General features: G+C 64.5%; 102 protein-coding genes and 3 pseudogenes (2 of these 105 running past the window's edge). 72 read left to right on the forward strand and 33 right to left on the reverse strand.

The window, feature by feature from the left end:
* The 4 genes in view from J2Y63_RS02600 to J2Y63_RS02615 are tightly spaced (at most 50 nt apart) and all read right to left on the reverse strand, a layout consistent with a single transcriptional unit that may run on beyond the window.
* A protein-coding gene (locus J2Y63_RS02600; RefSeq protein WP_435264785.1) for an extracellular solute-binding protein crosses the window boundary here: on the reverse strand, positions 1-210 show its 5' portion. The gene continues 873 nt to the left of window position 1, outside the view; 210 of the gene's 1,083 nt are visible here — the first part of the coding sequence; the start codon lies at positions 208-210; its stop codon lies off the left edge, out of view.
* A gap of 40 nt (positions 211-250) precedes the next feature.
* Positions 251-1,141, reverse strand: coding sequence for an N-carbamoylputrescine amidase (gene aguB / locus J2Y63_RS02605; RefSeq protein ID WP_435264786.1), 891 nt, complete (start codon positions 1,139-1,141; stop codon positions 251-253).
* A 9-nt stretch (positions 1,142-1,150) separates the two neighbouring features.
* Positions 1,151-2,188, reverse strand: coding sequence for an agmatine deiminase family protein (locus J2Y63_RS02610; protein ID WP_435265032.1), 1,038 nt, complete (start codon positions 2,186-2,188; stop codon positions 1,151-1,153).
* 50 nt (positions 2,189-2,238) lie between these two features.
* Positions 2,239-3,261, reverse strand: a complete 1,023-nt coding sequence (locus tag J2Y63_RS02615) for an agmatine deiminase family protein (RefSeq protein WP_435264787.1) — start codon at positions 3,259-3,261, stop codon at positions 2,239-2,241.
* Between the two features lie 96 nt (positions 3,262-3,357).
* On the opposite strand from J2Y63_RS02615, the gene J2Y63_RS02620 reads away from it, so the two are divergent.
* Positions 3,358-4,242 (forward strand): LysR substrate-binding domain-containing protein, encoded by an 885-nt coding sequence (locus J2Y63_RS02620; RefSeq protein WP_435264788.1) that lies wholly within the window; start codon positions 3,358-3,360, stop codon positions 4,240-4,242.
* Here the strand turns inward: J2Y63_RS02620 and J2Y63_RS02625 are convergent.
* Together J2Y63_RS02625 and J2Y63_RS02630 are read right to left on the reverse strand one after the other, a co-directional pair.
* On the reverse strand, positions 4,239-5,273 hold the full coding sequence (locus J2Y63_RS02625; RefSeq protein ID WP_435264789.1) for an ABC transporter ATP-binding protein: 1,035 nt from the start codon (positions 5,271-5,273) through the stop codon (positions 4,239-4,241). The genes J2Y63_RS02620 and J2Y63_RS02625 overlap by 4 nt on opposite strands.
* Positions 5,270-6,865 (reverse strand): ABC transporter permease, encoded by a 1,596-nt coding sequence (locus J2Y63_RS02630; RefSeq protein WP_435264790.1) that lies wholly within the window; start codon positions 6,863-6,865, stop codon positions 5,270-5,272. Before J2Y63_RS02630 ends, J2Y63_RS02625 begins: the two co-directional genes overlap by 4 nt.
* A 119-nt stretch (positions 6,866-6,984) precedes the next feature.
* Here J2Y63_RS02630 and J2Y63_RS02635 point away from each other — a divergent pair, with 119 nt between their 5' ends.
* The 3 genes from J2Y63_RS02635 (at position 6,985) to J2Y63_RS02645 (ending at position 10,134) form a co-directional block, all read left to right on the forward strand.
* Complete coding sequence (locus J2Y63_RS02635) at positions 6,985-8,373, forward strand: sensor histidine kinase (RefSeq protein WP_435264791.1); 1,389 nt, start codon at positions 6,985-6,987, stop codon at positions 8,371-8,373.
* A complete protein-coding gene (locus tag J2Y63_RS02640; RefSeq protein ID WP_435264792.1) occupies positions 8,354-9,022 on the forward strand; it encodes a response regulator in 669 nt (222 codons plus the stop codon). Before J2Y63_RS02635 ends, J2Y63_RS02640 begins: the two co-directional genes overlap by 20 nt.
* 104 nt (positions 9,023-9,126) lie before the next feature.
* Complete coding sequence (locus tag J2Y63_RS02645) at positions 9,127-10,134, forward strand: iron ABC transporter substrate-binding protein (RefSeq protein WP_435264793.1); 1,008 nt, start codon at positions 9,127-9,129, stop codon at positions 10,132-10,134.
* A 47-nt stretch (positions 10,135-10,181) separates the two neighbouring features.
* On the opposite strand, the gene J2Y63_RS02650 is transcribed toward J2Y63_RS02645, so the two are convergent.
* Positions 10,182-11,138 carry an AraC family transcriptional regulator gene (locus J2Y63_RS02650; protein ID WP_256114712.1) on the reverse strand — a complete coding sequence of 319 codons (957 nt, stop codon included), beginning with the start codon at positions 11,136-11,138 and terminating at the stop codon, positions 10,182-10,184.
* Positions 11,139-11,379: 241 nt separating this feature from the next.
* Here J2Y63_RS02650 and capB point away from each other — a divergent pair, with 241 nt between their 5' ends.
* From capB to J2Y63_RS02670, 4 genes are all read left to right on the forward strand, one after another.
* Positions 11,380-13,140: a caprolactamase subunit beta gene (gene capB / locus J2Y63_RS02655; RefSeq protein WP_435264794.1), complete on the forward strand. Its 1,761-nt coding sequence runs from the start codon at positions 11,380-11,382 to the stop codon at positions 13,138-13,140.
* Between the two features lie 12 nt (positions 13,141-13,152).
* Complete coding sequence (gene capA, locus J2Y63_RS02660; protein ID WP_435264795.1) at positions 13,153-15,234, forward strand: caprolactamase subunit alpha; 2,082 nt, start codon at positions 13,153-13,155, stop codon at positions 15,232-15,234.
* Positions 15,235-15,266: 32 nt separating this feature from the next.
* Entirely contained in the window at positions 15,267-16,622 is a 1,356-nt protein-coding gene (locus J2Y63_RS02665) for a purine-cytosine permease family protein (RefSeq protein ID WP_435264796.1), read from the forward strand.
* A 101-nt stretch (positions 16,623-16,723) separates the two neighbouring features.
* Positions 16,724-18,085 (forward strand): amidase, encoded by a 1,362-nt coding sequence (locus tag J2Y63_RS02670; RefSeq protein WP_435264797.1) that lies wholly within the window; start codon positions 16,724-16,726, stop codon positions 18,083-18,085.
* Here the strand turns inward: J2Y63_RS02670 and J2Y63_RS02675 are convergent.
* Together J2Y63_RS02675 and J2Y63_RS02680 are read right to left on the reverse strand one after the other, a co-directional pair.
* Positions 18,082-18,459 (reverse strand): glyoxalase, encoded by a 378-nt coding sequence (locus J2Y63_RS02675; protein WP_435264798.1) that lies wholly within the window; start codon positions 18,457-18,459, stop codon positions 18,082-18,084. The genes J2Y63_RS02670 and J2Y63_RS02675 overlap by 4 nt on opposite strands.
* 112 nt (positions 18,460-18,571) lie before the next feature.
* Complete coding sequence (locus tag J2Y63_RS02680; protein WP_435264799.1) at positions 18,572-20,332, reverse strand: peptidoglycan D,D-transpeptidase FtsI family protein; 1,761 nt, start codon at positions 20,330-20,332, stop codon at positions 18,572-18,574.
* 495 nt (positions 20,333-20,827) lie between these two features.
* On the opposite strand from J2Y63_RS02680, the pseudogene J2Y63_RS02685 reads away from it, so the two are divergent.
* The 3 genes and pseudogenes from J2Y63_RS02685 to J2Y63_RS02695 all read left to right on the forward strand — a co-directional run bounded on the left by J2Y63_RS02685 (position 20,828) and on the right by J2Y63_RS02695 (position 25,686).
* Positions 20,828-22,777 (forward strand): annotated as a pseudogene (locus tag J2Y63_RS02685) (PrkA family serine protein kinase).
* Between the two features lie 36 nt (positions 22,778-22,813).
* Positions 22,814-24,133, forward strand: a complete 1,320-nt coding sequence (locus J2Y63_RS02690) for a DUF444 family protein (RefSeq protein ID WP_435264800.1) — start codon at positions 22,814-22,816, stop codon at positions 24,131-24,133.
* A gap of 11 nt (positions 24,134-24,144) precedes the next feature.
* On the forward strand, positions 24,145-25,686 hold the full coding sequence (locus tag J2Y63_RS02695) for a SpoVR family protein (RefSeq protein WP_435264801.1): 1,542 nt from the start codon (positions 24,145-24,147) through the stop codon (positions 25,684-25,686).
* A gap of 1 nt (position 25,687) precedes the next feature.
* On the opposite strand, the gene J2Y63_RS02700 is transcribed toward J2Y63_RS02695, so the two are convergent.
* Positions 25,688-26,437: an SDR family oxidoreductase gene (locus J2Y63_RS02700; protein ID WP_435264802.1), complete on the reverse strand. Its 750-nt coding sequence runs from the start codon at positions 26,435-26,437 to the stop codon at positions 25,688-25,690.
* 111 nt (positions 26,438-26,548) lie between these two features.
* Here J2Y63_RS02700 and J2Y63_RS02705 point away from each other — a divergent pair, with 111 nt between their 5' ends.
* From J2Y63_RS02705 to J2Y63_RS02720, 4 genes are all read left to right on the forward strand, one after another.
* Positions 26,549-27,454 (forward strand): LysR substrate-binding domain-containing protein, encoded by a 906-nt coding sequence (locus tag J2Y63_RS02705; protein ID WP_435264803.1) that lies wholly within the window; start codon positions 26,549-26,551, stop codon positions 27,452-27,454.
* 296 nt (positions 27,455-27,750) lie between these two features.
* On the forward strand, positions 27,751-28,518 hold the full coding sequence (locus tag J2Y63_RS02710) for an alpha/beta fold hydrolase (RefSeq protein ID WP_435264804.1): 768 nt from the start codon (positions 27,751-27,753) through the stop codon (positions 28,516-28,518).
* A 175-nt stretch (positions 28,519-28,693) separates the two neighbouring features.
* Positions 28,694-29,602 carry a polyphosphate kinase 2 gene (ppk2, locus tag J2Y63_RS02715; RefSeq protein WP_435264805.1) on the forward strand — a complete coding sequence of 303 codons (909 nt, stop codon included), beginning with the start codon at positions 28,694-28,696 and terminating at the stop codon, positions 29,600-29,602.
* A 33-nt stretch (positions 29,603-29,635) separates the two neighbouring features.
* On the forward strand, positions 29,636-30,643 hold the full coding sequence (locus tag J2Y63_RS02720; RefSeq protein ID WP_435264806.1) for a CorA family divalent cation transporter: 1,008 nt from the start codon (positions 29,636-29,638) through the stop codon (positions 30,641-30,643).
* A 24-nt stretch (positions 30,644-30,667) separates the two neighbouring features.
* On the opposite strand, the gene J2Y63_RS02725 is transcribed toward J2Y63_RS02720, so the two are convergent.
* Complete coding sequence (locus J2Y63_RS02725; protein ID WP_256114694.1) at positions 30,668-30,976, reverse strand: ribbon-helix-helix domain-containing protein; 309 nt, start codon at positions 30,974-30,976, stop codon at positions 30,668-30,670.
* A 213-nt stretch (positions 30,977-31,189) separates the two neighbouring features.
* On the opposite strand from J2Y63_RS02725, the gene J2Y63_RS02730 reads away from it, so the two are divergent.
* The 4 genes from J2Y63_RS02730 (at position 31,190) to J2Y63_RS02745 (ending at position 34,328) form a co-directional block, all read left to right on the forward strand.
* Entirely contained in the window at positions 31,190-31,585 is a 396-nt protein-coding gene (locus J2Y63_RS02730; RefSeq protein ID WP_435264807.1) for a VOC family protein, read from the forward strand.
* Positions 31,586-31,642: 57 nt separating this feature from the next.
* Positions 31,643-32,173: a gluconate 2-dehydrogenase subunit 3 family protein gene (locus J2Y63_RS02735; protein ID WP_435264808.1), complete on the forward strand. Its 531-nt coding sequence runs from the start codon at positions 31,643-31,645 to the stop codon at positions 32,171-32,173.
* A 77-nt stretch (positions 32,174-32,250) separates the two neighbouring features.
* A complete protein-coding gene (locus J2Y63_RS02740) occupies positions 32,251-33,822 on the forward strand; it encodes a GMC family oxidoreductase (RefSeq protein ID WP_256114690.1) in 1,572 nt (523 codons plus the stop codon).
* 131 nt (positions 33,823-33,953) lie between these two features.
* Positions 33,954-34,328: a c-type cytochrome gene (locus tag J2Y63_RS02745; protein WP_435264809.1), complete on the forward strand. Its 375-nt coding sequence runs from the start codon at positions 33,954-33,956 to the stop codon at positions 34,326-34,328.
* Positions 34,329-34,376: 48 nt separating this feature from the next.
* Here the strand turns inward: J2Y63_RS02745 and J2Y63_RS02750 are convergent, their stop codons facing one another.
* Positions 34,377-35,087 carry a GntR family transcriptional regulator gene (locus J2Y63_RS02750; RefSeq protein WP_435264810.1) on the reverse strand — a complete coding sequence of 237 codons (711 nt, stop codon included), beginning with the start codon at positions 35,085-35,087 and terminating at the stop codon, positions 34,377-34,379.
* 151 nt (positions 35,088-35,238) lie between these two features.
* Here J2Y63_RS02750 and J2Y63_RS02755 point away from each other — a divergent pair, with 151 nt between their 5' ends.
* From J2Y63_RS02755 to J2Y63_RS02805, 11 genes are all read left to right on the forward strand, one after another.
* Positions 35,239-36,231, forward strand: coding sequence for a substrate-binding domain-containing protein (locus J2Y63_RS02755; protein ID WP_435264811.1), 993 nt, complete (start codon positions 35,239-35,241; stop codon positions 36,229-36,231).
* Positions 36,232-36,309: 78 nt separating this feature from the next.
* On the forward strand, positions 36,310-37,809 hold the full coding sequence (locus tag J2Y63_RS02760; protein ID WP_435264812.1) for a sugar ABC transporter ATP-binding protein: 1,500 nt from the start codon (positions 36,310-36,312) through the stop codon (positions 37,807-37,809).
* 2 nt (positions 37,810-37,811) lie between these two features.
* Positions 37,812-38,801, forward strand: coding sequence for an ABC transporter permease (locus tag J2Y63_RS02765; RefSeq protein ID WP_435264813.1), 990 nt, complete (start codon positions 37,812-37,814; stop codon positions 38,799-38,801).
* 38 nt (positions 38,802-38,839) lie between these two features.
* A complete protein-coding gene (locus J2Y63_RS02770) occupies positions 38,840-39,832 on the forward strand; it encodes an NAD(P)-dependent alcohol dehydrogenase (RefSeq protein ID WP_435264814.1) in 993 nt (330 codons plus the stop codon).
* On the forward strand, positions 39,829-40,758 hold the full coding sequence (locus J2Y63_RS02775) for an SMP-30/gluconolactonase/LRE family protein (RefSeq protein WP_435264815.1): 930 nt from the start codon (positions 39,829-39,831) through the stop codon (positions 40,756-40,758). Before J2Y63_RS02770 ends, J2Y63_RS02775 begins: the two co-directional genes overlap by 4 nt.
* Positions 40,755-41,540, forward strand: coding sequence for an SDR family NAD(P)-dependent oxidoreductase (locus tag J2Y63_RS02780; protein WP_435264816.1), 786 nt, complete (start codon positions 40,755-40,757; stop codon positions 41,538-41,540). The genes J2Y63_RS02775 and J2Y63_RS02780 overlap by 4 nt, the downstream gene beginning before the upstream one ends.
* A gap of 13 nt (positions 41,541-41,553) precedes the next feature.
* Entirely contained in the window at positions 41,554-42,750 is a 1,197-nt protein-coding gene (locus J2Y63_RS02785; RefSeq protein ID WP_435264817.1) for an AGE family epimerase/isomerase, read from the forward strand.
* 98 nt (positions 42,751-42,848) lie between these two features.
* Positions 42,849-43,829: a sugar ABC transporter substrate-binding protein gene (locus J2Y63_RS02790; protein ID WP_435264818.1), complete on the forward strand. Its 981-nt coding sequence runs from the start codon at positions 42,849-42,851 to the stop codon at positions 43,827-43,829.
* A gap of 61 nt (positions 43,830-43,890) precedes the next feature.
* On the forward strand, positions 43,891-44,862 hold the full coding sequence (locus J2Y63_RS02795) for an ABC transporter permease (RefSeq protein WP_435264819.1): 972 nt from the start codon (positions 43,891-43,893) through the stop codon (positions 44,860-44,862).
* A gap of 4 nt (positions 44,863-44,866) precedes the next feature.
* Positions 44,867-45,622, forward strand: coding sequence for an ATP-binding cassette domain-containing protein (locus J2Y63_RS02800; protein WP_435264820.1), 756 nt, complete (start codon positions 44,867-44,869; stop codon positions 45,620-45,622).
* 51 nt (positions 45,623-45,673) lie between these two features.
* A complete protein-coding gene (locus tag J2Y63_RS02805) occupies positions 45,674-46,921 on the forward strand; it encodes an enolase C-terminal domain-like protein (protein WP_435264821.1) in 1,248 nt (415 codons plus the stop codon).
* A gap of 25 nt (positions 46,922-46,946) precedes the next feature.
* On the opposite strand, the gene J2Y63_RS02810 is transcribed toward J2Y63_RS02805, so the two are convergent.
* Both J2Y63_RS02810 and J2Y63_RS02815 read right to left on the reverse strand, forming a co-directional pair.
* Positions 46,947-47,327 (reverse strand): hypothetical protein, encoded by a 381-nt coding sequence (locus tag J2Y63_RS02810; protein WP_435264822.1) that lies wholly within the window; start codon positions 47,325-47,327, stop codon positions 46,947-46,949.
* 11 nt (positions 47,328-47,338) lie between these two features.
* Positions 47,339-48,403: an SDR family oxidoreductase gene (locus tag J2Y63_RS02815; RefSeq protein ID WP_435264823.1), complete on the reverse strand. Its 1,065-nt coding sequence runs from the start codon at positions 48,401-48,403 to the stop codon at positions 47,339-47,341.
* A gap of 301 nt (positions 48,404-48,704) precedes the next feature.
* Between J2Y63_RS02815 and J2Y63_RS02820 the strand changes: the two genes are divergently transcribed.
* From J2Y63_RS02820 to J2Y63_RS02850, 7 genes are all read left to right on the forward strand, one after another.
* Complete coding sequence (locus tag J2Y63_RS02820; RefSeq protein ID WP_435264824.1) at positions 48,705-50,609, forward strand: sigma-54-dependent Fis family transcriptional regulator; 1,905 nt, start codon at positions 48,705-48,707, stop codon at positions 50,607-50,609.
* Positions 50,610-50,781: 172 nt separating this feature from the next.
* A complete protein-coding gene (locus J2Y63_RS02825; protein ID WP_435264825.1) occupies positions 50,782-51,561 on the forward strand; it encodes an SDR family NAD(P)-dependent oxidoreductase in 780 nt (259 codons plus the stop codon).
* A gap of 27 nt (positions 51,562-51,588) precedes the next feature.
* Complete coding sequence (locus J2Y63_RS02830) at positions 51,589-53,121, forward strand: sugar ABC transporter ATP-binding protein (RefSeq protein WP_435264826.1); 1,533 nt, start codon at positions 51,589-51,591, stop codon at positions 53,119-53,121.
* On the forward strand, positions 53,111-54,097 hold the full coding sequence (locus tag J2Y63_RS02835) for an ABC transporter permease (protein WP_435264827.1): 987 nt from the start codon (positions 53,111-53,113) through the stop codon (positions 54,095-54,097). Before J2Y63_RS02830 ends, J2Y63_RS02835 begins: the two co-directional genes overlap by 11 nt.
* Before the next feature lie 37 nt (positions 54,098-54,134).
* Positions 54,135-55,106, forward strand: a complete 972-nt coding sequence (locus tag J2Y63_RS02840; protein ID WP_435264828.1) for a substrate-binding domain-containing protein — start codon at positions 54,135-54,137, stop codon at positions 55,104-55,106.
* A 61-nt stretch (positions 55,107-55,167) separates the two neighbouring features.
* Positions 55,168-55,908 carry an SDR family NAD(P)-dependent oxidoreductase gene (locus J2Y63_RS02845; protein ID WP_435264829.1) on the forward strand — a complete coding sequence of 247 codons (741 nt, stop codon included), beginning with the start codon at positions 55,168-55,170 and terminating at the stop codon, positions 55,906-55,908.
* Between the two features lie 215 nt (positions 55,909-56,123).
* Entirely contained in the window at positions 56,124-56,732 is a 609-nt protein-coding gene (locus J2Y63_RS02850; RefSeq protein ID WP_435264830.1) for a TerC family protein, read from the forward strand.
* Between the two features lie 7 nt (positions 56,733-56,739).
* Here the strand turns inward: J2Y63_RS02850 and J2Y63_RS02855 are convergent, their stop codons facing one another.
* Both J2Y63_RS02855 and J2Y63_RS02860 read right to left on the reverse strand, forming a co-directional pair.
* On the reverse strand, positions 56,740-57,621 hold the full coding sequence (locus J2Y63_RS02855) for a PhzF family phenazine biosynthesis protein (RefSeq protein ID WP_435264831.1): 882 nt from the start codon (positions 57,619-57,621) through the stop codon (positions 56,740-56,742).
* Positions 57,622-57,695: 74 nt separating this feature from the next.
* A complete protein-coding gene (locus J2Y63_RS02860; RefSeq protein WP_435264832.1) occupies positions 57,696-58,571 on the reverse strand; it encodes a helix-turn-helix domain-containing protein in 876 nt (291 codons plus the stop codon).
* 78 nt (positions 58,572-58,649) lie between these two features.
* Between J2Y63_RS02860 and J2Y63_RS02865 the strand changes: the two genes are divergently transcribed.
* Positions 58,650-59,807 (forward strand): serine hydrolase domain-containing protein, encoded by a 1,158-nt coding sequence (locus J2Y63_RS02865; protein WP_435264833.1) that lies wholly within the window; start codon positions 58,650-58,652, stop codon positions 59,805-59,807.
* 48 nt (positions 59,808-59,855) lie between these two features.
* On the opposite strand, the gene J2Y63_RS02870 is transcribed toward J2Y63_RS02865, so the two are convergent.
* Positions 59,856-60,302, reverse strand: coding sequence for a VOC family protein (locus J2Y63_RS02870; RefSeq protein WP_256114659.1), 447 nt, complete (start codon positions 60,300-60,302; stop codon positions 59,856-59,858).
* 105 nt (positions 60,303-60,407) lie between these two features.
* Positions 60,408-61,409, reverse strand: a complete 1,002-nt coding sequence (locus J2Y63_RS02875; protein ID WP_435264834.1) for an AraC family transcriptional regulator — start codon at positions 61,407-61,409, stop codon at positions 60,408-60,410.
* A 119-nt stretch (positions 61,410-61,528) separates the two neighbouring features.
* On the opposite strand from J2Y63_RS02875, the gene J2Y63_RS02880 reads away from it, so the two are divergent.
* The 3 genes from J2Y63_RS02880 (at position 61,529) to J2Y63_RS02890 (ending at position 64,819) form a co-directional block, all read left to right on the forward strand.
* The gene (locus J2Y63_RS02880; protein WP_435264835.1) at positions 61,529-62,296 is read left to right on the forward strand and encodes a 3-hydroxyacyl-CoA dehydrogenase; all 768 of its coding nucleotides are present in this window, start codon (positions 61,529-61,531) and stop codon (positions 62,294-62,296) included.
* 25 nt (positions 62,297-62,321) lie between these two features.
* Complete coding sequence (locus tag J2Y63_RS02885; protein WP_435264836.1) at positions 62,322-63,512, forward strand: acetyl-CoA C-acyltransferase; 1,191 nt, start codon at positions 62,322-62,324, stop codon at positions 63,510-63,512.
* 188 nt (positions 63,513-63,700) lie between these two features.
* Positions 63,701-64,819 carry a branched-chain amino acid ABC transporter substrate-binding protein gene (locus J2Y63_RS02890; RefSeq protein ID WP_435264837.1) on the forward strand — a complete coding sequence of 373 codons (1,119 nt, stop codon included), beginning with the start codon at positions 63,701-63,703 and terminating at the stop codon, positions 64,817-64,819.
* A 45-nt stretch (positions 64,820-64,864) separates the two neighbouring features.
* Here J2Y63_RS02890 and J2Y63_RS02895 read toward each other — a convergent pair whose 3' ends face one another.
* On the reverse strand, positions 64,865-65,722 hold the full coding sequence (locus tag J2Y63_RS02895; RefSeq protein WP_435264838.1) for a LysR family transcriptional regulator: 858 nt from the start codon (positions 65,720-65,722) through the stop codon (positions 64,865-64,867).
* Between the two features lie 92 nt (positions 65,723-65,814).
* Here J2Y63_RS02895 and J2Y63_RS02900 point away from each other — a divergent pair, with 92 nt between their 5' ends.
* The 8 genes from J2Y63_RS02900 to J2Y63_RS02935 all read left to right on the forward strand — a co-directional run bounded on the left by J2Y63_RS02900 (position 65,815) and on the right by J2Y63_RS02935 (position 74,053).
* Positions 65,815-67,152: an aspartate aminotransferase family protein gene (locus J2Y63_RS02900; protein ID WP_435264839.1), complete on the forward strand. Its 1,338-nt coding sequence runs from the start codon at positions 65,815-65,817 to the stop codon at positions 67,150-67,152.
* Positions 67,153-67,165: 13 nt separating this feature from the next.
* Positions 67,166-67,612, forward strand: a complete 447-nt coding sequence (locus tag J2Y63_RS02905; protein WP_319313142.1) for a cobalamin B12-binding domain-containing protein — start codon at positions 67,166-67,168, stop codon at positions 67,610-67,612.
* Entirely contained in the window at positions 67,609-68,598 is a 990-nt protein-coding gene (gene meaB / locus J2Y63_RS02910) for a methylmalonyl Co-A mutase-associated GTPase MeaB (protein WP_435264840.1), read from the forward strand. The genes J2Y63_RS02905 and meaB overlap by 4 nt, the downstream gene beginning before the upstream one ends.
* Entirely contained in the window at positions 68,595-70,295 is a 1,701-nt protein-coding gene (locus tag J2Y63_RS02915; RefSeq protein ID WP_435264841.1) for a methylmalonyl-CoA mutase family protein, read from the forward strand. Before meaB ends, J2Y63_RS02915 begins: the two co-directional genes overlap by 4 nt.
* Before the next feature lie 11 nt (positions 70,296-70,306).
* The gene (locus J2Y63_RS02920; protein ID WP_435264842.1) at positions 70,307-71,056 is read left to right on the forward strand and encodes an enoyl-CoA hydratase/isomerase family protein; all 750 of its coding nucleotides are present in this window, start codon (positions 70,307-70,309) and stop codon (positions 71,054-71,056) included.
* A gap of 9 nt (positions 71,057-71,065) precedes the next feature.
* Positions 71,066-72,685 carry an AMP-binding protein gene (locus J2Y63_RS02925; RefSeq protein WP_435264843.1) on the forward strand — a complete coding sequence of 540 codons (1,620 nt, stop codon included), beginning with the start codon at positions 71,066-71,068 and terminating at the stop codon, positions 72,683-72,685.
* Between the two features lie 94 nt (positions 72,686-72,779).
* Positions 72,780-73,316 (forward strand): methylated-DNA--[protein]-cysteine S-methyltransferase, encoded by a 537-nt coding sequence (locus tag J2Y63_RS02930; RefSeq protein WP_435264844.1) that lies wholly within the window; start codon positions 72,780-72,782, stop codon positions 73,314-73,316.
* 101 nt (positions 73,317-73,417) lie between these two features.
* The gene (locus J2Y63_RS02935) at positions 73,418-74,053 is read left to right on the forward strand and encodes a LysE family translocator (protein ID WP_435264845.1); all 636 of its coding nucleotides are present in this window, start codon (positions 73,418-73,420) and stop codon (positions 74,051-74,053) included.
* 9 nt (positions 74,054-74,062) lie between these two features.
* Here J2Y63_RS02935 and J2Y63_RS02940 read toward each other — a convergent pair whose 3' ends face one another.
* Entirely contained in the window at positions 74,063-74,947 is an 885-nt protein-coding gene (locus J2Y63_RS02940; protein ID WP_435264846.1) for a LysR substrate-binding domain-containing protein, read from the reverse strand.
* A 99-nt stretch (positions 74,948-75,046) separates the two neighbouring features.
* Between J2Y63_RS02940 and J2Y63_RS02945 the strand changes: the two are divergent.
* From J2Y63_RS02945 to J2Y63_RS02975, 7 genes and pseudogenes are all read left to right on the forward strand, one after another.
* A pseudogene (locus J2Y63_RS02945) lies at positions 75,047-75,799 on the forward strand (sulfite exporter TauE/SafE family protein).
* A gap of 202 nt (positions 75,800-76,001) precedes the next feature.
* On the forward strand, positions 76,002-76,256 hold the full coding sequence (locus tag J2Y63_RS02950; protein WP_435264847.1) for a DUF2171 domain-containing protein: 255 nt from the start codon (positions 76,002-76,004) through the stop codon (positions 76,254-76,256).
* A 134-nt stretch (positions 76,257-76,390) separates the two neighbouring features.
* A pseudogene (locus J2Y63_RS02955) lies at positions 76,391-77,423 on the forward strand (Dyp-type peroxidase).
* A complete protein-coding gene (locus J2Y63_RS02960; RefSeq protein ID WP_435264848.1) occupies positions 77,416-78,216 on the forward strand; it encodes a family 1 encapsulin nanocompartment shell protein in 801 nt (266 codons plus the stop codon). Before J2Y63_RS02955 ends, J2Y63_RS02960 begins: the two are co-directional and overlap by 8 nt.
* A 28-nt stretch (positions 78,217-78,244) precedes the next feature.
* On the forward strand, positions 78,245-79,522 hold the full coding sequence (locus J2Y63_RS02965; RefSeq protein WP_435264849.1) for an NAD(P)/FAD-dependent oxidoreductase: 1,278 nt from the start codon (positions 78,245-78,247) through the stop codon (positions 79,520-79,522).
* 26 nt (positions 79,523-79,548) lie between these two features.
* Positions 79,549-79,929: a DUF427 domain-containing protein gene (locus J2Y63_RS02970; RefSeq protein ID WP_435264850.1), complete on the forward strand. Its 381-nt coding sequence runs from the start codon at positions 79,549-79,551 to the stop codon at positions 79,927-79,929.
* A 113-nt stretch (positions 79,930-80,042) separates the two neighbouring features.
* On the forward strand, positions 80,043-82,301 hold the full coding sequence (locus J2Y63_RS02975) for a mechanosensitive ion channel family protein (protein ID WP_435264851.1): 2,259 nt from the start codon (positions 80,043-80,045) through the stop codon (positions 82,299-82,301).
* A 21-nt stretch (positions 82,302-82,322) separates the two neighbouring features.
* On the opposite strand, the gene J2Y63_RS02980 is transcribed toward J2Y63_RS02975, so the two are convergent.
* Positions 82,323-84,725: a transketolase-like TK C-terminal-containing protein gene (locus tag J2Y63_RS02980; RefSeq protein ID WP_435264852.1), complete on the reverse strand. Its 2,403-nt coding sequence runs from the start codon at positions 84,723-84,725 to the stop codon at positions 82,323-82,325.
* Between the two features lie 128 nt (positions 84,726-84,853).
* Here J2Y63_RS02980 and J2Y63_RS02985 point away from each other — a divergent pair, with 128 nt between their 5' ends.
* On the forward strand, positions 84,854-85,354 hold the full coding sequence (locus J2Y63_RS02985) for an Lrp/AsnC family transcriptional regulator (protein ID WP_435264853.1): 501 nt from the start codon (positions 84,854-84,856) through the stop codon (positions 85,352-85,354).
* A 9-nt stretch (positions 85,355-85,363) separates the two neighbouring features.
* Here J2Y63_RS02985 and J2Y63_RS02990 read toward each other — a convergent pair whose 3' ends face one another.
* From J2Y63_RS02990 to J2Y63_RS03000, 3 genes are all read right to left on the reverse strand, one after another.
* A complete protein-coding gene (locus tag J2Y63_RS02990; protein WP_435264854.1) occupies positions 85,364-86,947 on the reverse strand; it encodes a Na+/H+ antiporter in 1,584 nt (527 codons plus the stop codon).
* A gap of 126 nt (positions 86,948-87,073) precedes the next feature.
* Entirely contained in the window at positions 87,074-87,829 is a 756-nt protein-coding gene (locus tag J2Y63_RS02995) for an alpha/beta fold hydrolase (protein ID WP_435264855.1), read from the reverse strand.
* 161 nt (positions 87,830-87,990) lie between these two features.
* Positions 87,991-89,010: a 1-aminocyclopropane-1-carboxylate deaminase gene (locus J2Y63_RS03000; protein ID WP_256114629.1), complete on the reverse strand. Its 1,020-nt coding sequence runs from the start codon at positions 89,008-89,010 to the stop codon at positions 87,991-87,993.
* 139 nt (positions 89,011-89,149) lie between these two features.
* Here J2Y63_RS03000 and J2Y63_RS03005 point away from each other — a divergent pair, with 139 nt between their 5' ends.
* The 11 genes from J2Y63_RS03005 (at position 89,150) to J2Y63_RS03055 (ending at position 100,461) form a co-directional block, all read left to right on the forward strand.
* The gene (locus J2Y63_RS03005) at positions 89,150-89,626 is read left to right on the forward strand and encodes an Lrp/AsnC family transcriptional regulator (protein ID WP_435264856.1); all 477 of its coding nucleotides are present in this window, start codon (positions 89,150-89,152) and stop codon (positions 89,624-89,626) included.
* A gap of 70 nt (positions 89,627-89,696) precedes the next feature.
* Positions 89,697-91,991, forward strand: coding sequence for an FdhF/YdeP family oxidoreductase (locus tag J2Y63_RS03010; RefSeq protein ID WP_435264857.1), 2,295 nt, complete (start codon positions 89,697-89,699; stop codon positions 91,989-91,991).
* Positions 91,988-92,266 (forward strand): hypothetical protein, encoded by a 279-nt coding sequence (locus J2Y63_RS03015; protein WP_435264858.1) that lies wholly within the window; start codon positions 91,988-91,990, stop codon positions 92,264-92,266. Before J2Y63_RS03010 ends, J2Y63_RS03015 begins: the two co-directional genes overlap by 4 nt.
* A gap of 76 nt (positions 92,267-92,342) precedes the next feature.
* Positions 92,343-93,773 carry an amidase gene (locus tag J2Y63_RS03020; RefSeq protein ID WP_435264859.1) on the forward strand — a complete coding sequence of 477 codons (1,431 nt, stop codon included), beginning with the start codon at positions 92,343-92,345 and terminating at the stop codon, positions 93,771-93,773.
* 14 nt (positions 93,774-93,787) lie between these two features.
* A complete protein-coding gene (locus J2Y63_RS03025) occupies positions 93,788-94,789 on the forward strand; it encodes a LacI family DNA-binding transcriptional regulator (protein ID WP_435264860.1) in 1,002 nt (333 codons plus the stop codon).
* Positions 94,790-94,918: 129 nt separating this feature from the next.
* A complete protein-coding gene (locus tag J2Y63_RS03030) occupies positions 94,919-95,953 on the forward strand; it encodes a sterol desaturase family protein (RefSeq protein WP_435264861.1) in 1,035 nt (344 codons plus the stop codon).
* Positions 95,950-96,261: a MocE family 2Fe-2S type ferredoxin gene (locus J2Y63_RS03035; RefSeq protein WP_435264862.1), complete on the forward strand. Its 312-nt coding sequence runs from the start codon at positions 95,950-95,952 to the stop codon at positions 96,259-96,261. Before J2Y63_RS03030 ends, J2Y63_RS03035 begins: the two co-directional genes overlap by 4 nt.
* Positions 96,262-96,337: 76 nt before the next feature.
* A complete protein-coding gene (locus tag J2Y63_RS03040) occupies positions 96,338-97,282 on the forward strand; it encodes a substrate-binding domain-containing protein (RefSeq protein ID WP_435264863.1) in 945 nt (314 codons plus the stop codon).
* Positions 97,283-97,337: 55 nt separating this feature from the next.
* The gene (locus J2Y63_RS03045) at positions 97,338-98,543 is read left to right on the forward strand and encodes an NAD(P)/FAD-dependent oxidoreductase (protein WP_435264864.1); all 1,206 of its coding nucleotides are present in this window, start codon (positions 97,338-97,340) and stop codon (positions 98,541-98,543) included.
* A complete protein-coding gene (locus J2Y63_RS03050; protein ID WP_435264865.1) occupies positions 98,540-99,376 on the forward strand; it encodes a sugar phosphate isomerase/epimerase family protein in 837 nt (278 codons plus the stop codon). The genes J2Y63_RS03045 and J2Y63_RS03050 overlap by 4 nt, the downstream gene beginning before the upstream one ends.
* Before the next feature lie 431 nt (positions 99,377-99,807).
* Complete coding sequence (locus J2Y63_RS03055) at positions 99,808-100,461, forward strand: methyltransferase domain-containing protein (protein WP_435264866.1); 654 nt, start codon at positions 99,808-99,810, stop codon at positions 100,459-100,461.
* Between the two features lie 40 nt (positions 100,462-100,501).
* On the opposite strand, the gene J2Y63_RS03060 is transcribed toward J2Y63_RS03055, so the two are convergent.
* From J2Y63_RS03060 to J2Y63_RS03100, 9 genes are all read right to left on the reverse strand, one after another.
* Complete coding sequence (locus J2Y63_RS03060) at positions 100,502-101,671, reverse strand: nucleotide sugar dehydrogenase (protein WP_256114616.1); 1,170 nt, start codon at positions 101,669-101,671, stop codon at positions 100,502-100,504.
* A gap of 34 nt (positions 101,672-101,705) precedes the next feature.
* Positions 101,706-102,179 (reverse strand): cupin domain-containing protein, encoded by a 474-nt coding sequence (locus tag J2Y63_RS03065; RefSeq protein ID WP_435264867.1) that lies wholly within the window; start codon positions 102,177-102,179, stop codon positions 101,706-101,708.
* 105 nt (positions 102,180-102,284) lie between these two features.
* Positions 102,285-103,412: a sugar-transfer associated ATP-grasp domain-containing protein gene (locus tag J2Y63_RS03070; RefSeq protein WP_435264868.1), complete on the reverse strand. Its 1,128-nt coding sequence runs from the start codon at positions 103,410-103,412 to the stop codon at positions 102,285-102,287.
* 44 nt (positions 103,413-103,456) lie between these two features.
* On the reverse strand, positions 103,457-104,737 hold the full coding sequence (locus tag J2Y63_RS03075; protein WP_435264869.1) for a type III PLP-dependent enzyme: 1,281 nt from the start codon (positions 104,735-104,737) through the stop codon (positions 103,457-103,459).
* Positions 104,730-106,256: an AMP-binding protein gene (locus tag J2Y63_RS03080; RefSeq protein ID WP_435264870.1), complete on the reverse strand. Its 1,527-nt coding sequence runs from the start codon at positions 106,254-106,256 to the stop codon at positions 104,730-104,732. The genes J2Y63_RS03075 and J2Y63_RS03080 overlap by 8 nt, the downstream gene beginning before the upstream one ends.
* A complete protein-coding gene (locus tag J2Y63_RS03085; RefSeq protein ID WP_435264871.1) occupies positions 106,253-106,516 on the reverse strand; it encodes an acyl carrier protein in 264 nt (87 codons plus the stop codon). Before J2Y63_RS03085 ends, J2Y63_RS03080 begins: the two co-directional genes overlap by 4 nt.
* 31 nt (positions 106,517-106,547) lie before the next feature.
* On the reverse strand, positions 106,548-107,393 hold the full coding sequence (locus J2Y63_RS03090) for a hypothetical protein (RefSeq protein WP_435264872.1): 846 nt from the start codon (positions 107,391-107,393) through the stop codon (positions 106,548-106,550).
* 143 nt (positions 107,394-107,536) lie between these two features.
* Entirely contained in the window at positions 107,537-109,342 is a 1,806-nt protein-coding gene (locus tag J2Y63_RS03095) for a serine aminopeptidase domain-containing protein (RefSeq protein ID WP_435264873.1), read from the reverse strand.
* Positions 109,343-109,475: 133 nt separating this feature from the next.
* Positions 109,476-110,729 carry an oligosaccharide flippase family protein gene (locus J2Y63_RS03100; protein WP_435264874.1) on the reverse strand — a complete coding sequence of 418 codons (1,254 nt, stop codon included), beginning with the start codon at positions 110,727-110,729 and terminating at the stop codon, positions 109,476-109,478.
* Positions 110,730-110,907: 178 nt separating this feature from the next.
* On the opposite strand from J2Y63_RS03100, the gene J2Y63_RS03105 reads away from it, so the two are divergent.
* The 4 genes from J2Y63_RS03105 to J2Y63_RS03120 form a co-directional block, all read left to right on the forward strand.
* Entirely contained in the window at positions 110,908-111,588 is a 681-nt protein-coding gene (locus J2Y63_RS03105) for a polysaccharide deacetylase family protein (RefSeq protein WP_435264875.1), read from the forward strand.
* 211 nt (positions 111,589-111,799) lie between these two features.
* Positions 111,800-112,720, forward strand: coding sequence for a glycosyltransferase (locus J2Y63_RS03110; protein ID WP_435264876.1), 921 nt, complete (start codon positions 111,800-111,802; stop codon positions 112,718-112,720).
* Positions 112,720-113,919 carry a glycosyltransferase family 4 protein gene (locus tag J2Y63_RS03115; protein WP_435264877.1) on the forward strand — a complete coding sequence of 400 codons (1,200 nt, stop codon included), beginning with the start codon at positions 112,720-112,722 and terminating at the stop codon, positions 113,917-113,919. Before J2Y63_RS03110 ends, J2Y63_RS03115 begins: the two co-directional genes overlap by 1 nt.
* Positions 113,919-114,237 carry the start of a hypothetical protein gene (locus J2Y63_RS03120; protein WP_435264878.1) on the forward strand. 1,001 nt of this gene lie beyond the right edge of the window, so 319 of the gene's 1,320 nt are visible here — the first part of the coding sequence; its start codon is at positions 113,919-113,921; its stop codon lies off the right edge, out of view. The genes J2Y63_RS03115 and J2Y63_RS03120 overlap by 1 nt, the downstream gene beginning before the upstream one ends.

Here is a 114,237-nt window from a genome sequence, read left to right on the forward strand (position 1 = left end):
GTAACCAGACTTTCCCGTCAGCATCTTCGTCTCGACCATGTCGTTGGAATCGAACAGGTCGTAGGAGACCTTTATGCCCGTCTCCTTCTCGAAGGCCGCGATCGAGGCCGCGCTGAAATAGGACTCCCAGGAATAGAGGTAGAGAACCTTCTCCTCGGCCGAAACCGAGGTCGCCGCGAGGCATGCCGCAAGCGTGAGCCAGCGTTTCATCGTCTTTCTCCGTGCTGTTGGTTTGGTTGTTGCCGGACTGTCAGGCTGCTTTGTCAGCCAGCAGCCGCACCGGCGTCGGCTGGAGCAGGGGGCCGTAGAGATCGGTGCGCCGGTCGCGGAAGACGCCCCAGCTACGGCGCGCCTCGGCGATGGCGTCGAGGTCGAGGGCGGCGGTGATCACGCCTTCGGAAACCCGGTCGGCCTCGGCAAGCTTGGCGCCGGTGTGGTCGGCGATGAAGGAGGAGCCGTAGAAGGTGACCGCCGATGTCTTGCCCGCTTCGACGCCGATCCGGTTGGCCGCGATGACGGGCGTGAGGTTGGCGCCGGCATGGCCTTGCATGACGCGCTGCCAGTGGTCGCGCGAATCCCAGCCCGGATAGGACGGTTCTGAGCCGATCGCCGTCGGATAGACCAGTACCTCGGCGCCCAGCAGCACCATGGCGCGCGCCGCCTCCGGAAACCACTGGTCCCAGCACACACCGGCACCGACCTTGCCGGCCGCCGTCTCGAACACGCGAAAGCCAGTATCGCCATCGGCGAAGTAGAATTTTTCTGAATAGCCGGGGCTGTCGGGGATATGGCTCTTGCGATAGTGGCCGATCACCTTGCCATCGGCATCGATCATCACGAGCGTGTTGAACAGGCGGGCGCCATCGCGCTCGAAGAGGGACACGGGCAGCACGACGCCCGTCTCGCGGGCGAGCGCCGCCATGCGGGCGACGGTCGGGTGACCCTGCAGCGGCCGGGCGCGGGCATTGTGGATTTTATCCTCGTCGACGCAGAAATAGACACCCTCGAACAGCTCCTGCAGCACGACGAGCTGGGCGCCGCGCCGGGCCGCTTCGCGCACATGGGTTTCGAGCTTTTCGAGATTGGCCTCGATATCGTCGGTGCACGCAATCTGCACCGCAGCCGCAATCATGGAACGCATGGCTTCACCTCATTCGGGTTGTTGTTGCGTGACGCAGTGGATGCCACCGCCGTTTTCGTAGATGCGATCGACCTCAAGCGCGACGATGCGACGGCCTGGATGCAGCCGGCCGAGCAGGTCTGCGGCGAGCGCATCCGCCTTGCGGTCGCCGAAGCGCGGAGTGTAGAGCGCGCCGTTGCCGACATAGTAGTTCGCGTAACTGCTCAAAAAAACCTCGCTCGTCGAGCGGACGTCGGTGGCGGCGGGAATGGAGACGATCTCCAGTGGACGGCCCCGGGCGTCTCGCGCCTTGGCGAGGATCGCGAGCGCCTCCTCATGGGCGCGGCCCCATTCCGACGTGTCGCCGGGATAGCTGCTGGCGATCACGAGACCCGGCGCGACGAAGCGGAACGATCCGTCGATATGCCCGTCCGTGATATCCAGCCCTCGCACGCCGGGCACCCAAAGCACCGTTTGGACACCGAGCGCCGTCTTGAGGCGCCGTTCGATTTCAGCGGGCTCCAGGCCGGGATTGCGGTTGTCGTTCACCCAGCAGCTTTCAGTCAGGAGCAGCGTGCCGTCGCCATCATATTCCAGGCCGCCGCCTTCGCCGCAGAGGCCCGCGTCGAGCCGCTCCGTGCCGGCTTGCTCCGCAATGCGGGCGGCAAGCTGGCCGTCGCGGGCGTGGACCTGCTTGCCGCCCCAGCCGTTGAAGTGGAAATCGACGGCCGCGAGGCTGCCGTCCGCCTTGCGCACGAAGACCGGCGCGCTGTCGCGAGCCCACATGTCGTCGGTCGGGATGTCGACGAGTTCGACCTTGGGGCCGCACAGGCGGGCGGCAAGATCGTGCTGGTCCGCCGCGGCGGCCATGGTAACGGGCTCGTTCTCCGCAATCGCGGCTGCGAGCCGGCCCAGCGTTTCCTGCACGCTCTCAAAATAGGCGCCCGAACCGCAGTAGAGCTTCGGCGTGCTGGGCCAAGCCATCCAGGTTCGCGCATGACGTTCCGATTCTGCGGGCACTTTGGTCAAAGTTTTCTCCTCCTCGGCACGGGCCGGCATTTCGGGCATAAGCGCCAGACCCGCCGCGAGCACGAAGTGACGCCGGGTCAATGCCGCGGTCACAACGGCTGCTCCTGTGTGATGCAATGGATCGCCCCGCCGGCAGGCACGACGGCCCCGACATCGACGGTCACGATGCGCCGCTCCGGAAAGGCGCGGGCCACGGCCGCCTTGGCTTCCTCGCCGGAGGGGCGGCCGAAGGTCGGCATCACGACGCCGCCATTGGTCAGCGCGAAGTTGATGTAGGAGCGGGCAAAAACCTCGCTGGTCGCCTCCACATCATAGGCCTCGGGAATGGGGATCACCTCGAAGCGGCGGCCGCGCGCGTCCGTCTGGCTGTTGAGGGCGGCGAGGTTGTCGACAAGGATGCGGCCGTGCAGGTCGGCCGGGTCGGGATTGTATTCGAACATCACGACGCCGGGTTTCACGAAACAGCACATGCCGTCGACATGGCCGTCCGTCTCCAGGTCGAGCGGATCGCCCGGCAGCCAGACGACCTTTTCCAGGCCGAGCATACGCAGCAGTTCCTGTTCCACCCAGGCTTTTGAGAGGCCGGGATTGCGGTTGGGATGCAGCAGGCTCGTTTCGGTCGCAATCAGCGTGCCGTCGCCGTCGCAGGCAAGCGAGCCGCCTTCGCAAAACAGGAAAGAGCGCAGGATTTCCGCGCCTTCATGCGCCAGCAAATTGCCGGCCAGTGCATCGTCGGCGTCGAAGGGCTCGTGTTTGCGGCCCCAGGCGTTGAAGCGCCAGGACACGCCGGCGAGGCCGCCATCGCTGCGCTTGAGGAAGGTCGGGCCGGAATCGCGGATCCAGCAATCGTCGATCGGCAGGGCGACGACGTCGATGCCATTGCCGAGATGGGCGCGGGCACCATCGGCATGATCGGGGTGGGCCACCATGCTGACGGGCTCGAAATCCGCAATGGCGCGGGCGACATCGGCATAGGCCTGCTGCATTGCCGGCAGGCGATCGCCATAGAGATCCTGCCGGTGCGGCCAGGCCATCCAGGTCTTGGCATGGGGCTCGAACTCACCCGGCCGGCGCAGTTTCACCGCCGTGTCCGGCCATGCTTTCGTATCCATGATTGACTCCTATTCATCTATGGCGCTCATTATCGGGGCGAGAGAGGCCCGATACAAACGAGAAGCATTCTTGCTGATAATGAATGGAATTCATGAATGTTGAAATTCCGCCATATTCCGCCAACCCAGTTCCTGAAGGGTTTCGAGGCGGCGGCGCGGCTTGAAAGTTTCAGCCGTGCGGCGGAAGAGGTCGGCCTCACGCAGTCCGCCATCAGCCATCAGATGCGCCTCCTCGAAGGCCAGATCGGGCAGCCGCTGTTCCTGCGTATCGGCCGGGAGGTGCGCCTCACGGATGCCGGGCGCGACTATCACCGCACGGTGCGCCGCTGCCTGGAACTGATGGAGGAGGGCTATCGGCGCCTCGAGCCCTATCGCAAGCCCGGCAGCGTCGTGATCTATGCGCCGCGGGATTTTTCGCGGCGCTGGCTCCTGCCGCGCCTGCCGGCGCTGAAGGCCGCGGCCCCCGCCTGTGAGCCCTGGCTCGATACCAGCGGGGTTCCGGTCGATTTCGAGACGATGGAGGTGGACATCGCCATCATGCACGCGCACGAACCGCCGCCCGGCTGCGAAAGCCTGCTGATCGCCCGCGATCGCGTTTCGCCGGTCGCAGCACCGGCGCTCGCGGCCACGCTGAACGAGCCCGCCGACCTGCTGCGGGCGCCGCTGATCCATGACGAAGGCCCTGTCGGCTGGGCCGATTGGCTGGGGCATATGGACATCGAGACGGCCGCGGTCTGGAAGGGTGCCAATTTCAGCGACAGCGATATCGCCTTGGCGGCGGCAGAGCTTGGCCAGGGTGTGGCGCTTGCCAGCGCGTTACTGGCCGAAGCGGCGATTGCCGCCGGCACGCTGGTTCAGCCCTTCGCGGCCGCCATCGGCTCGCCGCGCGCCTGGTATGCGCTTTCCAGCGAAGGACGGCTCAGGGACGCCGATGTGCGGGACACCTGGCGCTGGCTCGAAGGGCTGGCCGAGGCCGCTTAGCCGAAGACGTGGGCCTTGCCGGTGACGTCGAGGCGCACGAGATTGCCGGCTGCGGGCAGCGCGACGCTGGAGGTCTTGATCAGGATCGGCGGCAGGGCGACGTCCGCCAGCGCCACGGCTACCGTGCAGATGGCGCCGCCGAACTGCACATCCACCACGCGCCCGCCATTCTGCGGTGCGGCTGCATCGACGACGACGCGGATCTGCTCCGGCCTCAGCATGATTTCCGCCTTGCCCGCATGGTCGCTTTCGACCGCCACCCGCCCGAGCGCGCAGTCGGCGAAACCGTTGCGCACGATCGCCGGCAACAGCACAGCATCGCCGAGAAACAGCGCCGTCTCCCGATCGCGCGGATGCTGGTAGAGCATTTGCGGCGAGCCCGCCTGAACCAGCCGCCCCTCGCGCAGCACCGCCACCTGGTCGGCGAAGGAGAGCGCCTCCGCTTGGTCATGGGTGACGAGGATTGCGGTGATGCCGGCATTTTGCAGCACGCGCGCGACCGCCTTGCGCATGTTTTCACGCAGGCCCGTATCGAGGGCGGAAAAGGGCTCGTCGAGCAGCATCAGGCGCGGGCGGCGGCCGAGCGCGCGGGCCAGCGCCACGCGCTGCTGCTGGCCGCCGGAAAGCTGGTGCGGCCGTCGCATCGCCATGGTGCCGTCGAGTTCCACCATTTCCATCAGTTCGGCGATGCGGCTTGCCCGGTCCGGGGCACCGCGCTCGAAGCCGAAGGCGATGTTGTCGGCGACGCTCAGATGCGGAAACAGCGCGCCGTCCTGCGAGACGATGCCGATGCCGCGTTTGTGCGCCGGCACGCCCGCCGGTCCGTCGGCAAGCAGCGCGCCGTCGAGGCTGAGCCGGCCCGTATCGGGAAATTCGAAACCGGCGATGATGCGCAGCAGCGTCGTCTTGCCCGATCCGGACGGTCCGACCACCGCCGTGCGGCTGCCGGGTGCGACGGAAAGGCTGACGGTATCGAGCGCTCGCACGGGACCATAGCGCTTGCTGACGGTTTCGAGGTCAAGCAGCGTCATTGTCCGGCCGTCCGTTTCGATTGGGCATGGAGAAGAAGGGTGAGCGGCAGCGACAGGACCACCATCATCACCGCATAAGGTGCTGCGGCGACATAGTCGATCTCGCTTGTGAGCGACCAGAAGCGGGTGGCGAGCGTCTCGACACCGTTCGGTGCCAGCATCAGGGTGGCGGTCAGCTCATTGGTGATGCCGAGCGCGACAAGCGCGACGCCGGCGGCGGCACCGGGGGCGGCGAGGCGCAGGGTGATCTGGCGCAGCGCCTGGCCGGGCGTGCGCCCGAGCGCCATCGCCGCGCGCTCCAGTTCCACCGGCGCCTGCGCGATGCTGGCGCGAAGTCCCACCATCGCACGCGGCAGGAACATCAGCACGTAGCCGGCGAGCAGCATGGCAAAGGTCTGGTAGAGAGGCAGCAGGAAACGCACGGTGATCGACACCAGCGCCAGCGCCACCACCACGCCCGGCAGCGAACCGACATAATAATGGCAGGCTTCGAGCAGCCGTTGCAGCCGGCCGGGCGCGCGCACCGACAGCCAGGCCATCGGCACGGCGGCGATGGTCGCGAGGATGCCGCCGGCAAGCGCCAGCACGATGGTCTGTGCGACCGCACCCGTCACCTCGTTGTTCCAGATATCGAGGCCGCCGATCCACAGCCAGCGGCCGAGTGTGAGCAGCGGCACGCCGAGGGTGAGGAGGGCAAGCCCCGCCGGCACAAGAAGGGCGGGCAGCGCAAGGCGCCCGAGCCGGCGCCGGTCGACCGGCCGTGCGGCGCCGGCACCGACACGTGCATAACGCTCGTTGCCGCGTACCAGCACTTCCAGCGCCAGCAGGAACAGGCAGCAGGTAACCAGCACGCCGCCGATCATGTTGGCGGCGGGGCTGTTGTAGGAGGACTGGAACTGGTCGACGATCGCGGTGGCCAGCGTGTCGAAGCGGATCATCGCGAACAGGCCGTATTCGGACAGCAGGTGCAGGCCGATCAACAGCGAGCCGCCGCAGATGGCGAGGCGTAGCTGCGGCAGCACCACGCGGAAGAACACCGCGACGGGCGCAAGGCCGAGCGAGGCGGCGGCGTCCTCCACCGCCGGATCGAGCCGCCGGAGCGCTGCCGCCACCGGCAGGTAGAGAAAAGGGTAATAGGCGAGAACGGCAACGAAGACGCCGCCCGAAAGCCCGCGCATGCTCGGCACGAGGCTGACCCAGGCATAGCTGTGCACGAAGGCCGGCACCGCCAAAGGCGTAATCGCCAGCCAGGCCCAGAGCCGCGCACCGGGAATGTCGGTGCGCTCCGTCAGCCAGGCGAGCCCGACCGCGAGCGCGATCGACAGCGGAATGGTGATGACTTCAAGATAGACCGTGCTCAGAATCAGCTCGCCGATGCGCGGGCGGAAAACCAGGGTCTTCACCGTTTCCCAGCCGACATCGTAGGTCACCCAGGCGATGAAGCCGAGCGGCACCAGGCTGAACAGCGCGACGAGCGTGGCAAGGGCGACCACCGGCACACGCGGAAGCAAGGCGGTCGCCCGCTTTCGCGCCGGCCAGGCCCCGTTGAATGCTTCTGCTGTACTATCCTGCAACAAGGCCCATGCCTTCATGCCATGAGAAAGGTCAGACGGCCGCTGGAACGGTCACCTGACCCTGCCGTAAGGATTTCTTGAGAAAAAGGCAATGGTTTGCAATTGAGGGCCGGGGGGCAAAACTCTATCGTCAGGGGATGACCCTGTTCCACCCCGATAGAATCGAAGGCCCGCTGTTTTCGCGCCTCAGCCTCGCCTGGCAGTTCGCCGTCGCCGGTGCGGCCGTGCTGGTCGTCGGCATGGTGCTCATCGGCCTCTGGGTGACGAGCCGGATCGAGCGGGAGGCGGTGCGCAATGCCGGTTCAGCGACGGCGCTCTACGTCGACAGCATCATAGCACCGCTGACCTCGGAGCTGACGTCAGCCGAAACGCTGAGCGAGGGTGCGCGAAAGGCGCTGACGGAGACTTTGCAACAGGGCGCGCTCAGCACACGGCTGTTCTCCTTCAAGCTCTGGCGGACAGACGGCACCATCATCTTCGCCAGCTCACCAAGCCTGATCGGAAAGCGTTTCAAAGTGTCGGCGAAGCTCGCCTCCGCTTCGGCGGGAACCGTGCATGCCGAATTCGACCACCTGCATTCCGACGAAAACCGCATCGAGCGGGAGAGCCGGATTGCGATGCTGGAAATCTACAGCCCCATACGCGAGGCCTGGTCCGGCGAGGTCGTCGCCGTCGCGGAATTTTATGAGGAGGCTGACGAGCTGCGGGCCGATCTCAACACGGTGCGCATGCAGAGCTGGCTTGTCGTCGCGGCCGTGACTGCCGGCATGTTGGTCCTGCTCTTCGGCATCGTCGCGCGTGGCAACCACCGGATCAAGACGCAGCGGCGCTCGCTCGACGAGCAGGTCGTGGAACTGTCGCGCATGCTCGCCGTCAACCGCTCGCTGCGCTTGCGGGCGGACAGGGCCAACCAGCGCGCCGCCGCCCTGAACGAACAATATCTGCGGCGGATTTCGGCCGAGCTGCATGACGGCCCGACGCAGTTGCTCGGCTTCGCGGCGCTTCGGCTCGAAGCGATCAGCACCGGACGAGCACGCGATGACGATGCCTTGCGCGTCCAGCAATCCATCAACGCCGCAATCGAGGATATCCGCAATATTTGCCGCGGCCTGACGCTGCCCGAACTGGAGATGCTGAGCGGCGACGACGTCGCCCTTCGTGCGATCCGGGAGCACGAAACCCACTCCCGCGGCACGGTACTAGCGCGTATCGCGCCGGTGCATGTCGCGTCGCAGGCGGCCAAAATCTGCATCTACCGCTTCATTCAAGAGACCTTGAGCAATGCGGCGCGCCATGCCAAGGCAAGCCGCGTCTCGGTGGGCGTGGCGGAAGAGGGCGGCATGGTCGAGATATGCGTGGAGGATGACGGGATCGGCTTCGTCCGGCGCGTCGACGACCGGGGACTTGGCCTGACCGGCCTTGAAGAGAGGATCAGCGGTCTCGGCGGCCAGCTCGAAATCCAATCGGGCAGCGCCGGAACCATAGTGCGCATGAAAATTCCAGCCCATGACACCGACCATGCTTAGAATAGCGATCGCCGACGACCATCCGATCTATCGCAACGGGCTTGTGAGAAGCCTGGAGGACGAGGCCGATATCGTCGTGGTCGGCGAGGGCGCCAGTGCCGAGGATGCCGTTGCGCTCTACAGCGAGAAGAAGCCGGACGCGATCCTCGTCGACCTGTCGATGCCCGGCGGCGGCCATCTGGCGCTCTCCTCCATCCTGCAAGGCGATCCTTCCGCCGCCGTGATCGTGCTGACGGCGTCCGAAGAGCGCGACGATCTGCTCGCCGCCATCAAGATCGGCGCGCGCGGCTATGTGCTGAAGGGAGTCGATGCGCCGACCCTCGTCGATATCGTCAGGCGCGTCGTCGCCGGCGAAAGTTATGTGTCCTCCGGCCTTGCCGCGCGCATCCTCGTCGAGATGAAGGTGCCCTCCGAGAGGCCGGCGCTGGCCGATGGCGATCTCTCGACGACGCTCGCCAGCCTCACGCCGCGCGAGGAGCAGGTGCTGAGCCTCGTCGCGGCCGGAAACAGCAACAAGGAAATCGCCCGCCACCTGAATCTTCAGGAAAAGACCGTCAAACACAACATGACGCGCATCCTGCAAAAGCTGCGGGCGCGCAACCGCACCGAGGCCGCGATGTTCCTGCGCAATGCCCGCAACGGGCCATAGGGACTTAAGTCCGCATGGCACCGGCCGGCAGCGGAGTTATAAGTGGAGTGTGTTTGCCCAGTTTTCTGCGGCTGCCGATGAATTTCACATCGAAGGAGAACAACATGACGAAGTCGATCCGGATAACATTCGCAGCACTGTCGCTTCTTGCGGCCACCGCGCTGGGCTCCAGTGCCCGCGCCGAGGAGTTTCAGGAGCTCGTCGTCTACAATGCCCAGCACGAAGGGCTCGGAAAGGCCTGGATCGAGGCTTTCACGAAAGAGACGGGCATCAAGGTCGTCGTGCGTAAGGGCAGCGACATGGAGTTCGCCAACCTGATCCTCCAGGAAGGCGACCTGACGCCGGCCGATGTGTTTCTCACGGAAAACTCGCCGGCCATGGCGCTGCTCGACCAGGAAGGGCGTTTCGCGCCGGTCGATAAGGAGACGCTCGACCAGGTTCCCGCGGAATACCGCCCGGCCGACGGCATGTGGACGGGCATTGCCGCGCGCTCGACGGTCTTCGCCTATGACAAGACGAAGCTCACCGAGGACAAGCTGCCGAAATCCATGCTCGACCTCGCCGATCCGGCCTGGAAGGGCCGCTGGGGCGCATCGCCCGCCGGCGCTGATTTCCAGGCGATCGTCGGCGCGCTGCTGCAGTTGAAGGGCGAGGAGGCGACGGCTTCCTGGCTGACGGCCATGAAGGAAAACGCCACCCCCTTCAAGGGCAACAGCACCGCCATGAAGGCGGTCAATGCCGGCGAAATCGAAGGCGCGGTGATCTACCACTACTACTGGTTCGGCGATCAGGCGAAGACCGGCGAAAACAGCAACAAGGTGGTCCTGCACTATTTCAAGAATCAGGATCCGGGCGCCTTCGTCAGCATTTCCGGTGGCGGCATCCTGAAGACCAGCAAGCACCAGAAGGAAGCCCAGGCCTTCCTGAAATGGGTCACCGGCAAGGGCGGCCAGTCGATCCTGCGCGACGGCGATTCCTTCGAATATGCGATCGCCGGCGATGCCAATCCCAAGCTCGTGCCGCTGAAGGACCTGGACGCACCGAAGGTCGAAGCCTCCACGCTCGACAGCAAGAAGGTCGTGGAACTGATGACGGCCGCCGGCCTGCTCTAAAACATAAGCGCCGCAACTAATGGGAAGGGCGGAGAGCTTCGCCCTTTTCAGCGTCGTTTCTGGCATTCGGCCCGAAACTCTCCCGGCGGCACGCCGAACTGTGCCTTGAAGACGCGGGAGAACTGGGTCTGGTCGCCGAAACCCCAGCGATAGGCGATCTCGGCGGCGGTCTGGACATTGTCCGGGTCTTCGAGCGCCTCCCGGCAGGCGGCGAGCCTCTGGTCGCGAATCCAGCTTCGCACCGTCTCGTTGGTGTCGCGGAACAGCTCGTGAAGGTAGCGGGTGGAGATGCCGCAGGCGCGCGCGATCCGGTCCGGGTCGAGGCGGAAATCCTGGAGATTGGCGCGGATATAGGCCTCGATGCGGGCGAGGTGGGCGGTGCGCACGGTCGAGTTGCCCGAGGCGAGCACCCGGTCGTCGGCCTTGATCGCCAGCACGAGCAGGTCGACGAGCTGGCGGCCGACCGTCGCCCGCGCCTCCTGCGTCATGCCGTCGAAACGGGCGGGCAGGAGATGCAGCATGTCGGTGAAGAGGCCGCCGGCGCCGTTGTTCGCCTCGAACTGAAGGGTGCAGAAGCGGTCGGGCGCGCGCATACGCCCGCCAAGCGCATCGGCCTCCACTTTCAGCACCCACATGTCTGCGGCTTCCGCATGGCTGAACTGATAGGGCTCGCTGCTGCGCTCCAGGAAGAACCCGCCCGGCCGGCATTTGACATCCCGACCGCCCTGGGAAAAGAACACTTCCGCCTTCGCCGGCACGGTGACGAGGAATTCCTCCTCGCGCGCGGCGCGGAAATGATGCGGCAGGCGCAGATATTGCAGCGCGTCGCAGGTGAGGCGCGAGATCGACACGTCGCCGAAATCCCAGGTCGTCAGGTCGCCGGAAAACCCGTCGGCATCGCGAAAACGAAGGTCGAGCGGAAAATAGGCCGAGGCGATGGCCTCGTGCCAGTGGCGGCTGCGGTCCGGTGCGCGTGTCGCGCTTGTGGTGATGCTCGTCTTCATGCGGCTTCCCCTCTTGCAACAAAGGTATGCACATGGCCGCTGCCCGGCAATGAAAATGGCAGACTGTGCGTTCTGACGCAATTTGTTGTTCCCGCGCTGCAAAGACCGCTGCGGAAAACTCTGCCTAGATTGGGCCAGCTTCAACGGTGCGACAGATACCGGCGGCTCCGGGAACAAACATTTCGACCAATCCACGCGGTTTCCAGACCGTCGGTTCTCGCCCTCAACCAGCGTGAGCACGATGCTTCATACCCAGACTTCGAAAGTAGACCCGATCACGCTCTCGGTCGTGCGCGGCATGCTCGAGACGACCCAGCGAGAGATGACGCTCGCACTCGAAAAGACCGCGCGCTCGTCGGTCTTCAACCTGGCGCACGACTATTCGACCGCGCTGTTCAATGCGCGGCCGGAAATGATCCTGCAGGGCCAGGACATTCCTATCCATCTCGGCTCGCTCATTCCCGCCATGAAGGCTGTCGCTGGCTTCTTCGGCGACGATATCCACGAGGGCGACCTGATCCTCCACAACGACCCGGCCTTCGGCGGCAGCCACGCCATCGATACCTGCATGTACAAGCCGGTCTTCTACAAGGGCGAACTGGTGTACTGGACCGTCTGCAAGGGTCACCTCACCGATATCGGAGGCCCGGTACCGGCTGGCTACAATCCCAATGCGACCGAGATCTACGCCGAGTGCCTGCGCATTCCGCCGGTCAAGATCTGGGATCGCGGCAAGCCGCGCAACGACGTGCTCAACATGATCTTCACCAACATGCGGGCACGGCGCGACCAGGAGGGCGACTTCCGCGCCCTCATCGGCGCCTGCCAGGTCGGCGAGCGCAACCTCATCGCCATGCTCGACAAATATGGCAAGGAGCAGGTGGATACCTGCGTCGACACGCTGCTCGACATGGCCGACCGGCACATGCGCACGCTGATCGCCACCGTGCCGGACGGCACCTATGAGGGGGCGGCCATCCTGGAGGATGCCGGTCATGGGTTTGGTGATTTCGAGATCAAGGCAACGGTCACGATCACGGGAGACAGCTGCCATATCGCCATCGATAGCCCGCCGCAGATCCCCTATTTCATCAATTCCTACGAGGGCAATTCGCACTCCGGCGTCTATCTCGGCCTGATGATGTTTGCCGCCCTGCCGCCGCCCTACAATGAAGGGCTCTACCGCTGCGTCAGCGTCGATTTCGGGCCGAAGGGCACGCTGTGCAACGCGCAGGAGCCGGCGCCGCACATGAACTGCACGACGACGCCGATGGAGACGCTGACGGATGCCGTGCGCCTCGCCTTCGAAAAGGCCATGCCCTCCAAGGTCTCCGCCTCCTGGGGCCATGCCAACGGCCTCAACATCGCCGGCCGCGACGCCCGCACCAACGAAGAGTTCGTGACCATGGTGCTCGCCACCATCATCTCCGGCGGCGGTGCGACGCCGAAGCAGGACGGCTGGCATGCGGTCGGCCCGGAATGCTGCTTCGGGGCGCTCACCTCCGGCGATGTGGAACTGCTCGAATATTCCTATCCGATCATCATCCACCGCTATTCGCTGATGACCGATTCCGGGGGTGCCGGCAAATTCCGTGGTGGCTCGGGCACGGCCTGGGAAGTGGAGCCGCTCAACGGCGACATGCTGTGCATCGGTTTTGGCGAGGGGCGCCGCATTCCGGCGATGGGCGCTGCCGGTGCGAAATCCGCGGTGGTCGACACCAAGGTCGGCCGCGTCGAGCTGCGCCGCGACGGCGCGGTGCAGGTGGAACGCAAGAACATCATCGAGACGATCAAGCCGGGCCAGACCATCACCAACCTCAATCCCGGCGGCGGCGGCTACGGCAATCCCTTCGAGCGCCCGGTGGAGAAAGTGGTCTCCGACGTGCTGAACGGCCTCGTTTCGATTGCGGGTGCGCGCGCCGATTACGGCGTGGCGATCGCGGACCGGGAGACCCTTGAGGTCGACCGTGCCGAAACCGAACGGCTCAGAGCCACTGCGTAAGGAAGACGAAACATGACCCTGCATTCCTACCGCCTCGGCATCGACGCCGGCGGCACCTTCACCGATTTCGTCATCGCTGATCGCGCGAGCGGAGAGGTCAAGCTGTTCAAGGCGCTCTCCACGCCGTCCGACCCCACACGGGCGATCGAGAACGGCCTCGGCCTGATCGCCGCCGATCTCGCCCGGCCGATCGAGGACATCATCGCCAACTGCGACCTCTGCATCAATGGCACCACCGTCGGCCTCAACGCGCTCATCACGCATCGCGGCGGCAAGACGGGGCTGATCTGCACGGCCGGCCACGAGGATTCCATCGAGATCCGCAACGGCCACAAGGAGGATGGTTTCCGCTACGATCCGGAATATCCGGCGGCGACCATGCTCGTGCCGCGGTATCTCCGCCGCGGCGTGCGCGAGCGCATCCTTTCCGATGGTTCGGTGCGTACGCCGCTTCATGAGGACGATGTACGCGACGCTTGCCGTCTCTTCCTGAAGGAGGGCGTCGAGACCGTCGCCATTTCCTTCGTCTGGTCGGTGCTCGATCCGCGGCATGAGGCGAGGGCCGGCGAGATCGTGCGCGAGATGATGCCGGATGCGATCCTCACCGTCGGCAGCGAACTCTACCCGCAGGTCCGCGAATATACGCGCACCTCGACCGCCGTGACCAACGCCTATCTGGCGCCTGTCATGCGCCGCTACGTCGCCGCCGTCGACGCCTATTTCCGCAAGCTCGGCGCCAAGCAGCCGGTGCGTTATTTCCAGTCGAATGGCGGCCTGGCGGTTGGCCAGGTGATGACCGATCGCTCCGTCTACGCCATCAATTCCGGACCGGCATCGGCGCCGCAGGCGGGGCTTTATGCCGGTGCGCCCTTCGACCAGAAGAACGTCATCACCGTCGACATGGGCGGCACGTCCTTTGACATCACGCTGACCCGCAACGGCCAGACCAACCTCAACAAGAACATCGACTTCCTGCGCTATCGCATTGGCGTCCCAATGATTCAGGTCGAGACGCTGGGGGCGGGCGGTGGCTCGATCGGCTGGATCGATCCACTCGGCCTTCTCCAGGTCGGCCCGCAATCGGCAGGGTCCGAACCCGGCCCCGCCTGCTACGGCCAGGGCGGCGTGGAGCCGACCACGTCGGATGCGAACCTCGTGCTCGGCTACCTCAATCCCGATGGGCTTCTCGGCGGCAAGCTGCCGCTCGATATCGAGAGCGCGCGCACGGCGGTGGCAAGGGTGGCGGAGCCGCTCGGCATCTCCGTCGAGCAGGCGGCCTATGGCATGTTCGCGATCGTCAACAACAGCATGGTCAACGGCATCCGCCGCGTCTCGGTCGAGCGCGGCTACGATCCGCGGGATTTCGTGCTGGTAGGCGCCGGTGGCGCCACGGCGGCGCATATCACGGCGCTGGCCCGGGAGATGGGCATCGACACCATCATCCTGCCAAAACTCGCCTCGGGGCTCTGCGCCTTCGGGCAGATCATCTCCGACGTGAAGTACAATTACATGGCACCCGCGCCGGTGCGGCTCGACAATGCGGCCGCCTATGAACGCATTGACAGCCTGTTCCGCGAGATCGAGGCCAAGGGTGTCGCCCATCTCGAAGCGGACGGTTTTGCACCGGACGCCATCGATATCAAGCGCTCGATCGACATGCGTTATGTCGGCCAGGTGCACGAATGCACCGTCGATATCGGTGCCTTCACCATCGATGAAAGCACGATCGACCAGGTGAAGGACGCTTTCCACGCCCGGCATGAGGAACTCTACACCTATGCAGAACGCCACAGCGCGGTCGAAGTGGTCAACCTCGAATCCACCATCTACGGCCGCATCGAAAAGGTCCGTCCGCCAAAGCTCGCCGAGGGCGGCGGCGCGGAACAGGCGCTGAAGGGGTTTCGCGAGGCGATCTTCGACCAGTCCGGCAAGGCCAGCTCCACGCCGATCTATGACGGCGGGAAGCTTGGCTCGGGCGCCCGCATCCACGGCCCCGCCATCATCGAGGAGGTGACGACGACCATCGTCATCGAGCCCGGCTGGACGAGCGTGCTGCACGAAAGCGGCAGCTACCTGCTGACACGAGCAAACTGACGGATCTACCTGAAACAAAAGAGGGGATTGCAATGGCAGGCAATGTATCGGCGACCGAAGCCGACAATTCGGACTTTTCCGGCGTGGCGGTGCCACACAACGCCCGCATGCAGAAAGGCGGGCTGACCATGGCCTGGTGGGCGGTGTGCAGCGCCGTCTTCTATATCGTGGTGGGCGCAGCGATGGCGCTCAACTTCGGCACGCGCAATGCCATCATCGGCATCGTGCTGTCCGTCGTCGTCTACGGCATCATCAATGCGGTGCTCAGCCGCTTCGCCATCCGCACCGGCCTTTCCGTCGCGCTGTTCTCACGCGTGCTGTTCGGCAATGTCGGGTCGGGGCTGGCAACCCTCATCTTCTGCGCCACGGCGATCTACTATGCCGTGTTCGAAGGCTCGGTCATCGCGGTCGGCATCAACACCATCCTGCCGTCGATCTCCTATCCGGTCGCGGCACTGGTCGTCGTGCTCTACAGCGTGCCGCTGATCTTCGGCAGCATGCAGAGCTGGCTCGACAAGTTCAACGGCGTGCTGCTGCCGTTCTACATTCTCGGCCTCGTCGTCGCGGTGGCGCTCGCCATCAGCGAATATGGCTACAGCGACAAATGGCTGAACCTCGGCCCCAAGACGGGCGCGCCGGCCGATGGCTGGTGGTCCTGCTTCGTCTATTACATGGGCGTCTGGGTGCTGATGATGTTCACCTTCGACTATGCCCGCTTCGGGCGCACGGAGGATGCCGGCTATCATGCGTGGTTCAATTTCGGCATGCCGTTCTATGCCATGGCGTTCCTCGTAAGTGGCCTCTTCGGCATGTTCATGATCGGCACGGTGCCGGATCTCGGTGCGCTCTCGGAAGTCAGCGTGCTGCTGGCGCTTCTGAAGCTGATGGGCATCTGGGGCCTGCTCTTCGTCTGGGTCACGCAGACCCGCATCAACACCGCGAACTATTATCTGGCCGCCGTCAACATGGAGGCGCTCGTGCAGCTCTTCGGCCGCTTGCCGTTCGGCCGCGTCGGCTGGGCGATTGCGGTCGGCGCCGTGGTCTATGTGCTGATGCTCGCCGACGTCTTTTCCTACCTGCTTCAGGCGCTCGCGTACCAGGGCATCTTCGTCGTCGCCTGGGTGGCAGTGGCGATGGCGCATATCCTGATCGACCGCTACAGCGCGCTTGTCGGGCAGGCGATCGAATACCGCTCCAGCCATGTGCCGGCCTTCAATCCGCTGGGCATCGGTGCCTGGTTCATCGCAGCCGCCATCGGCATCTGGCTGCATGTCTGGGGCGGCAGCTATGCCGAGCTTTCGGCGCCGGCCACGGCGGTCATCGCCTTCGGCATCTACGCCGCCGGCCTGACGCAGGCGCGTCGCTCCTGGTTCCTCGCGGCTGGCTGACGATATGGGCCGTTCCTCTCCGGAGGCACGGTTTCCATGCTTTATGGTTGACGCTCTCGACGCGAACCTGTTGAAACGGTCCATCAAAAGCAGAAAAGGACATGCCGATGGAGCCGCGGTCGATCGCTCAGCTTTCCGTACTCCTGCAAGCGGGCACGCTCGATCCCGTCGCCCTTGCAGAAGAGACGCTGGCCGCCATCGAGGCCTATCCGGATGCCGCACTCTTCACGGTTCTGCTGAAGGAGCGGGCGAAGGCGGAGGCCGAGGCTTCCCGCCGCCGCATTCGCGAGGGGCGCTCGCTCGGCATGCTGGATGGCGTGCCGATCGCCTGGAAGGACCTTTTCGACATTCAGGGCTTGGCAACGACCGCCGGCTCCCGCGTGCTGAAGGGCAGCGAACCGGCAGGCGAGGATGCCGCCGTGGTGCAGGCGCTGGCGGGGGCCGGCATGGTCAGCGTCGGGCGCGTGAACATGAGCGAATTCGCCTTTTCCGGCCTCGGCATCAATCCGCATTACGGCACGCCGCGCAACCCGGCCTCGCCGGCGGGCGAACATCGCATTCCGGGCGGCTCTTCGTCCGGCTCGGGCGTTGCGGTCGCCGCCGGCCTCGTTCCCGTTTCCATCGGCACGGATACTGGCGGCTCGGTGCGCATCCCGGCCGCCTTCAACGGCATCGTCGGCTACAAGGCGACGCGCGGGCGCTATTCCATGAAGGGCGTGTTCCCGCTGGCAAAAAGCCTCGATGCGCTGGGGCCGCTCTGCCGCACCGTGCAGGATGCGATCTGGGTCGATACGGCCATGCGCGGGCTGCCATCCGCCGACGCGCTGCCACGCCCCGGCGTCGCAGACCTTTCCTTCGTCATTCCCGAGACGGTGTTCTTCGACGGCGCCGAGCCCGAAGTCGTCGCAGCCTTCGCGGCGGCCGTCGCGCGGCTGACGAAGGCGGGCGCCCGTGTCCGCCGCGAGGCCTTCCCCGAATTCTCCGCTATCTTCGACCTGATGGCCAAGCATGGCGCGCTGGTAACGGCGGAAGCCTTCGTGCTGCACCGCGAGCGCATCCAAGGACCGGCTGCGGCCGAGATGGACCCCCGCGTCGTCAAGCGCACGCTGCTCGGCGAGAAGATCACGCTTGCCGATTATCTCGAAACGCTGGCTGCGCGCGACAGGCTGATCGCGTCCTTCGAGGAGCGGCTCGGGCCGGACAGCATCCTCATCAGCCCGACGCTCCCCCATGTCGCGCCGCAAATCCAGCCGCTGCTGGACGACGAGGACCTGTTCTTCCAGGTGAACGGCAAGACGCTGCGCAACACGCTGATCGGCAATTTCCTCGAGTGGTGCGGCGTGTCGCTGCCCTGCGGCACCGGTGCTGCCGGCATGCCCGTCGGGCTGCTTTTGTCGGGGCCGAGGAATAGCGACGGGCGCGTGCTTGCAGCCGCCGCCACGGTGGAAGGCCTGCTGCGCTAGGCGGGCACGGGCTCGGAAAAGACGGCTTCCAGCAGAGGGCCGCCGGGCATCTGCAGGAAGAGGCGGCGCTCGGCTATGTCGGCGAGATCCATTGGCGAATAGCGGATGCCGAGGCGATCGAGCTTCGCGCGGAAGGCGGCATAGTCCGTCATACGCAGGCCGACATGATCGATGGCTTCTGCCGCGCGATCCTGGCCGGCTCCACGGGACCCGATGATGTGAACGATCGGCTTGCCTTCGCTGTAGAGCCAGCAGCCCGGAATGTGCCGGATCGCCGCCGGTCGCTCGCCTTCCTCCAGATCGAAGACCGTGCGCATGAACGCCCGGGCGCCTGCGATATCGCGGGTTCTGATGGTGACGTGGTCGATCTGCATGGGCGATTCCTTTCGACAATCAGATACGGCCTCTGGATCGCTCTTATAATTGGGCGGCATCTGAAATCAGAATTCGGTTTCACCGTCGAATGGCGCTTCGCCCCGCATAGGCTCAGTAATCGACCAGCAGCATTTCCGCTTCCGGCTCGCCGAAGCGCGGTTTGACGCCCAATAGCGGCGCGACACGGCGGATGATGGCCTGGATCATCGGGGCCGCCGTGGAGGCTGCCGTTCGCCCGCCGCGCTCACCCGTGCGCGGCGCATCGATGATGGAGAGCACGATGTATCGCGGCTTGTCCATCGGGAAGGCGGCGACGAAGGCGTTGAAGTTGATGTTCTTGGCGTATCGGCCGTTGATCACCTTGTCGGCCGTGCCGGTCTTGCCGCCGACGTGGAAACCCTCCACCTGCGCCCCCCGGCCGGAGCCCTTCTGCCCGTTCCAGTCATAGAGGAAGCGCATTTCCGCGCTCGTCTTCTCCTTGATGACGCGGCGGGCGAGCGCCTGCGCCTCTTCCTTGGAGCGGGGGAGGAAGGTCGGCTGGTGGAGGTAGCCGCCGTTCATCAGGGCCGCGGCCGCAACTGCCGTCTGCAAGGGTGTGGTGGCGACGCCGTGGCCGAAGGAGATCGTGACGGAGTTGATCTTCTTCCAGGTCTGCGGCTGGGTCGGCGTCGCGACGCCGGGCATTTCCGTGTCCAGCTTGGAGAGCAGGCCAAGCCGCGTGAGGAACTCCCGGTGCCCATCGATGCCAACCATGTCGGCAACCGCCGCCGTTCCGATGTTGGAGGAATACTGGAACACTTCGGGGATGGAGAGCGGGCGGTTCTTGCCCTTGAAATCGCGGATGGTGAAGCCGCCCATGCGGATCGGGCGGGAGGCATCGACGACGGAATTGAGCGAGATCTTGCCCTCGTCCAGTCCCATCGCCAGCGTGAAGCTCTTGAAGGTCGAGCCCATCTCGAAGGTCGCGTTGCTGATGCGGTTGAACCAGCCCTTTTCATAGGCCTTGTCGACGGTGCCATCCGGCAGCATCCGCGAGGGCTCGTTCGGGTCGTAGTCGGGAACGGAGGCCATCGCCAACACTTCGCCCGTCTCCACGTCGAGGATCACCGCGCCCGCGGCCTCGGCTTCGTAGTCGGTCATCGCCCTTGCGACGACGTCGCGCACGATGTTCTGGGCGCGAAGGTCGATCGACAATGTTACCGGCGCCAGCCGCGTATCATCGGTGAGGCCGGACGCGCGCAGGTCCGCAAGGCCCTGCTGGTCCAGATAGCGCTCCATGCCCGCAAGGCCCTGATTGTCGACATTGACGTGGCCGACGATATGGGAGGCGGTTGCGCCGCCCGGATAAAACCGCCGCTTTTCCGGCCGGAAACCGATGCCGGGAAGCCCGAGAGCCAGGATATCCGCCTGTTGCTTCGGCGTCAGTTGTCGTCGCAGCCACTGGAACGCGGTCTGGGAGCGCAGCTTCCTATGTGTGTCGCTCCAGTCGATGTTCGGAACGACGAGTGCGAGCTTTTCCACCACCTCGTCGGCATCGATGATGCGGCGCGGATCGGCGTAGAGCGAGACCATGTTGAGGTCGGTCGCCAGCAGTTCCCCGTTGCGGTCGACGATGTTGGGGCGGGAGGCGACGGCATCGACATTGCCACCGATCGATGCGGACAGGATCGACTCGGAAAGGCCGTATTGGAGGAGGCGCACGCCGACCGCCACATAGATCGCGCAGAAGGCGGCGATCACGATCGCCACGCGCAGCCGCGCCTGTTTCCGGCGACGCGCATTGGTGCCGATGAACGCTTCGCGCTCGGCATTGCGGCCCTGCTTGACAACGAAATGGGCGCGGCTTTTGAGCCGGATGACGAACGAAATCATTCCAACACCATTTCCCAGCGCCACGACGATCGAATGGCAGGACCCTGCATGCGCAAGGCCTAGAAACCAAGGAAAGAGTTGGTGAAGGGCGGTGCTCGATTAAATTTGCATTAATATACATTTAAAGTCGTGCCGGTCGTCTTAACGATACGTTAGCCGCCCTGTCGGGGACTTTTCGGCCCCGGCTTCCGACTCGTCCCTTGCGACACTGAGCGGGGGAAAAATCATGCAACTCAAATCACTGTTACTATCGTTCTGCCCGTAACAATATATCATACTGAGTCGACGCCTCTCGTTGCATGGCTTTGGATGGGCGCAGTCTTGGAATTGATTGAACGTGGCCTGTTAGAACGTCGTTTCGCCTTTGTTTGCGCTTAAGATTCGGCATGTGTTGCAGCCGGAGCCGGGGAACAAAACCCGCTCCTGATCCGTTTAATAACTGAGATGGCGGGCGACTACGACGGCGATATCGCCCGGCGACCGCAGGAGGGTTCTATGCGAACCAGTGGCAGCGATATTTTCGACCTTTTTTCAGAGACTTACGCAAGCGAAGCGCAAGAGGCGCTAAGCCTGCAGGAATATCTCCTAGCCTGCCGTGATGACAAGAGCATGTATGCCACGGCGCCAGAGCGCATGGTGGCGGCGATCGGTGAACCGAAGCTGGTCGATACCAGCGCCGACGAGCGGCTCGGCCGGGTCTTTGCCAACCGCACCATCAAGATCTATCCGTCCTTCGCCGATTTCTACGGCATGGAGGACACGATCGAGAGGATCGTCGGTTATTTCCGCTATGCGGCGCAGGGGTTGGAGGAGCGCAAGCAGATCCTCTATCTGCTCGGCCCGGTCGGCGGCGGCAAGTCTTCGCTTGCCGAGCGGCTGAAGAAGCTGATGGAGCAGCAGCCGATCTACACGCTCGCCATCGACGGCAAGATCAGCCCGGTTTTTGAATCTCCGCTCGGCCTGTTCAGCCGCGATCGCATGGGCTAGCTGCTCGAAGACAAATACGGCATCGCCCAACGCCGGCTCACCGGTCTGATTTCGCCCTGGGCGACGAAGCGGCTCGACGAGATCAACGGCGACATCTCGAAATTCAGCGTCGTCAAGCTCATGCCCTCGCGGCTGCGCCAGATCGGCATCGCCAAGACGGAACCGGGCGACGAGAACAATCAGGACATTTCCACGCTGGTCGGCAAGGTGGATATCCGCCAGCTCGAAAACTACAGCCAGGCCGATCCCGACGCCTATTCCTACAGCGGCGGCCTTAATCGCACGACGCAGGGGCTTCTCGAATTCGTCGAAATGTTCAAGGCGCCGATCAAGGTGCTGCATCCGCTGCTCACCGCCACGCAGGAAGGCAGCTACAACGGCACGGAGAATTTCGGGGCCTTTCCGTTCCAGGGCATCGTGCTTGCCCATTCCAACGAGTCCGAATGGCTGCAATTCAAGCACAACAAGAACAACGAGGCGTTTCTCGACCGTATCCTTGTCGTCAAGGTGCCCTATTGCCTACGCGTCACCGAGGAGCGGCTGATCTATGAAAAGCTGCTGCGCGAGAGCGAGCTTTCCGCCAGCCCCTGTGCGCCGGAAGTACTGGAGAATCTCAGCCGCTTCACCGTCGCCACGCGCCTTACGCCGCATGAAAACTCGCCGACCTATACGAAGATGCGCGTCTATGACGGGGAAAACCTGAAGGATACCGATCCGAAGGCAAAATCCCTGCAGGAATACCGCGATGCCGCCGGCGTCGACGAGGGCATGACGGGTGTCAGCACGCGCTTCGCCTTCAAGGTGCTGTCGGAGACCTTCAACTACGACACCAAGGAGGTCGCGGCCGATTCGGTTCACCTGATGTACATCCTCGAGCAGGCGATCCGGCGCGAGCAATATCCCAAGGAGGTCGAGGCGAACTATCTCGATTTTATCCGCTCCGAAATCGCCAGCCGCTATGCCGAGTTCATCGGCCACGAGATCCAGAAGGCCTATCTCGAATCCTATAGCGAATATGGCCAGAACCTGTTCGACCGCTATATTTCCTATGCCGATGCCTGGCTCGAAGACCAGGATTTCAAGGATGCCGATACGGGCCAGATCCTCAACCGCGAGATCCTCGACAGCGAGCTCTCGCAGATCGAAAAACCCGCCGGCATCGCCAACCCCAAGGACTTCCGCAACGAGGTCGTGAAATTCACGCTGCGTGCCCGCGCCCGCAACGGTGGGCGCAACCCCGCCTGGACCAGCTACGAGAAGCTTCGCGAGGTGATCGAGAAGCGTATGTTCGGCCAGGTCGAAGACCTCCTGCCGGTCATCAGCTTCGGTTCGAAGAAGGATGGTGCGACCGAAAAGCAGCACGCCGAATTCGTCCAGCGCATGACCGAGCGGGGCTATACCGTGCGCCAGGTCCGGCGGCTCGTCGATTGGTACATGCGCGTCAACAAGGCCGGCTAAGAGTACCGGATTTGGGGCTGGAGTAGGGGATGGCGCATGCCGAATTTCATCGATCGCCGGCTTAACCCGAAGGACCGGAGTCTCGGCAACAGGCGGCGTTTCCTGAAACGGGTGCACGACGAGCTGAAGCGCACGATCCGCGACAAGGTGAAGTCGGAGAAGATCGCCGATATCGACGCTGCTCATGGCGTTCCCATTCCCAAACGCGGCGCGGACGAGCCGAGCTTCCAGCATTCCGGAGGCAGCGGCGAGCGCAATTATGTGCTGCCGGGAAACGAGGTATTCTCGCCGGGAGACCGCATCCGCAAGCCGGAGGCGGGCGCTGGAGGTGGCGGCGGACGCGGCCGTGGGCGCGGCGAGGATGCGGACGATTTCCTCTTCGTGCTGTCGCGCGAGGAGGTGCTCGACCTCTTCTTCGAGGATCTGGAGCTTCCCGACATGGTGAAGCTGAACCTCAAGGAAACCGTCACCTACAAGTCCCACCGCGTCGGTTTCACCACATCGGGCACGCCGAGCAACATCAATGTCGGGCGGACGATGCGCAACAGCTTCGCCCGGCGCATCGCTTTGCGGCGGCCGGGCGAGAAGGAGATCGCGGCGCTGGGCGAGGAGATCGCCGCGCTCGAAGCCGAGGTCGAGCCTTCCCGCCAGCAGCGCCAGCGGCTGAAACAGCTCCGCGAGGACCTTGACCTTTTGGAACGGCGGCGCAGGCGGATCGCCTATGTCGATCCCGTAGACGTGCGCTTCAACCGGTTCGAACGCCAGCCCCTGCCGAATGCAAGTGCTGTGATGTTCTGCCTGATGGACGTCTCCGCCTCGATGGGCGAGCGCGAGAAGGATCTTGCCAAGCGCTTTTTCGTCCTGCTGCACCTGTTTCTCAAGCGCCGCTACGAGCGCATTGAAATCGTGTTCATTCGCCACACGGACGAGGCGCGCGAAGTCGACGAGGAAACCTTCTTCTTCAGCAAGCAGAGCGGCGGTACGGTCGTTTCCACCGCGCTGGAGGAGATGGTGCGCGTCATCACGGACCGCTATCCCTCGAATATCTGGAACATCTACGCGGCCCAGGCGTCCGACGGCGACAATGCCAGCGGCGATTCCGAGCGCTGTGCCACGCTGCTGCGCGATACGCTGATGAAGCTCTGCCAATATTACGCCTATGTCGAAATCATCGACGAGCGCGAAAGCGAGATCTTTGGCACGACGGACAACGGCACGTCGCTGTGGCGGGCTTACCGGACGGTCGACGGCGCGGTGCGGAATTTCCAGATGACGCGCATCGCGCGGCCCTCGGACATCTATCCGGTCTTCCGCAAACTCTTTGCCCGGAACCAGCCCGACCAGCTGCGCCGGTGAAGGAGGAACGGATGGCAAAAGAGCCGGCTTCCACCCTGCTGTTCGAAGGTTCCGAATGGAACTTCACCACGCTTTCGCGCGCCTATGAAGCGATCAAGGAAATCGCCATCGGCGAGATGGGGCTCGACGTCTATCCCAACCAGATCGAGGTCATCTCCTCCGAGCAGATGCTCGACGCCTATTCCTCGGTCGGCATGCCGCTGATGTACCAGCACTGGTCGTTCGGCAAGCGCTTCGTCTTCGAAAACGAGCTCTACCGCAAGGGCAGGCGCGGGCTCGCCTATGAACTGGTGATCAATTCCAATCCCTGCATCACCTATCTGATGGATGAAAACACCATGCCGATGCAGGCGCTGGTGACCGCGCATGCCTCTTTCGGCCACAACCATTTCTTCAAGAACAACTACCTGTTCCGGCAGTGGACGGATGCCGGCGCGATCCTCGGCTATATGGACTTCGCCAAGAAATACATCGCCAAATGCGAGGAGCGGCACGGCCTTGCCGCCGTGGAGGAAATCCTCGATTCGGCGCATGCCCTGATGGACCAGGGCGTCTTCCACTATCGCCGTCCGCCGCGGCTTTCATCGGAAAAGGTCAGGGAGCGGGCGCGCGAGCGGCTGGAATATGAGGAGCAGACCTATAGCGACCTGTGGCGCACGCTGCCGACGGCCACCGGCAGCGTCGGCGTGGAGGAGGCCGAGCGCGAGGCCGGCGAGCGCAAGAAGGTGCTGAACCTTCCCGAAGAGAACCTGCTCTATTTCCTGGAGAAGCACAGCATCATCCTGGAACCCTGGCAAAGGGAGATCCTCCGGATCGTTCGCGTCATCGCCCAGTATTTCTATCCGCAAGGCCAGACCAAGGTGATGAACGAAGGGTGCGCGACTTATGTGCACTATACGATCATCAACCGGCTGTTCGATCAGGGCCGGATGAGCGAGGGCGCCATGCTGGAACTGCTGGCAAGCCACGCCAATGTCGTCTTCCAGCCGAACTTCGACGATCCCCGTTTTTCCGGCATCAACCCATATGCGCTCGGCTTCGCGATGATGCAGGATATCGAGCGCATCTGCACGGCGCCGACGGCGGAGGATCGCGACTGGTTTCCCAACATCGCCGGCAATGGCGACTGCATGGGCACGCTGAAGGATGCGTGGGAGAACCACCGTGACGAATCCTTCATCCTGCAATATCTGAGCCCGGCGCTGATCCGGAAATTCCGCCTGTTCCAGCTTTCCGATCGCTCCGCCGACACGTTTTGCGAAGTCGCCTCCATCCATGACGAACGGGGCTATTCCGCCGTGCGCGCCGGCCTTGCGCGCAACTATGATCCCGGCGCGAACCGCCCGGATATCCAGGTCATCGATGTCGACCTGCTCGGCGACCGGCAGCTTCGCCTGCGCCACCGCATCAAGAACGGCATTCTGCTCGACGAAGGCCGGCGCGACGCGACGCTGACCCATATTCGCCGGCTTTGGGGCTATGACGTCAGCCTCGCCGGCGTCGATGATGCGACCGACCGGGTCGTCTACGAGTGCTCCTCGAAGGTGTCGTGACTCACAGCGTTCCCATGCCGCCGTCGATCATGATCTCGCTGCCGATGGTGTAGGCGGCCTCATCGGAGGCGAGGAAGACCACGGCCTTGGCGATCTCCGAAGGCGTGCCGAAGCGGCCGGCCGGGACCAGGCCCTTGATGCTATCGGCAACGTTCTTGAGGTCGGCCTCGTTGAAGCCGAGCTTGCCGTAGAGCGGCGTCGAGATCGGGCCGGGGCTGACGGCGTTGACACGGATGCCGCGACCGATCAACTCGCCTGACAGCGTGCGGATAAACGATTGCAGCGCGGCCTTCGAGGCGGCGTAGACGCTGGAATTCGGCATGCCGATATGGGCGTTGACCGAGGTGTTGAGCACGATCGACGCCGGGTTGGCGAAGATCGGCAGCAGCGCCTGCACCAGGAAATACGGGCCTTTGACATTGATGTCGAAGACGCGGTCGAAAGCGGCTTCATCCCAGGCGTCGACGGGCTTCAGCAGCGCGACGCCGGCATTGACGAAGAGGATATCGAGGCCGCCGAAGGCCTCCTTGATGGTTGCCGCAACCTGCTTTTGGCCGTCGACATCGGCGGCGTCCGCCCGGATCACCAGCGCGCCGTCGCCAAGTTCCTTGCGGGCGGCCTCCAGCGTTTCCGGATTGGTGCCGGTGACGGCGACGCGCGCGCCTTCCGCCAGGAATTGCCGCGCCGTTTCCAGCCCGATGCCACTGGTGCCGCCGGTGATGAGGGCGCGTTTGCCGTTGAGCCTATCCATGATCGTTGTTCCTTCGAGGAATGTTGCTGTTTGCTGAAGACGAATATGGCGCAGGCCGCGCGTTCGCACTACAATGCCAAAGGCAGATCTATTTTCCGGAAAAACCGAACGATGAAACTCGACGGCATAACAAGTTTCGTGGCGGTCGCCGAAGCGGGCTCGATCAGCGAGGCGGCGCGCACGCTGCGGCTTTCGAAATCGGTGGTGAGCGAAAGGCTGGCGGAGCTGGAGCGTAGCCTTGGCGCAACGCTGCTCCACCGCACCACGCGGCGGATGTCGGTAACGGAGGATGGCGCCGCCTTCTTCGAACGCGCCACGCGCATCCTCAGGGAAGTGTCGGAAGCGGCGAGCGATCTTGCCGAACGGCGCGGCACGCTTGCCGGCCCGATGCGGATTTCTGCGCCCGTCACCTTCGGCCGCCTGCATCTCGGGCCGGCGCTCTTTCCATTCCTGGCCGCCAATCCGAAAATCGAAATGTCGCTCGATCTCGACGACCGCCGGGTCGATATCGCTTCGGGTGCCTATGACGGCGTGCTGCGCCACGGGACGATCGATGATTCCCGCCTGATGGTGTGGCGGCTCGCGCCAAGTCGCCGCGTGCTGGTCGCCTCCGGCGATTATCTCGCCAGCCATGGCATACCGGCGACGACAGCCGAACTCGACGGGCACAAGGGCGTCTTCTACACGAACCGCGGCGTGGCGGACTGGCGCTTCGCGACGGCTGACGGCATCGAGATCGTCCGCGCGCGGGTCGGCTTGCGGGTCAACAATGGCGACATGCTGCGCGACGCGGCGGTCGCCGGGCTCGGAATTGCGCTGCTGCCGCTGTTCATTGCCGGGCCGGATATTCGCGCCGGCAACCTGAAGCTCATCGATGTCGGCGTGCGGCCGAGCCCGGAATTCATCTACCTCGCGCATCCCGAAGGACGCCGCTCGTCGGTCAAGCTTCGCGCGCTCGCGGACCATCTCAAGGCCGCCTTTGGCGATCCGCCCTATTGGGAGGAAGGGGCGGGCTGACACGTCGCCAGATTGTTCGGTAAATCCGGAAGCGAGATCCGCTGTTGGTTGGCTAATGCGAACGACGGTTTGGTGATAGTCATGCTTCACCAACGGGCTGAAAGCGGCGGTCGATCGGACTGCCTTCCCGCTAGGTGGGAGACCAAAATGTTGAAAACCATCCTTGCCTTGGGACTGCTCGCCTTCGCCGCGCCTGCCGACGCCGAGGTCCCGACTTTCCGGCCTCCTTCAAGACGCAGGAGATCACCACCAACGGCGCAACCATCCATGTCCGTGTCGGCGGCGCGGGGCCGGCCGTGGTCCTGCTGCATGGTTACGGCGAGACCGGCGACATGTGGGCGCCGATGGCGGCCGATCTTGCCCGCGACCACACTGTCATCGTGCCGGACCTGCGCGGCCTCGGCCTTTCCTCCAAACCGGAAAGCGGCTTCGACAAGAAGACCCAGGCCGGCGACGTCGCTGGCGTGCTCGATGCGCTGAAGATCGAGAACATCGATCTTGTGACGCACGATATCGGCAACATGGTGGGCTTCGCCTTCGCCGCCGCGCATCCCGAGCGGACGAAACGCTTCGTGCTGATCGATGCGCCCGTACCCGGTGTTGGCCCGTGGGAAGAGATCCTGAAGAACCCGCTGCTCTGGCATTTCCGTTTCGGCGGACCGGACATGGAGCGCCTCGTCGCCGGCCGTGAACGCATCTATCTCGATCGTTTCTGGAACGAGTTCTCGGCAACGCCCGCCCGCTTTACCGAGACGTCGCGCGAGCACTATGCCAAGCTCTACGCCCTGCCGGGCGCGATGCATTCGGGCTTTGCGCAGTTCGCGGCTTTCGACCAGGATGCGGCCGACAACCGGGCCTTCCTGGCTGCCGGCGGCAAGCTGACGATGCCGGTGCTGGCGATCGGCGGCGAGAAGTCCTTCGGGCCGATGATGGCGACCGTGATACGGGCCGCCGCCAGCGACGTGACCGAGGGGGTGGTGCCGGATTCTGGCCACTGGATCATGGAGGAAAACCCGGAAGCCACGACGAAAATGGTCCGGGCATTTCTCGACAAGGCAAACTGATCCTGGCCGGAAAGTGACCCGTCCTTTCGACCTCCGCCCGGCCGGGCGGGGGTTTTGCGGCGCACTGTCACAAAAACATCATGCGGGCTTCCTAATAAGTTCTGGTGGCGGGATAAGACCGGTCGATCGACTGGCTTGGTGACCTGCCGCGCGTCCGGGCAAATGGATTCCGATCATGTTCGAAAACGATCATCTGAGCCGCATCAAGGCAGAAATCGCCGACAGCTTCGACGAGGAGCTGGAAATGCAGATGGAAGAGGAGCAGCTGGACGCGCTCGTCTCCGAGGGCATGTCCGAACCCGCGCCGCAGACGATCGAGCGGCGCATCTATTTCCGCGAGTTGTTTCGTCTCCAGCATGAGCTGGTGAAGCTGCAGGACTGGGTGCAGCACAACAAGCTGAAGGTCGTCGTGCTGTTCGAGGGCCGCGATTCCGCCGGCAAGGGCGGTGCCATCAAGCGCGTGACCCAGCGCCTCAACCCGCGCGTCTGCCGCGTCGTGGCGCTGCCGGCGCCCACCGAGCGCGAGCGCAACCAGTGGTATTTCCAGCGCTACGCGGCCCATCTACCGAGCGCCGGTGAAATGGTGCTGTTCGACCGCTCCTGGTACAACCGCGCCGGCGTCGAGCGCGTCATGGGCTTCTGCAACGCCGAAGAGCTTGAAGAGTTCTTCCGCTCGGTGCCGGAATTCGAGCGCATGCTGGTGCGCTCCGGCATCATCCTCATCAAATACTGGTTCTCCATCACCGACGATGAGCAGGAATTCCGCTTCCGCATGCGCATCCACGATCCGCTGAAGCAGTGGAAGCTTTCGCCGATGGACCTGGAAAGCCGCGTCCACTGGGAGGATTACACCAAGGCCAAGGAAGAGATGCTGGAGCGCACCCACATCCCCGAGGCCCCCTGGTGGATCGTCGAGGCGGTGGACAAGAAGAAGGCGCGGCTGAACTGCATCGCCCATCTCCTCACGCAGGTTCCCTATCAGGACGTGCCGAAGGCCCCGATAGAGCTGCCGGAACGCGTGCGCAACGACAACTACATCCGCCATTCCCCGCCGGACGACATGTATGTGCCGGAGGTCTACTGACATACCGGCAAGGACACGGATGGAGCATTTTATTTGAATCTCCTCCCTGAGATGGACAAGGAGCACCCGCCGGGCCTCATCGGCGCCTGGCGGGCGCGTCCCGGCGAACGGGTGGTGCCGCTTGCGCCCCAGGAGATCGGTCCGGCGCTTGGCGCGGAAGACGGCTGGGTCTGGCTGCATGTCGACCTGGTCGATCAGCGTATGCAGGGCTGGCTTGCCGGACATTGCCCCTTGCCCGCGGCCGCGCGCGCCATCCTCGACGGACATGACGAAAGCCTGGTGCTCGGCCAGGAGGCCGGCACACTTCATGGCGTCGTCGCCGATATGCAGATGGGCATGGACCGCATGTCGACCACGATCGGCCGCATGCATTTCGCGCTCACCGACCGGCTGCTCGTCACCGGCCGGCGGCATCCGCTGGAGGCAGTGGACCGGGTGCGGCGATCCTTTGCCGAAGGTTTTTCGCCCGCAACGGCCTGCGAGCTTTTCGAGGGCATCGTCGCGGCCTTCTGCAAGAACACCAACCTGCGGCTCAACGAGGCGACCCGGCTGCTTGACGCGGTGGAAGACCGCATCGTCACGGAGCGGCTGAGCGACGAGCGCCGCAGCCTCAAGGAAGTCCGCCGGCTGGCGGTGTCGCTGCATCGCCCGGTCGCCGGCATGGTGGCGCTGTTCGAGGAGGAGGACCGCGAGGACTGGGCGCTCTCCGAGGCGACCCATGCCGTGCTGCACCGGCTTTCGCTGCGGCTGGAACGGCTCGACCGCGAAATCGTCATGGTCAACGACCGAGCCCGCCTGCTCCAGGAAGAAATGGCGGCGGAACTGGCCGACGAATCGAACCGCAGCCTTCGGGCGATGGCGGTGATGAGCGCGCTGCTGCTGCCCGGCACGCTGGTCGTCGGCGTGTTCGGCATGAACACGGCCGGATTGCCGTTCAGCGTGGGCGAATCCGGATTCGGCTGGGCGATGGCGCTCGGCGTCGGCGCCACCGCGCTGTTCTACTGGCTGCTGCGCCGTGCCGGCATCAGCCTGCGGTTCTGATCGTTACGTCTTGCCTTATTTGGCCTATTCGGCGGCGACGATGTGGAATTCCCGCGCGCCGTCGCATTTCTTCGCGCCACCCATGATGTAGATGAGACAGCTCGTGCGCAGCAGCGAGGCGAAATTCGACACGGAACCGTTGATTTCCAGCGCCTCGTCATAGAGCGTCGAGAGGAAGCGGGATGTCGACTGACCCTGGCCTATGGCCATCTCGTCGATCAAGTCCCAGAAGGCCGCTTCGATCTGGATGCTCGTCGAATGGCCGCCGATCCGCACCGAGCGGTTGACAGGCCGATAGCGTTGCGGGTCCTGGCCCGCAAAGACCTCACACATGGTTTATCCTCCAGTCTTGTTTTTATACAGGCGATTATGCGGCGGCCCTTGAATTTGGTCAAATCATCCTGTGTCGCGATAAAACAAGAAAAATCCTTCGCTTAAAACTCCAGAAATGAAAAACGACGTGCGGTAATGGGCTGCTACCCACGGCCGTGATTCCGGGCGCAATCTTCCCTCCACAAGTCGAACTGCAAGCAGGGGAAGGGCAGCGTGGCAAAGTCCATTCATTCGATGATCCGCGTTCTGGATGAAGACCGGTCCGTGGATTTCTACGACAAGGCCTTCGGGCTCGCGGTTGCCGACAGGCTCGACTTCGAGACCTTCACGCTTGTCTACATGAGCAATGCCGAAAGCGAATTCGAACTCGAACTGACGATCAACAAGGGCCGCACCGAAGCCTACAATCTCGGCGACGGCTATGGCCATCTCGCCGTGTCGGTTTCCGACCTCGATGGCGAGCATGCGCGTATCTCCGCGCTCGGCTTCACCACCGGCAAGATCGTCGAGTTCAATCGCGACGGCGGCCTGCTTGCCCGCTTCTTCTTCGTGACGGACCCGGACGGCTACAAGATCGAGGTCTTGCAGCGAGGCGGCCGCTACAAATGAACGGGCTGGCGGCCGGGGGAGGGCCGCCGGTCTCAAACGCAATGGGAGGAACCTGACATGACGACGATCTACGAGCAGCGCCCGGGACTTTCCCGCCGCGAGCTTTTGAAGCGCGGCACGATCGGCGCGGCGCTCATCATCTCCGGCAGGGCGGTGATCAGCCCCGACAAGGCCTGGGGCATGGAGACGACGGCGCTGAAGCCGGAAACGATGGCGACGCTGATCAAGCTCGCCCGCGATATCTATCCGCACGATACGGTCGCCGACCGCTTTTACGCCATCGCGGTCAAGGGCCACGACACCAAGGCCGGCACGGACGCCGCGCACAAGGAGCTGATCGAGGTGGGCATTGCGGATCTCGACAAGCGGGCGGGCGAGGGCGGCTATCGCGGCCTCGGCTGGGAGGATGACCGCGTGAAGATCCTGCACGACATCGAGAGCACGCCCTTCTTCCAGGCGGTGCGCGGCGACCTCGTCGTCTCCTTCTATAACCAGAAGGAGCTCTGGCCGCATTTCGGCTACGAGGGCGAATCCTATTCCAAGGGCGGTTACATCGCCCGCGGCTTCGACGACATCGAATGGCTTTGACGGCGGTCTGACGGAACGCGCCGGAGGAGGCGCGACCGCGGCTTTAACGCCGACCGCACATGTTTCGGGAGGAAACCATGGCAGCTCCTTATGATCTCAACGACGACAGCGTGGTCGTCATCATCGGCTCGGGTGCCGGCGGCGGCACGCTGGGCAATGAATTGGCGCAGAAGGGCATCGACGTCGTCGTGCTCGAAGCCGGTGCGCGTATCGAACACGAAGACTTCATCAACGACGAGTGGGACAGCTTTTCCCAGCTCGCCTGGCTCGACCACCGCACGACGGGCGGCGGCTGGCGCGTCTCGAAGGATTTTCCCAACCTTCCCGCCTGGATCGTCAAGGCCGTCGGCGGCACCACGACGCACTGGGCCGGCGCTTCGCTGCGCTTCCAGGAGCACGAGTTCAAGACACTCACCAACTACGGCAAGGTCGAGGGCGCCAACCTGCTCGACTGGCCGGTGACGCTCGCCGAACTGGAACCCTACTACGCCAAGGCCGAAGACAAGATGGGCGTGACCCGCACCAACGGCATCGAGGGCTTGCCCGGCAACAACAACTTCAAGATCCTGAAAGCCGGCGCCGACAAGCTCGGCTACAAGGAATGCCACACCGGCAACATGGCGATCAACTCGGCCGACCGCGACGACCGCATGAGCTGTCAGCAGACCGGCTTCTGCTTCCAGGGCTGTAAATGGGGCGCCAAATGGTCGACGCTCTACACGGAAATCCCGAAGGGCGAGGCGACCGGCCGACTGGAGGTGCGGCCCAATTCCCATGTCGTCAAGATCGAGCATGACGACAGCGGCAAGGTGACGGCCGTGGTCTATGCCGACAAGGACGGCAAGCTGCAAAGCCAGAAGGCGCGCATCATCTGCGTCGCAGGCAACTCCATCGAAAGCCCGCGCCTCTTGCTCAATTCCGCATCGAGCAAATATCCGGACGGGCTTGCCAACTCCTCCGGCCAGGTCGGCAAGAACTACATGCGCCACACGACGGGCTCGGTCTATGCCGTGTTCGAAAAGCCGGTGCATTTCTACCGTGGCACCACCATGGCCGGCATCGTTCGCGACGAGGCGAAACACGATCCGTCGCGCGGCTTCGTCGGCGGCTACGAGCTGGAGACGCTGGCGCTCGGTGTGCCCTTCATGGCGGCCTTCCTCGATCCCGGCGGCTGGGGCCGTCCCTTCGCCTCGGCCATGGACAGCTATGCCAACATGGCGGGCCTCTGGATCGTCGGCGAGGACATGCCGCAGGAACAGAATGCCGTGAAGCTGCATGGCGAGCTGAAGGACAAATACGGCATGCCGATCCCGGATGTCTGGTTCACCGACCATCCGAACGACGTCGCCATGCGCAACCACGCCTACAAGCAGGGCGAGGCGCTCTATGCGGCGGTCGGCGCGACACGCAGCTTCCCGACGCCGCCCTATCCCTCGACGCACAATCTCGGCACCAACCGCATGAGCGAGAAGGCGCAGGACGGTGTCGTCAACAAATGGGGCCAGACGCACGACATCAAGAACCTGTTCGTCTCGGACGGCAGCCAGTTCACCACGGGGGCGGCGGAAAACCCGACGCTGACCATCGTCACGCTCGCCATCCGCCAGGCCGACTATATCGCCAAGGAGATGGGGGCCGGCTCGATCTGAGGTTTACCGCGATCCTCCCCGGTCGCCTCCGGGCGGCCGGTGATCGCGTGCGGCTCCATCGAGCCGTGCCACCTCTGGCCGGCTTCGGCCGGCCACCTTTTGACGTCCTTCGACGCGGAGCCTATCGCTGCATGAGAATAATCGCCGTCCTCGCGGGCCTCGCCTTGCCCTTCGCCGCACATGCCGCGGAAGGATCCGCGGAAGCGGGCGCCCTGGTCTTCAAGAAATGCACCGCCTGCCACAGCGCCGACAAGCCGATGAACAAGGTCGGCCCGCATCTCGTCGGCATCGTCGATCGCACCGCCGCCTCGCTTGCCGACTACGGCAAGTATTCCGACGCGATGAAGGAAGCCGCGGCCAGAGGCCTGAAATGGGACGAGGCAACGCTCGCCACCTATCTCGCCGGCCCCAGGAAGATGATCCCCAAGACACGCATGGCCTTCACCGGCCTGAAAGCCGGTGACGCGGCCGACGTCATCGCCTATCTCAAATCCCTTGAGCCGTAGCTGCCGGCAGCGGCGCAGGCATCGCGAAAACGGCCAGCCGGGAAAGTCTCATGACTGTCCTGCGGGCGGCGGGTCTTCGGCTTTTGCTTCGTTCTGCTCGAAATAGGGCGCGAACAGCCTTCCAAGTTCGCTGAGGTCCAGCATGACGCGCCGCAGGTGCAACTGCATGATCTCGCGGGCTTTTTCCGTGTCGCGGGCCATCACCGCCTCCAGCACGCCCTGGTGATCTTGCACAAGCTGGTCGAGCTGGCCGGCCTGGACGGACAGGCGCCGCACACGGTCCATGTGTTTCTTGGCGTCGGAGATGAAGCTCCAGACGCCTTCGCGGCCGGCCAGGCTGCAATAAAGCGCGTGCATGCGTTCATCGCATTCGAAGAAGAGGTCGGGATTGTCCTCGATGATGGCCAGTTCCTGTTCCTCGATGGCCTGGCGGATGCCGAGCAGGATGCGCCGGTTCGATTGCTGGGCGGCTTCCGCGACGATGGCCAGCTCCAGCTGCTCGCGCACGAACTGCGCCGTGCGCACGGCATCCATGCGGATGGGGGCGACCACGACGCCTGCCCGCGAACGCAGATCCACCAGCCCTTCCGCACTCAGCCGCGATAGCGCCTCGCGCACGGGCGTGCGGCTGACGCCCAAGAGGTCGGCCAGCGCATGTTCGCCGACCGGCTCGTTCGGCTTCAGCTCCAGCCCGATTATCTTTCGCGAGAGCGTGCGGTAGCAATGCTCCGCCGCCGAGATTTTCGTGTCACGCGCCATTCCGTCCCCGTCTTTTGTTTTCTTGCATGCAAATTTCCCTGCGCCGCACGATAGCCTGAAAAATCTGGATTTTCCACTCATACATAGGTCGATGCTTGACCGCCTCAAAAATCTTGCATACAAGAATGCAAAGACATCTGGGAGGATATCGATGACCAATCGTATTAGGCTACGGCCCGCTGCTTTGCGGGTTTTTGCTTCTGCCGCACTCGCGGTTCTCATGGCCGGCGCGGCCGGCGCGCAGGAACGGACGATCGGCGCGCTCTATCTCGACGCGCAGGGTTTTTATGGCGGGATCAAAAAGGGTATCGAGGCGGGTGCAGGCGATTCAAGCGTTCGCCTGCTCGGGCAGAACAGCCAGGGCGATGCCGCCAAGGAGGCGCAGTTCGCCTCCACACTGATCGCCTCGAAGGTCAGCGCGATCATCATGTCGCCGGTTTCCGCGACGGCTTCCGTGCCGGTGGTCAAGCAGGCCTCCGAGGCCGGCATTCCGGTCATCTGCTACAACACCTGCGTCAACGACGAGGACGCCAAGAAATACGTCAAGGCGCTGGTCACCACCGACCAGTTCAAGCTCGGTTATGATGTTGGCCTCGTCGCCGGCGATTATTTCAAGGGCAAGGGCATCGACAAGCCGCGCTTTGGCATCCTGAACTGCGACGTCTACGAGGCCTGTGTGCAGCGCAAGGCCGGCTTCAAGAAGGCGGTCGAGGAGACGGTGCCGGGCGTCGAATGGGCGGCCGACCAGGCCGGTTTCGAGCCGGGCAAGTCGACGGAGACCGCGACGACCATGCTGACCGGCGACACGGCGATCAACGCCATGTTCGCCACCACCGACAATGGCACGATCGGCGCCATCCAGGGCATCATGGCTTCGGGCCGCCAGGGTCAGGCCGTCGTCTTCGGCAACGATATCAGCGTGCAGCTCGCACAGTACCTGATCAATGCGCCGGAAACCCTGATCGCCACGAACGGCCAGCAGCCGCAGCAGATGGGCAAGGACTCTGTCGCCATGGCGCTGAAGGCCATCAAGGGCGAGGCGATCGACACCTATCTCACCATCGTGCCGACCGAGATGTTCCTGTCATCCGATCCCGACAAGGTGAAGGCCTGGCTGGAAGCCCGGCCCGACGGTATCCCCTGAGACGCCATAGGCGCCTCGGACTGAGGGTCGCTGCCTGGGTTGCGGCCTTCCTTTTCCAACCTGAACGGCATGGCTTCCATGACTGAACCGCTCGTCCAGATGCGTGGCATATCGAAGGCGTATCCCGGCGTCGTCGCACTTCGCGACGTGGATTTCGCGATCGGCCGCGGCGAGGTCCGCGCGCTGCTCGGCAAGAACGGCGCCGGAAAATCGACGCTGGTGAAGATCCTTGCCGGCGTCGAGCGGCCGGACGAGGGGTCGATCCTAATGGATGGCGCACCCGTCTCCTTGCGCACGCCAATGGACGGCATCAAGGCCGGCATCGCCACTGTGCATCAGGAGCTGAGCGTCGTTCCCGAACTTTCGATTGCGGAAAACGTCTTTCTGGGGCGTTGGCCGAAGCGCGGCGGCGGTATCGACTGGCGGGCGATGGAGCGCGAGGCGCATGCGGCGCTAGAGGTGCTCGGCCTCGATCTCGATCCGCGCCAGCCCGTTGCGCGCATATCCGTGGCGCAGCGCCAGCTGGTCGAGATCGCGCGGGCCCTGCGCCAGGGCGCACGGCTGCTGATCCTCGACGAGCCGACGAGTTCGCTGGTCGCCCAGGAGGCGGAAACGCTGATCCGGGTCGTGCGCCGGCTCGCGGAGCAGGGTACGAGCGTCATCTATATTTCGCACCGCATGGACGAGATCCGGCGGGTGGCCCATTCCCTCACCATCATGCGTGACGGCCGTCACATCGCGACGACAGCCGTCGGCGATGTGACGAACCGCCAGATCGTCGAGATGCTGCTGGGCAGTACACAGGCCGAGGGCGAGGCGGTACGCTCCGCCCCCGCCAAACGCAGCCCGCTGCTCTCGATCCGCGGCCTCCAGGTCGCTCCGCGCATCCAGGATGCGAGCTTCGAGATCCGTGCCGGCGAGGTGCTCGGCATTGCCGGCGTGCTGGGCTCGGGGCGCACGGAGCTTTTGCAGGCGATTGCCGGACTTCGGACCATAGACAGCGGCTCGATGACGCTCTCCGGCAGCGATTTCAGACCGGCGAGCCTGCGCGATGCGCGGGCGAACGGGATCTTCATGACGCCGGAGGATCGTCGCGGCGAGGGTGCCGTGATGATGCTCGGCATCGACGAAAACCTCGTCATGGCGAGCTGGGGTTCGGTTTCGCGCGGCGGGGTGATCGACCGGGCGGCGATGCGCGAGAAAGTCGCCGCCTCGATCCGCGCGCTCGGCATCAAGCTCACTCATCCAAGCGAGCCGCTCGGCAATCTCAGCGGCGGCAACCAGCAAAAGGTCGTCATCGGCAAGGCGCTGAATGCCGCGCCGCGCATCCTGCTGCTCGACGAGCCGACACGCGGCGTCGATATCGGCGCCAAGCGCCAGATCTACCAGCTGACGCGCAAGGCCGCGGAGGAAGGGCTCGCCGTGGTCTTCGTTTCCGGCGAGATCGAGGAATTCTGCGAGGTCTGCGACCGCGTGCTCATCCTGCGCGGCGGCAGCATCACGGCGGAGGTGGAAGGCGAGGCGATCCGCACGGAGACGCTGAGCGAGCTGACCACCGGCGAACAGGGAGTGCATTGAGAATGGCCGAGACCCGATCCAAACTCTACCAGAAGTTCGACCTGCGCCACTTCCTGAGCGGCCGCGCCAACGAGATCGGATTGCTGGCCGCAATCCTTCTGCTCTACGCCTTCCTCGCGGCCTTCGCCTCCAATTTCATGACGCTGCCGAACCAGCTCAACATTCTGCGCGACGCCGCTTTTGTCGGCATCATCGCCTGGGGCATGACGCTGGTTCTGATTAGCGGCGAGATCGACATTTCCGTCGGCCCGCATGTCGCCTTTGCCGGCGTGCTGCTGGCGTCGCTGGCGCAATCCGGCGTGCCTCTGCCCGTTGCCGCATTGGTGGTCATCATTCTTGGCGCATTGATCGGCTGCTTCACGGGTTTCCTGCGCGCCTTTTTCGACGTGCCGAGCTTCATCGTCACGCTGGCGTTGTGGCTCGGTTTGCGCGGCACCGCGCAAGTCATGTCGGATGCCGTGCCCATCGTCATCATGGATTTCAGCTTCCAGCGTTTTGGCGCGGGCTCCTTGCTCGGCATTCCGACGCCCGCAATCATCATGCTGGTGCTGTTTGCCGTCTTCAGCTTCGTCGCCACGCGCACCGTGTTCGGCCGCAGCGTTTACGCGGTCGGCGGCAATGCGGAGGCTGCGCGCCTCTCGGCCATCCCGGTTGCGCGCATCCGCATTCTCGTCTTCGCCATTACCGGCGCGCTGGCAGCCCTGACGGGCATCCTGATGGCAAGCCGTCTCGGCTCGGGCAACAGCGGCGCGGCCTCGGGCCTGGAATTCGACATTATCGCCGCGGTCGTGGTGGGCGGCACCAGCCTGTTCGGCGGCCCCGGCACGATGCTCGGCACGCTCTTCGGCGTGATCTTCATCGCCGCCCTCGTCAACGGCCTCGTGCTGCTCGGCGTCGATCCCTTCGCGCAGGGCATTGTGCGCGGCGTCGTCATCCTTGTCGCCGTCATGGTCAACATCATCAGCATCAAGCGCATGCGGGGGCGGATGTGAACGCGCTCTTCCCAAAACCCAACCGGGCGGCCGTACTCATGGCACCTAACGTGGTCGAGATGCAGGACTGGCCGGAGCCGGTCGCAGGCCCGAACGACGTGCTGGTGGAGATCGCCGCCGTCGGCGTCTGCGGCTCGGACGTTCACTATTTCCGCCATGGCCGCATCGGCAATCTCGTCTGCGATCGCCCGATCGTGCTCGGGCACGAAGCAGCCGGCACCGTGGTCGCCACAGGGGTCGAGGTGCGGCATCTGAAGCCGGGCAACCGCGTGACGCTGGAGCCACAGCGCCCTTGCGGCCATTGCGCGCAATGCTGGTCCGGCGCCTACAATCTCTGCCCCGACGTCGTCTTCATGGCGACGCCGCCTTATCACGGTGCCTTCGCCCGCCGCGTGGTCAATCCGGCCGATTTCACTTTCGCGATCCCGGATAGCCTATCCTTCGAAGAGGCGGCGCTGATCGAGCCGCTCGCCGTCGGCCTCTGGGCGACGGAGCGCCTCGCCATGAAGCCCGGCAGCTCCGTGCTGATCATCGGCGCCGGCCCGATCGGCCTGCTGGCCGGGCAAGCGGCGGCGGCACGGGGCGCCACGCGCATCATCCTCTCCGACATCAACCCGGCGCGCATCGGCCTCGTCAGCCGTTTCCCTCGTTTCGAAGCGCATGATGCGGCGGCCGATCCGCTCTACGGGACGATCGCCGAGGTGGACAGCGTCATCGAATGCAGCGGGGCACCGAATGCTGTCACACGCGCCCTGCCACGCATCCGCCGGCGCGGCGGTCTCGCGCTTGTCGGCATCAACCCGACGGGCGCTTCCTCGGTCGATTTCTGGCCGGCCATGGAGCGGGAACTGTCGATCCATGGCGTCTTCCGCTATGCCGGCGTCTATCCGCGGGCGATCGAACTGGCGGCAAGCGGGCTGGTGGACCTGCAATCGGTCATCACGCACCGCTTCAGCCTGGAAGAGACGGCAGCCGCGCTGACGAATGCCAGCGAAGACATGTCGTCGATCAAATCCGTGGTGCTGCCGTGAGTTATGCGGTTTCCCTTATTTTCGATGCGAAGGACATTGTCGGCGAGAGCATCATCTGGTCGAAAGGCGAGAAGGCGCTGTACTGGGTCGACATCGTCGGAAAGCGCATCCACCGGCTGGAGCCGGCAAACATGCGCCACGACACCTGGCCGACACCTGATTTCGTGACATCGATCGGCCTGCGGGCGGATGGCGGTTTCATCATCGGCCTGCGCCGCACCGTCTGCCTTTGGACGCCTGGCGGCACCTTCGAGGAGTTCGCCATGCCGGAACCGGACCTGCCGGAGAACCGGCTGAACGAAGGCCGCGTTGCGCCGGACGGCTCGTTCTGGGTCGCGACCATGCAAAGCAATCTCCTCGCGGACGGCACACCGAAGGACATGGACCGCAAGTCCGGCGCCGTTTATCGCATCGCTCCGGATGCGCAGGTCTCGCGGCTGACGCCGAACGAATACGGCATCACCAACACGATGGGTTGGACGCGGGATAACCGCTTCTTCTTCGCCGATACGCTGGCGAATGAAATCTACCTGTTCGACTACGACCAGGCTACGCAGCGGATCGGCAACCGGCGGACCATCGTTGCCGGATTCGCACGTGGCTTGCCAGACGGCTCCTGCCTCGACGCGAACGACAACCTCTGGAACTGCCGTGTCGCTGGCGGTGCGGCGGTCGCAGGCTTCGACGGCGAGGGGCGCCCCATCGGCCTGATCGAGCTGCCGGCAAGCTGGCCGACGAGTTGCACCTTCGGCGGTGAGCATCTTTCCACGCTCTACGTTACCTCTGCTCGCTTCACCATGACGGACGCCCATCTCGCAGCGCATCCGCTGGAGGGCGGGCTCTTTGCGGTCGAGGGGGTAGGGCAGGGCGTTGCCGAGCCGCGGTTCGGCGCGGTCGCAGATACATATCGGGAGACAACAGGATGACGGAATTCAACGGCAAAAGCATCGTCGTGACCGGCGGCAGCCTCGGCATGGGCCGCGCCTGTGCCGAGCGTTTTGCGGCGGGCGGCGGCAAAGTGATGATCGTGGCGAACGACAAAGCCTCAGTCGATGAGGCGGTTGCCGCGATCGGCGCCAATGCTGCGGGTTTCGTCGGCGATGTGCGCAACGAGACCGACATGCGGGCGGCGGTCGCGGCCGCGGTGTCGCAACACGGCGGCGTCGATGTGCTCGCCTGCTGCGCTGGCATCCAGCGTTACGGCACGGTGGTCGATACGCCGGTGGACGTCTGGGACGACGTGCTCGACATCAACCTCAAGGGCATCTTCCTCGCCGCGAAATTCGCCATTCCCGAGATGAAGAAACGCGGCGGTGGCGCAATCGTCGCAATCTCCTCCGTACAGGCCTATGCCTCGCAGACCGGCGTCGCCGCATATACGGCGAGCAAGGGCGCGATCAACGCGCTGGTGCGCGCCATGGCGCTCGACCACGCGGACGACAACATCACCGTCAACGCCGTCTGCCCCGCTTCCATCGACACACCGATGCTGCGCTGGGCGGCCGATCTCTGGAAGGGCGAGGGTACGGCAGAGGCGACGCTCGACGCCTGGGGCCGGGGCCATCCGCTCGGCCGCGTCGGCAAGGCGTCCGAAGTTGCCGAACTGGTTGCCTTCCTCGCCAGCGACAAGGCCCGCTTCATCACGGGCGCCGACGTCAAGATCGACGGCGGCGTTCTCTCCAAGCTCGGCATCATCATCCCAGATTGACCGGAGGCCCGTCATGAAGCCGTTTCCCGATTTCCGCTCGAAGACGTTCCTACTCGGCCACATGCGCGAGATCATGGATTTCTACCATCCGATCTGCCTGAACATGGAAGACGGCGGCTACTACAACGAATACCGCGACGACGGCTTCATCACGGATCGCAAGACACAGCACCTCGTCTCCACCACCCGCTTCATCTTCAACTACGCGACGGCGGCGATCCTGTTCAAGCGCCAGGATTTCGCGGAGGCCGCGGCGCACGGCGTCAAATATCTCGACGAGGTCCACTGCGACCCGGAGCACGGTGGTTATTTCTGGCTGATGCACGGGCGCGACGTGGTGGACACGACGAAACATTGTTACGGCCACGCCTTCGTCCTGCTCGCCTATGCCTCGGCCATGAAGGCCGGCATTGCCGGCATGGCGGAAAGGGTCTCGGAAACCTGGAACCTGCTTGAACGCCGCTTCTGGGAGCCGGAACGCGAACTCTACAAGGATGAGATCAGCCGCGACTGGCAGACGGTCTCGCGCTATCGCGGCCAGAATGCCAATATGCACATGACCGAGGCGATGCTGGCGGCTTACGAAGCGACCGGCGAGGCGCGTTATCTCGACCGCGCCGAAACGCTGGCCCGGCGCATCTGCGTGGAACTTGCCGCCACCGCGCAGAGTGTCGTCTGGGAGCACTATGGCGAGGACTGGTCAGTCGACTGGGATTACAACAAGGACGATCCCAAACACCTTTTCCGCCCCTATGGCTACCTGCCGGGCCACATGACGGAATGGACGAAGCTGCTGCTGATCCTCGAGCGCTATCGCGCGCGCGACTGGATCCTGCCGCAGGCGATCTTGCTTTACGAAACGGCTCTGGCGAAAAGCGCCGATCTCGAATTCGGCGGCATGCATTACAGCTACGGCCCGGACGGCGAGCTGTACGATCTCGACAAATACCATTGGGTTCATTGCGAGACGGTGGCGGCTGCCGCCGGCCTTGCCGAACGCACGGGCCAGGAGCGCTACTGGCAGGATTACGACCGGCTCTGGCGCTACAGCTGGCGGCATCTGGTCGATCACGATTACGGCTGCTGGTTCCGCATCCTCTCTCCTGATGGCGTCAAGCAGAGCGACATCAAGAGCCCGCCGGGCAAGACCGACTATCACCCCTTCGGTGCCTGCTACGAAATCCTCCGCGTGCTGGGGGAGGCGCGCTAGCGCGCGATCAGCCTACGCAACGGCCTGCCGCGCCGCGCGCTCCGCAGCAGGCATTACCCCGAGAGCGCCTCGTGAAGAAAACCTGGGAGGGAATTGAAATGATGAAGAGATCGCTGGCCGCACTGGCCCTTGGCGTGGCGTGTTTGGCGGCGGGTTCTGCGGTGGCGCAGGAGAAGCCGAAATTCGTGTATCTCACCCAGACGGGTATCGACAACAGCTTCTGGCAGTCGATCAAGAAGGGCATGGACGATGCCTGCGCCCAGTTCGAGGCGGAGTGCCAGCTCATCTTCACCACGCCGAACGGCGACTTGCAAAAGCACCTGCAGAACCTCGACACCGTCGTCGAACAGGGCGTGGACGGCATCGTCACCGTCATCGTCAATGACGACCTCTATGACGAAACGATCAAGAAGGCGGTCGACAAGGGCATTCCGGTCATCACCGCCAATGTCGATGACAGCCAGGGGGCCGCCGGCAATGCGCGCAACGCCTTCGTCGGGCAGGACCTTTTCGAGGCCGGCTACGTGCTGATGAAGGGGCTCTATGCAAAAATCCCGGCGGACCAGCCGGTGCATGCGCTGCTCGGCCTGTCGCGGCCGGGCGAAAGCTGGGCGGAGGCGCGCATTGGCGGCGCCAAGAAGTTTTTGGACGAGGTGAAGGCCGCCGAGCCGAACCGGCAGATCGGCTATGAGGTGATCGACAGTTCCAACGATATCTCGGTCACCGCCTCGCGCATCTGCCAATATGTGCAAGGCAAGCCCGAAACCAACGCCTATGTCGATGCCGGCTTCTGGGGCGCGGGGGCTGGCGAATGCCTGCGTGACCTCGGCATCAAGCCCGGCCAGTTGCACATGGCGACCTTCGACCTGGTGCCCGTCGTGCTCGACGAGATGAAGAAGGGTTATGTCGATATCACCATCGACCAGCAGCCCTACTACCAAGGTTACCTGCCGATACTCCAACTCGCCATGATGAAGAAGTTCGGCCTCAGCGCCTTCGACGTCAACACCGGTAAGGCCGTGGTGGAGCCGAAGGACCTGGAGCAGGTGGAAAAGTTCATGTCGATGGGCGTGCGCTGAGCCAGTCCTTTTCCTGCCCTCCCGTCCTTTGGGTGGGAGGCCCTTTTCGAGGCCAGAGAGTATGAAACCAAGTGTCCGCAACCTGATGGCGCGGCCGGAAATGGCAGCGCTGCTGATCTTCTTCGCGCTGCTCGTCGTGTTCAGCGTGTTGAACGACCGGTTCTTCACGACCGGAAACATGACCGTCTATCTGCAACCGATCCCGGAAATCGCGATCGTCGCGATGGGCATCACAATCCTGATCATCGCCGGCGAGTTCGACCTCTCCGTCGGCTCCGTCTTCGGTCTGTCGCCGATGGTGACGGTGCTTTTGATGCAGAACGGCTGGCCAACGGCGGCAGCGATCCTGGTCGGTCTCCTGATCGCTGCGCTGATCGGCTTCGGCAACGGCCTGATCACGCTGAAACTCAAGATACCGTCCTTCATCGCGACGCTCGGCATGCTGTTCATGGCGCGAAGCCTCGCGGTCGTGCTGGCCGGCGGCTTTCCGCCGATCTTCCCGCGCGAACTCAACGTGTCTTGGCTGGTCGGGCGGCTCGATCTTGGGCTCGTCACGCCGCGTGTCTCGCTGCTCTATATGATCGCGATTGCGTTGGTGCTGGGCTTCGTGCTGCGGCGCATGGATTTCGGCCACTGGATTTTTGCGACCGGAGGTCATCCGCAGGCGGCGCGCGACATGGGCATCAAGACCGAGCGGGTGAAGATGGCCTGCTTCATGCTTTGTGCCACGCTCGCCGGCTTTGCCGGCATCATCCAGAGTTTTCGCGTCAAGGTGATCGTACCGAACCTCGGCACGGGCCTCGAAATGCAGGCGATTGCCGCGGCCGTCATTGGCGGTGTGGCTCTCACCGGTGGGGTCGGCTCCATCCTGGGCGCGGTCGTCGGCACACTGCTGATCGCGATGATCGAGAACATCCTCATCCTCAGCGGCGTCAACGCCAACTGGTTCATGTTCGCCGTCGGCGCCATGATCGTGGTGGCGGTCGTCCTCAACACGCAGACCCGGCTGAAAGCCGAAGGCATGAAGGGGTAAGGCCATGAGCACTCCCGTCAATCCGGCCGAAGAGCCGATCATCAAATGCGTCGGCCTGCAAAAATGGTATGGCGCGGTGCATGCCCTGAAGAATGTCGATTTCCATGCCGCGCGCGGCGAGGTGATCGGCCTCGTCGGGGACAACGGCGCCGGCAAGTCGACGCTGATCAAGATCCTGTCGGGCGTTCACACGCAGGACAAGGGCGAAATCTTCATCGAGGGCCGAAGCGTTTCCATCACCGGCCCGGAAGTTGCGATGGGCCTCGGCATCGAGACTATCTACCAATACACGGCCATGGTGCCGGAAATGTCGATCGCGCAGAACTTCTTCATCGGCCGCGAGCAGCTGAAATTCGGCCGTCCCGGCTTCGGCATCGTCGATCGGGAGAAGATTGCGCACGAGGCCATGGAGGGGCTGCGCGGCGTGGGCCTGCATCTGCGCGGCGCCGACACGCCGGTCAAGGCGCTGTCCGGCGGTCAGCGTCAGGGGGTCGCGATTGCGCGGGCAATGCACTTCCGCTCGAAGGTGCTGATCCTTGACGAGCCGACCAACCACCTCTCGGTCAAGGAGACCAACAAGGTGCTGGATCATGTCGTGGAGCTCAAAGGCCTCGGCGTCACCTCGATCTTCATCAGCCACAACCTGCACCACATCCACCCGATTTCCGACCGCATCGTCGCCATGGCGCGGGGCGAGAAGATTGCCGATCCGCCCGCCAGCGAGATCAGCGTCGACGAGATGACCCGGATGATCAGCTAGCCGGCGTCACGCCCGGCCGTTCCCAACAGAAAGACCGCATTGGAGCCTCCCATGAAGCGACCGAAAATCACCGATATCAGGGCCACCACCGTCACCGTGCCGCTCGAAGCGCCGCTGCGCCACTCCAATGGCGCGCATTGGGGACGGTTCGTGCGCACCATCGTCGAGGTGGAGACGGATGTCGGCATCATCGGTCTCGGCGAGATGGGCGGCGGCGGGGAGAGCGCCGAGGCGGCGTTCCGGGCGCTGAAACCTTATCTCGTCGGGCATGATCCCTTCGAGCTCGAAAACCTCCGCTTCATGATCTGCAACCCGACCGCCAGCCTCTATAACAACCGCACGCAGATGCATGCGGCGATTGAGTTCGCGTGTCTCGACATTATGGGCAAGTTCCTCGGCGTGCCGGTCTACGACATCCTTGGCGGCAAGATGCGCGATGTCGTTCCCTTCGCCAGCTACATGTTCTTCCGCCTGCCCAACAAGGATACCGGCGAGGGCGAGACGCGCACGGCCGACCAGTTGATCGAGCAGACGCTCGCCTTGAAAAAAAAGTGCGGCTTCACCACGCACAAACTGAAGAGTGGCGTCTTCCCACCGGATTATGAGTTGGAAGTCTTCCGCGCCTGGGCGAAGGCGCTCGGGCCGGATAGCGTGCGCTACGACCCCAATGCGGCCTTCAGCGTCGAGGAGGCGATCCGTTTCGCCAAGGGCATCAAGGACCTCAACAATGATTATTACGAGGACCCGACCTGGGGCCTGAACGGCATGCGCCGGGTGCGCGAGAACACGTCCATGCCGCTTGCCACCAACACGGTTGTAATCAACTTCGAGCAGCTTGCGGCCAACATCCTCAACCCCGCGGTCGACGTCATCCTGCTCGATACGACCTTCTGGGGTGGCATCCGGCCCTGCGTCAAGGCGGCGGGCGTGTGCGAGACCTTTCAGCTCGGCATCGCCGTGCATTCGTCCGGCGAGCTCGGAATCCAGCTCGCCACCATGCTGCATCTCGGCGCGGTGCTGCCGAACCTCGTCTTCCATGCCGATGCCCACTATCACCAGCTCACAGACGACATCATCGTCGGCGGGCCGATGCGCTATGAGAACGGTGCTATCAAGGTGCCGACGGCGCCGGGCCTCGGCGTCGAGCTCGACCGCGACAAGCTCGGGAAATATGCCGACCTGCACAAGACGCTCGGCGGCTATCCCTATGACCGCGACCCGTCGCGTCCCGGCTGGTTCTCCGTCGTCCCGAACACCAAATGGGCGGATCCGAACGACAACCGTGTCGTCGCCTATTGAGGCGCCGACACACCTCATAGCGGCCTCACAAGGGCAGCGGCTGGTTTGCGCTCTGTTTGAACTCGACCGTGACGAAGACAAGCGGCTCGGTGCCGATGTTCTCCAGGTCGTGGATCATCGATTGGCCGGCGTCGAAGGTGAAGTGTTTCGTCTCGCCGGCGGTATAGGTGGCCTCGGCGATGCGGCCGTCGCCGTAGTGGCTGCGCGCCCGGCCGGGCACCAGCGCCGTCCAGAAATAGTTGAGCACATGGCGGTGGAATCCTAGGCGTTCGCCCGGAGGGATATGGAGATGCCAGATACGCAGCGTGTCGGTCTCCGACACGAGTTTTCCGCCGACGCGGCCGTTTTGCTGGTTGGCGGCGAATTCCTCGGTCAGGGCTTTCGGCCAGGTCTCGAATACGTCCATCGTGTGTTCCTCTAGTTCTGGAGCGGCGGGATGAGCCGCTTGGCCTGGAGCTGGCCGATCTTCTCGATCAGCGTCGCTTCGGTCGACCGGATTTCGTGGCAGCCGTGAATGCGCAGCTTGGTGAGATCGGAGACGACATCGAAGCCCGTGTGGAAAACCCAGTCGCCGAAGCCCCAGGGGATGGCGTCTTCGTAGCGTGCGGGGGTGAGGAAATAACGCTCCGTCATCGACGACCACAGCGGGCCTTTGTCGCGCATGTGATCCACGAGGCGGATCGACAGGGGCGGGCCGATTTCCAAGCCGTAGTGATCGGCGAGCGCTGTCCAGAGCTGGTCCCAGCGAAAGAGATCGCCGTTCGTGACGTTGTACGCCTGGCCCGCGGCAATCGGCGCTGTTGCCGCCCAGATGCTGACGCGGGCGAGCAGGTCGGCGTCGGTCGCCTGCATCAGCACGCCGTAGCCGGCGGCCGAACCCGGAAAGCGGAACGGCACTGCAAGCTCCCGGCAGATCGCGGCATAGGCACCGATGACCATGGCGAGGTTCAGCGACTTGCCGCCGATGGCGCCAAGCACGACATCCGGCCGCAGCAGCGAATAGGTCCAGCCATGCCGCGCGCAATATCCCGCCAGCGTGTCTTCAAGATCGTAGTAGAAATTCGGCGGCATGTGGCGCGGATCATCTTCGCGCATCGGCGTCTTCACCGGTCCGAGATGCAGGCCATAGACCTTGCCGCCCTGGAACAGCACCACCCGCTCGATCGGCGCCCCGGCACCGGCCAGCCCGTCCAGCAAGTTCGCCAGCATCGCCGCATTGTGGTGGGCCTCCTGCGCGAGATCACGGTCCGGCACGTAGGCCGCGTAGAAGACATGTGTGACATCGGAGAGGACTTCACGGTGGGTTGCAAGCGAGGCCGGATCGGCAAGGTCGGCCGCGATCCACGGAACGCCGGACATGAAGGCCGGGGCCTCGTTGCGCGCTGTTCCCACCACGCTCCAATCGGAACAGGTTTCGAGATAGCGGACGACGGCGTGACCGATCACACCGCTTGCACCGACGACGAGCGCCTTCTTCGACATGGTTTCCTCCGGACGATTGTGCTTCGCCAAAAGCACAGCAGTTTCCGTGCCAACTGGGCGCGCACCGGAAAACGGGGGCTTGCGAACCAAGACACTGGCGCAGTGCGACACGGCTGCGACAGCCTGGTGTTGCAGGCGCGGGCGGGCCTTATGAGCATTGCGCGAAATGACAGAAGCGGCGGCTTCGTGCTATCGGTTTCACAAGGATGTGCTGTTGACGTCGCGGGCGGGACGGCGACAATTCGCGCGTAAGGAACCACGCCGAACATAATCCGGTTGAGGGCGTCGGGAGGACGTAACCATGACTGCCACGACAAACCATTCGCACACGGTCATCTCCGCGCTCGGCCAGTCGGCGCGGTTGCAGGGTGCCAACCAGCCGCATCTGTCGCGCGTCGTCGCCTCCTGGGAGCGCTGCGTCGAACAATACGGTCTCGACCCGTACAAGGTGGCCTTTCCGACGGTCGTCACGCAGACCGAACTCAAGAGCTACCAGGAGCGGGTGGAGGACCTCATCGCGGTCGCGATGCCGGAAGTGGAGCGGCTGTTCACCCGTTTCGTCGCGCATGACTACATCGTCTCGCTGACGGATGGCCGCGGCGTCACGGTGTTGTTCCGCTCGCAAAACCCGTCCGCCGGCAAATGCGCCGATTCCGGCCTGATCCTCGGCGCGGTCTGGTCGGAGGAGTTGCAGGGCACCAATGGGATCGGCATCTGCCTAGCCGAGGCGAAGCCCGTCTCCATCGTCATGGACAACCATTTCGACGAGCGCCTCGTCGATTTCAGCTGTACCGTCGCGCCGATCTTCGGCGGTGGCGGCAAGGTGGCTGCGGCCCTCAACGTCAGCACCGCGCGGCCGAGCGATCATTCCGTGCAGTCGATCGTCAGCGAAGTCGTGCGCCGCGCCGCACGCCGCATCGAGAACCGCTTCTTCTCGCGCTGCCACACGGGCCGCGACCTGCTGCGCGTCTCGCAATACGAGGATTTTTCCGATGTGGGCGTCGAGATGCGCATGGCGCTCGATTCCTCCGGCCGCATCGTCGATGCGACGCCGGACGTGCTGCGCTTCCTGTCGCGCAAGAACACGTCCTTGATCGGCCAGTCGCTGTTCGACGTCACCGGTGCTGGCCGCAACGTCTTTTCGAGCGCGGAGTCGGCGGAGATCGAGGTCAACGGCAACCGGTTCTTCATCCGCCTTGCCGAATCCGACAAGCGGCCGGCGCTGGCCGCAACGGCGTCGCGCGTGCTGCCCAAGGCGGCGGTGCAGGCGCCGGACATGAAGCTGCTGGTCGGCGACGATCCGGCGATGGCGCTCCAGATCGGGCGCATGCAGAAGCTCGTCGATCGCCGCCTGCCCGTGCTGCTCCAAGGCGAGACCGGCTCCGGCAAGACGGCGCTGGCCAAGGCGCTGCACCAGGCAAGCGCCTGGTCGAAGGGGCCGTTCGTTTCCATCAACTGCGCCGCCATTCCTCCGGAACTGATCGAAAGCGAGCTGTTCGGCTATCGTCCCGGCGCCTTCACCGGCGCTTCCAAGCAGGGCTCGAAAGGGCGGATCGCCGAAGCCGACGGCGGCACGCTGTTCCTCGACGAGATCGGTGACATGCCGCTGGCGCTCCAGACGCGGCTGTTGCAGGTGCTGTCGGACGGGGAGTTCGTCGCGCTTGGTGCGACCGAGCACACGAAGGTGCAGTTCTCGCTGATCTCGGCGAGCCTGCACGACATTCCGAAGCTCGTCGAGGAAGGGCGCTTCCGGCAGGACCTGTTCTACCGGCTCAGTGGCGCGACCTTGAGCGTGCCGCCGCTGCGGGCGCGGTCCGACCGGCACCTCGTCATCGAGCGCTTTCTCCTGCGCGAGGCCGTCGAGGCCGGCATTCCCGATGCGCGCATCGATCCGGCTGTGCTGAAAATCCTGCTCGCCTACCAGTGGCCCGGCAACATCCGGGAGCTGAAACATGTGGCCCGTTTCGCGGCGACGCTGGCGGAAACGGCGACGATCTCGCTTCGCGATCTTCCGCCGCCTTTCAAGGCGGACGGTGCCGGCGGCCCGGCCGATGTGACCGGCAATGAACGCCAGATCATCGAGCTGGCGTTGCAGCAGAGCGGCTGGAACGTCAAGCTCGCCGCCCAGCGGCTGGGCATCTCGCGCGCGACGTTGCATCGCCGGATTTCCGCGCTCGGCCTGATCCGCATGGCGTCCGCGCCGTGAGGCGCAGGGCGTGTCGCAGATGTGACACGCCCCTGTCGCTGCGTCCAAGGCCTGCGACACGAGTATTTTTATTAAGTTATTGAAATATAATAATTTTAAGAGTTGGCACGCTTCCTGCTCCTTCTTTTGCGAGGCTGGCGATCATCGTCAGGAAAGCAAGGAGGAGCATCCGATGTCGAACAAGGGTCAAACCGCATCTCAGGGCCGCGTCGAGGGCAAGGTGGCGATCGTAACGGGCGGCGCGCTCGGCATGGGGCGAGCCTTCTCGCTCCGGCTCGCCGCCGAAGGCGCGACGGTTATTGTCACCGACATCAACCGGGAAGACGGTGAAAAGGTCGTCGCGGACATTGAAGCGGCCGGCGGCACGGCGGAGTTCCACGTCCTCGACGTCGCATCCGAGGAAGACTGGGCAAAGCTCCAGAAATCCGTCGCGGAAAAATTCGGCAAGGCCGATATCCTGATCAACAATGCCGGCATCTACCTTTCCGGCACGACGGAAAACACCGACAGCGCCGCCTGGGACAGGACCTTTTCGATCAACGCCAAGGGCGTGTTTCTCGGGTCGCGCGCCGCAATCCCGCTGATGCGCAAGGCCGGCGGTGGTTCGATCGTCAATATCAGCTCGAACTGGGGCATTGTCGGCTTCCCCGACGCGGTTGCCTATGTCGCCTCCAAGGGTGCCGTGCGCCTGCTGACCAAGGCGACGGCAACGGAAGTGGCCAAGGACGGCATCCGGGTCAACTCGGTGCATCCGAGCCTGACGATCACCCATCTGTCGAAGGACATCGTCAACGACCCGGTCGCCACCAAGGCGCTGCTCGGGCCGTCCCTGCTGGGTCGCCCCGCAAAGGCGGAGGAGATCGCCAATGGCGTGCTTTTCCTCGCCTCCGACGAGTCCTCCTACATGACCGGCAGCGAACTGGTCATCGACGGCGGTTATCTCGCGAGCTGATCCTCTCTGGCCGAGCGGAGGCTTGCCATGACCCAATACCTGGTGGAGGCGCGCGGCGTCTCCAAATCCTTCGACGGCGTGCCGGCCCTCGTCAACGGCGAGATCACGCTCGCCCCCGGTGAGGTGCTGGCGCTGTGCGGCGGCAATGGGGCGGGCAAATCGACCTTCCTCAACATCCTCATGGGCCTGCTCCAGAGGGATGAGGGAACGGTGCGGATCCACGGCCGGGAGGTCAACTTCCGCTCGCCTGCCGATGCGCTTGCGGAAAGCATCGCCATCATCACGCAGGAGCTTTCGCCGGTGCCCGACATGACCGCGGCCGAGAACATCTTTCTCGGCCGGGAGCCGCGGCGCGGCGGGGGGCTTGTCGATCATGCGGCGATGCTGCGCAACGCGCGCCAACTGCTCGCGGAACTGCATTTCGACGTCGATGCTGCGCGAAAGATGGCGCAGCTCTCGCTGGCGCAGACCCAGCTTGTCGAGATCGCGCGCGCCATCAGCCGCAATGCGCGCATCCTCATCATGGACGAACCGACCTCAGCCATCGGCGAGCATGAAACGCAGATCCTGTTCGATGCCATCCGGCGTCTCACCGCCAGCGGCGTCGGCGTCATCTATGTCAGCCACCGGCTCGAAGAGCTTTTCGAGATCGCCGATCGCTACACGATCTTCCGCGACGGCCGCTACATCACCAGCGGCAACATGGCCGAGATCGACCGGCGTCACTTGGTGGAGCTGATTATCGGCCACGAAATGCCGACGCGCAGCGAAGCTACGGGAGCGAAGGCAGACGACGCGCCGATCCTGCTCGACGTGGAGCACCTGTCGCACCGCCAGCAATTCCACGATATCAGCCTTCGTCTTCGCGCCGGCGAGATCACTGGCATCTACGGCCTGATGGGCTCGGGCCGCAGCGAATTCCTGAACGCCGTCTACGGTATTGGCGCGCGCAACGAAGGCGTGGTGCGGCTCTGCGGCACCGTCCTGCCGCCCCAGCGCCCGGACCGGGCGATCGCCGCTGGCATGGCCATGGTGACGGAAGACCGCAAGGACACCGGGCTCAATCTCGAAGCCTCGATCCGGCACAACATTTCCATGCCTGTGCTCGGCAGCCTGGCGCGGTTCGGAATGATTGCGCGTGGACGGGAGAAGGTGCTGAGCGCCGGCATGATCAAGCGCCTTTCGGTGCGCGCCAGCGGCGACGGCCTCAAGGTCGCGGCCTTGAGCGGCGGTAACCAGCAGAAGGTGGTGGTGGCGCGCTGCCTCGCCTCGCAGCCGAAGGTGCTGATCTGCGACGAGCCCACCCGCGGCATCGACGAGGGCGCCAAGCAGGAGATCTACCAGCTCCTGCGGGATTTTGCGGCAGGCGGCGGGGCGGTGCTCGTCTGTTCCTCCGAGGCGCCGGAACTGCTGCAGCTCTGCGGCTCCATCGCGATCTTCAAGAAGGGCCGGCTGAAGCGCTTCGTGCGCGCCGCCCAGTCCGACCAGCGCACGCTTTTGCACGAGGCATCCTTGAGCCTCAGCCTCGAGGAGGGGGAGGAAAATGTCCATGAACAGTGAAAGTCTTCGTAAGCCGGGCAGCCCGGCCCTGTCGCAATTCGGCGCGACCGCCCGCAATATCCTGCAGAACCAGGGCATCCTGATCGTCTTCGTGCTGCTGTGCGTCGTGCTCACGCTGTCGAGCGAGTTCTTCCTGACCTGGAACAACTGGACGAACATCATCCGCCAGACCGCGATCAACGGCATTCTGGCGATCGGCGTGACCTATGTCATTCTCGCCGGCGGCATCGATCTGTCCGTCGGGTCGGTCATGGCGCTGTGCGGCGCGGTGGCGGCGAGCTTTTCGGTGACGCCCGACCATTCGTTCATCGGCGTGGCGCTGCTCGCAAGCCTTGCCACCGGTTTTGTCGCCGGTCTCGTCAACGGCGCGCTCACCGCCTACCTGCGCATCCCCGCCTTCGTCGTGACGCTCGGCATGCTGAGTGCCGCGCGCGGCCTGACCTTCATCTACACGGATGGCCGGCCGATCTCCAACCTGTCGCAGCCGTTCCTGTGGTTCGGCAACGGGGCGGTGCTCGGCATTCCGGTGCCGATCGTCGCCCTCGCGGTGGTCTTTGCGGTCTGCTGGTTCGTGCTGCGCTACACGGTGTTCGGCCGCCACGTCTATGCCGTCGGCGGCAACGAGCGGGCGGCGATCACCAACGGCGTGCGCACCCGCCGCGTCACCGCACTCACCTACATCGTCTCCGGCGTGCTGGCCTCGCTTGCCGGCGTCATCCTCACCGCCCGCTCGACCGCCGCCCTGCCGCAGGCCGGCATCGCCTATGAACTCGACGCGATAGCGGCCGTGGTGATCGGCGGCACCAGCCTTTCCGGCGGCAAGGGCACGCTGATCGGCACCGTCTTCGGCGCGCTGATCATCGGCACCATCAACAACGGTTTGGATCTCTTGGGAATTTCTTCCTACTACCAGCAGGTCGTCAAGGGCCTGATCATCGTCGGCGCCGTCCTGCTCGATGTCGGGCGCCGCCGCTAAAATTCTACCAACCACAGAACCTCGGGAGGATATGTCTGTGAAACTGAAGAAACTCGCCCTCATGGCAGCCGCGTTGACGCTGATGTCGACGCAGTCCGCATGGTCCGAATACCGCATCGCGCTGATGCCCTTCGGCCTGCCGGAATATATGTCGACCTTCGTCAACGAGATCGAGCAGCATCCGCTCGTCAAGGACGGCACGGTCAAGATCACCGTTCTCGACGGTCGTTTCGACGCTTCCGTCCAGAGCAACCAGATGGACACGCTGATCACCCAGCGGGTCGATGCCATCATCTTCTCGCCGATCGATTCCGAGGCGGCGACCGCACCCGTGGCGCGCGCCGCCGCGGCCGGCATCCCGGTCATCGGCGCGGTGACGAAGGCCAATTCGGACCAGATGTTCGCCTATATCGGCACCAACGACGTCGATGGCGGACGCATCATCGCGGAGCATATGGCAAGCGAACTGAAGGGCGCGGGCAACGTGGTCATCCTCGAAGGCCCGATCGGCAACTCGCCGCAGCTGCTGCGCCGCGAGGGCATCGACGGTGTCCTGGCAAGGAACCCGGACTTGAAACTCCTCGCCTCGAAGACCGCCAACTGGTCGCGCGCCGAGGGACTGGCCGTGATGGAGAACTGGCTCTCGCTCTACGGCGATGCCGTCAACGGCGTGATCGCCGAGAACGACGAGATGGCGCTCGGCGCGATCCAGGCGATCGAGGGCAAGGGGCTCGACACGGCCAAGGTGAAGGTGGTGGCGATCGACGGCATCCAGGACGGCATCCGCGCCGTGAAGTCGCACGGGCTGTTCACGCTGTTCAAGTCGGCCCATCACGAGGGGCAGGGCGCACTCGACCTCGCCTTGCGCGCGGTCGTCGGCGAGAGCTACGAGCCGAAGGCCGACATCTGGCAGGGCGACATGACATGGGCCGGCGGCACGGCCAAGCAATATGACGTGCCGTGGATCGAGATCACCCCGGCCAATGCCGACAAATTCCTGAAGAACTGACCATAGCGCGACCGGGAGGACACTCCCGGTCGATCCCGGCCAGGCTTGCGGAGCTTATACAATGTTGAAAGACAAGATCATTCTCATCACCGGCGGCGCCAAGGGCATGGGCGAGGCCCATGCACGGCTCTTTGCCGAGCGCGGCGCGACGGTGCTGATCACCGACATGGACAGGCGCGGCGAAACCGTCGCTCAAGATATCGTCGCGGCAGGCGGCAAGACCCGTTTCCGCACGCTCGACGTCACCGACGAAGAGCAGTGGAAAGCCTGCGTCGCATGGGCGATGACGGACCACGGCAGGATCGACGGGCTCGTGAACAATGCGGGCATCCTGATCCGCAAGACGATCACCGACATCGACATGGCCGACTGGAACGCCCTGTTCGATATCAACGTGAAGGGTACGTTCCTCGGCTGCAAACACGTCCTTCCCGCCATGAAGGCCGGCGGCTCGATCGTCAACGTGTCCTCGATTTCCGGCCATGTGGCGAACATGGAAGGCATGAGCGCCTATTGCGCCACCAAGGGCGCGATCCGCCTTCTCACCAAGGGCGTCGCCGTCGATTACGCAAAGTTCGGAATCCGCGTCAATTCCGTGCATCCCGGCACGATTTCGACGCCGATGACCGCGGAATACGAGGCTGATCCGAGCAAACACGAGATGCTGGTTGGCGTCACGGTGATGGGGCGCATCGGCCAGCCGCGAGAAGTCTCGGAGGCGGTCGCCTTCCTGCTGTCCGATGGCGCGTCCTACATGACGGGGTCGGAAACGACGGTCGATGGCGGTTTTACCGCCGTGTGAGCAGCCGGAGGCCTCGATGAAGGCGGAGGATCCGCGGCATGCGCCCGCGGATTTCTTCCTGCGCCCAGGTGGAGGCCGAGCGCCCGCCGTGCTGCTGGACCTTGCAAAACGCGAACCCGACGCTGTACTGATCGCAAGAGGCTGAGGAGTCGCTCGGACAAGAGAAACCCGAGTCGCTTACCCGGCAGTCGATGCATATCTGAGGGTGGGGACGCATGGATATATTTACATCAGCCGGTCTGACGGCGCTTTTGCAGGTCATCGCAATCGATCTGGTTCTCGCTGGCGACAACGCCGTGGTCATCGGCCTTGCGGCGGCGGGGCTGGAACCCGCGCAGCGCAAGAAGGCGATCCTCGTCGGCATCATCGCGGCAACGCTGCTGCGCATCGCCTTCGCCACGGTGGCCGTGCACCTGTTGGCGATCATCGGGCTTCTTCTCGCCGGCGGCCTGCTTCTGCTCTGGGTCTGCTGGAAGATGTGGCGCGAACTGCATGCCGGCCATAATGGCGAGGAGGGCGTGGACGTCGAAGGCGCCCCGCGAAAAACCTTCTTCCAGGCCGCGACACAGATCGTTGTCGCCGACGTTTCCATGTCGCTGGACAACGTGCTCGCCGTCGCCGGTGCCGCGCGTGAGCACCCGAGCGTGCTGATCGTCGGCCTTGCGCTCTCCATCGCGCTGATGGGCATTGCGGCGAACTTCATCGCCCGCCTGCTCAACAAGCACCGCTGGATCGCCTATGTCGGCCTTGCGATCATCCTCTATGTCTCGCTCGACATGATCTATCGCGGCGCCGTCGAAGTGATGCCGTATCTCTCGCCCTGACGACGCTTCATGCGGCAGTGGCTTCGCCACCGTCCATGCGCACCCGGCCGCCCAGCCAGCAGCCGGTGGCCCGGCCGTTGTCGACGTTGAAACGGACCGAGATTTCGGAAGGGCGAAACATCGCCCGGCCCTGGCGGATGGTGATGGTGCGGGGGTAGGCCTCCACCAGCCCGTTTGCTAGCAAGCCGAAAGACAGCGCCGCCGCCGCGATCCCCGTCGCCGCGTCTTCGGGATAGCCTGACGACTGCGGGAACTGGCGGGCATCAAAGACCTGTTCGGCGCGGTCGACCGCGGCGTAGGGATAGAGGCCCGTGGAGCCGATCCTTGTGCAGATCGCCTCGACCCGCGTGTAGTCGGGCTGGAGGTTGTCCAGAATGTCGGGGCTTGCCAGAGGCACCAGCGTTTTCACCCGGCTCGTGCAGGCGTTCTGGATGGGGAAGGGCGCGAGGTGCCTTTCCGCGATGCCGAGCACGCTCAGGATTTCGGCTATGTCGTCGCTCGGCACAGGCTCGATCGTGCCTGCCGGCTGCGAGATCTCGACGGACCCGGCATCCAGAATCCGCGCCTGGACCCGGCCGCTTTTCGTCAGGATGTCGAGGTGGTCCTTCTCTAGGCGTCCGAGATGCTGGAGCAGCCAGATGGCGCCGACGGTGGCGTGGCCGCACATGGACATTTCATGGTTCGGCACCCAGAAGCGAAGCGCAAGGTCATAGTCCGCGCCGGCCGGCGGGCTGATGACGAAACCGCTTTCGTGGCCGAAGGCGCGCGCGACCTGCTGCATGTCGGCATCGGACATGCCATCCGCATCGAGCACGATCGGCGCCGGATTGCCGCCGTTCGGGCCGCCGTAGAAGACGCTGACGAAATGGAGATCGCGATTCTCAAACATGTTTTGTTCCTCCGGCTGGACGTGATGGGGCCAGGATAGGGGGAATGCCGCAACCGCGGCATGCCCGGCGGGCCTTACGCCTTGACCGAACGGGCCATGCCCGACCGCACATCCGACGGGGATCGGTCAAGCAGGTGCCGCATGGCGCGCGCCAGTGCCGCGCTGCTTTCGAAGCCGATCCTGTAGGCGATTTCGCCGATGGGCAGGTCTGTCTCCTCAAGAAGACGGACGGCATTTTCAATGCGCACCTCCTGCTGGAACTGCCCGATCGACCGGCCGGTCGCGTCCCGAAACAGCCGCGTCAGGTGCCGCCGGGACAGGCCGAAATGCTGGGCAAGCTGGTCGAGCGGAAGGTCGCGCTCCGCGTGAAGGCGGACGAAAGATCTGATGTCTTCCACCAGCGCGGTGCCATGGTTCTGCGGGGTCGCGGTGGAGAGCGGCTTGCCGGAAAAGATGTCCATGAGGCATTGCGTCAGCAAGGCGGAGGAGAGCTTTCTTCGAACGGAACTGTTTGATTCTCCAAGATCTTTGCGCGTGAGCAGGGCCTGGATGGCGCGAATGGCCGGCGTCCGGGCGATCTGCACAGGCGCGCCGGTACGCCGGCGAAAAGCCGCGCGCGAACCGATCGTGTCGACCAGCCGCAGCAACGCGTCCGGCGCTGCATAGAGCGCGAGATGCGCGCTGGCGCCCAGGCCGGCGCGGGTCGTGTGAGCGCGCTCCGGCGGAACCAAGATGAAGCGATCCTGCGACAGCCAGAGGCCGCGCGGCTGGCCCTCGTGCGAGAGTTCGATCACGCCGCTGCTCGGGATCATGACCATGTATCCGTCGTGCCAGTGCCAAGGCACGGCATAGTCCTTTCCGCCGCCGATGAGCGCCATATGCTCGTCGTCCGCAGCGATCAGCGATGCCGCGTCGCTCGGTTTTCGCAGTTGCTCAAGGGATCGCAGCATGGTTGTCTCCGTGCATCCGGCAGGCCTTCGAAAGGCCGGTCGAGAATGAGATATGCGTGATCAAGGACGTCAGACACAATGCCCCCATCTTCATTTGCCGCCCGATACGGCTTCGAACGCGATGCCGTGCGACTGGACAACTGGCGGCAGGCCCCTTGCAACGTCTGGGCCTTTCGCAACGTCGGCGAACTGGTCCCCTCGATGCGCATCCGGGCGTCGGCTCGTGCGGCGGACGAGGCGGTTGGTGATCCGCTCCGCATTCTGGCGACACATGCCGCGGCGCTGCTGCGCAGTTCCACGGATGCCCTCGTCGTCATGAAACATGGCCGTGTGATCGCCGACTATTACGCAGCCGATTTCGGGCCGCAAGACCAGCATATCGTGTTTTCGATCAGCAAGTCGATCACGGGTCTTCTGGCCGGTCTTGCCGAGGGCGATGGACTGCTTGATCCGGAAGCGCCCGTTTTTCTCTATGTCCCGGAGATTGCGGGCTCGGTCTATGCGGATGCCACCGTGCGCCATCTGCTGGACATGCGCATCACCCTGGATTTCGAGGAGGACTATCTCGACACGTCAGGCAAATACGGCCGCTATCGCCGGGCCGTTCTCTGGCATCCGACCGAGGCGGGCCAGCCGTCGCTCGATCTCTTGGATGTCCTCGCCTCGCTGAAAAAAGGCCCCGGCGACCATGGCGGCGCGGTCTCCTACAAGTCGCCGAACTCGGACATGCTCGGCCTGGTGGTCGAGCGAGCCTGCGGGCAGCGTTATGCGGATTTCGCCTCGGCGCGGCTGTGGAAGCCGATGGGCGCGGCGCAGGACGCACAGATCACGGTCGATCGGGCCGGGGCGCCACGCGCGGCCGGCGGCATATCGATGACGGCAGGCGATCTCGCGCGCGTCGGCGAGATGATGCGCAATGGCGGGCGATCGCCGACCGGACAACAGGTGCTGCCGGAAGCCTGGGTCGAGGACACGACAAGGACCGGCGGCAGTTCCGAGGCCTGGCTGGCGGGCGGCAATTTCTGGCTTCCCGACGGGCGCTATCGCAATCAATGGTATCAGACGGGATATCCGAGCGGGGCCTTTGCCGCGATCGGGGTGCATGGCCAATGGCTCTATGTCGACCCGTCGGCCGGCGTGGTCATCGCCAAGCTGTCCTCGCAACCCTTGCCGGTGGATGAAGAATGCGATCGGCTGTGCCTGTCGCTGTTTCAGGCGATCTGCGCGGCTGCGTGAAAACTGCCGCCGGCTTAAGGCCGGCGGCAGTTGCGAAGGTTTGAAGGGTCAGGCCTGGCCCGGCTGCCAGTCACCCGAAGGGATGCTGTTGATCATCCATGGTACGCCGAATTTGTCGACGAGCGAGCCGAAGCCGGGCGACCAGAAGGTCTCGGAAAACGGCATGATCGCCTTGCCCCCTTCGGAGAGTTCATCAAACCAGCGCTTGGCCTCGGCCTTGTCCGTGGTGTGCAGCGTGACGTCGAAGCCGTTCTTGGGCTTGTCGACATTGGGCGCCCAGGCGACATCCATGTCGGCGCCCATCAGCGCCTGGTCGCCGACGTCCAGCCAGCAATGCATCAGCCAGGTCTTGTATTTAGGATCGCTGATCGGCATGTCCGGCGGCGCGTCGCCATATTCCATGGCCGCGGTGATCTTGCCGCCGAGCACTTTTGCGTAGAATTCGAAGGCTTCGCGGCACTGTCCCTGGAAGCTCAGGCTGGTTACGATTTTCATGGTCGGCTCCTCGTTGTCGATGTTTTGGTCACATGGAAAATAGCCTGCCGTAAGGTGATGTTGATATCAACGTAAATGACCCGCCAAGTCAGCCCGACAAATGGTTTACCCGGCCGAACTTCTCTGCAAGCCGCGCCGGAAGAGGGCCGGTGATTTGCCAGTCCATTTGCGGAAGGCGCGATAAAAGGCGCTCGGCTCGGAAAACCCGAGGTCGGCGGCAAGCTCGGCGACGTTCGTGCCGCCGTCGGCCAGTGCCTCCATGGCGAGCGCGCGGCGCAGGTCGTCCTTGATCGAGCGATAGGTCTCCCCCTCCAGCCGCAGGCGTCGCCGGAGGCTCGGCGCGGCAACGCGCATGCGGCCGGCCAGCACTTCGAAACTCGGCCAGGCGGCGGGCGGCGTGGCGTGCAGCCGCTCGCGAATGGCGGCGGAAAGGCCGAGGTCATGTCGATAGCGCACGAGGATGTTTGCCGGCGCATGCCGGAGAAAATCCTTCAGCGCCCGCTCGTCGCGGATCGGTGGCAGCTTCAGGAATTCGGCATCGAAGACGAGCCGTGTCTCGGGCTGGTCGAAGCGTACGGGCGCGCCGAAGAACAGGCGATAATCGGTGCCTGTGGGCGGTGCGCTGCAGCGGAAATCGACCCAGCGGATCGGCACCCGCCGCCCCACCAGCCAGCAATTGACGCCATGCACGATGATCCAGAACGTGCGGTAGGCAAAGGCCGAGCGCATGGCACCGCTATCTCTCAGCACGATCTGCGCCAGCCCCTTTTCGACGACCAGTTCGCCATGCGGATCATCCAGCACCACCCGCAGGAAGCGGAGCGCGCGCCGCAGGGCATGTTCGAGTGTCACGGTCGACAGGATGGCGTGGCACAGCAGAGCAAAGCTACCGGCGCGCATCGGGCGCGCGCCTTCGCCGAAGAACTCGTCGTCCATGGTCCGCGCCACGGCATGCCAGAGCGCCCCGTATTGTTCGGCCGGAATGGGGCCGGTGATGACGGGCGGCAGGCCGACCTGGGCCAGCAGCGGCGCGGCCGCCACGCCGTGACGTTGCAGGCATTCCAGCGTGTCGTCCAGGAAACACGGGGCGATCATGCGGCGTTCCATGGTAACGGTCCCGTCCTCGACTATGGCAAAAGCGATCACCAAAACTGCGATCTTCGGTCATTGCATACCATATTTTGCCGCCGCATCATCCTGCCTGAAACGGGTGGGAGCAGGAAAGCATGGAACTGAAGAGCCGCGTCTTCGTCGTCACGGGCGCCAGTTCCGGGCTGGGTGCCGCCGTGACGCGCATGCTGGCTGCGGAAGGCGCAAGCGTGCTGGGGCTCGATGTGAATGTTGCGGCCGGCGAAAAGCTGGCCGCCGAACTCAGCGAAACCGTGCGGTTCCGCCAGGCGGACGTGACCAGCGAGGCTGATGCCAGCGCCGCTCTTGCCTATGCCAAGGAGGCGTTCGGCCATGTGCACGGCCTGGTCAATTGCGCCGGCATCGCGCCCGGCGAAAAGATCCTCGGCAAAAACGGTCCGCACGGGCTGGACAGTTTCGCCCGCGCCGTCACCATCAACCTGGTCGGTACGTTCAACATGGTGCGGCTTGCGGCGGCCGTCATGGCCGAGGAGGAGCCGGACGGTTTTGGCGAGCGCGGGGTGATCGTCAACACGGCGTCGATTGCCGCCTTTGATGGCCAGATCGGCCAGGCCGCCTATGCGGCCTCGAAGGGTGGGGTGGCCGCGATGACGCTGCCGGTGGCGCGCGAGCTGGCGCGGTTCGGCATTCGCGTGGTGACCATCGCTCCCGGCATTTTCGAGACGCCGATGATGGCCGGCATGTCGCAGGATGTGCAGGACACGCTGGCCGCAAGCGTGCCCTTTCCCCCGCGCCTCGGCCGGCCGGCGGAATATGCCGCGCTGGTAAAACATATCTGTGAGAATACGATGCTAAACGGCGAGGTCATCCGCCTCGATGGAGCATTGCGCATGGCGCCGCGGTGAGGCCGGCCATGGGAAGGAGGATCGCATGAACAATCAGGACCCGGTGGTCGTCGTCGGCCAGGCCCGAACGCCGCTCGGCGGTTTCCAGGGCGATTTGAAGGATCTTTCCGCACCCGAGCTGGGTGCCGCCGCCATCGGCGCCGCCCTGGAACGCGGCGGCATCGCCTCGGCCGATGTCGATGAAGTCGTGTTCGGTTGCGTTCTCACGGCGGGGCTCGGCCAGGCGCCGGCCCGCCAGGCGGCCATCGGCGCCGGCATTCCGTTTGGCGTGGGAGCCACGACCGTCAACAAGATGTGCGGCTCGGGCATGAAGGCCGCCATGCTGGCGCATGATCTGATCCAGGCGGGTTCCGCCGCGATCGTGGTCGCGGGCGGCATGGAAAGCATGAGCAACGCCCCCTATCTGCTCGACCGGGCGCGGCAGGGCTATCGCATGGGGCACCAGCGGACACTCGACCACATGTTCCTCGATGGGCTGGAGGACGCTTATGACAAGGGGCGGCTGATGGGCACCTTTGCGGAGGATTGTGCCGAGGCCTACCAGTTCAGCCGCAGCGCGCAGGACGATTACGCCATTGCCTCGCTGGAGAAGGCCCAGAAGGCGGGCGCCGAGGGTGGCTTTGCCGACGAGATCGCGCCGTTGACCATCGGCTCGGGCACCAAGGTGCGGACCGTCAGCCAGGACGAGCAGCCGCAGAAGGCGCGGATCGACAAGATACCGCTGCTGAAGCCGGCCTTCCGCGACGGCGGCACGGTGACGGCCGCCAATGCCTCGTCGATTTCGGATGGCGCGGCGGCGCTCGTGCTGATGCGCCGGTCGGCAGCAGAGGGGCAGGGCACCGCGCCGCTCGCTATGATCCGCGGCCACGCCACCTATGCGGATGCGCCCAACCTCTTTCCGACCGCGCCGATCGGCGCGATCCGGGCGCTCTGCCGGCGGGTCGGCTGGGAGATCGGCGATATCGACCTGTTCGAGATCAACGAGGCCTTCGCTGTCGTGCCGATGGCGGCGATCCGCGAACTGGGGCTCGCCCCGGACCGGGTGAACGTGAACGGCGGCGCCTGCGCGCTCGGCCATCCGATCGGCGCCTCCGGCGCCCGGGTGATCGTGACGCTGGTCAATGCGCTACGCCTGCGCGGACTGAAACGCGGCATCGCATCCGTCTGCATCGGCGGCGGCGAGGCGACGGCGATAGCGGTGGAGATCCCCGACTGACCTGACGAAATCCACAGAGCGGTCGGCGGCATAAGAACAAGGGAACACACCCGGCGACCACACACCGTCCAACATCATCGGGACGGAAACCCGGCGCGCTTCGCGCGCGCCGGATGGCTTTCTGCGTCAATCCGTGGGCGCCGCAGAAAGCTTCATCAACGCCCGCAGCCATACTGGGAGCGCATCAAATGAAGAAACTACTCTTGTCCTCCGTGGTCCTAACGTCGCTTGCGATGTTCAGCGCCCATGCCCGGGCCGATATCCTGATCGGCGTCGCCGGTCCCATCACCGGCCCGAATGCGGCCTTCGGCGCGCAGTTCGTCAAGGGCGCGGAACAGGCCGTCGCCAACATCAATGCCGCCGGCGGCGTGCTTGGCGAACAGTTGAAGGTCGTCATCGGCGATGACGTGTCCGACCCCAAGCAGGGCATTTCGGTCGCCAACAAGTTCGTCGCCGACGGCATCCATTATGTGGTTGGCCATTTCAACTCGGGCGTCTCGATCCCGGCTTCGGAAGTCTATGCAGAAAACGGCGTGCTGCAGATCACGCCTGCTTCGACCAACCCGCAATTCACCGAGCGCGGCCTCTGGAACACGTTCCGCACCTGTGGGCGCGACGACCAGCAGGGCAAGGTCGCGGGCGAATATATCGCCGCGAACTTCAAGGACGCCAAGATCGCCATCGTGCACGACAAGACGCCCTATGGTCAGGGTCTCGTCGACGTGGCGCGGCAGACGCTGAAGGAACACGGCATCGGCGACGTGCTCTATGAAGGCATTACCAGCGGCGAGAAGGATTTTTCGGCGCTCATCGCCAAAATGAAGGATGCCGGCGTGACGCTGATCTATTTCGGCGGCCTGCACACCGAGGCCGGCCTGATCATGCGCCAGTCCGCCGACCAGGGGCTGAAGGCCACGCTGTTTTCCGGTGACGGCATGGTGTCCAGCGAACTGGCGCAGATCGCCGGCGATGCGGTCATCGGCACGCTGAACACCTTCGCTCCCGATCCGCGCCGCAACCCGACTGCAAAAGAGGTGGTCGAGAACTTCCGTGCCGCGGGCTTCGAGCCGGAGGCCTATACGCTCTATTCCTACATCGCCGTGCAGATCGTCGCCGCGGCCATCGAGAAGACCGGCTCGGCCGAGGACGCGCAGAAGGTGGCCGAAACCATCAAGGCGGGCGGACCCTGGGCCACGGCGCTGGGCGAGATCGGCTATGACGCCAAGGGCGACATCACGCGCCCGGACTACGTCATCTACGAATGGAAAAAGGGCGAGGACGGCAAGCCGACCTATTTCGAGAAATAGGTTCTGCTCCGACGGCTGCGGCGGGGGAGGCCCCGCCGCAATTCGCTATAGTGTGGGCAGCGTCGCGCGGATGTGATCGGCAAAGGTGGTGACGGCGGGCGAGCGGTCGCCTTCCGCGAAGACGATCAGCATGCCGAGATGCGGCAGATGCGGCAGCGGCGCATTGAGGATGTGCAGGTCCGGCGGCACCGCCTCCTGCGTCATGACGCAGATGGCGAGGCCGGAGCGGGCAAGGCCGATCAGCCCGGCAAGGCTGTTACTGGCATAGGATATCTTGTAGCGCAGGCCCGCCCGCGCCATCGCCTCGCAGGCCGCGCGGTGATCCATGGCATTGGAGGCCGGCAGTGCCAGCGGCACTGTATCGCCGAAATCGTGCAGTTCGAGCGTCGGCTTGCTGCCGACCCAGACGAGGGGTTCGGTGCGCACGACATTGTCGACGTCGTTCAGGTTGGGTGTCGATACCAGCGCCAGATCGACCTTGCGCGATTGCAGCAGCCCGCGCAGTTCGGCGGTCGGTGCCGAGACGACCTTGATCTCGACGTCCGGATAGCGCGTGCCGAAACTCTTGAGGAGCATCGGGAAGAAGGACAGCAGATAATCTTCCGGGCTGCCGAAGACGATGGAGCCGTGCAGGCCCTTGTCGGAAAAGGCGGAGACCGCTTCGTCGTGCATTTTCAGGATGCGCTCGGCATAGGCAAGGAACCGTTCGCCGCTGCCCGTCAGCCGCACGCCGCTGCCGCTGCGGTGCAGCAGGTTCTGGCCGAGCGTCTCTTCCAGCCTCTGCATCTGCATCGTCACGGCCGATTGCGTGCGCCCGACCTGCACCGCCGTGGCGCTGAGCGAGCCGGAATGGGCAGCGTGAACGAAGGTAATGAGCAGGCGAAGATCGAGCGGACCATACATATCAGTTTTCCTTATATCCGAATCCAAGAACTATCAATTTTACAGAGATGACGCCAGCGGTTACCGTTTTTTCACAGACATTGGAGGCTCACATGTCAAACAATCAGGATCCCGCCTTCTGGGCAGCCGCTCGAAAGCATCTCATCCGCTACGGCGGCAGTTTCGACCCCGCCATCATCGAACGCGCCGAGGGCTCCTTCGTCTATGACGCGGACAACCGGCCGATCCTCGACTTCACCTCCGGCCAGATGAGCGCGCTGCTCGGCCATTCCCATCCGAAGATCGTCACCGCCGTGCAGCGCCAGATGGCAAAGGTCGCGCATCTCTTCTCCGGCATGCTGTCGCGTCCCGTGGTGGAACTCGCCGAGCGCCTGGCGGCACTGGCACCGGGCCTCGACCGCGTCATGCTGTTGTCGACGGGTGCGGAATCGAACGAAGCCGCCATCCGCATGGCCAAGCTCGTCACCGGCCGGCACGAGATCGTCGCCTTCTCCAAGAGCTGGCACGGCATGACGGGCGCGGCGAGCTCGGCGACCTACAGCGCCGGCCGCAAGGGTTACGGCCCCGCCATGGTTGGCTCGCTGACCATTCCCGCGCCGAACACCTTTCGCCCGCGCTTTCGCCATGCGGATGGCAGCCTCGACTGGAAGACGGAGCTCGACGACGCGTTCGGGCTGATCGACAGCCAGTCGGTCGGCAGCCTCGCGGCCTTCATCGCCGAACCGATCCTGTCGAGCGGCGGCTTGCTTGAATTGCCGCTCGGTTATCTCGCCGCGCTGAAGGAAAAATGCCGCGAGCGCGGCATGTTGCTCATCCTCGACGAGGCGCAGACCGGCGTCGGCCGCACGGGCACCATGTTCGCCTTCCAGCGTGATGGTGTTACGCCGGATATCCTGACGCTCTCCAAGACGATCGGTGCCGGCCTGCCGCTTTCGGCGGTCATGACGACTGCGGAGATCGAGGATACGGCGCATGAGCGGGGCTACCTCTTCTACACCACGCATGTCTCCGATCCGCTGCCGGCGGCAATCGGGCTGGCCGTGCTCGATGTCGTCGAGGAGGAAGGGCTCGTCGAGCGCGCGCGCCATATCGGCGGCAGGCTTTTCGAGGGGCTGTCGCAGCTGAAGTCGCGCTTCGAATGCGTCGGCGACGTGCGCGGCCGCGGCCTGATGCTCGGCGTCGAGATCGTCAAGCCGGATGGCAGCGGCGGTTCCGATCACGAGCTTGGCAGCCGCATCGCCGCGGAAGCCTTCCGCCGCGGGCTCAGCATGAACATCGTCAAGCTGCCGGGTATGGGCGGCGTGTTCCGCATCGCGCCGCCGCTGACGATTTCCGAAGACGAGATCGACCTCGGCCTGCGCATCATCGCCCAGTCCATCGAGGCGGCATCGGCCGCCGGCGCAATCCCCGCCGGCATTGCGGCAGAGTGAGGAACAACAACCGATGACCGAAACAAACCTTGGCGATGCCGCAACGGCCGAAGCCCCCGAAACCATCCGCGTGCTTGTCGCCAAGCTCGGGCTCGACGGCCATGACCGGGGCGCCAAGGTGGTGGCCCGCATCCTGCGCGATGCGGGCATGGAGGTCATCTATACCGGCCTCTACAAGACGCCGAAGGATGTCGTGCACGCCGCGATCCAGGAAGACGTCGACGTCATCGGCGTCAGCCTGCTCTCCGGCTCCCATGTGCCGTTGTTTCGCGAGCTGTGTCGCTGCCTGCGCGAGGAGGGCGCCGAGCATGTGCTCGTCGTCGCCGGCGGCGTCATTCCCGAGCAGGACTACGCCGCGCTCCTGGAAAGCGGCGTCGACGCCATCGTGCCGCAGGAGGCGCGCGCCGACCTGATCGTCACGACGATCGAAGGCCTCATCGCCGCCCGTGGTCGCATATGACGATCGTCACGCATTCCCGAACGGCAAAGCGTGGCACCTACACGCCCTCCGCCACGCTGGTGAAGGACGTGCTGGCGGGGCGGTCGATCGCCATCGCAAGGATGATCTCGCGCGCCGAAGAAGGCTATCCCGAGGCCGCCGAGGCGCTTGCCGAACTCTACAAACATGGCGGCAATGCCCATATCGTCGGCATCACCGGCGTTCCAGGGGCCGGCAAGTCGACGCTGGTCTCGGCCCTGATCAAGGCCTATGCCGCGGAAGGCCGCAAGGTCGGCGTCATCGCGGTCGATCCGAGCAGCCCCTATTCCGGCGGCGCGATCCTCGGCGACCGCGTGCGCATGAGCGAGACGGCGGCCGCCGGCGGTGCCTTCGTGCGCAGCATGGCGACGCGTGGCCATCTCGGCGGGCTGACGCGTGCGACACTTCAGGCGGTCGATGTGCTCGACGCGGCCGGTTATTCGCCCATCATCATCGAGACGGTCGGGGTGGGCCAGGACGAGGTGGAGGTGGTGACCGCCGCCCACACCGTCGTGGTTCTCTCCGCGCCCGGCCTCGGCGACGATATCCAGGCGATCAAGGCCGGCATCCTGGAAATCGCCGACATCCACGCCGTCAGCAAATGCGACAAGCCGGAGGCATCGGCGACGGTTTCCGCCCTCCAGGGCATGCTGTCGCTCGGCGGCGGGTCCGGCTCACACTGGACGTCGCCCGTCCTGCCGGTCAGCGCCGTTTCGGGCGAACGCATCGCCGAGCTGAAGGACGCCATCGGCGCGCATTGGGCGCATCTGCATGACAGCGGCGAACTCGCCGCGCGCCAGCGTGCCATCTGCAAGACGCGCATCCTCGGCACCGCAAGACATCTATTTCAGCAGAAATTCCAGCAGGAATCCGCAACGCTCGACACGCATATCCGGGCCGTGACGGAACGGCGGATGGACCCGTCCGTCGCCGCGCGCGCCCTGCTGGGTTGGGAGGAAACCCGATGACCGACACCAACCTGTTTTCGACGCAGGCAATCGACAATATCCGCGAAAGCCAGGCGGAATGGGAGGAGGGCGCGCTTGCCGCCTTCCTGAAAACCCGGCCGGAGGAAAAAGCCGTCTACGAGACCGAAAGCGGCATTCCGCTCAAGCGGATCTATACCGCCGCCGACGTTGCCGACATTCCGGCCGACGAACTCGGCTTTCCCGGCGCCTATCCATTCACCCGCGGCGTCTATCCGACCATGTATCGTGGCCGGCCATGGACCATCCGCCAGGTCGCCGGTTTCGGCAATCCGGAAGCAACCAACCAGCGCTACAAATACATGATCCAGACGGGCCAGACTGGCCTTTCGACGGATTTCGACCTGCCAACCCTGCTGGGGCTCGATTCCGACGATCCGATGGCCTTCGGCGAGGTCGGCCGCGTCGGCGTCGCCATCGACACGATGGAGGATGTCGACCGGCTGTTTGATGGGATCGACCTCGAAAAGATTTCGGTCTCGCTGACGATCAACCCTTCGGCCTGGGTCGTCTATGCCATGTTCGTCGCGGTGGCGGAGCAGCGCGGCCTGGATCTCCACAAGCTCACCGGCACCTTGCAGGCCGATCCCTTGAAGGAATATGTCGCGCAGAAGGAATGGATTTATCCGGTCCGCCCGGCCGTGCGCCTGCTGCGCGACCTGATCATGTACAGCGCCAAGGCGACGCCGAAGATCAATCCCGTCAGCCTCAGCGGCTATCATCTCTCCGATGTCGGCGGCAATGCGCTGCAGGAAATCGCCTTCACCATGGCCTTCACCATCTCCTATTGCGAGGAGGTGACGAAGGCCGGCATGGATATCGACGATTTCGCGCCGCGCCTGTCGTTCTTCTTCATCAGCCACCAGGATTTCTTCGAGCAGATCTGCAAGTTCCGCGCAGCCCGTCGCGTCTACGCCAAGATCATGGCCGAGCGCTTCAACGCGAAGAAGCCGGAATCGATGCGCCTGCGCGTGCATGTGCAGACGGCGGCCATGAGCCTCACCAAGGTCGAGCACCACAACAACCTGATGCGCACGGCCATCCAGGCGCTGGGCGCCGTGCTCGGCGGCTGCCAGAGCATGCACACCAACGGCCTCGACGAAGCCTTCGCCATCCCCACCGAAGAGGCGATGAAGCTCGCCATCCGCACCCAGCAGATTATCCGAGAAGAAATCAACGTGACCTCGGTCATCGACCCCCTCGGCGGCTCCTATTTCATCGAGCGCCTGACGAAGGACATGGAGACCGAGATGTGGAAGATGCTCGATGAGGTGCAGGAACGCGGCGGCGCGATCCAACTGGTGGAGGAGGGGTGGTTCCAGCAGAAGCTCGCCGATTCTGCCTACGCGACCTTCAAGAAGATCGATTCCGGCGAGAAGATTTCCGTCGGCGTCAACAAGTTCGCAGACGAGGCGAGCAGCACGGCGGATGTGCACATCCATCCCTATGACGACCATTGCACCCAGTTGCAGATCGACCGCCTGAAGATCATCCGGGCGAACCGCGACGATGCGCGCATCAAATCGCTGATGGCGGAACTCGTCGAGCAGGCCCGCTCGGACGACATCAACCTGCTGCCCACCACGATCGAACTGGTGAAGGCCAAGGCGACCCTCGGCGAAATCTGCAGCGCGCTGCGCGAGGTCTGGGGCTCCTATGACGAACCGATGATCGTGTGAGGAGGCGGATGATGAACCACGCTGTCATTTCCACGGTCGAAGGCCCGATCGCCTGGGTCAAGCTGAACCGGCCGGAGCGGCTGAACGCCATGAACCGGCAGCTTGTGGATGGGCTTTCCGAGGCGCTTGCGGCCGCGGAAGCCGACGAGGGCGTGCGCGCCATTATCCTCCATGGCGAGGGCCGGGCCTTCTGTTCCGGCGACGACCTCAAGGATCTCGACGCGCAGACTGCCTCTGAGGCCGACACACAGGACTGGGTGGAGGCCATCCAGGCTGTCACGCTCCAGATCATGCAGTCGCGTAAAATCGTCATCGCCGCGGTGCACGGCTGGTGCGTCGGCGGCGCGCTGGAATGGGTCATCAACTGCGACTTCCGGCTGTTTGCCGAAACCACCCGCTGGTTCTTCCCTGAGGTGACCTACGGCCTTTTCGTGACGGGCGGCGTGACCGCGCTCCTGACGAAGCAGGTCGGCCCGCAGGTCACCAAGGAACTCCTCATTCTCGGCGAGCGCCATGATGCGCAGAAGGCGCTGGAGGTAGGCATCGCCTGGAAGATCATCGCCGACGACCGGCTGCTTGACGAGGCCCGGCAGCTGGCGTTGACGATCGCCACGCGCCCGGTGGTGGCCGTTGCTGACGTCAAGCGCGCCATCAATGACGGTTTTCATTCATCCCTCGAAGATGCAATGGCGCAGGAGACGGCAGCCACGGTTCGTGGCTTCCTCTCTCCCGAGGCGCAGGCAAAGGCAAAAGAGTTCTGATCCGTGTCCATGACGCCCCATTCCCTTTCGCCCGTTCCGGGCCTTGATGACGCCGAGATCGAAGATCGCGTCCTGCCGAAGATCCTGCTGAAACAGGCCGAGCGCTTCGGCTCCCAGCCTTTCCTCGACCTCGGCGGCCGTTCCGCGAGTTTCGAGGAGATGCTGGATCTTTCCACCCGGCTGGCAAACGGGTTGCGCAAGCTCAGCGTCGGGCGTGGCGACCGGGTGGCGATGCTGCTCCCCAGTTGTATCGAACTCGTCGTGACCTGGTTTGCCGCCTCGCATCTCGGCGCAATCGAGGTGCCGAACAATCCGGGCCTGAAGGGCGATTTCCTCTGCCATAACCTCAACAATTGCGGTGCCGAAGTGCTCGTCGTCGATGCCGATGTGCTGCCCGAACTGGCGATCGTCCAGGACAGGCTGCCGGACGTGCGCACGCTCATATTGGTCGGCGCCGATCCCGCGATGGCGCGCGCGGCGGGGGTGAAGATCGACCGCATTGTACGCTTCGAGGACTGCCTGGCATCGCCCGCGACCCTCGACTTCGCACCCGTCCACTATTCCGATCCCATGGCGATCCTCTACACATCGGGCACGACCGGCCCTGCCAAGGGTGCGCTGATGTCGCATCATCATTGTTACTCCTGGGCGGCGGCCATGGCGGCGAACCTTGGATACACCACCAAGGACAGCTATTTCTCCGCCTTGCCGCTCTTCCACACGGATGCGCAGATGTTCGGCGTCTACCTGCCGCTGATCTACGGCACGAAGGCGACGCTCGCCGACAGTTTCAGCGCCTCGCGCTTCTGGAACCAGGTCCGCGACAGCGGCGCGACGGCGACCAACCTGCTCGGCGCCATGGCCGTCATCCTGATGCGGGCGCCGCCGTCGGATAGTGACGTCGATAATCCCGTGCGGGTCTGCCAGTGCATTCCCATGGTGCCGGACCAGCAGGCGTTCGAGCGCCGTTTCGGCATGCGGCTCGTCACCGGCTACGGCCAGACGGAAACCAGCTTCGTGACGCTCGACACCGTCGATGAGAGCCGGCCCGGCTCCTGCGGCAAGCCGCATCCCGATTGGGAGGTTGCCGTCGTCGACGACAAGGACCGGCCGCTGCCGCCCGGCATGATCGGCGAGATCGTCTCGCGTCCGAAGAAAAGCTGGAGCATGTTTTCCGGCTATTACCGCGCGGAGGCCAAGACCGTGCAGACGCTTCGAAACCTCTGGTATCATTCCGGTGACGCCGGTGTGATGGACGAGGACGGCTGGCTCTATTTCAAGCACCGGCTGAACGAGGCGATCCGGCGGCGCGGCGAAAACATTTCCGCCTATGAGGTGGAGACGCTGGCCGAGCAGCATCCCGATATCGTCGAAAGTGCCGCCTTCGGCATTCCCTCGGAATTCACCGAGGAGGACATCATGGTGGTGGCGTTGCGCCGTGCCGGATCGACGCTGGCGCCCGCCGACTTGCTGGAGCATTTCCGCGAGAAGGCGCCGCGCCACATGGTGCCGCGTTACATCGAGATCACCGACGCGCCGTTGCCGCGAACGCCGACCGAAAAGATTGCCCGCAGCGTCCTGCGCCAGCGCGGTCTCAGTGAGGCGACCTTCGACCGCGGCACGCGTTAGCCCCGCATTTTTCGATTTGAAAGCAAGGACCGGAGGGAGTGCCAGGAAAGGTTCGCCTATCGTCATCGGACAAACAGGTTCGAGGTAAGAGACGATGCGTGAAATCATCCGCTTTGCATGGGGGATCAGCTCCCTGGGCGACTTCGTTGTCGCCATGTCCGACAAGGGCCTTGTCGCCGTGGAATTCAGCTCGCAGCGCGCCGCGATGGAGGATGCATTGCGCAGCCGCTTTCCCGATGCCGAACTGGAGCACGACCAGACGGGGTTTGCCGGCGTGGTCGATGCCGCTGCCGGTCTGATCGACGATCCGGCAACCGGCAGCGACCTGCCGCTCGATCTGCGCGGAACGGCCTACGAGGTGCAGGTCTGGCAGATGCTCCGCGACATCCCTGCCGGCGAGACGACGAACTATGGCGCGCTGGCGGCAAGGCTGGGCACACGCGACGCGCGGGAGGTGACGGTGGCGATCGCCAGCAATCCGCTCGCGATCGTCGTTCCCTGCCACCGCGTCATCAAGACGGACGGCTCGATCTCCGGCTATCGCTGGGGCGTCCAGCGTAAGCGTGCGCTTTTGGCGCGCGAGCAGCGGGCTCACGGACTTGGGGCTGAACCGCGGTCAGAGGCCAGATGAGCCGGGACGGACTTGTCCCGGTTACAATCTGGCCGGTCGCCTTCGCGCTGCCGCGTGGTTTATGATCCTGCTGTACGCCATCTGCAATTGGGGCCGCCGGAATGCCTGCCGATCTTCACCATCTCCTGATCGTCTACACCGCCTATGTGATCGCCGCCGGCAGTCCCGGTCCGAGCAATATGCGCATCATGGGCGTGGCGATGCACCAGGGCAGACGGGCAGCCCTCCTGCTCGCCGCCGGTGTCGTCAGCGGCTCGATCTTCTGGGGCATGATGGCTGCGACGGGCATCTCCGCCATCCTGACCCGCTATGCCGAAGCCCTGTTCGTGCTCAAGATCTTTGGCGGCCTCTATCTGCTCTATCTCGCCTACAAGGCGGGCCGGGCTGCGCTCACCTCCGACGATAAGGCCCGGGAGGCGATGTCGAAGGACGCCGCGCTCTCCGGCGCCTCGCTCTACAGGCGCGGCCTGCTGATGCATCTCACCAATCCGAAATCGATCCTCGCCTGGATCGCGCTGATGACGCTCGGGCTTGGCCCCGGCGCATCGACGCACACGCTCGTCGCCATCCTCGGCGGCTGTGCGGTGCTGAGCGTCACCATCTTCTGCGGCTACGCCATCGTCTTTTCGACGGGGCCGATGGTGCGCCTCTATCGCCGGGCACGGCGCGGGATCGAGGGCACCCTGGCGGTGTTCTTCGGCCTTGCCGGCCTGCGGCTACTGGTGTCGCGGGTCTGAAAAGGCTGCTCACGCTGGCGGTGCGAGAAGATGCTCCATCAGCCCGCGCGCCGTCGGGTCAAGCTCCTCTTCTGCCCGAAAACACAAGAGCAGCCGGCGTCTCGCCCAGGCGTCGGAGAGCCGCACCGAGGTGATCGGCGTGGTGCGCCGGCAGCGGCGCGCGGCGGTTTCGGGCAGGATCGAGATGCCGGCGCCCTCCGCCACCATGCGGCAGACGCCTTCGAAGGTGCGCAGGCGCACGCGCGGGCGCAGCCGGTGGCCGAATTGCGCGGCGTGCCCATCGACATGGTCCTGAAGCGCGCCCGCAAAGCCGATGTAATCCTCGCCGAGGATCTGGCCGAAGGCGACCTGCTTTTCCGTTGAGATCGGGTGGTCGCGCGGGAGCACCACGACGAGCTGGTCCGTTGCAAAGGGCAGGGCGGTGAGCGGGGCTGTCTCGACCGCATCGGAGACGATGCCGATATCCGCCAGCCCATGCTCCAATGCCTTGACGATCTCGGTGCTCGGCCGTTCCGCAAGCTCGATGTCGGCCTTGGGATGCTGCGCCAGCCAGAAGCCGAGCCGGTCGGGCAGGAATTCGGTGATCGCCGCCGTGTTGGCGAGCAGCCGCACGGTGGAGCGGATGCTGCGCGCATGTTCGGATAGCTCCGCCTGCATGGCGCCGACATTGCGCAGGATCAGGCGGGCATGATGCGCCAGTGCCTCCCCCGCACGGGTCGGCGTCACGCCACGACGCGTGCGCACGAAGAGCGACAGGCCGCCCGAGGCTTCCATGTCACGCAGCCGCTCGCTTGCCGCGGCGATGGAGAGGTTGGCCGATCGCGCGCCATGCGTGAGGCTGCCGGCATTGAAGACGGCGAGGAACAGGCGAAGGTCGGCAAGATCGAAGCGCATTGCGGGAGGATAACACGCCACCAGCTTTCGGAAAGACCGAAGGCTGGTGGCGGATATTCCCGATTGCCGCCGGCCCCGCCGGGCGCTCTTAATCGCGGCATGGAACAGAGCGAAACCACATTTCTGATCATCACCGCCGCCTTCTTCGCCGCCGGGCTCGTCAAGGGCGTCACAGGCATGGGCCTGCCCACGGTGGCGATGGGCATCTTGGGCGGGCTGCTCTCGCCGCTGACCGCGGCGGCCCTGCTGCTCATCCCCTCGCTGGTCACCAATGTCTGGCAGCTTCTGGCAGGCCAGCATCTCAAGGCGCTGCTGCTGCGGCTCTGGCCCATGCTGGCCGCAATCGCCCTCGGCACGCTGGCGGGCTCCTTCCTGCTGGCGAGCGGCGAGACCTCCCGCACGACGGTGGCACTTGGGCTGACGCTGGCCGTCTATTCCGCCTACACACTGCTCGCCCGCTAGCACCGGGTGCCGCCCGGCTGGCAGGCGTGGGCATCGCCGGTCGTCGGCCTGGCAACCGGCCTCTTCACCGGCGCGACGGGCGTCTTCGTCATTCCCGCCGTCCCCTATCTGCAGGCACTCGGGCTGGAGCGCGACGACCTGGTGCAGGCGCTCGGTCTGTCGTTCACGGTTTCGACCATCGCGCTCGGCCTGGCGCTGTTCCTGCACGGAACGCTGCCGATGGCGGATGTGAAGGCCTCGACGCTCGCCATCGTGCCGGCACTCGCCGGCATGTTCGCCGGCCAGGCGCTGCGCACGCGGATCAGCCCGCCGGCATTCCGGCGCGGCTTCCTTCTCTGCATGCTCGGCCTCGGCCTGGAGATGGCGCTTCGACCGCTGTTCCTCCCGTGAGGGAACCCCCGGAACTGTTCCCACCTCTCGCCGGTCAGCGGCGGGCACCCCTCCCTTGAAACGGCGTATCCAGCGCTATCTACAGATGCGCCGGCACAAAATCCCCGCCGGCGGCGACCCGACCCTCAACGGCAGGACCCCTTCGTCGGCAAAGGCAAAGGCGGCACGATCCGGCCATTTTCAACCCGACAGGAGAACCGGCATGAGCGGCAACATCGCGGAAAACATGGAAGTCATCGGCGCCGACGGCGTGCATGTGGGCACGGTTGATCGCGTCGAGGCCACCCGCATCAAGCTGAAGAAGGCCGACAGTTTCGGCAAACACGAGGGCCACCACCACTATATCGAACGAGGCTTCGTCGCCGATGTCGAGGGCGACAAGGTGCGCCTTTCGGCCAATGCGGACGTCGCCGTGACGCTGGAGGAGGAGGAATCCGGCCGTCCGGTCGATCTCTAGCCGAACAATGGGGCCGGCTTGCCGGCCCTTTTGCTGCCCTGCGGAATCTTGCCGGGAAGACCTGGATTTTCGATGGCACGGCGCAGCGAGACCCGCTACGTTCCGACAGACAGGTTCTGCCGAACGGATCGAGTATGAATGCAGTCTTGCCTTCCGTGGTTCCCCAGCCGGTCGCAGCGCGGCTGTCGCGCGCGGCCATCTTCCTCGTCGTTACGCTGACGCCCGGCCGAAACGGCGGCGCGCGCGTTGTGCGCCGATCTTTCCGGCCTGCTGCGCGCGGTCGGTTTTCGGGATCTCGAAGGCGGGCTTTCCTGCGTGCTCGGCATCGGCTCAGTGGCCTGGGACCGGCTCTTTGCCGGAGCACGCCCGAAGGACCTGCACCCTTTCCGCGAAATCCGCGGTCGCCACCATGCCGTCTCCACACCCGGCGACCTCCTGTTCCACATCCGCGCCACGCGCATGGATCTCTGCTTCGAGCTCGCGACCCAGATCATGACGCGGCTGGCGAGCCTGGTGTCCACGACTGACGAGGTGCACGGCTTCAGCTATTTCGACGACCGCGACCTGATCGGCTTCGTCGACGGCACGGAAAATCCGGTCGACCAGGCCGCAGTCGACGCAACGATAATCGGCGACGAGGATCCGGATTTTGCCGGCGGCAGCTATGTCATCGTGCAGAAATACCTGCATGACCTGCCCGCCTGGAACCGCCTGCCGGTCTCCGACCAGGAGAAGATCATCGGCCGCGAAAAACTCTCCGATATCGAGCTCGACGATGCCGTCAAGCCGAGCTACGCGCACAACGCGCTGACGAGCATCGAGGAGAACGGCGAGCCGCTGGAAATCCTGCGTGACAACATGCCCTTCGGCGATGTCGGCAAGGGCGAGTTCGGCACCTATTTCATCGGCTATGCGCGCTCGCCGCGCCGTATCGAGATGATGCTGGAGAACATGTTCGTCGGCCGCCCGCCCGGCAATTACGATCGGCTGCTCGATTTCAGCCGCGCTGTGACCGGCACGCTGTTCTTCGTCCCCGCCGCGTCCTTCCTCGATGCGGTATCGCCCGATGCACCCGATACGGCCGCCCCGGCGGACCAACCGCAGCCGAAGCGCCACGACGGCTCGCTCGGCATAGGCTCTCTCAGGAAAGAGGCTTCCCATGAATAACCTGCACCGCGACCTGGCCCCGATTTCCGAGGCCGCCTGGGCCGAGATCGAGGAGGAGGCCAAGCGCACGCTGAAGCGGAACCTTGCCGCGCGCCGCGTCGTCGATCTAGCCGGTCCTTCGGGGCTCGGTCTCTCTGCCGTGGGCACCGGCCATGTCGCGCCGATCGCGCCGCCGGCCGAAGGCGTGCAATCGCTGCGGCGCGAGGTGAAGACGCTGGTCGAGCTCCGGGTTCCGTTCACGCTGTCGCGCAGCGCCATCGACGACGTCGAGCGCGGTTCGCACGATTCCGATTGGGAGCCGGTGAAGGAGGCCATGCAAAAGATTGCCTTCGCCGAGGATCGCGCGGTGTTCGACGGTTATGCCGCCGGCGATATCGAGGGCATCCGCCAGGCCGCGAGCAATCCCGCCATTCCGCTGCCGGCCAGTGCCAAGCGCTATTCGGATGCGGTGGCGCGGGCGGTCGGCCAACTCCGGCTCGCGGGCGTCGAGGGGCCTTATGCGCTGGTGCTGGGCGCGGATGCCTATATGGCGGCAAGCGGCGGCAGCGACGATGGTTATCCGGTCTTCCACCATCTCGAACGGGTGGTGGACGGCGGTATCATCTGGGCACCGGCGATCGAGGGCGGCCTCGTTCTGTCCTTGCGCGGCGGTGATTTCGAGCTGACCGTCGGGCAGGATTTTTCCATCGGCTATCTCAGTCATTCCGCCACCACCGTCGATCTCTATGTGCAGGAAAGTTTCACCTTCCGCACGTTGACCACCGAGGCGGCCGTGGCGCTTTCGCCGGAATAACCGGCCCCGGATCACGAGAGGACATTGCATGGCGGCAAGAGGCGACCACCACATCGTCATCATCGGCGCGGGTTTTGGCGGGCTGGAGGCGGCGCGCAACCTGGCCAAGGGGCCGGTCCGCATCACCGTTATCGACCGGCGCAACCATCACCTTTTCCAGCCCTTGCTATATCAGGCCGCAACGGCGTCGCTGGCGCTGTCGGAGATCGCCTGGCCGATCCGCTCGCTGCTGCGGGGTTACGACAATGTGACGACGCTGCTCGGCAGCGTCACCGGCGTGGATGCGGCGGGCAAGGCGGTGCTGCTGGAGGACGGGCGGGCGATCCCCTACGACACGCTGATCCTCGCCACCGGTGCGCGCCACGCCTATTTCGGCCATGACGAATGGGAGCCGCATGCGCCCGGCCTGAAGACACTGGAGGACGCGACGACGATCCGCCGTCGCATCCTTTCCGCCTTCGAGCGGGCGGAATGGCAGGACGATGCGGCCGAGCGCCGCCGCCTGCTGACCTTCGCCATCATCGGCGCTGGTCCGACCGGCGTGGAACTCGCCGGCACCATCGCCGAACTCGCGCACGAAACGCTGCGCCGCGACTTCCGCAACATCGACACGCGCGAGGCCCGCGTGGTGCTGGTCGAGGCGGGGCCGCGTATTCTCGCGGGCTTCACCGAGGATCTTTCGGCCTATGCCGAACGGGCGCTGACGCGCCTCGGCGTCGAGGTGCGCACGGGCCATGCCGTGTCGCAATGCGATGCCGCCGGCATCACGCTTGGCGACGAGGTTCTGCCGGCCGCGACCATCCTCTGGGCGGCGGGTGTTGCCGCATCGCCGGCTGCCGAATGGCTGCAGGTTCCCGCCGACCGGGCCGGGCGCGTGCTCGTCGCCCCGGACCTCACGGTGCCCGGCTATCCGGATATCTTCGCGGTCGGCGACACCGCCCATGTTGCGATGGGCGAGGGCAAGATCGTTCCCGGCATTGCGCCTGCGGCAAAGCAGGAGGGGCGCTATGTGGCCGGCGTCATCAAGGCCCGGCTCGACGGCAAGCCCGTGCCAAAGCCCTTCGCCTATCGCAACGACGGCAATCTTGCGACGATCGGCAAGCGGGCCGCCATCGTCGATCTCGGCTGGATCAAGCTGAAGGGTCGGCTCGCCTGGTGGACCTGGGGCATCGCCCATGTCTATTTCCTGATCGGCCTGCGCAACCGGCTGACCGTCGCGCTGAGCTGGCTGTGGATCTATTCGACCGGCCAGCGCAGCGCCCGCCTGATCACGCAGGCAAGCGCAGAGGATAGCCGCGGCGGCTAATCCGTTTTATCGGAAAGGTGAAGCAAATGGCGGAAAGAATTGTCAAAATACCGGGTCCGGATCACCCGATTTCCATCGAGCGCATTCCTGCACGCGTCGTCGTGCGCTCGGCGGGCCAAGTGATCGGCAGCTCGCAAAAGGCGCTGCGCCTGCGCGAAGCGACATATCCAGCGGTCGTCTACATCCCCCGCTCGGACATGGACATGACGCTGCTCGAACGGACGGAGCATAAGAGCTATTGCCCTTACAAGGGTGAGGCGAGCTATTTCAGCATTCCGCTCAGCGGCGGCACCAATGCGGCCTGGAGCTACGAAACACCGTATCCGTCCGTCGCGGAAATCGAGGGTCATATCGCCTTCTACGCCGACCGGGTGGAAATCGACGAGGTGCAGGACGTCGAAGGATGAGGCCGGCGTCCTGGCCTTTTCGCCTGACGCCGGCATCGCTTGACTTTGCTTGGGCTTGCATGATCGAACAGTAGGGATTGCTCAACAAGCGCGGGCGGGGGGGATTGAAAAGCATGGTGGCCGGATTCCGTCAGCTTCTGCGGTGCAAGGCGATCCTTGTCGCGATGGCCCTGCTCTTTGCCGGTCCGGCGCTCGCACAGGACGTTGCGGCGCCGCCCGTCGACAAGCTGCGCGAGATTTCGCGCCTGCTTTCCGATCCCGCCGTGGCCACCTGGCTCAACAGTGCCGAGACCGGTCCGGGCAAAGCGGAGGATATCGCTCCCGGCGGCTCCGAATCCATGATGATGGAGACGGGCTACGTCGCCGAAAAGCTGGGCATGATCCAGAACCGGATCGATACCGCCATGCAGGGTAGCATGGAGCTCGGCCCCGGCGCGCACACCGCCATGACGCGGCTTGAGGCCGAAGTCACCAGCCGCGGTCCGCTGCGCCTGTTCTTCCAGCTCCTTCTCGTGCCCGTCCTCGCCATCGGCTTCGAGCGGCTGTTCAACCGCTTGTCGGCCCGGCATTGGCGCCGCCAGGCGGCGGAGCCGCAGGTCGATCCGGTAGGCGTGGTGCCGATCGGCCTGCATGCCTGCGGGCAGGCCATCTGCTTTGCCGTCGGCGCGCTGCTGCCGCTCGCCATCGTCGCCTGGCCGCCCCTGTTGCAGCGCACCGCGCTTATCCTGGCGATCGCCGCCATCATCGTGCGCTTCGGCGGTCTCATCGGCGCCTATATTGTCTGGCTGATCGAACAGCCAACAGACCGCGCGGCCGAAACGCCACTGGCCGAGTCGGTCGTCGTGCCGGAAGGCACGGTGGCTGTGGAAGCGGTGCCCGCCGCCGTGTCCGAGCCGGTCGTGGACATTGTGCCCGCCGATGATCTCCAGCCCTCGGCAAACATCACGCCGGAACGGGTTCGCTACTGGCTCTCGCGGTTCCTGCGCGCCCTGCGCTTCTTCGTCATCGGCTGGATCGTGCTGGAGATGATGCGGGTGTTCGGCTTTTCCAAAGGCTCGATGCTGCTCGTCATGTTCGCCTTCGATTTCGGCCTCTTCGCCATCGCCATAGAAGCGATCTGGTCGCGTCCGCGCCGCCGTGAGCAAACGGACACCGCGCGCAAGATATGGTCTTGGCTGGCAACGGTGGCGGTGATCCTGCTTCTGGTCGTGTGGCTCGCGGGGCTGCACCTGCTCTTTGCAGCCGGCGTGGTCGCACTCCTCCTACCGCCGCTCCTGCGGCTGACGACCGCGGTCGTCGCGCGCCTCCATGGCGGCACCGAGACCAGGCGTCCCACGAGCATGCATTTCGTCATCGGCGAACGCGGCATGCGCGCCATCGTCATCATCCTGTCCGCCTGGTGGATCGCCGCCGTCGCGGGCGTCGATGCCGCCGGCATGATGGGGGCCGGCGACACGCTGGTCAGCCGCGTCGCCCATGCCGCCACGCAGGCGATCGCCGTGCTGCTGATCGCCGATATCGCCTGGCAGTTCCTGAAGGCCGAGATCGCCGTGCGCATGGCCGACAATCCGGCGGATCGCCGCCTCACCGACGATGAGCGCGGCCGCAACGCCCGCATCCGCACGCTGCTGCCGATCCTGCGCAACATCCTCGCCATCACGCTCGCCGCCGTCGCCGTCATGATGGTGCTGACCAGCCTCGGCGTCGATATCGGCCCGCTGATCGCCGGTGCCGGCGTTGCCGGCGTCGCCATCGGTTTCGGCGCGCAGACCATCGTAAAGGACCTGATCTCGGGCATCTTCTACCTGTGGGACGACGCCTTCCGCATCGGCGAGTATATCGAGACCGGCAAATACAAGGGCGTGGTCGAGAGCTTTTCGCTGCGCTCGGTCAAGCTGCGCCACCACCGCGGCCCGCTCACCACGGTGCCCTTCGGCGAACTCGGCGCCGTGCAGAACATGAGCCGCGACTGGTCGGTCATCAAGTTCAACCTCTCCGTGACCTATGACACCGATCTCGAAAAGCTGCGCAAGGTCATCAAGCGCATCGGCACGGAGACGGCGGAAAAGCCCGAATACAAGGATATCCTGCTCGAACCGCTGAAGATGAAGGGCGTGTCCGATTTCGGCGAATATGCCATCGTCGTGCGCGTCGGCTTCACCACCAAGCCGGGCGAACAGTTCATGATCCGCCGCGAGATCATGAACCGCATCAAGCTCGATTTCAAAGCCAACGGCATCCAGTTCGCCTCTCCGACCGTGCATGTCGGCGGTGGCAGCGGCGATGCCCAGGCCGATGCGGCGGCGGCCGAAGCCCATTATCGCCAGCGCCAGCAAGCGCAGACCGCCGCAAACGAAGCGGCGGCGGGCTGAGCAAGGCCCCGGCGCTTGCTCTCAGACCGCCCGCAACGGTACGGACGCGTCCGAACGGACCACGGATTCCGCGGCCTCGATAATGGCGTCGGTGTCGATGCCGAAATGGGCGTAGAGGTCGGCAATCGTGCCGGTCTGGCCGAAATGTTCGACGCCAAGCGAGATCGTGCGGTGGCCCTCCACCGAACCCAGCCAGCCGAGCGTCGCCGGATGGCCGTCCGTGGCGGTGATGAGGCTTGCCGGACGGGGCACGGCGGAAAGCAGCGTCTCGATATGGCTGCGGGCGCCGAAATCGCCGTGGCGACGGGCGCGTTGCGCCGCCGTCCAGCCGGCATTCAGCCGGTCGGCGGAGGTGACCGCGAGCACGGCGATATCGCCATGCGCCTCGGCAAGCCGCCCGGCGGCCATCAGCACTTCCGGCGCGATGCAGCCCTGGTAGGCGAGCACGATGCGGGTGCGGGCCGATGGCGGACGCAGCCAATAGGCGCCATCGATCACGCCCAGGCGGAAGGCCGGGTCCTCGCGCCGGAGCGCGATCTGCTCCAGCGGCCGCGTCGTCAGGCGCAGGTAGACCGAGCCGCCGGTTTCGTCGCGCAGCCACGTGCGCGTATCGTGCCCGCCGTCGCCCTCGCGCTGCATATAGTCGAAGGACCAGTCCATGATGACGGACAGTTCGTCGAGATAGGCGGGCTCGAAGCTCGCCAACCCATCCTGGCTGATGCCGATCAGCTGCGAGCCGATCGACTGGTGCGCCCCGCCCTCCGGCGCCAGCGTGACGCCCGAAGGGGTTCCGACGATCATGAAGCGGGCATCCTGGTAGCAGGCATAGTTCAGCGCATCGAGGCCGCGCGCCACGAAGGGATCATAGACCGTGCCGATCGGCAGCAGCCGCTCGCCGAACAGCGAATGCGACAGGCCGGCGGCGCCCAGCAGCAGGAACAGGTTCATTTCCGCGATGCCAAGTTCGATATGCTGGCCGGCGGGGCCAAACTCCCATTTCTGCGCCGATGGCACGCGCTCGTCGCGGAACGTATCCGACAGCTTCTCGCGCGCGAAAAGACCGCGGCGGTTGACCCAGGGACCGAGATTGGTCGAAACGGTAACGTCGGGCGCCGTGGTGACGATGCGGGCCGACAGGGCATCGTTGCGCTGGGCGAGCGCATCGAGGATCTTGCCGAAACCGGCCTGCGTCGACAGTTCCCGGTCGTCGAGGAAGACCGGGCCGGATGAGGGCAGCGCCAGCGACGTGAAGCGCCGCGTGCCGTCCGCAAAGAAGGGCACGGTCTTCAGAAGCTCGCGCACCGGTTCCGGTGAGGGGATCGCGCCGAACATCTGCCATTCCGCGCCGGGTTTCACGCCGATGCGGCTCTGGAAGGTCTCCATCTGCGCCTTGGTCATCAGGCCGGCATGGTTGTCCTTGTGGCCGGCGAGCGGCGTGCCCCAGCCCTTGATCGTATAGGCGAGAAAAACCGTCGGGCGGTCGTGGTCGATGCTTTCGAAGGTGCGGATCAGCGTTTCCAGGCAATGGCCGCCGAGATTGTTCATGAGATCGGAAAGCTGATCGTCGTTGCGCGCCGCCAGCAGTGCGGCCACACCGGGCTTAGTGCCGATCTCGTCGGTCAGCCGCTTGCGCCAGGCGGCACCGCCCTGGAAGGTCAGCGCCGAATAGAGCTGGTTCGGACATTGGTCGATCCATCCGCGCAACACCGCGCCGCCCGGCTCCTCGAACGCCATCTCCTGAAGCGCACCGTATTTCAGCACTTTCACATCCCAGCCGAAGGCCGTGAAGATGCCCTCGATGCGCTGCCACAGCCCCTCGCGCACGACACCGTCGAGGCTCTGGCGGTTATAGTCGATCACCCACCAGGTGTTGCGCAGGTCGTGCTTCCAGCCTTCCTGCAGGCACTCGTAGATATTGCCCTCGTCGAGTTCCGCATCGCCGACCAGCGCGATCATCCGGCCCGCCGGGCGCTCCGACCATTGTTTGGCGGCGATATAGTCCTGAACGATCGAGGCGAAGGCGGTGATCGCGACGCCAAGGCCGACGGAGCCGGTGGAGAAATCCACGTCGTCGATATCCTTGGTGCGGCTCGGATAGGATTGCGCGCCGCCGAAACCGCGGAAATTCTCAAGCTTTTCCCGGGTCTGGTTGCCCATCAGGAACTGGATGGCGTGGAAGACGGGTGAGGCGTGCGGCTTGACCGCCACGCGGTCTTCCGGCCGGAGCACATGGAAATAGAGCGCCGTCATGATTGCGGCAAGCGAGGCCGACGAAGCCTGGTGCCCGCCGACCTTCACCTCGCCTTTTTCGCGGAGGTGGTTGGCATTGTGGATCATCCAGCAGGCATGCCACAGGACCTGTCGTTCCAGGTCCTTCAGGCAGGCCAGCCGTGCTGGCGTCAGGGCCGGCGCATTCATCGTCATCTCTCTCCCGTGATCTCCCGATAGACCGGAATGCTACACCGGAATTTCGGGGAAAAATGATCTCATTTGACCGCGTGAAGAGAAATTGCGAAAGGTTTATCCGGTAATTCCTCCTTCATCGGTCAATCATGCCTCCCTCGAAACCCGCGCTCGATTCCGCCTCCATCCGCATCCTCGACCTGTTGCAGCAGAATGCCGAGATGAGCATTTCGGAGCTGGCGGAGGCGACGGGGCTTTCGGCCTCGCCCTGCTGGCGGCGCGTCAACGATCTCAAGGAAAGCGGCGTCATCAAGGGCTCGGTGGCACTGGTCGATGCGCAAGCGCTGGGGCTCGCCGTCAATGTCTTCGTGCAGGTCTCGCTGAAGCAGCAGGACCGGGAGTCGCTCGACGTGTTCAATGCCGCGATCCGAACCAAGCCGGAGATCGTCGAATGTTACCTGATGACCGGGGAGGCGGACTACATGCTGCGGGTGGTTGTCGAGGACCTGATGAAGTTCCAGGCGCTGGTGGTCGATTTCCTTACGCGCATTCCCGGCGTCGCCAATATCCGCTCCAGCTTCGCGCTCGGCCAGATCAAATACACGACTGCGCTGCCGACCGGCCATCTGAAGGCCGGCCGCGGAGGGTGAGGGCGGCCGTCACGCCTTGGCGGAAATGGCGCTCAGTTCTTCGAGGTCGAGGTCGCGTTCCAGTTCGTGCAGCGTCTCGTCGTCGATCTCGCCGGCCCGGTGGAGGCGGATGAGTTCGCGGCGGCCGGTGGCGACTGCTTCGAGCACCAGGTCGAAATGGGCATGGAGCACCGGCGTGTAGTCTTCCGTGCGCTCAGCATAGTCGACGATCGATGTCGCCCTGCGCTGGTAGCGCTCCAGCAATTGCGGGTGAACGAGATTGCCGTCTCCGTCATAAGCCCGGCTTCGCACGACCACGAACTGTGCCTGCGCCATGGCGGCTTCCGTCTGGCTCATGGTGAGCCGCGGCTTTTCGGACGCGGGCTCGCTGAGCTTCGCCCAGGCGATCACCTTGCCCAGGGTCGTGCCCTGGATCAGCACGGTTCCGAGGATGACGGCGAAGGACGTGACGAGGATGAAGTCGCGGCCCGGAAAGCCTTCCGGCACGGAGAGCGCCAGCGCCAGCGTGACCACGCCGCGCACACCCGCCCAGCCCAGGACGGTGGAACCGCGGGCGCCGAGCGGTTTGTAGCGATCGATCCCCAGCATGTTGCACAGCCTGATCACATAGTCAGAGCCGAACACCCAGGCGAAGCGCGCGAGCGTCAGCGCGATGAGGATGACGAGGATCGGCAATCCCATGGTGGCGACCACGACGTCGATGCCGCCGCCGCGTTCCACGACGCCGCGCAGCGACAGGCCGATCAGGATGAAGACCGCGGCCTCCATCAGGAAGACCAGCACCGTCCAGAAGGAGGTGCCGCGCATGCGCGTCGCGGCGGAAAAGACGGTGTGCTGGTGCCAGCCGGCAATGAGGCCGGTGGTCACGGTAGCGATGACGCCCGAGACGTGGAAGAATTCGCCGAGCAGGTAGGATGTCCAGGAGAGCAGCGCCGTGGCGGCGATGATCAGGTAGTCGTCTTCAAGGCGGCGCACGAGCAGCACCCAGACCGTGCCGATGGCGATGCCGACCAGCGCGCCGCCGATCGCCAGAACGAAGAAGCTTCCGACCGCATCCACCGTGCTGAAGGCGCCGGTGACGGCGGCGGCGATGGTGAAGCGGAAGAGCACGAGGCCGGTCGCATCGTTGAACAGGCTTTCGCCTTCGAGCAGGATCTGCAGGCGCCGCGGCAGTTTCACCTGTTGCAGCACGGCGCGGGCGGAGACCGCATCGGGCGGCGAGACGATGGCGCCGAGCGCCGCGCAGGCGGCCCAGGGCAGCGACGGAAACAGCAGATGGGTGACCACGGCCACGACGACGCAGGTGAAGACCACCGCGCCGACAGCAAGCGAGGCGATGCCGATCATGTGGCGGCGCAGGCGGCCCAGCGCGATGAACCAGGCACCGTCCATCAGCAGCGGCGGCAGGAAGATGATAAGAACCAGCTCCGGATCGACTTCGATGGTGGGCAGGCCCGGCGCGAAGGCGAGCAGCGCACCGCCCGCGAGCAGCGCCACGGAAGGCGGCAACCCGAGCCGGTGGGCTGCATAGTGCAGCACGATGATCGCCAGGAACATCCCGATCACGAGTTCGAACAAATGTGTAGGATCCATGCGCTTCTGTCCCGAACGGCTTTATTACCGTCGGCTTCATTACAAAGCGCATTCCGCCGAAAGGCAATTGCCCTCCGGCGGAAAATCCCGTGTCGCCAATGGCATGGCCCCTAACGCCGCAGCGCATCAATCCGAAAGCGTGGTCGCGGCCTTCTCGATCAGTTCGGCGACCGCGGCCGGCTGGGACATGAAGACGGCATGGCTCGCTTTCACCTCGACCGGCTCGCTGCCGGCGCGCTTGGCCATGTCGCGCATCAGGTCGGGATGGATGGCGCGGTCGTCGGTGGCAATGAGTGCCCAACTCTTGCGGCTCTTCCAAGCCGGCGCCGTGATTTTGGTCTCGAACGCCGCCTTGGCGGGGTAGACCTGGGAATGCGCCATGAAGCGGGCTTCGTCCGCCGGGATATCTGCCGCGAAATCGGCGGCGAAGGCGGCCGGGTCGAGGAAGAGATAATCGTCCTTCGTTGCCATGATGGCCTTGGTCGCGGCCGGCGTTTTGCCGGCGAGGTCGAGCAGGCTTTCACCCGCATCGGGCTGGAACGCCGCGACATAGACGAGGCCCGCGACATTGTCCGCGGTGCCCGCCTCGGTGACGATCACGCCGCCATAGCTGTGGCCGACGAGCACCGACGGCCCGTCTTGCTGGTCGAGGATACGCTTCGTCGCGGCGACGTCGTCTTCCAGCGAGGTCATCGGCGGCTGGACGACGGTGACCTTGAAGCCCTTGGCCGTCAGCCGGTCGAAAACCTTGCGCCAGCCGGAGCCATCGGCGAGCGCGCCATGCACGATCACGACGTTCCTGACGGGTTCCGCAAATGCCTGCCCGACAGGGCCAAGCGCAATGCTTGCCAGGGCGGCGAGCAGAATGGATGTCTTGCGCATTTCAAAAGTCCTTTCCTGGGGTTGGTGGGGTCGTTCCCTGGGTTGGCGTCTTGCCTCAAGGAAACGACGCTCTCGCTTTGGAAGACGAACGCATCCGCCCGCTGCCGTGGCGGCAGCGTCAAGCGTTCGTCTTCAATAGGGTTGCTGGGTCGGGCCGGCGATCAGCCGTCCTTGTAGTAGTAGCTGTAGCCGTTCAACGCCGGGGCGCCGCCGAGATGGGCGTAGAGCACTTTCGAGCCCTCGGGGAAGAAGCCTTTCTGGGCGAGGTCGATCATGCCCTGCATGGATTTGCCCTCGTAGACCGGGTCGGTGATCATCGCCTCCGTGCGGGCGGCAAGCCGGATGGCCGCATTGGTCTCTTCCGACGGCACGCCATAGGCGGGGTAGGCATAATCGGGGTTGATGACGATCTCGTCCTCGCGGATCGCCCGGCCGAGGCCGACCAGTTCGGCGGTGGCATCAACGATGCCGCGCACCTGCGCGCGGGTCTGGTCGAGCGTGCCGGAGGCATCGATGCCGATTACCCGATCGGCGCGGTCCTGCGCGGCGAAGCCGACGATCATGCCGCCCTGCGTCGATCCGGTGACGACGCAGACGACAATATAATCAAAGGTGAAGCCGAGTTCCTTCTCCTGCGCCGCCACCTCCTCGGCGAAGCCGACATAACCGAGCGCGCCGTATTTGTGCACCGAGGCGCCGGCCGGGATCGGATAGGGCTTACCGCCGGCATCCTTCACCGACTGGATCGCGTCTTCCCAGCTCTTGCGAATGCCGATGTCGAAACCGTCGTCGACCAAGCGGCTGTCCGCCCCCATCAGCCGCGTCATCAGGATGTTGCCGACGCGGTCATAGACGGCATCGTAATGCGGCACCCATTTTTCCTGGATGACCACGCATTTCATGCCGATCTTCGCGGCCGTCGCAGCCACCATGCGCGTGTGGTTCGATTGCACGCCGCCGATCGAGACCAGCGTATCGGCCCCCGAGGCGATGGCGTCAGGCACGATATATTCGAGCTTCCGCAGCTTGTTGCCGCCCATGGCGAGGCCCGAATTGCAGTCGTCCCGCTTGGCATAGATCTGAACCTTGCCGCCGATTGCAGCCGACAGCCGCGGCAGATGCTCGATCGGCGTGGGGCCGAAGGTGAGCGGGTAGCGTTCGAATTTTTCGAGCAGTGACATTGTGTCCTCCGTTCCGATTTTGCGGAGGAAAGATGGCAGAAACCATGTGGAAGGTGCTCTCTTTTTTTGTGGCTGTTTTTTCCCAGAGGCGGTATATTTCTGTATCGGTGATTCAATTCTTCGGATTGAATGGTGAAAAATGAAAGATTCTTCCGCAGAGGGTTTTGACAGGATAGACCTCAAGATCCTGCGCGCCCTGCAATCCGAGGGCCGGCTTTCCAATGCCGATCTGGCCGAGCGCGTGAATGCCAGTCCGGCCACCTGCCACAGGCGCACGCAGAGGCTGTTCGACGAGGGTCACATCACCGGTGTGCGGGCCGAAGTGGCGCCGGCGGCGGTCGGTCTCGGCGCTCTCGTCATGGTCGGCGTGGTGCTCGACCGGTCGACGCCCGAGAGCTTCGCCGCCTTCGAGGGCGCGGTGATGGCGATGAAGGAAGTGCTCGACTGCAACCTGGTCGCGGGCGATTTCGATTATCTCTTGAAAATCCGCGTGCGTGACATGGCGGATTTCAACAAGCTGCATGGCCAGAAGCTGATCGCGCTGCCCGGCGTGCGCCAGACGCGCACTTTCTTCGTCATGAAGGAAGTCAAGGAGAATGCCCGCCTGCCGTTTTGATAGGAATTGACTATCAAGCCATCGCGACAGTCGCCTTGATCCCCGTCTTCGTGTCGATAATACATGAGTCATGACAACGACTTTTATCGGCAAGAAATCCTCTGCGGCCGGCGGCTGGGGAGCGTTGAAGAGTTGCGGCAAAAGGCTTCTGGAGAGCGGCATGCCGATCTCCGGCGCGCGCACTCTGCTGAAGGCCAATCAGCCAGATGGGTTCGATTGCCCGGGCTGCGCCTGGGGCGATCCCGAACACGGCTCATCCTTCGAATTCTGCGAAAACGGCGTGAAGGCCGTCGCCTGGGAAGCGACGGAAAAACGCGCTTCGCTGGTCTTCTTCGCCGCCCATACCGTGTCTGAACTGCGCCGTCTGACGGATTATGAGCTGGAACTCAACGGCCGTCTGACGCATCCGATGCGCTACGACGCCGCCAGCGACCGCTATCTGCCGGTCGCCTGGGAGGATGCCTTCGCCGAAATCGGCGGCATCCTGAAGGGTCTCGACAATCCCGACCGCGCGGAATTCTACACGTCCGGGCGCGCCAGCAACGAGGCAGCCTATCTCTACCAGCTTTTCGTTCGCGCCTACGGCACCAACAATTTTCCGGACTGCTCGAACATGTGCCATGAGGCGAGCGGCGTCGGGCTGCGCCAGGCGATCGGCGTCGGCAAGGGCACCGTGCTGCTGGAGGATTTCGAGGAGGCGGACGCGGTCTTCGTGATCGGCCAGAACCCCGGCACCAACCATCCGCGCATGCTGGGTGACCTGCGGCGGGCCGCGATGCGCGGCGCCCGCATCGTCGTGTTCAATCCCATCCGCGAGCGCGGCCTGGAGCGTTTCTCCGATCCGCAGGACAAGATCGAGATGCTGCGTGGCGGCGCGACGGACATTGCCAGCCATTATTTCCAGCCGCAGCTCGGCGGCGACATGGCGGCCGTGCGCGGCATGGCGAAGGTGGTGTTCGCGGCCGAGGACGCGGCGTTGGCCGCGGGCCTCCCGAGCGTGCTCGACCACGCCTTCCTGGCCGAACATTGCGCCGGTCTGGCCGACTACCGCGCCGCCGTTGAGGCGACGGGCTGGGCCGAGATCGAGGACCAGTCCGGGTTGACGCGCGGCGAGATCGAGCGCGCCGCCGAAGTCTATATCAAGGCCGAGCGCGTCATCTGCACCTGGGCGATGGGGGTGACGCAGCACCTGCATTCCGTCGCGACGATCCGCGAGATCGCCAATTTCATGTTCCTGCGCGGCAACATCGGCCGGCCCGGTGCTGGCCTCTGCCCGGTGCGCGGCCATTCTAACGTGCAGGGCGACCGCACCGTCGGCATCAACGAGAAGCCCTCGCAAGCCTTCCTCGACGCGCTGGAAAAGCATTTCGGCTTCGCAGTGCCGCGCAAGCACGGCCACAACGTGCTGTCCGCGATCGGCGCCATGCTGGACGGCTCGGCAAAGGCCTTCATCGGCCTCGGCGGCAATTTCGCCCGCGCCACGCCGGATAGCGCGCTTGTCGAAAAGGCGCTGAGCGGGCTGAAGCTGACGGTGCATGTCGCCACCAAGCCGAACCATTCGCATCTGATGCCGGGCGAGGTCTCCTTCATCCTGCCCTGCCTCGGCCGCACCGAGATGGACCTCAACGCTGCGGGCAATTCGCAGCTCATCAGCGTCGAGGATTCGATGAGTATGGCGCATGGTTCGGCCGGCATCAACCGCCCGGCCTCGCCGCACCTCAAGTCCGAAGTCGCCATCATCGCCGGTATTGCGCGGGCGACGGTGGGCGAGGGCATCATTGACTGGACGGCGCTCGCCGAGGACTACGACCGCATCCGCGACGCCATCGAGGCGACCATTCCGGGCTTCGAGGATTTCAACAAACGCCTGCGCAAGCCGCGTGGCTTCCACCTGCGCAACACGGCCGCCCACCGCGAATGGGATACGCCGGCGGCGAAGGCCACCTTCTTCTCCGGTCCACAGCCGGAGGAGACCGTGCACCAGAAGGCGCGCAAGGGCGGCGGTCGTTTTGCGTTGCAGACCTTCCGCTCGCACGACCAGTACAACACGACGGTCTACGGCCTCGACGACCGTTATCGCGGCGTCTATGGCGAACGCCAGGTCATCTTCATCCACCCGGAAGACCTGAAAGCCATGGGCTCGCAGGCGGGCGACCGCATCGATGTCGTCGGCGACCATGACGACGGGATTGCGCGCATCGCACCGGATTTCCGCTTCGTGCCCTACGATATCCCGCGCGGCAGCATCGCCGGCTATTATCCGGAGCTCAATGTGCTGGTGCCGCTCGCCAGCGCGGGCGAGGAAAGCGACACGCCGACCTCCAAGTCGATCATGGTGACCTTCCGTAAACGCGAGGCGGCGTGACCGGCACGGTGCCGGATGCCGAGCGCTTCCTGGCGCTCGTCGCCCGACACCAAGCGGAGGACCCGCAACTGAGCGCGATCCAGGCGGGGTTACTCGCCGCCGCCTCGCTCGGCATCGCGCATGACAGCCGCACCTTCGCCCGCCATCTCGGCCTCGCCCATGCCCTCGTTCTGCGGGAGTTGAATGCGCTTGCCGAACGCGGCGACCGGCTTTCCATCGAGAAGCGCGACGCCCGCATGATGCGCACGCACTACGTCCTGTCCGGAAAACTCTGACGGCAGCGCGCCGGTTGACAAAAGCGCCACTGCTGGCTTGTGTGGCGGTCCTTCGTCATGACCGTCAGGATTTGCCATGAACCTCTCCGAATATTGCAGCCATGACGCGACCGGTCTTGCCGATCTGGTCAAGCGCCGGGAGATTTCCCCCCGCGAACTGACCGCGCTCGCCCGCGCGGCGCATGAAAAGGTCGATCCCGAGATTAACGCGGTCGTCGAGTTCTACGCTGATGCGGAAGACGTGACCGGCCCGGACGAGGGCGCTTTCGCCGGCGTGCCGTTCCTGCGCAAGGATATTGGTTCCAAGGAGGCCGGGCGCTTGCAGGAATGCGGCAGCCGGCTGATGAAGGGCAATGTCGCGACCTTCGACAGCTACTACACCACCCGCGCCAAGGCCGCCGGCCTGCGCTTCGTCGGCCGCAGCGCCGTGCCGGAATTCGCCTTTGCCGGCTTCACCGAGACCCTGCTGGAGGGCGTCACGGGCAATCCTTGGAACCTCACCCGTTCAGCCGGCGGTTCCTCTGGCGGTGCCGCCTCTGCGGTTGCCGCGGGTGTTGTGCCGATCGCGCACGCATCCGATGGCGGCGGCTCGATCCGCATTCCGGCCGGTTGGTGCGGCCTGGTCGGGCTCAATCCCTCGCGCGGCCGCGTTTCCGGCGGCCCCGACGGTCAGGATTCGCTCTTCGGCCTCGCCCGCGAATTCGTCGTCTGTCGCACGGTGCGCGACATGGCCGCGGCGCTCGACGTGTTTTCCGGCCCGGAGCCGGGCGATCCCTTCGTCATCCGCCAGCCCGAGCGCCGGTATGTCGAGGAACTGGGCCGGCCGACCGGCAAGCTGCGCATCGGCCTCGCGCGCACCGCCTGGGGCAGGGTGCCGATTGCGCCGGACGTGCTGGCCGTGGTCGACGAAACGGCAGCCCTTCTCGCCGAGATGGGCCACGAGATCGAGGAAATCGGCGCACCCGCAGACCCGCAGGACATCATGGTCGGCGTGATGGGCGGCTTCAATCTCGGCCTGGCCGAGATGCCGGACTTGGCCCGCCTGCTCGGCAAGCCGCTCGATGCCACGACGCTGGAGCCGGTGATCCTGAAGCTGATGGAGCAGACGCTCGCCATGTCACCGGCGGCGATCGTCAACGTCTTCGAGGTCCTGCGCAAGATCCGCCATGACGTGGCGGTGGCCACGCAGCGCTTCGATATCCTGCTGACCCCGACGACGCCGGTGACGGCACCGGAGCACGGCCTTTTCTCGACGACGCGCGAGGACCTGACGGCTGAGGCGTTTTCCGAGGGTGACACGACGCTCTTCACCTTCCTCGGCACTTTCAACGCCACCGGCCAGCCCTCCGTCAGCCTGCCGCTCGGCCTCGACCGCACGGGCATGCCGATCGGCATCCAAGTCGTCGGCCGTTTTGCTGACGAGGCGACACTGGTGCGCGTCGCCCGCGCCCTTGAGGTGGCCCGCCCATGGAGCGCGCTGCGGGCGCCGGTTCATGCCGGCCGCTAGCGGGAGGTTTTAGCGTGAGCAAGCCGCGCTACCGGGACATCGCCCGCCAAGCCGGGGTGGGGACTGCGACGGTGGAGCGGGTGCTCAACGGGCGAGGGGGCGTGCGGCCCGAACTGGTCGAGAAGGTGGTTGCCGCCGCGCGCAGCCTCAACTATCCGCGCACGCTTCCCGAGGCACACCGCGGCCTGCTGCGTATCGACGTGCTGATGGTGCGTCCGGAGACGACCTTCTATCGCCGCCTCTCCAAGGCATTTGAGCGGATTGCCGCGACGCTCGATCCGCTCGTGGTGGTGCATCGCCGGTTTGCGGAGGAGATGAACCCGCAGGAGATCGCCCGGCATATCCTGTCCACGGACGTGCCGCGGGCAGGCCTCATCCTCGCGGTTCCAAACAGCCCGCTGATCCGGGCGGCGGTGGAAACGGTCGTCCGGCAGGGCGTGCCGGTCGTCCATGTCGTGACCCGCGCTTCCGAAGACAAGGTCGATTTCGTCGGCATCGACAACTATGCCGCGGGGCGCACGGCCGCCCATTTCATCGCCCGCATGGCGCGCACGGAAGGCCCGGTCGTCGCGCTGTGCCATCCGATCTACCAGGTCCACCATGACCGTATCCGAGGCTTTTCCGAATATTTTCGCGACCATCCCGGCGCGATCAGTTTCGACTGGCTCGGCTTCACCCGCGACGAGGAACATTTCAGCGCGGAAACGCTCGCGATCGCGCTTGGCATGTTTCCGAACCTCGTCGGCCTCTACAATGCCGGCGGCGCGAACTCGGCCTTGATCGACGTGCTGCGGCGCCACGACCGCGGCAGCGACATCCTGTTCATCGGCCATGAACTGACCGACTACACCCGCGCGGCCCTGCGCGACGGCATCATGGATGTGGTGCTCGACCAGGCGCCGGAGGCGCAGGCGCAGCGTGCGCTCGACCTCATCCTGCGCCGCGTCGGTCTCACCGAGGTCGAGCCAGACCGCAATCCCATCCGCTTCATCACTATCACCGCCGAGAGCCTTTGATCTGTTTTGATCAACGAAGCCTTCGGCGTTTGAACGGCCTCCTGCTATTTTTGCGGTCGGGAGGAGAGGCGGTGTTTCAGAAAAATGCCGCGCGTCTCCCATCGGAAAGGTCTGCCGAAGGAGAGCGTTATGGACGACTTAAAATATGGCACGCGCAACAAGCGGGGGGACTGGGCGCCGAATGAGCCGGTCGAAACCGCGCCGCTCTTCGCCTTTCCGCCGCGGCTGCTGGCGGTCCTGAAATGGCTGCCGCACTATTTCTTCCCGTGGAATGCGATCTTCGCCGCTTCCGCCGTCGCCTACTGGGCCTGGGTCATCCCGCCGGTGGAGACGATGGCGACGCTAGGCGCCGGCTGGATCGCCTGGCTCTATGCCATCAACGCCGTCTGCGTGGCGCTTTTCTACGGCGCCTTCGAGGTTCACCTCTATGTGCTGAAACGGCAGGAAAACCGCTTCAAGTACAACGGCAAATTCCCCGCCGACCAGAAGAACAAGGCCTTCTGGTTCGAAAGCCAGAACCTCGACAATATCCTGCGCACCTTTCTTTCCGGCGTCACCATCTGGACCGCCATTGAGGTTGCCATGCTCTGGGCCTATGCCAATGGTTATGCGCCCTGGCTGAGCTTCACCGAAAACCCGTGGACGCTCGCCCTCGTCGCCCTCGTGGTGCCCATCATCCACGAGTTCCATTTCTTCTGCATCCACCGGCTCATCCACACGCCGTTCCTCTACAAATGGGTGCATTCGGTGCACCACAATTCGGTCAACCCGTCGCCCTGGTCCTCGCTGTCGATGCATCCGATCGAGCATTTTCTCTATCTCGGCACGGCCTTCTACCACCTGGTCCTGCCGTCCAACCCGATCCTCATGCTCTACCAGCTGCACTATGCCGGCTTCGGCGCGATCCCCGGCCATGTCGGCTTCGACAAGGTGGAGGTCGGCGAGGACAAGCTGGTCGATAGCCACGCCTATGCGCACTACCTGCACCACAAATATTTCGAGGTGAACTACGGCGATGCGCTGATCCCGCTCGATAAGTGGTTCGGCACCTGGCACGACGGCTCTGCGGACGGCGAGGCGCGCATGCAGGAACGCTACCGCCGGCGCAAGGAGAAGCTCGCCGCCCGCAAGGCCCGCACCGAAGTTCGGGGAGCAGCCGAATGACCTGGGTTCCCGCCGGCAAGCTCGACGACATCGAACAGGAAGGCGCCATTCGCTTCGACCATGGCGGCCGCACCTACGCGCTCTACCGCGGACCGGACGACAGCGTCTACTGCACCGCCGGCCTCTGCACCCACGAGGCGATCCATCTGGCGGACGGGCTGGTCATGGACTTCGAGGTGGAATGTCCCAAGCATTCCGGCGCCTTCGACTATCGCACCGGCGAGGCGCTCAGGCTCCCCGCCTGCGAGAACCTGAAGATCTATCCCGTCGAGGTGATCGACGGCGAGATTCGCGTGGCGCTCAGCTAGCGGCACGCACATCAACCAGGCCCCATCGGGCTTCCGGAATGTGATCGGGTGAACCGGCACCCATTGGGAGGATATGATGAAAACACTGTATCTGGCGGCCGTGCTGGCCGCCTTGACGGCAAGTGCTGCCTCGGCCGAGACGATCGGCATCTCAATGCAGAGCTTCGACAACAATTTCCAGACGCTGCTGCGCGAAGGGCTGAGCGCTAGGGCCTCCGAGGTCGCGGGCGTCAACGTCCAGGTCGAGGACGCGCAGACCGACATTTCCAAGCAGCTCAACCAGGTGAACAATTTCATCGCGGCAGGCGTGGATGCGATCGTCATGACGTTGACGGATACGTCGGCAGCCCCGGGTGTCAGCGAAGCGGCGGCGAAGGCCGGCATTCCGCTCGTGTACCTCAATCTGGAACCTGAAAACGTCGACAAGCTGCCGGAAAAGCAGGCCTATGTCGGATCCAAGGAAACCGACGCCGGGCGCCTGGCTGGCGAGGCGGCCTGTTCGCTGCTCCAGGAGAAGGGCAAGGTGGGCGCGGCGCAGGTCTACATCCTGATGGGCGATCTCGCCCATCAGGCCTCGCGCGATCGCACCTCCTCGTTCAAGGACGCGCTGGCGGCGGGCGACTGCAAGGGCGTCACGATCGCCGACGAGCAGTCCGCCGCCTGGACGCGCACCAATGCCATGGACATGACGACGAACTGGATCACCGCCGGCCAGCCGATCGACGTGGTCTTCGCCAACAATGACGAAATGGCGATCGGCGCGATCCAGGCGCTGAAAGCGTCCGGCCTGTCGATGGACGATGTCATCGTCATCGGCATCGATGCGACGCAAGATGGCCTCGCCGCTATGGCCGCCGGCGATCTCGACGCGACCGTGTTCCAGAATGCCAAGGGCCAATCGGCAAGCGCCATGGATACAGCCGTGGCGCTTGCGCGCGGCGAACCGGTCGAAAAGCAAGTCATGGTGCCTTTCGAGCTCGTGACGCCGAAGAACATGGCCGAATACGCCAGCAAGAACTAATGCTCCGGCCGGCGCGCTTCTGGTTCGCGCCGGTCTCATTTTCCAGGGAGACGACATGCAGGGTATCGTCATCATCGGTGCGGGCGAGGCCGGCACCCGCGCGGCCTTTGCCGCCCGCGAGGCGCGCTTTTCGGGTGCCATCACGCTGGTCGGCGCGGAGCCGCATCTGCCCTACGAGCGCCCACCGCTCTCCAAGCCGCTGGACGGCGCGGTGCAGATGAAACCGATCTGCGGGCTGCCGGCGCTGGAGGCCACTGGCATCGACTATCATCAGGGCGTTTCTGCCTTGCGCATCGAGCCGGACGCCCGATCTGTAGTGCTCAGCGACGGGCGCACGCTGGCCTATGATAAACTGTTCCTCGCCACCGGCGCGCGGCCGAGACGCCTGGCATGCCCCGGCGCCGGGCGCGCGCTCGACTTCCGTACCTATGCGGATGCGGCGGCGATCTTTTCCAAGGCAGAGGCGGGCGGGCGAGTCGCAATTATCGGCGGCGGCTTGATCGGAATGGAGCTTGCCGCGGTGCTGCGCGGCAAAGGCGTCGCCGTCAGCATTATCGAAGCAGCGCCAAAGCCGCTCGGGCGGGCGGTTCCCGCGCGCTTTGCCGCGACGCTGCATGCCCGGCATATGGAGGAGGGCGTGCTGTTCTATCTCGGGCAAGGCGTGGCCGAGATCACTCCCGACGCCGTCCTGCTGGCCGATGACGAGTGCGTGCCCGCCGACATCGTTGTTGCCGCCGTCGGTGTCGTGCCCGATATGGCACTGGCCGAGGCCGCCGGACTTGCAACCGGCAACGGCATCCTCACCGATGCATTTCTGCGCACGAGCGACCCGCACATCTTCGCGGCCGGCGACTGTGCGGCCGTGTCCCAGCCCGGCGGCGGCCACGTTCGCTTCGAGAGTTGGCGCAACGCGCGCAGCCAGGCCGAGACGGCCGCGCGCAACATGGCGGGTGCCAACGAGGCCTTTGCTGCGAAGCCCTGGTTCTGGTCCGACCAGTACGATCTCGGCTTGCAGGTGGCAGGCATGCCGCTGCCGGGGCATCAAAGTGTCGTGCGCACGCTTGGCGACGGCGAACTGGAGTTCTATCTTGACGGCGGGCGCCTCGTCGCCGCAGCAGGCCTCGGTGTCGGCAACGGCATCGCGAGGGAGATCAAGCTGGCGGAAATGCTGATCGCCGCTGGCATCACCCCCGATCCGGCCGCGCTGATAGACCCGGTCGTCAACCTCAAAGCGCTCCTCAAAAGCGCACGGGCCGCGTGATGCAAAAGTTGCTTGTCTTCCAATCGCTCTGGGCAATGGAACGCCGGCACACCGACGGCCATGAGCGCAGCCTCGCGGAAAACATCGCGATGATTGCGGGGGCGGGGTTCGATGGCGTCAGCGCGCATTATACCAATCTCCGGGATGTCGCGCGCCTCGACGAAACCCTGCGCGGCACCGGGCTGAAGATCGAAGGCGTCTGTTTCCCGCGCACCATCGATGACCTGCGCCTGCCGCTGGAACTGGCGACCGAGTTTCCGGTCAGTCATATCAACCTGCAACCCGATGTGCGGCTGCGCCGTATCGAGGATTGCCTGCCGCTGCTCGATGGTTGGATGCGGCTTGCCGAGGATGCGGGCATTCCCGTCTTCATCGAGACGCATCGCGATCGCATGACCACGGATCTCTTCTTCACGCTCGACCTACTGGAGCGCCGTCCAGACCTGCCGCTCGTGGCCGACCTCTCGCATTTCCTCGTCGGCCGGGAGTTCGCCTTTCCGGTCGATGCTGAAAACCACGCGCTGATCCAGCGTATCCTGCGCAATGCAAAAGCCTTCCACGGCCGCGTCGCCTCGCGCGAACAGGTGCAGATCGAGATCAGCTTTCCGCACCATCGCCCTTGGCTCGATCTCTTCCTGCAATGGTGGGACGACGGTTTTCGCGCGTGGCGATCGCGTGCCGCCGACGATGCCGAACTGGTCTTCACCTGCGAACTCGGCCCCAAGCCCTATGCCATCACCGGTCGGGACGGCAACGACACGACGGACAGATGGGCGGAGGCCTTGCTCCTGCGCCGGATGGTGCGGGGTCTCTGGGCCGCGATCGACCGGTAGCCTCTGCCGCAGCCGACCTCCTCGGGTTGCGGTGGAAAGAAGAGAGGTGGTTTCCGGCCACCTCTCTTCGTTGGCTTTTGTCATATATATGTTAAGTGATTTTAACCATAGATTGTAACGGACTGTGCCAGCTATGGCATCCGCCGCCCGATTCCGGTAAAGATTAATGAGCGATTAGCAGACGGAAATTCTGCCGATTTTCTTGTCGGGATTTGAAGCAAAGTGAATCCGGAAAAGATACAAATCGGCTCTATTTCTGGATTACCGAAATGTAATCTTTGGAAAGTTTTCATTATTCGGGGAATAGTGTAGATGACCAAGGGCATGTTCTAACTTACTTTAAAAGGTGTATCGCTGTGTCCTATTTCAGCCGTAAGATAAGGGCTGCGTTTCCCTGGTTGCAGGATGCAAAGGCCGTAAAGGAGTTGCTCATGCAGAGTGATTCCCGCGTCTTTACCTGCGCCTGCTGCGGAAACAGCCAGAAGTTTCGCCTCGCGGGTTACCCGCCGCGTCTCAATGCGATGTGCCCGACCTGCGGTTCGCTTGAGCGCCACCGGCAGTTCACGCTTCTCCTGAATGACCGCCCCGACCTGACGAAAAGCAAGTCAATCCTGCATTTCGCGCCCGAGCCGACGCTTCGTAAGGGTATCGAGACGGTGGCCGCCTCCTATATCGGCGCCGACATCGACCCGAACCGCGGCGACCGGGAAATGAACATCGAAGCCATCGACCTGCCGGCCGACAGCATCGAGCTGGTGATCTGCAACCATGTCATGGAGCATGTCGACGACACCAAAGCGCTCGCCGAGCTGCACCGGATACTGGTGACCGGCGGTGTGGCGCTGCTGACGGTCCCGCTCGTCGAGGGCTGGCCGACGACCTATGAAAATCCATCGATAACCGATCCGGCGGAACGGCTCCTTCACTTTGGGCAGTCGGATCATGTGCGCTATTACGGCCGCGATTTCCGGGATCGCGTGATGGCGGCCGGCTTCGACCTCGAAGAATTCGTGGCCCAGGAACCCTATGTCGGCCAGTATGGCCTTTTGCCCGGCGAGACGATCTTCATCGCAACCAAGCGATAAAAGCCTTTCGGCACACTTTGGCCGGCGGAAACGCTGCCGGTCAGTCAGCTCCGAAAATATCGCGCGTGTAGATCTTTCCGCGCACGTCGTCGAGATCGTCCGAAACGCGATTGGCGATGATGAGGTCGGCGCGGCGCTTGAACTCTGCGAGATCACGCACGATTTCCGAGCGGAAGAACGTCTCTCCGTCAAAGTCCGGCTCATAGATGATGACCGGAATGCCCTTTGCCTTGATGCGCTTCATGATGCCCTGGATCGAGGATTCGCGGAAATTGTCCGAATCCTTCTTCATCGCGAGGCGATAGACCCCCACCACATCCGGATTGCGCGCGGCGATATCGCCGGCCAGGAAATCCTTACGCGTCGTATTGGCATCGACAATCGCCCGGATCAGGTTTTGGGGGACTTCGCTGAAATTGGCGAGAAGCTGCTTGGTATCCTTCGGCAGGCAATAACCGCCATAGCCGAAGGACGGGTTGTTGTAGTGCTTTCCGATGCGCGGATCGAGCCCGACACCCTCGATGATCTGGCGCGTATCGATACCGTGGGTAATGGCGTAGGAATCGAGCTCGTTGAAATAGGCGACGCGCATGGCGAGATAGGTGTTGGCGAAGAGCTTGATCGCCTCCGCTTCGCCTGAGCCGGTCGCGAGCACCGGAATATCCGTCTTCACCGCCCCTTGCCGAAGCAGGTCCGCGAAGCGATGGGCCTCCGGCGTATCCGCGCCAATGATGATGCGTGAAGGATGCAGGTTGTCGTAGAGCGCCTTGCCTTCGCGCAGGAATTCCGGAGAGAAGACGATCCGGTCGTCATCGCGTGCGTCGCGCAGCGACTGGGTATAGCCGACCGGCACGGTCGACTTGATGATGATCGTGGCATCCCGGTTGACGCGCCGTACGTCGTCGATCACGGCCTCGATACTGCGTGTATCGAAATAGTTGCTTTCGGGATCGTAGTTTGTCGGCGTGGCCACCACGACGAATTCGGCGCCGGCAAAGGCTTCCGCCTTGTCCATCGTTGCCTTCAGCCGCAACGGCTTGGTGCTGAGATAGTGCTCGATTTCCGTATCGACGATGGGCGAGTGGCGCGCATTCACCCGGGCGACGCGTTGCTCGCTGATATCATAGGCGATGACGTCATTATGCTGCGCGAGAAGCACGGCGTTGGAAAGGCCGACATAACCGATGCCGGCGACCGTAATATTGACCATGCAAACCTCTGAACGGGGGCGTTCGATGAACGCCCTATCGTCTGAATTTGTCGCGCAACTTCAGCGCCATGTTGACGGCGCCGGGGAACTCACGGCGGCCGAAGGCGATTTTTCGCACATAGTCGTCGATATGCCAGATCGCCGACGAACCTGCCGGGAAATAGGCAATGTCGCCGACTTTCAGTACACGCTCCGCGCCGTCCTCGCCGGTGACCCGAACCTCACCCTCCAGGATAACGACCGTTTCGTCCCAGCCGAAATGCCAGTGGAAGGTGCCGGCTGTGCAATCCCATATCGCCGTTGTCGCCTGGTCGTCGGCCGAGCGCGAGTGGAGCGAGCGGCGCGCGATGGGCTTGCCTGCGATGATCCACGAGGGTTCGACTGGGCAGGGCTCCATTTCGAGATCGTCGGGTGCGGTCGCGACGATAGCCTTAGGGGCTGCCGGTTCGGCATAACGCGAACGCACGGCCGCACCCACCATCGTCGCCAATATCAACTTCAATACCATGTCTTGCCCCCCGGCATGCTGTTCAAGGCGTCCCCAAATTCTCCCGTAAGCATTTAAAGAATATCTGAATCCCGCGCTATCGATTTTCCGTACGTAAGCGGCGAATTACTGCAAGGCTTCAAGGATGCGTTCTTTCCGGGCCGGATGCCGATCGAGATAGGACCGGCCGAGCGCCTTGTCGACGTAGCCTCCAGCAAGTTCCTGCAGGACATCGATGCCATAGTCGGAATTGGCTTCAACGACGAGGGGGCCTGCTGGCGTTATAGCGATGTCCCAGCCGAGGGAGCGGAAAGGTGCGACCGTCTCGGCGGCGCGGCTAGCTGTCTCGCGCAGCGCCTGCCAGAACGGCATTGTAAAGGTCGACGGCTCGATGCCGAACACCGTGCGGAGATCATGGTATTTGCCGCCGAAACGCGCCTCGGTCTTGGCGCCAGTCAAGAAGCGGCCGGTCTCCAGGTCGATGGCGATCATGTAACCGCCCGTGCTGGAATTGTCTGTGATGCTGCCGGGGGAGCCGACTTTGAGGGCGGCGGCGTTGAAATGCACTCTGCCTGCTTCATCTATGAAGGTGTCGATGCGGACCGTATTGACAGAGGTTGGGTTAAACCGTGCGACGTCCGGATGCTGCGAGATGGTCTCTTGAACGATAAAATCCGTCCAGTAGAAGCCGTTGTTCGTGGTGAAGATCAACGTGTCGAAGTCCGCCTCACCGAGCGCCTGTCCCTTGTAGTAGAGCACGCCATCTGTCGCGCGAAGCTTAAAGACGGCGCTGCCAGAACCGCCCGAGAGCGGCTTGATGATGACGCCGTCAGGTAGCTCCAGCGCTTCTATCGTCGCGACGAAATCAACATAGGTGACCCGCTTGCCAGCCATGTCGCTGATGGCTTGGCGTTGCAGCTGGAACAGGGTGTTGGTGGTTCTGAGTCCCGCCGCGCGGATCCGCTCCTCGAACAGTAGTTTGTCATCGACAAGCGCGAGATCGGCCGCCGAGTTCACGCGGTCGCGCGTGACATGCAAAAGTTCCGTCGGAAGATAGCGGTAAATCTCCTTGCCGTATTTCTTCAGATAGAGGCTGTGCTTCAGGTACTGGTACGGCAGGTAGCCGTAGAGTTTGTGCAGGCGATAGATCTCGAAGACCTGCCGCGGCAGGGGCTTCTTGTCACGAGCCCCCAGATACACCCGGAAATCCTCCGTGAGCATCCGTTTGAACCGCCGATAATTCTTCACTATCACGTTGCTTCTCCTGACGGTTCCGCGTGACGCCCTCCTTGCGGGTGTTACCGGCCGATTGCCTCGATGCGTCCATTTTCCACAAGGGCTTCGGCCGGATGCGGATGGGAGAGGAAATTGATCGGGCTCGCCGTCAGCCCATAGGCGCCCGATTGCAGCACCGCCACGAGGTCTCCGGCTTTGAGATCCGGCAATCCCGCATCGCGGGCGAGCGTGTCGAGCGGCGTGCAGAGCGGGCCGACGAGCGTGGCCGGCGCGTCGGACGGCGCCGTCATGCGGGCAGGCGCCACGACTGGATAGTTGCGCTTGATGACCTGGCCGAGATTGCCGGAGGCGGCGAGATGGTGGTTCATGCCGCCCTCCATGACGAGGAAGCGCACGCCACGGGACTGCTTGACCGCGTTGATCTCGCTGACATAGAGCCCAGCCTCGCCGACGAGGAACCGGCCGGGCTCGACGATGGCACGCGCCCCGGCGATCAGCGGTTCCGACTTGAGCAGCGCCGTCAGCTCTGGAACCGCGGCGGCCACGGCGTCGAGGTCGAGCGGCTTGTCGCCGGCATAATAGGGAATGCCGAGGCCGCCGCCGAGATCGATCGTCTTCAGCGGCTTGCCGGTGGTGCGTGCCACGCGGGCCGCAAGCGTAATGGCGTGGCGCCACTGGCCGAGCAGCGCTTCCGCATCGAGGATCTGCGTCCCGCCATAGACGTGGATGCCGACGAGCTCGATGTTGTCGGCGGATGCGACTGCGGCGATCGCGGCGTCGAGATCCTCCTCGTCGAAACCGAAGGCCGTCGCCTTGCCGCCCATGCGCATGGCGCCGGCCTGCACGGTCGGGACGGGATTGATGCGGATGGAAGCCTGCACCGGTTTGCCGATCGAACGCAGCCGCTCGATCTCGTCGACGCCCTCGATATGGATTTCGCCGATGCCGCCTTCGATCACGGCTTCCAGCTCCGCGCGGCGCTTACCTGGTCCCGCGAAGAGGATATGTTCCGGCGCCGCACCGGCGGCAATCGCCGCGCGATATTCGCCGAACGAGGCGATCTCGATGCCGGCGCCCTCTTCAAGGAAGAGCCGGATGACCGCCTCGGCCGGATTGGCTTTTGCCGAATAATAGATGGAGGCGAAGCCCGTGAGCGCATCGGCAAGCCGGCGGTAGGCGCGGCGCATCAACTGCCCGTCGTAGAGATAGGCTGGCGAACCGACTTCCGCGACGATCGTACGCACCGGCAGGCCGCCGAGCACGAGGTCGTCGCCCTCGATCTCGAAGAGGCCTTTGGCGAGTTCGTAGCCGTGGTTTGCGGGCTTCTGGACGTTGTCAGCCATTGTCTGTCCGCTCCCTGACGAGCTGTCGATAATCGACCTTGCCATTCGGCGTGATCGGCAGGTTTTCCACCAGTTCGAGGTCGCGCGGCACCATGTAGGCCGCCAGCGTGCCGGCAACCGCCTGCAGGACTGGCGCGACCGCGGTGTCCGGTTCGAGCGCGACGGCGACCGCATGGACCTTCTGTCCGGCAAAATCATCCGGAAGGCCGATGACGGCGACCTGGCGGAACCGGCCGGTGGCCATGATGACCTCTTCGACTTCCGAAGGGCTGATGCGGTAGCCGGAGGATTTGATCATCGCGTCGTTGCGGCCGATGAAGGAGAAGAAGCCGTCCTCGTCCTCGACCGCGAGATCGCCGGAATAGCAGACGATGTCGCCGCCCTGGTCCTTGGTGCGGAAGGGGTTCTGCTTGAGCACGCGCGCGGTGTCTTCCGGGCGGTTCCAGTAGCCGAGCGAGACCGTCGGGCCGCGATGCACGAGGATGCCGGGCTCGCCGGGTTTTGCCCGCGTTCCGTCTTCCTTCACGATGAAGATCTCGCATTCCGGAATGGCCTTGCCGATGGAAGTCGGGCGCCGGTCGAGTTCCTCCGGGGGGAGATAGGTGGAGCGGAAGGCCTCCGTCAGTCCGTACATCAGGAAGACGTTGGTATGCGGCAACATCCGCCGCAGGTTCGCGACCGTCTGCGAAGGCACGGCACCGCCGGAATTGGTGATGTATCGAAGATGCGTCAGCTCGGTCTTCGGCAGCAGCGGCGAGGCCTTGGTCAGGATCGCCCAGATCGTCGGCACGCCGGCAAGTGCGGTGATGCGATGGTCGCGCAGCGCCTTCACGATGTCGTCGCCGAAACGGAAGGTCAGAATGACCGTCAGCGCGCCCTGCTCGACCGATGTCAGGAGCTGGTTCAGGCCATAGTCGAAGCTGAGCGGCAGGACGGACAGGATGCGCTCGGCCGGCGTGATACCGAGATAGGTGCGCACGATGCGGGCGCCGGCGAGAAGGTTGCGGTGCGAAAGCATCACGCCCTTCGGGCGGCCGGTGGAGCCGGAGGTGTAGAGGATCGCTGCAAGGTCCTCGCCGATATTGACATCGCGCGGGCTGCTAGCCGGGTTCGCCTCCGCCATGTCCTCGACGAGGAGGATGCGGGCCTCCGCGACGCCTTGCAGGCATTCGGCGACCATCGGCGCAAGCGTGCGGTTGGTGATCACGACCTTCGCGGCGCAATCGGCGACGATATGGCTGATCTGCTGGCCGCGCAGCAGGGCATTGATCGGCACGAAGACGCCCATTGCCCGGCTGACGGCGAAAATGGCGACGCATTCCTCGATGCCACGCGGCAGGAAGATCGCGGCGCGGTCGCCGCGCTCCAGGCCCGCCTGGGCAAGTGCAGCGGCGAAGCGCTCGACGCGTTCATTCATGCCGCGGTAGTCGAGTTCCCGTTCGCCGTCGATCAGCGCAGGCCTGTCGCTTTGCGCATGCGGCGCGAACAGGTGGTGGAGAAGGACAGGGCTTTTGCTCACATCCGGGTCCGCGAAACGAAGTTGACGAGACTGGCGGGCGTCGCCAGTTCCTGGAAGTCGAAATTGTCGTCTTCCATGGATAGGTTGAAGCGCTCGCCCAGGAACATGATCAGTTCGAGAAAGCCGAGCGAATCGATCGCGCCGTCGAGCAGCGCCGTATCCGGCGCCACCGGGGCGAGCGCCGGGAACCGCTTGTCGAGATAGCCGTAGATTTCGGCCTCGATATCCGGGGTGGAGGCGGCAGTCGCATTGTTCAGCATGGCTTTTCCTCTTCGTGAAGACCGGTCGCGGCTAGACTTTCAGGAGCACGCGTTCGGAGTAGAGTTCGTTGATGCTCCGGTCGTCCCATTCGCCCTTCACCTGGTAGCGAAGCCCGCTCTGCCAGCGATAGGCAAAGGGAACGCGCCGCCCGGCCGGCATCTGCAGGCAGAGCAGCGGTACGCCGTGCCGGATAAGCAGGCGCGCCAGGATCGCCAGGTTGTCGGCAACGAGATCGGCGCTTTCCGCATAGACCACCCGGGCGATCGGAATGCGCTTCTTGCGGATGACGTCGAAGACGACGGGTTGGTAGCGCCCGTTTGCCTCGATCACCGTGACGATGCAGCCCAGCGCATGGTGATTGCGCAGGTCCTGCAGCAGGTTTTCCGAAATGGCGCCTGGCGGCACCGCGTCGAGGGCGACGAGCCTGCCCTGCCTGCGGCCGGCAATTGCTAGCCAGGGGAGGGGAAATAGCAGGAGATCGTAGTCGAAGGTGCGGAAGCCGAGACGGTTGTTCAGCTCGACTGCGGCCTTCGAGGGGGTGAGGTCGGTGTAGATGGCCCCGCTGTCCGCCATGGCGGCCAGCAGCATGCGCGGCGCATACCAGCGGTGGCTTTCCTCGACATACCAGCTCGAAAGGTTGACGATCTTCTGCCCGGTCTCGCCGTCGCGCCGGGCGATGGTCAGGAGGATGCCGATGGGGGTTTCGTCCGCCATGAGGAGGTTGCCGATCGAGCCCGCACCGGTCTCGCTGCCATGGTCGAAAAGCCGCTTCAGACCATGCTGCCAGAAGGCGAGCGAGCGCGACGGAAAGCCCTTCGTGAGAAGTTCCGAGGCGGCGTCCAGTCCATCCTGGCCTATGGCGCGAAGCTTGAGCATATCCAGCGTTGCAATCCCGTTCTTTGGGCCAAGTCTCTAGGCCGGACTCCTTCAGAAAGCCTAAACGGGGGCCTTTGCACGGGGTACGGGAAGCGTCTGATGCCAAACAAGGTAAACAGTTCGCATGTCGCGAGTAGCCTTTGTCAGCGCTCGCGCGAAAGCGAGGTTGCGGCCTGCTCGACAATGTCGAAAAGCTGTTGGCGGCTGACGCGTGGGGTCACGTTGTGGTCGGTATCGGGCAGGATATGCAGCGAAACATTCGGATAGGCTGCAAGCCCCTCCACCTGATTGCCGAAATGCACATAGAGATTGTCGAGCCCTGGATCGTCGACGCTGTAGACGAGGCATGTCCGGCCCGGCCGCTGCGAAAGCGCGCGGAAATCGGCATGCACGGCGCGTTCGAGGCGCTCGGTCGCCAGAAGCGGCCCGAGCAATGGCGCAAGCCGCTTGGACAGGCGCTGGGTAACGCGCTGGCCGATATTGCGCGCGGCGGCGCTCATGTCGATGTCGCCGGAAAAGAGCCGGCGGATCGTGTCGAGCTTCAGCGCCTTCTGGGAGTAGTCGGCAAGCGCACGGGGCGCGCTGTTGACGACTTCCGCGCTTGGTGGCTTCAGCCAACGGAAGGCATAGGGGTTGACGACGATGCAGCCCGCCCAGCGCTCGTCCGCGGCGGCGGCACGGAAGGCGACATAGGCCCCGCTGCACCGTCCGAAGAGCAGCGCTGGGCCGCTCCTGCCGATACCGTCGAGGAACGACCGGACCGCGGCCATGTCGTCGATCTGCGTCTCGTCGTAGAGAACCTCTTCGCGGCGGCCGGGCACCGGCGGGCTGTCGCCGACGCCGGCGCTGTCGAAACGAAACGACGCGACGCCCTTTGCCGCAAGCTGCCGGGCGAGATCGACGCCGGAGCGCGCCCAGCCGCCCTGATGGTCGTAACCGGTGGTGAGCAGCACGACCGTGGCCTCGCTGCCACCCGTTGCGGGTTCGGTCAGCGTGCCGATGAGCCCTTCGCCGGGGCCGAAGCGCAGCGCGGTTTCGCGCACGTCACCGGCGGTGACGACGGCTGGGCCGGATGGGGGCGCTGGCGGATTTATCTCCGTCTGATATGGGGCAAGCCCCTTCAGCCAATCGGGCAGGGCTTCGAGGAAGTCGGCCGGGATTTCCTGGCCGAGCGGGTTGGAGACCAGCTTGTCATAGCCGCGAAAGACGAAATCGCGCATCGTCGTCGCGCCGTCCGCCAGACGGTCGCGCAACTGACGGTCCGATGTGTTGTCCGGCCTTGCGGCGAAGAAGACGTGTTCGGCGCGACTGTCGGCGAAGGCGTCGGGGGTCAGGGTCGCGAGCGTCGTGACGATGCCCTGCGGCATCGACAGGCCCGCAATCGTGCCGGGCGCGGTGTCGCGCATATGCGGCGCAACGCCCACGCCTTCATCGACAACAGCCGACCAGACGGAGAGTTCCCGCAGATAACGCCGTCCGGAGACGACGGGCGCGAGAAGGGCGAGACCTGCCAGGTTTTCGACGCGGTCACTTGCTTTCAATGCGATCGCCGCGCCGAGGCCGAAGCCGAGCAGGACCACATTGGCGGCGCCGGAGAAGTTGCGCAGGGCATCTGCCCCCGCAAGCGCGGCATCGGTCCAGCTTGCAATGTCGATGACGGCGTCGGGCGCATCGAGCGCATTAGCGGTGCCGGGATAGTCGAGACGCAGGCTGGCGATGCCGATATCGGCGAGCGTTTCGGCGGTGATGCGGACGAACTTGCGGGTGCAGAGTTCGTCGATACCCCAAGGCGCGAGGAAGAGGACCGCGAGATCGCGTGCAGGCATGGTGTCGGAGACGGGCTTGAAGAGGCCTATGATGCCGGAAAAGGCCACGGGATAGGCGGCCTCATGGGCTTTTGCCCCGATTTCCGCAGCAATGATCGCGCCGTTCTTGGCGTCTCCCGACATGTCGTGTTCCGTCCCCAGTCCGCCCTAGCGCCGCGTAAAAGGCGCTGTCATATTTTGAATGCGGCGGCCAATTTTGCAGGCGCGCAGCCGTTCCGTTCTGCCCGGCAAAGTTTAAGATCGCGTGTAATGCGCCCTAGACGGTCTTGTCGCGCGCCAGGAACAGCCAGGTCGCGCCGACGAGCGAAATCTGCACGATGAGGCGGGCGAGGCCAGCGCCGAGCAGGCCACCGAGCACCGCACCGGCCCAGATCGCCGGCACCATGACGAGCGCGGTGATAATGAGGAGCGTGATGCGCAGCTTCTGCTTGCCGACCGCCCGCAGAATATCGGCGCCGATGCCCGAAAGGCCCATGAGCAGCGGATAGAGCGCCAGGAGCTGGATGATCTCCGGCGTGCCGTCGAAATCGTGGCCGATGAGATACGGAATATAGTCGGCGACGAAATAGAGGAAGATCGCGATCGGAACCGAGATCAGCAGCGAGAAGGGCACGAGCTTCAGGCCGAAGCGCACGCTTTCTGCGGTGCTGGCGGACGCGTTGCGGAAGTGGCGCGTGTAGGTCGCGTAAAGGAGCGCGCGGATCGGTGCGGAGGCTGCATCGACGATCTTGAAGCCGGCCGCATACTGGCCGGCGATGTCGGGGCCGAGCGTCTGGGCGACGGCCGGTTTGTCGACATCGGCGACGCTGCCGATCGCGACGAATTCCAGGCAATATTGCAGGCCGAGCGAAATGTCCCCGCGGATCACGGCCGGCGACGGCATGCCGCAGACCACGGCGACCAGCACGACGGAGATGAGCGCGCCGAGCGCGGAGGCGGCGAGATACCACCAGGCCCAATGGTCGAGCGTCAAATCCTTTTGCAGCACCACCGCCGCGACCAGGAAGAGCGCGCGCAGCACTGCCATGCCGACATTGACGAGCATCTGCAGCTTCGCCCGGTCGAAGGCCATGAAGGCGCTGGCGCAGACGGCGACGAGGCGCCCGAAGACGAGATGGGCCGCGACGAAGGCAAGCAGAGAGGACAGCGCGATATGGGCGCTCACGAGATAGTGACTGACCGCGATGGCGAAGATCGCGACGACCGGCATGGTGAGCGCAGACATCGCGACGCTGTGGCCGAGGTAACGCGGGAAGTTTCCGGGGTCGACGGCGACGCGCTGGATCATCACGTGGTCGCTGCCAAGGCCGATCAGCAGCACGCCGATGCCGTTGATGGCCGCCAGCGTGACGAAGACGCCATAGTCGGACGGCCCGAGATAGCGGGACAGCAGCATGAAGTAGCCGAACTGGATGACCAGCTGCATGCCGAAATTGAAAGTGTAGACGATGGTATTCCGGGCTAAGAGCGAACCGCGAACTTTGTCGGCAAGCGCCACGATCCGTTTCATGCAACCACCATGCGCTCAGCCCCCGCGGTGCCCGATACGGCCGAGCCGCCCGATCACGGCGCTAGGTCTAGAACAATGGTGGATCGCGCGCAATGGTGGCAGAGCGAAGGGGGTAAACCGTTTCTTGAGCTTTGCGGCGTAGAGGAGGGACGGTCGCCCCATCGCCGCCGGAGACGCCATGCTGGCCAATACCTTGTACCTTACCTTTCACGGCATCGGCGCGCCCATCGTGCCGCCGGCCGAGGGGGAGCTTCGCTATTTCGTGACCGCCGACGTCTTCCGCCGGACGATCGCCGGGCTCGGCGAACTGGAGGCGAAGACGGGGGTTGAGGCGCATGTCACCTTCGACGACGGCAATATCTCCGACTATGAGGTCGCGCTTCCGACGCTCGTGGAGCACGGCCGGCGCGGCATCTTCTTCGTGCTCGCGGGCCGTATCGGGCAACAGGGTTATCTCTCCGCCGCGCAGATCCGCGAGATCGCCGCCGCCGGCATGACGATCGGCAGCCACGGCCATGACCATGTCGACTGGCGCCGCCTTGATGCGGCAGGACGCCGGCGCGAACTGGCCGATGCCCGTAAGACGATCGAGGACGCGCTCGGCGCGCCGGTCGCCTATGCCTCCATCCCCTTCGGCGGTTTCGACCAGGCGGTGCTGCGGCAGCTGAAGGCGGAGCGCTACGACCGCGTCTTCACCAGTTCGACGGGGCTCACCTATCGTGACGTGTGGTTCTGCCCGCGCCGCTCGTTGACCGAAACCTTCGATCCCGCGACCGGACTTATGCCGCTTGCAAGTGCTGAGCAGAAGGCCCGCGGCCTCGCTTACCGGATCGCGCGCCGGTTGCGCTATCGCTGGTAACCGCCTTCCTTCGCATTCGATCCTTTCCGTTTTACGGGCATTAACCAGGCCGCGACGAATCCTGCGCCGAAACAGGACCGGAAGGCGGAAATTAACGCCATGTTAGACACGACACGCCAACAAGTTGGGCACACGGCGAGCGCGATCATCGGTTGCGACGATGCCGGGAACGACGGCCGCAACCGGTGGGCCGAGAAGAGGGACAGGGCGCTTGACCTTGATTTCGGTAGTCATGTGCACCTTCGACAGGGAGGTGATGGCAAGGCGGACGATCGCGTCGGTCTATGCCCAGCGTCTGCCGGGCGGCCTCTCCCTGGAACTGATCGTCGTCGACAACACCCCGGACGGCAATGCGCGCGGCTGGGTCGAAGGCCTTTCGGGTCTCGAGCCGCGCCCGCGCTACGTCCATGAAATTCGCGCCGGGATTTCCCATGCCAGAAACGCTGGCGTTGCTGCCGCAAGCGGCGAGTTTCTTGCCTTTATCGACGACGACGAGACTGCCGAGCCGGACTGGCTGGAAAACCTCCACCGTGCGCTCCTGATCCACAGCGCCGACATGGGCACCGGCCCCGTCCTGCCGGTCTTCGAGGACAAGCCGGCACTCGGCTGGGATCCGACACCCTTCTTCTTCGGCAAGCGCGAGGCGATGGCGACCGGCGGGCAATTGCAGGCTGCACGCACGGGCAACATCATGTTCCGCGTCGCCACCTGCTTCGATGGCACACCGCCCTTCGATCCGCGGCTCGGCCGCTCGGGCGGCGAGGATACGGATTTCACGCACGGCCTCTATCGCAAGGGGCGCAAGATCATCTGGGTGGCGGATGCCGTCGTGCACGAATTCTGGCCGCAGGCGAAAGCCTCGCTGCCGGCGTTCCTGCGCCGCAAGCTCGTGACCGCGCGCAACACGACCCATGTGCGCATCACGCGCGACCCGCGGCCGATGCCGGCTTTCCTGGCGATCGTGCCCAAGGCGCTTGCCCAGCTCGTCATCTTCTCGCCGCTCGCGGCGGTGAGTTATCCGTTCAGCCGGCAGTTCTACGCGCGCTGCGCCATGCAGGTCATGTCAGCGCTCGGCAAGCTGACCTTCTGGCAGCGCGCTGGCTATTACGGCCGCAGCGGGAGGCAGGCGTGATGCTGCAGAAACCCGCAAAACCCTACAAGGTCGCGATCTTCCACCAGGGCTGCGTTCCCGTCTATCGCCGCGGCTTCTACGTGCGGCTCTCGGAGACCTCGAAGAACGACTATGTCGTCTTCCACGGCAAGCCGCCGTCCAACACTTCGCTGCAAGTGGCGCAACCGCCGTTTCCCTTCGCCAATGTCGAGGTCGGCACGGTCGAGCTGCGGCTGAAGAAAGCGCTGCTGATCTGGCAGCGGGCGGTGTCGCGCTTTGCTTCCGGCCGGTTCGATGGAGTCGTGATCGGCCATGAATTCAAGTTCCTGTCGAGCTTCGCCATCCTGGCGCTCGCCAAGCTGCGACGGCGCCCGGTTTTCTGGTGGGGTTTCGGCTATCGCAAGGCCTATGGCTCCTGGGATGATGGCGGCAAGCCACCGCTGAAGGACCGCGTTGCGCTCTGGGCCGCCGACCGGCTGGCCCGGTGGGGCGATGGTTACCTCGCCTATACGGAAAAGGGCCGCGACCATCTCCTGTCGATCGGCGTGCCTGCCGACCGCATCCAGGTGGTGCGCAACACGATCGACGTCGAAGAGCAGATCGCGCTCGCCGAGGCGGTCGCAGGCAGCGATGACGCCGATATCCGCGCCGAATTCGGGCTCAGGCCGAATGCCGACGTGCTGCTTTATGTCGGTCGCTTGGTGCCGCGCAAGGAGGTGGATAGCCTCGTACGTTTCGCCGTCGCCAACTGCGACGTGGACGGCCGGCCGGTGGACGTGCTGGTGATCGGCGACGGCGAGGAGCGCGCAAAGCTCGAAGCGCTGGCCGGTGACGCACCCAACATCCGCTTCGCCGGCGCCATCGACCCTTCGGATATCCGCATCGCCAAGGCGATGAAGCTTTCCCGCGCGGTGGTCATTCCGGGTTATCTCGGCCTCGCCATCAACCACGCCTTCGCGCATGGCCGGCCGATCGTCACCCGCAAGCACGAGTTCCACAGCCCAGAGATCGAATATCTGACGGAGGGCGAGGACAGCCTGCTGATCCCGGGCGACGAGGCGGCGTTTCACCAGGGGCTGAAGACCTTCCTTGCCTCGCCGCAGGAACAGGCGCGCCTTGCGGCAAACGCCATGGACCAGCGGGAAACCTTGAGAATGGACTACATGGTCAGGGCCTATGACGATTTCATAAGCCGTGTCGTGTCCAAGGCGGACGCTTGATGAACGCGATCGCCCGGCTCAAAATGGCTTCGCTAGGGGATGCGCTCGTGCGCCGCTTCCCGCCGCTCTATCTCGCCTATCGGCGCGAGCTTGCCGCCTTCGACGCGAGCGACGCCTCCAGCCGCCTGGCGCTTCAGCAGCGCCTCGTCGATCGCACGCTCGCGGCCGCCGCCAGCCTGCCCGGCTACAGCGCCAACAAGGGCAAGCCGTTCGATGCCTATCCGCTCCTGACCAAGGAGATGCTGCGCGCGACACCCGACGACTATCGCTCGCCATCCGGCCTGTTGACGGCGACCGCCGCCACCAGTGGCTCGTCCG

It is taken from the genome of Shinella sp. BE166, assembly GCF_051201095.1.
In the GTDB taxonomy this organism is placed as follows: Bacteria; Pseudomonadota; Alphaproteobacteria; order Rhizobiales; family Rhizobiaceae; genus Shinella; species Shinella lacus.

Excerpts from the sequence above, each read along its gene's own strand:
- J2Y63_RS03085 (WP_435264871.1), bottom strand. The coding sequence starts at position 106,516 with ATGCTGAACAATGCGACTGCCGCCTCCACCCCGGATATCGAGGCCGAA.
- J2Y63_RS02780 (WP_435264816.1), top strand. The coding sequence starts at position 40,755 with ATGACGGAATTCAACGGCAAAAGCATCGTCGTGACCGGCGGCAGCCTC.
- J2Y63_RS03075 (WP_435264869.1), bottom strand. The coding sequence starts at position 104,737 with ATGGCTGACAACGTCCAGAAGCCCGCAAACCACGGCTACGAACTCGCC.
- J2Y63_RS03000 (WP_256114629.1), bottom strand. The coding sequence starts at position 89,010 with ATGTCACTGCTCGAAAAATTCGAACGCTACCCGCTCACCTTCGGCCCC.
- J2Y63_RS02825 (WP_435264825.1), top strand. The coding sequence starts at position 50,782 with ATGTCGAACAAGGGTCAAACCGCATCTCAGGGCCGCGTCGAGGGCAAG.
- J2Y63_RS03045 (WP_435264864.1), top strand. The coding sequence starts at position 97,338 with ATGCAGGGTATCGTCATCATCGGTGCGGGCGAGGCCGGCACCCGCGCG.
- J2Y63_RS02810 (WP_435264822.1), bottom strand. The coding sequence starts at position 47,327 with ATGGACGTATTCGAGACCTGGCCGAAAGCCCTGACCGAGGAATTCGCC.
- J2Y63_RS02790 (WP_435264818.1), top strand. The coding sequence starts at position 42,849 with ATGATGAAGAGATCGCTGGCCGCACTGGCCCTTGGCGTGGCGTGTTTG.
- J2Y63_RS02870 (WP_256114659.1), bottom strand. The coding sequence starts at position 60,302 with ATGAAAATCGTAACCAGCCTGAGCTTCCAGGGACAGTGCCGCGAAGCC.
- J2Y63_RS03115 (WP_435264877.1), top strand. The coding sequence starts at position 112,720 with ATGCTGCAGAAACCCGCAAAACCCTACAAGGTCGCGATCTTCCACCAG.
- J2Y63_RS02755 (WP_435264811.1), top strand. The coding sequence starts at position 35,239 with ATGACCAATCGTATTAGGCTACGGCCCGCTGCTTTGCGGGTTTTTGCT.
- J2Y63_RS02645 (WP_435264793.1), top strand. The coding sequence starts at position 9,127 with ATGACGAAGTCGATCCGGATAACATTCGCAGCACTGTCGCTTCTTGCG.
- J2Y63_RS02805 (WP_435264821.1), top strand. The coding sequence starts at position 45,674 with ATGAAGCGACCGAAAATCACCGATATCAGGGCCACCACCGTCACCGTG.
- J2Y63_RS02845 (WP_435264829.1), top strand. The coding sequence starts at position 55,168 with ATGTTGAAAGACAAGATCATTCTCATCACCGGCGGCGCCAAGGGCATG.
- J2Y63_RS02750 (WP_435264810.1), bottom strand. The coding sequence starts at position 35,087 with ATGGCGCGTGACACGAAAATCTCGGCGGCGGAGCATTGCTACCGCACG.
- J2Y63_RS02835 (WP_435264827.1), top strand. The coding sequence starts at position 53,111 with ATGAACAGTGAAAGTCTTCGTAAGCCGGGCAGCCCGGCCCTGTCGCAA.
- J2Y63_RS03010 (WP_435264857.1), top strand. The coding sequence starts at position 89,697 with ATGACAACGACTTTTATCGGCAAGAAATCCTCTGCGGCCGGCGGCTGG.
- J2Y63_RS03100 (WP_435264874.1), bottom strand. The coding sequence starts at position 110,729 with ATGAAACGGATCGTGGCGCTTGCCGACAAAGTTCGCGGTTCGCTCTTA.
- J2Y63_RS02620 (WP_435264788.1), top strand. The coding sequence starts at position 3,358 with ATGTTGAAATTCCGCCATATTCCGCCAACCCAGTTCCTGAAGGGTTTC.
- J2Y63_RS02690 (WP_435264800.1), top strand. The coding sequence starts at position 22,814 with ATGCCGAATTTCATCGATCGCCGGCTTAACCCGAAGGACCGGAGTCTC.
- J2Y63_RS02890 (WP_435264837.1), top strand. The coding sequence starts at position 63,701 with ATGAAGAAACTACTCTTGTCCTCCGTGGTCCTAACGTCGCTTGCGATG.
- J2Y63_RS02930 (WP_435264844.1), top strand. The coding sequence starts at position 72,780 with ATGCGTGAAATCATCCGCTTTGCATGGGGGATCAGCTCCCTGGGCGAC.
- J2Y63_RS03090 (WP_435264872.1), bottom strand. The coding sequence starts at position 107,393 with ATGCTCAAGCTTCGCGCCATAGGCCAGGATGGACTGGACGCCGCCTCG.
- J2Y63_RS02950 (WP_435264847.1), top strand. The coding sequence starts at position 76,002 with ATGAGCGGCAACATCGCGGAAAACATGGAAGTCATCGGCGCCGACGGC.
- J2Y63_RS03030 (WP_435264861.1), top strand. The coding sequence starts at position 94,919 with ATGGACGACTTAAAATATGGCACGCGCAACAAGCGGGGGGACTGGGCG.
- J2Y63_RS02965 (WP_435264849.1), top strand. The coding sequence starts at position 78,245 with ATGGCGGCAAGAGGCGACCACCACATCGTCATCATCGGCGCGGGTTTT.
- J2Y63_RS02935 (WP_435264845.1), top strand. The coding sequence starts at position 73,418 with ATGCCTGCCGATCTTCACCATCTCCTGATCGTCTACACCGCCTATGTG.
- J2Y63_RS02705 (WP_435264803.1), top strand. The coding sequence starts at position 26,549 with ATGAAACTCGACGGCATAACAAGTTTCGTGGCGGTCGCCGAAGCGGGC.
- J2Y63_RS02670 (WP_435264797.1), top strand. The coding sequence starts at position 16,724 with ATGCCGATGGAGCCGCGGTCGATCGCTCAGCTTTCCGTACTCCTGCAA.
- J2Y63_RS02985 (WP_435264853.1), top strand. The coding sequence starts at position 84,854 with ATGCCTCCCTCGAAACCCGCGCTCGATTCCGCCTCCATCCGCATCCTC.
- J2Y63_RS02675 (WP_435264798.1), bottom strand. The coding sequence starts at position 18,459 with ATGCAGATCGACCACGTCACCATCAGAACCCGCGATATCGCAGGCGCC.
- J2Y63_RS02610 (WP_435265032.1), bottom strand. The coding sequence starts at position 2,188 with ATGCCCGAAATGCCGGCCCGTGCCGAGGAGGAGAAAACTTTGACCAAA.
- J2Y63_RS02850 (WP_435264830.1), top strand. The coding sequence starts at position 56,124 with ATGGATATATTTACATCAGCCGGTCTGACGGCGCTTTTGCAGGTCATC.
- J2Y63_RS02960 (WP_435264848.1), top strand. The coding sequence starts at position 77,416 with ATGAATAACCTGCACCGCGACCTGGCCCCGATTTCCGAGGCCGCCTGG.
- J2Y63_RS02940 (WP_435264846.1), bottom strand. The coding sequence starts at position 74,947 with ATGCGCTTCGATCTTGCCGACCTTCGCCTGTTCCTCGCCGTCTTCAAT.
- J2Y63_RS02975 (WP_435264851.1), top strand. The coding sequence starts at position 80,043 with ATGGTGGCCGGATTCCGTCAGCTTCTGCGGTGCAAGGCGATCCTTGTC.
- J2Y63_RS02725 (WP_256114694.1), bottom strand. The coding sequence starts at position 30,976 with ATGTGTGAGGTCTTTGCGGGCCAGGACCCGCAACGCTATCGGCCTGTC.
- J2Y63_RS03105 (WP_435264875.1), top strand. The coding sequence starts at position 110,908 with ATGCTGGCCAATACCTTGTACCTTACCTTTCACGGCATCGGCGCGCCC.
- capB (WP_435264794.1), top strand. The coding sequence starts at position 11,380 with ATGCTTCATACCCAGACTTCGAAAGTAGACCCGATCACGCTCTCGGTC.
- J2Y63_RS02860 (WP_435264832.1), bottom strand. The coding sequence starts at position 58,571 with ATGCTGCGATCCCTTGAGCAACTGCGAAAACCGAGCGACGCGGCATCG.
- J2Y63_RS02925 (WP_435264843.1), top strand. The coding sequence starts at position 71,066 with ATGACGCCCCATTCCCTTTCGCCCGTTCCGGGCCTTGATGACGCCGAG.
- J2Y63_RS02885 (WP_435264836.1), top strand. The coding sequence starts at position 62,322 with ATGAACAATCAGGACCCGGTGGTCGTCGTCGGCCAGGCCCGAACGCCG.
- J2Y63_RS02650 (WP_256114712.1), bottom strand. The coding sequence starts at position 11,138 with ATGAAGACGAGCATCACCACAAGCGCGACACGCGCACCGGACCGCAGC.
- J2Y63_RS02745 (WP_435264809.1), top strand. The coding sequence starts at position 33,954 with ATGAGAATAATCGCCGTCCTCGCGGGCCTCGCCTTGCCCTTCGCCGCA.
- J2Y63_RS02695 (WP_435264801.1), top strand. The coding sequence starts at position 24,145 with ATGGCAAAAGAGCCGGCTTCCACCCTGCTGTTCGAAGGTTCCGAATGG.
- J2Y63_RS02990 (WP_435264854.1), bottom strand. The coding sequence starts at position 86,947 with ATGGATCCTACACATTTGTTCGAACTCGTGATCGGGATGTTCCTGGCG.
- J2Y63_RS02905 (WP_319313142.1), top strand. The coding sequence starts at position 67,166 with ATGACCGAAACAAACCTTGGCGATGCCGCAACGGCCGAAGCCCCCGAA.
- J2Y63_RS02795 (WP_435264819.1), top strand. The coding sequence starts at position 43,891 with ATGAAACCAAGTGTCCGCAACCTGATGGCGCGGCCGGAAATGGCAGCG.
- J2Y63_RS02820 (WP_435264824.1), top strand. The coding sequence starts at position 48,705 with ATGACTGCCACGACAAACCATTCGCACACGGTCATCTCCGCGCTCGGC.
- J2Y63_RS02865 (WP_435264833.1), top strand. The coding sequence starts at position 58,650 with ATGCCCCCATCTTCATTTGCCGCCCGATACGGCTTCGAACGCGATGCC.
- J2Y63_RS02735 (WP_435264808.1), top strand. The coding sequence starts at position 31,643 with ATGACGACGATCTACGAGCAGCGCCCGGGACTTTCCCGCCGCGAGCTT.
- J2Y63_RS02680 (WP_435264799.1), bottom strand. The coding sequence starts at position 20,332 with ATGATTTCGTTCGTCATCCGGCTCAAAAGCCGCGCCCATTTCGTTGTC.
- J2Y63_RS02765 (WP_435264813.1), top strand. The coding sequence starts at position 37,812 with ATGGCCGAGACCCGATCCAAACTCTACCAGAAGTTCGACCTGCGCCAC.
- J2Y63_RS02915 (WP_435264841.1), top strand. The coding sequence starts at position 68,595 with ATGACCGACACCAACCTGTTTTCGACGCAGGCAATCGACAATATCCGC.
- aguB (WP_435264786.1), bottom strand. The coding sequence starts at position 1,141 with ATGCGTTCCATGATTGCGGCTGCGGTGCAGATTGCGTGCACCGACGAT.
- ppk2 (WP_435264805.1), top strand. The coding sequence starts at position 28,694 with ATGTTCGAAAACGATCATCTGAGCCGCATCAAGGCAGAAATCGCCGAC.
- J2Y63_RS02615 (WP_435264787.1), bottom strand. The coding sequence starts at position 3,261 with ATGGATACGAAAGCATGGCCGGACACGGCGGTGAAACTGCGCCGGCCG.
- J2Y63_RS02920 (WP_435264842.1), top strand. The coding sequence starts at position 70,307 with ATGAACCACGCTGTCATTTCCACGGTCGAAGGCCCGATCGCCTGGGTC.
- J2Y63_RS02830 (WP_435264826.1), top strand. The coding sequence starts at position 51,589 with ATGACCCAATACCTGGTGGAGGCGCGCGGCGTCTCCAAATCCTTCGAC.
- J2Y63_RS03040 (WP_435264863.1), top strand. The coding sequence starts at position 96,338 with ATGAAAACACTGTATCTGGCGGCCGTGCTGGCCGCCTTGACGGCAAGT.
- J2Y63_RS03055 (WP_435264866.1), top strand. The coding sequence starts at position 99,808 with ATGCAGAGTGATTCCCGCGTCTTTACCTGCGCCTGCTGCGGAAACAGC.
- J2Y63_RS02760 (WP_435264812.1), top strand. The coding sequence starts at position 36,310 with ATGACTGAACCGCTCGTCCAGATGCGTGGCATATCGAAGGCGTATCCC.
- capA (WP_435264795.1), top strand. The coding sequence starts at position 13,153 with ATGACCCTGCATTCCTACCGCCTCGGCATCGACGCCGGCGGCACCTTC.
- J2Y63_RS02995 (WP_435264855.1), bottom strand. The coding sequence starts at position 87,829 with ATGCGCAAGACATCCATTCTGCTCGCCGCCCTGGCAAGCATTGCGCTT.
- J2Y63_RS02895 (WP_435264838.1), bottom strand. The coding sequence starts at position 65,722 with ATGTATGGTCCGCTCGATCTTCGCCTGCTCATTACCTTCGTTCACGCT.
- J2Y63_RS02785 (WP_435264817.1), top strand. The coding sequence starts at position 41,554 with ATGAAGCCGTTTCCCGATTTCCGCTCGAAGACGTTCCTACTCGGCCAC.
- J2Y63_RS02970 (WP_435264850.1), top strand. The coding sequence starts at position 79,549 with ATGGCGGAAAGAATTGTCAAAATACCGGGTCCGGATCACCCGATTTCC.
- J2Y63_RS02625 (WP_435264789.1), bottom strand. The coding sequence starts at position 5,273 with ATGACGCTGCTTGACCTCGAAACCGTCAGCAAGCGCTATGGTCCCGTG.
- J2Y63_RS03060 (WP_256114616.1), bottom strand. The coding sequence starts at position 101,671 with ATGGTCAATATTACGGTCGCCGGCATCGGTTATGTCGGCCTTTCCAAC.
- J2Y63_RS02900 (WP_435264839.1), top strand. The coding sequence starts at position 65,815 with ATGTCAAACAATCAGGATCCCGCCTTCTGGGCAGCCGCTCGAAAGCAT.
- J2Y63_RS02635 (WP_435264791.1), top strand. The coding sequence starts at position 6,985 with ATGACCCTGTTCCACCCCGATAGAATCGAAGGCCCGCTGTTTTCGCGC.
- J2Y63_RS02640 (WP_435264792.1), top strand. The coding sequence starts at position 8,354 with ATGACACCGACCATGCTTAGAATAGCGATCGCCGACGACCATCCGATC.
- J2Y63_RS02770 (WP_435264814.1), top strand. The coding sequence starts at position 38,840 with ATGGCACCTAACGTGGTCGAGATGCAGGACTGGCCGGAGCCGGTCGCA.
- J2Y63_RS02665 (WP_435264796.1), top strand. The coding sequence starts at position 15,267 with ATGGCAGGCAATGTATCGGCGACCGAAGCCGACAATTCGGACTTTTCC.
- J2Y63_RS03005 (WP_435264856.1), top strand. The coding sequence starts at position 89,150 with ATGAAAGATTCTTCCGCAGAGGGTTTTGACAGGATAGACCTCAAGATC.
- J2Y63_RS03065 (WP_435264867.1), bottom strand. The coding sequence starts at position 102,179 with ATGGTATTGAAGTTGATATTGGCGACGATGGTGGGTGCGGCCGTGCGT.
- J2Y63_RS02630 (WP_435264790.1), bottom strand. The coding sequence starts at position 6,865 with ATGAAGGCATGGGCCTTGTTGCAGGATAGTACAGCAGAAGCATTCAAC.
- J2Y63_RS03035 (WP_435264862.1), top strand. The coding sequence starts at position 95,950 with ATGACCTGGGTTCCCGCCGGCAAGCTCGACGACATCGAACAGGAAGGC.
- J2Y63_RS03095 (WP_435264873.1), bottom strand. The coding sequence starts at position 109,342 with ATGTCGGGAGACGCCAAGAACGGCGCGATCATTGCTGCGGAAATCGGG.
- J2Y63_RS02855 (WP_435264831.1), bottom strand. The coding sequence starts at position 57,621 with ATGTTTGAGAATCGCGATCTCCATTTCGTCAGCGTCTTCTACGGCGGC.
- J2Y63_RS02875 (WP_435264834.1), bottom strand. The coding sequence starts at position 61,409 with ATGGAACGCCGCATGATCGCCCCGTGTTTCCTGGACGACACGCTGGAA.
- J2Y63_RS03020 (WP_435264859.1), top strand. The coding sequence starts at position 92,343 with ATGAACCTCTCCGAATATTGCAGCCATGACGCGACCGGTCTTGCCGAT.
- J2Y63_RS02700 (WP_435264802.1), bottom strand. The coding sequence starts at position 26,437 with ATGGATAGGCTCAACGGCAAACGCGCCCTCATCACCGGCGGCACCAGT.
- J2Y63_RS02880 (WP_435264835.1), top strand. The coding sequence starts at position 61,529 with ATGGAACTGAAGAGCCGCGTCTTCGTCGTCACGGGCGCCAGTTCCGGG.
- J2Y63_RS02815 (WP_435264823.1), bottom strand. The coding sequence starts at position 48,403 with ATGTCGAAGAAGGCGCTCGTCGTCGGTGCAAGCGGTGTGATCGGTCAC.
- J2Y63_RS02800 (WP_435264820.1), top strand. The coding sequence starts at position 44,867 with ATGAGCACTCCCGTCAATCCGGCCGAAGAGCCGATCATCAAATGCGTC.
- meaB (WP_435264840.1), top strand. The coding sequence starts at position 67,609 with ATGACGATCGTCACGCATTCCCGAACGGCAAAGCGTGGCACCTACACG.
- J2Y63_RS02740 (WP_256114690.1), top strand. The coding sequence starts at position 32,251 with ATGGCAGCTCCTTATGATCTCAACGACGACAGCGTGGTCGTCATCATC.
- J2Y63_RS02980 (WP_435264852.1), bottom strand. The coding sequence starts at position 84,725 with ATGACGATGAATGCGCCGGCCCTGACGCCAGCACGGCTGGCCTGCCTG.